Annotated in this window: 81 protein-coding genes, 1 tRNA gene and 1 pseudogene (1 of these 83 cut by a window edge); 41 read left to right on the forward strand and 42 right to left on the reverse strand. The window is 72.1% G+C overall.

Going from position 1 to position 92,075, the window contains the following annotated elements; translation table 11 throughout:
* The 4 genes from IF67_RS0127850 to IF67_RS0127865 form a co-directional block, all read left to right on the forward strand.
* Nucleotides 1-909 carry the 3' portion of a CitMHS family transporter gene (locus tag IF67_RS0127850; protein ID WP_030990225.1) on the forward strand. It extends 561 nt beyond the left edge of the window, so the window shows 909 of its 1,470 coding nt (coding positions 562-1,470); its start codon lies beyond the left edge, outside the window; the stop codon is at nt 907-909.
* Nucleotides 910-913: 4 nt separating this feature from the next.
* A complete protein-coding gene (locus IF67_RS0127855) occupies nt 914-2,191 on the forward strand; it encodes an MFS transporter (RefSeq protein WP_037839943.1) in 1,278 nt (425 codons plus the stop codon).
* 161 nt (nt 2,192-2,352) lie between these two features.
* The gene (locus IF67_RS0127860) at nt 2,353-3,747 is read left to right on the forward strand and encodes an aldehyde dehydrogenase family protein (RefSeq protein WP_030990228.1); all 1,395 of its coding nucleotides are present in this window, start codon (nt 2,353-2,355) and stop codon (nt 3,745-3,747) included.
* Nucleotides 3,748-3,855: 108 nt separating this feature from the next.
* Complete coding sequence (locus IF67_RS0127865; protein WP_030990230.1) at nt 3,856-4,938, forward strand: Zn-dependent alcohol dehydrogenase; 1,083 nt, start codon at nt 3,856-3,858, stop codon at nt 4,936-4,938.
* Nucleotides 4,939-5,004: 66 nt separating this feature from the next.
* On the opposite strand, the gene IF67_RS0127870 is transcribed toward IF67_RS0127865, so the two are convergent.
* Nucleotides 5,005-5,385 carry a hypothetical protein gene (locus IF67_RS0127870; RefSeq protein ID WP_051818667.1) on the reverse strand — a complete coding sequence of 127 codons (381 nt, stop codon included), beginning with the start codon at nt 5,383-5,385 and terminating at the stop codon, nt 5,005-5,007.
* A 79-nt stretch (nt 5,386-5,464) separates the two neighbouring features.
* The gene (locus tag IF67_RS0127875) at nt 5,465-6,202 is read right to left on the reverse strand and encodes a hypothetical protein (protein ID WP_051818668.1); all 738 of its coding nucleotides are present in this window, start codon (nt 6,200-6,202) and stop codon (nt 5,465-5,467) included.
* A 261-nt stretch (nt 6,203-6,463) separates the two neighbouring features.
* On the opposite strand from IF67_RS0127875, the gene IF67_RS0127880 reads away from it, so the two are divergent.
* Nucleotides 6,464-7,825, forward strand: a complete 1,362-nt coding sequence (locus tag IF67_RS0127880; RefSeq protein WP_030990236.1) for an MFS transporter — start codon at nt 6,464-6,466, stop codon at nt 7,823-7,825.
* Between the two features lie 98 nt (nt 7,826-7,923).
* Here IF67_RS0127880 and IF67_RS0127885 read toward each other — a convergent pair whose 3' ends face one another.
* On the reverse strand, nt 7,924-8,571 hold the full coding sequence (locus IF67_RS0127885) for a TetR/AcrR family transcriptional regulator (protein WP_030990238.1): 648 nt from the start codon (nt 8,569-8,571) through the stop codon (nt 7,924-7,926).
* Nucleotides 8,572-8,645: 74 nt separating this feature from the next.
* Here IF67_RS0127885 and IF67_RS0127890 point away from each other — a divergent pair, with 74 nt between their 5' ends.
* Entirely contained in the window at nt 8,646-9,797 is a 1,152-nt protein-coding gene (locus tag IF67_RS0127890) for an acyl-CoA dehydrogenase family protein (RefSeq protein WP_030990240.1), read from the forward strand.
* Between the two features lie 122 nt (nt 9,798-9,919).
* Nucleotides 9,920-10,579: a TetR/AcrR family transcriptional regulator gene (locus IF67_RS0127895; protein ID WP_030990241.1), complete on the forward strand. Its 660-nt coding sequence runs from the start codon at nt 9,920-9,922 to the stop codon at nt 10,577-10,579.
* A gap of 22 nt (nt 10,580-10,601) precedes the next feature.
* On the opposite strand, the gene IF67_RS0127900 is transcribed toward IF67_RS0127895, so the two are convergent.
* A complete protein-coding gene (locus IF67_RS0127900) occupies nt 10,602-11,063 on the reverse strand; it encodes a MaoC family dehydratase (protein ID WP_030086844.1) in 462 nt (153 codons plus the stop codon).
* 170 nt (nt 11,064-11,233) lie between these two features.
* Here IF67_RS0127900 and soxR point away from each other — a divergent pair, with 170 nt between their 5' ends.
* Complete coding sequence (gene soxR / locus IF67_RS0127905) at nt 11,234-11,797, forward strand: redox-sensitive transcriptional activator SoxR (protein ID WP_030990244.1); 564 nt, start codon at nt 11,234-11,236, stop codon at nt 11,795-11,797.
* A gap of 52 nt (nt 11,798-11,849) precedes the next feature.
* Here the strand turns inward: soxR and IF67_RS0127910 are convergent, their stop codons facing one another.
* The 5 genes from IF67_RS0127910 to IF67_RS0127930 all read right to left on the reverse strand — a co-directional run bounded on the left by IF67_RS0127910 (nt 11,850) and on the right by IF67_RS0127930 (nt 16,324).
* Nucleotides 11,850-13,292, reverse strand: a complete 1,443-nt coding sequence (locus tag IF67_RS0127910; protein WP_030990246.1) for an amidase — start codon at nt 13,290-13,292, stop codon at nt 11,850-11,852.
* Nucleotides 13,293-13,384: 92 nt separating this feature from the next.
* A complete protein-coding gene (locus tag IF67_RS46380) occupies nt 13,385-13,498 on the reverse strand; it encodes an MFS transporter small subunit (protein WP_420708723.1) in 114 nt (37 codons plus the stop codon).
* Nucleotides 13,495-14,874 (reverse strand): OFA family MFS transporter, encoded by a 1,380-nt coding sequence (locus IF67_RS0127920; protein WP_030990249.1) that lies wholly within the window; start codon nt 14,872-14,874, stop codon nt 13,495-13,497. Before IF67_RS0127920 ends, IF67_RS46380 begins: the two co-directional genes overlap by 4 nt.
* 22 nt (nt 14,875-14,896) lie before the next feature.
* Entirely contained in the window at nt 14,897-15,625 is a 729-nt protein-coding gene (locus tag IF67_RS0127925) for a 3-keto-5-aminohexanoate cleavage protein (RefSeq protein WP_030990250.1), read from the reverse strand.
* 84 nt (nt 15,626-15,709) lie between these two features.
* On the reverse strand, nt 15,710-16,324 hold the full coding sequence (locus IF67_RS0127930) for a hypothetical protein (protein WP_030990252.1): 615 nt from the start codon (nt 16,322-16,324) through the stop codon (nt 15,710-15,712).
* A 254-nt stretch (nt 16,325-16,578) separates the two neighbouring features.
* Between IF67_RS0127930 and IF67_RS0127935 the strand changes: the two genes are divergently transcribed.
* Nucleotides 16,579-19,398, forward strand: a complete 2,820-nt coding sequence (locus IF67_RS0127935) for a penicillin acylase family protein (RefSeq protein WP_030990254.1) — start codon at nt 16,579-16,581, stop codon at nt 19,396-19,398.
* A gap of 173 nt (nt 19,399-19,571) precedes the next feature.
* Entirely contained in the window at nt 19,572-20,594 is a 1,023-nt protein-coding gene (locus IF67_RS0127940) for a LysR family transcriptional regulator (RefSeq protein ID WP_037839944.1), read from the forward strand.
* Nucleotides 20,595-20,615: 21 nt separating this feature from the next.
* On the opposite strand, the gene IF67_RS0127945 is transcribed toward IF67_RS0127940, so the two are convergent.
* Together IF67_RS0127945 and IF67_RS0127950 are read right to left on the reverse strand one after the other, a co-directional pair.
* A complete protein-coding gene (locus IF67_RS0127945) occupies nt 20,616-21,908 on the reverse strand; it encodes an MFS transporter (RefSeq protein ID WP_037839958.1) in 1,293 nt (430 codons plus the stop codon).
* 157 nt (nt 21,909-22,065) lie between these two features.
* Complete coding sequence (locus IF67_RS0127950; protein ID WP_030990258.1) at nt 22,066-23,343, reverse strand: exo-beta-N-acetylmuramidase NamZ domain-containing protein; 1,278 nt, start codon at nt 23,341-23,343, stop codon at nt 22,066-22,068.
* Nucleotides 23,344-23,515: 172 nt separating this feature from the next.
* Between IF67_RS0127950 and IF67_RS0127955 the strand changes: the two genes are divergently transcribed.
* The 4 genes from IF67_RS0127955 to IF67_RS0127970 all read left to right on the forward strand — a co-directional run bounded on the left by IF67_RS0127955 (nt 23,516) and on the right by IF67_RS0127970 (nt 27,732).
* A complete protein-coding gene (locus IF67_RS0127955; protein WP_030990259.1) occupies nt 23,516-24,289 on the forward strand; it encodes an SDR family oxidoreductase in 774 nt (257 codons plus the stop codon).
* Nucleotides 24,290-24,412: 123 nt separating this feature from the next.
* Nucleotides 24,413-26,074, forward strand: coding sequence for a class I adenylate-forming enzyme family protein (locus IF67_RS0127960; protein ID WP_030990261.1), 1,662 nt, complete (start codon nt 24,413-24,415; stop codon nt 26,072-26,074).
* A 26-nt stretch (nt 26,075-26,100) separates the two neighbouring features.
* Entirely contained in the window at nt 26,101-26,706 is a 606-nt protein-coding gene (locus IF67_RS0127965; protein ID WP_030990262.1) for a TetR/AcrR family transcriptional regulator, read from the forward strand.
* A 405-nt stretch (nt 26,707-27,111) separates the two neighbouring features.
* Nucleotides 27,112-27,732 carry a class I SAM-dependent methyltransferase gene (locus IF67_RS0127970; RefSeq protein ID WP_030990264.1) on the forward strand — a complete coding sequence of 207 codons (621 nt, stop codon included), beginning with the start codon at nt 27,112-27,114 and terminating at the stop codon, nt 27,730-27,732.
* On the opposite strand, the gene IF67_RS0127975 is transcribed toward IF67_RS0127970, so the two are convergent.
* The 8 genes from IF67_RS0127975 to IF67_RS0128010 all read right to left on the reverse strand — a co-directional run bounded on the left by IF67_RS0127975 (nt 27,720) and on the right by IF67_RS0128010 (nt 34,550).
* Complete coding sequence (locus IF67_RS0127975) at nt 27,720-28,361, reverse strand: MerR family transcriptional regulator (protein ID WP_030990266.1); 642 nt, start codon at nt 28,359-28,361, stop codon at nt 27,720-27,722. The genes IF67_RS0127970 and IF67_RS0127975 overlap by 13 nt on opposite strands.
* Nucleotides 28,362-28,490: 129 nt before the next feature.
* Nucleotides 28,491-29,705, reverse strand: a complete 1,215-nt coding sequence (locus IF67_RS0127980; RefSeq protein ID WP_030990268.1) for an acyl-CoA dehydrogenase family protein — start codon at nt 29,703-29,705, stop codon at nt 28,491-28,493.
* Nucleotides 29,706-29,712: 7 nt separating this feature from the next.
* Complete coding sequence (locus IF67_RS0127985) at nt 29,713-30,771, reverse strand: phosphotransferase family protein (RefSeq protein ID WP_051818670.1); 1,059 nt, start codon at nt 30,769-30,771, stop codon at nt 29,713-29,715.
* Nucleotides 30,772-31,007: 236 nt separating this feature from the next.
* Complete coding sequence (locus IF67_RS0127990; protein ID WP_030990272.1) at nt 31,008-32,084, reverse strand: MBL fold metallo-hydrolase; 1,077 nt, start codon at nt 32,082-32,084, stop codon at nt 31,008-31,010.
* A 131-nt stretch (nt 32,085-32,215) separates the two neighbouring features.
* Nucleotides 32,216-32,578: a DUF202 domain-containing protein gene (locus tag IF67_RS0127995; RefSeq protein WP_030990274.1), complete on the reverse strand. Its 363-nt coding sequence runs from the start codon at nt 32,576-32,578 to the stop codon at nt 32,216-32,218.
* Nucleotides 32,579-32,581: 3 nt separating this feature from the next.
* Nucleotides 32,582-32,992, reverse strand: coding sequence for a YidH family protein (locus tag IF67_RS0128000; RefSeq protein WP_051818671.1), 411 nt, complete (start codon nt 32,990-32,992; stop codon nt 32,582-32,584).
* 43 nt (nt 32,993-33,035) lie between these two features.
* Nucleotides 33,036-33,569: an NUDIX hydrolase gene (locus IF67_RS0128005; RefSeq protein WP_030990278.1), complete on the reverse strand. Its 534-nt coding sequence runs from the start codon at nt 33,567-33,569 to the stop codon at nt 33,036-33,038.
* Nucleotides 33,570-33,656: 87 nt separating this feature from the next.
* Nucleotides 33,657-34,550: a DMT family transporter gene (locus IF67_RS0128010; protein ID WP_030990280.1), complete on the reverse strand. Its 894-nt coding sequence runs from the start codon at nt 34,548-34,550 to the stop codon at nt 33,657-33,659.
* Between the two features lie 212 nt (nt 34,551-34,762).
* On the opposite strand from IF67_RS0128010, the gene IF67_RS0128015 reads away from it, so the two are divergent.
* The 6 genes and pseudogenes from IF67_RS0128015 to IF67_RS39570 all read left to right on the forward strand — a co-directional run bounded on the left by IF67_RS0128015 (nt 34,763) and on the right by IF67_RS39570 (nt 40,620).
* The gene (locus IF67_RS0128015) at nt 34,763-36,418 is read left to right on the forward strand and encodes an FAD-binding dehydrogenase (RefSeq protein ID WP_030990282.1); all 1,656 of its coding nucleotides are present in this window, start codon (nt 34,763-34,765) and stop codon (nt 36,416-36,418) included.
* 185 nt (nt 36,419-36,603) lie between these two features.
* Nucleotides 36,604-37,626 (forward strand): hypothetical protein, encoded by a 1,023-nt coding sequence (locus tag IF67_RS0128020; protein ID WP_234341374.1) that lies wholly within the window; start codon nt 36,604-36,606, stop codon nt 37,624-37,626.
* 53 nt (nt 37,627-37,679) lie between these two features.
* Nucleotides 37,680-38,432, forward strand: a complete 753-nt coding sequence (locus tag IF67_RS0128025; protein ID WP_051818677.1) for a molybdopterin-dependent oxidoreductase — start codon at nt 37,680-37,682, stop codon at nt 38,430-38,432.
* Nucleotides 38,416-39,132, forward strand: coding sequence for a cytochrome b/b6 domain-containing protein (locus tag IF67_RS0128030; protein WP_037839945.1), 717 nt, complete (start codon nt 38,416-38,418; stop codon nt 39,130-39,132). The genes IF67_RS0128025 and IF67_RS0128030 overlap by 17 nt, the downstream gene beginning before the upstream one ends.
* 93 nt (nt 39,133-39,225) lie before the next feature.
* Nucleotides 39,226-39,519: a hypothetical protein gene (locus IF67_RS0128035; protein ID WP_051818679.1), complete on the forward strand. Its 294-nt coding sequence runs from the start codon at nt 39,226-39,228 to the stop codon at nt 39,517-39,519.
* Nucleotides 39,516-40,620, forward strand: a pseudogene (locus IF67_RS39570) (MFS transporter). Before IF67_RS0128035 ends, IF67_RS39570 begins: the two are co-directional and overlap by 4 nt.
* Before the next feature lie 56 nt (nt 40,621-40,676).
* Here IF67_RS39570 and IF67_RS0128045 read toward each other — a convergent pair.
* The 3 genes from IF67_RS0128045 to IF67_RS0128055 form a co-directional block, all read right to left on the reverse strand.
* Entirely contained in the window at nt 40,677-41,894 is a 1,218-nt protein-coding gene (locus IF67_RS0128045) for a sensor histidine kinase (RefSeq protein WP_234341375.1), read from the reverse strand.
* Nucleotides 41,891-42,694 carry a response regulator transcription factor gene (locus IF67_RS0128050; RefSeq protein ID WP_030990292.1) on the reverse strand — a complete coding sequence of 268 codons (804 nt, stop codon included), beginning with the start codon at nt 42,692-42,694 and terminating at the stop codon, nt 41,891-41,893. The genes IF67_RS0128045 and IF67_RS0128050 overlap by 4 nt, the downstream gene beginning before the upstream one ends.
* A gap of 188 nt (nt 42,695-42,882) precedes the next feature.
* Nucleotides 42,883-43,284 carry a hypothetical protein gene (locus IF67_RS0128055; RefSeq protein ID WP_107050315.1) on the reverse strand — a complete coding sequence of 134 codons (402 nt, stop codon included), beginning with the start codon at nt 43,282-43,284 and terminating at the stop codon, nt 42,883-42,885.
* Between the two features lie 221 nt (nt 43,285-43,505).
* On the opposite strand from IF67_RS0128055, the gene IF67_RS0128060 reads away from it, so the two are divergent.
* Nucleotides 43,506-44,936 (forward strand): cytochrome P450, encoded by a 1,431-nt coding sequence (locus tag IF67_RS0128060; RefSeq protein WP_037839946.1) that lies wholly within the window; start codon nt 43,506-43,508, stop codon nt 44,934-44,936.
* A gap of 328 nt (nt 44,937-45,264) precedes the next feature.
* Nucleotides 45,265-46,890: an ABC-F family ATP-binding cassette domain-containing protein gene (locus tag IF67_RS0128065; protein ID WP_030990298.1), complete on the forward strand. Its 1,626-nt coding sequence runs from the start codon at nt 45,265-45,267 to the stop codon at nt 46,888-46,890.
* Nucleotides 46,891-46,934: 44 nt separating this feature from the next.
* Here the strand turns inward: IF67_RS0128065 and IF67_RS0128070 are convergent, their stop codons facing one another.
* The 9 genes from IF67_RS0128070 to IF67_RS0128110 form a co-directional block, all read right to left on the reverse strand.
* Nucleotides 46,935-47,384, reverse strand: coding sequence for an NUDIX hydrolase (locus IF67_RS0128070; protein ID WP_037839948.1), 450 nt, complete (start codon nt 47,382-47,384; stop codon nt 46,935-46,937).
* A 14-nt stretch (nt 47,385-47,398) separates the two neighbouring features.
* Complete coding sequence (locus IF67_RS0128075; RefSeq protein ID WP_030990301.1) at nt 47,399-48,073, reverse strand: HAD family hydrolase; 675 nt, start codon at nt 48,071-48,073, stop codon at nt 47,399-47,401.
* A gap of 127 nt (nt 48,074-48,200) precedes the next feature.
* Entirely contained in the window at nt 48,201-48,962 is a 762-nt protein-coding gene (locus tag IF67_RS0128080; RefSeq protein ID WP_030990304.1) for a Bax inhibitor-1/YccA family membrane protein, read from the reverse strand.
* Between the two features lie 151 nt (nt 48,963-49,113).
* Nucleotides 49,114-50,478, reverse strand: coding sequence for a hypothetical protein (locus IF67_RS0128085; RefSeq protein WP_030990306.1), 1,365 nt, complete (start codon nt 50,476-50,478; stop codon nt 49,114-49,116).
* 3 nt (nt 50,479-50,481) lie between these two features.
* Complete coding sequence (locus IF67_RS0128090) at nt 50,482-53,013, reverse strand: hypothetical protein (RefSeq protein ID WP_030990309.1); 2,532 nt, start codon at nt 53,011-53,013, stop codon at nt 50,482-50,484.
* Between the two features lie 16 nt (nt 53,014-53,029).
* Complete coding sequence (locus IF67_RS40470; protein ID WP_051818681.1) at nt 53,030-54,541, reverse strand: caspase, EACC1-associated type; 1,512 nt, start codon at nt 54,539-54,541, stop codon at nt 53,030-53,032.
* Between the two features lie 4 nt (nt 54,542-54,545).
* Nucleotides 54,546-55,031, reverse strand: coding sequence for an effector-associated constant component EACC1 (locus IF67_RS0128100; RefSeq protein ID WP_158713175.1), 486 nt, complete (start codon nt 55,029-55,031; stop codon nt 54,546-54,548).
* Between the two features lie 87 nt (nt 55,032-55,118).
* Nucleotides 55,119-56,060 carry a pseudouridine synthase gene (locus tag IF67_RS0128105; protein WP_030990315.1) on the reverse strand — a complete coding sequence of 314 codons (942 nt, stop codon included), beginning with the start codon at nt 56,058-56,060 and terminating at the stop codon, nt 55,119-55,121.
* Nucleotides 56,061-56,255: 195 nt separating this feature from the next.
* Nucleotides 56,256-56,343: transfer RNA gene (locus tag IF67_RS0128110), tRNA-Leu, on the reverse strand.
* 384 nt (nt 56,344-56,727) lie between these two features.
* Between IF67_RS0128110 and IF67_RS0128115 the strand changes: the two genes are divergently transcribed.
* The 3 genes from IF67_RS0128115 to IF67_RS46035 all read left to right on the forward strand — a co-directional run bounded on the left by IF67_RS0128115 (nt 56,728) and on the right by IF67_RS46035 (nt 59,366).
* Nucleotides 56,728-58,053: a M20/M25/M40 family metallo-hydrolase gene (locus IF67_RS0128115; RefSeq protein WP_030990317.1), complete on the forward strand. Its 1,326-nt coding sequence runs from the start codon at nt 56,728-56,730 to the stop codon at nt 58,051-58,053.
* Between the two features lie 142 nt (nt 58,054-58,195).
* Nucleotides 58,196-58,429 carry a chaplin gene (locus tag IF67_RS0128120; protein ID WP_030990319.1) on the forward strand — a complete coding sequence of 78 codons (234 nt, stop codon included), beginning with the start codon at nt 58,196-58,198 and terminating at the stop codon, nt 58,427-58,429.
* A 166-nt stretch (nt 58,430-58,595) separates the two neighbouring features.
* Entirely contained in the window at nt 58,596-59,366 is a 771-nt protein-coding gene (locus IF67_RS46035; RefSeq protein WP_030990320.1) for a chaplin, read from the forward strand.
* An 87-nt stretch (nt 59,367-59,453) separates the two neighbouring features.
* Here the strand turns inward: IF67_RS46035 and IF67_RS0128130 are convergent, their stop codons facing one another.
* On the reverse strand, nt 59,454-59,642 hold the full coding sequence (locus tag IF67_RS0128130; protein WP_006607658.1) for a DUF5703 family protein: 189 nt from the start codon (nt 59,640-59,642) through the stop codon (nt 59,454-59,456).
* Between the two features lie 47 nt (nt 59,643-59,689).
* Between IF67_RS0128130 and IF67_RS0128135 the strand changes: the two genes are divergently transcribed.
* Nucleotides 59,690-60,364, forward strand: a complete 675-nt coding sequence (locus IF67_RS0128135; RefSeq protein ID WP_030990322.1) for a hypothetical protein — start codon at nt 59,690-59,692, stop codon at nt 60,362-60,364.
* Between the two features lie 142 nt (nt 60,365-60,506).
* Here the strand turns inward: IF67_RS0128135 and IF67_RS0128140 are convergent, their stop codons facing one another.
* Both IF67_RS0128140 and IF67_RS0128145 read right to left on the reverse strand, forming a co-directional pair.
* Nucleotides 60,507-63,104, reverse strand: a complete 2,598-nt coding sequence (locus IF67_RS0128140; RefSeq protein ID WP_030990324.1) for a helix-hairpin-helix domain-containing protein — start codon at nt 63,102-63,104, stop codon at nt 60,507-60,509.
* Nucleotides 63,101-64,084, reverse strand: coding sequence for an aldo/keto reductase (locus IF67_RS0128145; RefSeq protein ID WP_030990326.1), 984 nt, complete (start codon nt 64,082-64,084; stop codon nt 63,101-63,103). Before IF67_RS0128145 ends, IF67_RS0128140 begins: the two co-directional genes overlap by 4 nt.
* A 127-nt stretch (nt 64,085-64,211) precedes the next feature.
* On the opposite strand from IF67_RS0128145, the gene IF67_RS0128150 reads away from it, so the two are divergent.
* Together IF67_RS0128150 and IF67_RS0128155 are read left to right on the forward strand one after the other, a co-directional pair.
* Nucleotides 64,212-65,267, forward strand: coding sequence for an LLM class F420-dependent oxidoreductase (locus tag IF67_RS0128150; protein WP_030990328.1), 1,056 nt, complete (start codon nt 64,212-64,214; stop codon nt 65,265-65,267).
* Nucleotides 65,268-65,612: 345 nt separating this feature from the next.
* Entirely contained in the window at nt 65,613-66,401 is a 789-nt protein-coding gene (locus tag IF67_RS0128155; protein WP_030990329.1) for a hypothetical protein, read from the forward strand.
* A gap of 61 nt (nt 66,402-66,462) precedes the next feature.
* Here the strand turns inward: IF67_RS0128155 and corA are convergent, their stop codons facing one another.
* The gene (gene corA / locus IF67_RS0128160) at nt 66,463-67,458 is read right to left on the reverse strand and encodes a magnesium/cobalt transporter CorA (protein WP_030990330.1); all 996 of its coding nucleotides are present in this window, start codon (nt 67,456-67,458) and stop codon (nt 66,463-66,465) included.
* Nucleotides 67,459-67,517: 59 nt separating this feature from the next.
* Here corA and IF67_RS0128165 point away from each other — a divergent pair, with 59 nt between their 5' ends.
* The 5 genes from IF67_RS0128165 to IF67_RS0128185 all read left to right on the forward strand — a co-directional run bounded on the left by IF67_RS0128165 (nt 67,518) and on the right by IF67_RS0128185 (nt 74,408).
* Nucleotides 67,518-68,216, forward strand: a complete 699-nt coding sequence (locus IF67_RS0128165; RefSeq protein ID WP_030990332.1) for a histidine phosphatase family protein — start codon at nt 67,518-67,520, stop codon at nt 68,214-68,216.
* A 120-nt stretch (nt 68,217-68,336) separates the two neighbouring features.
* On the forward strand, nt 68,337-68,927 hold the full coding sequence (locus tag IF67_RS0128170; protein ID WP_078889672.1) for a DUF3090 domain-containing protein: 591 nt from the start codon (nt 68,337-68,339) through the stop codon (nt 68,925-68,927).
* 5 nt (nt 68,928-68,932) lie between these two features.
* Nucleotides 68,933-69,817: an SCO1664 family protein gene (locus IF67_RS0128175; RefSeq protein WP_030990335.1), complete on the forward strand. Its 885-nt coding sequence runs from the start codon at nt 68,933-68,935 to the stop codon at nt 69,815-69,817.
* Nucleotides 69,818-69,949: 132 nt separating this feature from the next.
* Nucleotides 69,950-71,179 (forward strand): cysteine--1-D-myo-inosityl 2-amino-2-deoxy-alpha-D-glucopyranoside ligase, encoded by a 1,230-nt coding sequence (mshC, locus tag IF67_RS0128180; RefSeq protein ID WP_030990337.1) that lies wholly within the window; start codon nt 69,950-69,952, stop codon nt 71,177-71,179.
* A gap of 172 nt (nt 71,180-71,351) precedes the next feature.
* On the forward strand, nt 71,352-74,408 hold the full coding sequence (locus tag IF67_RS0128185; protein WP_030990339.1) for an NPCBM/NEW2 domain-containing protein: 3,057 nt from the start codon (nt 71,352-71,354) through the stop codon (nt 74,406-74,408).
* 99 nt (nt 74,409-74,507) lie between these two features.
* On the opposite strand, the gene IF67_RS0128190 is transcribed toward IF67_RS0128185, so the two are convergent.
* Nucleotides 74,508-75,629 (reverse strand): PAC2 family protein, encoded by a 1,122-nt coding sequence (locus IF67_RS0128190; protein WP_078889674.1) that lies wholly within the window; start codon nt 75,627-75,629, stop codon nt 74,508-74,510.
* A gap of 261 nt (nt 75,630-75,890) precedes the next feature.
* Here IF67_RS0128190 and IF67_RS0128195 point away from each other — a divergent pair, with 261 nt between their 5' ends.
* The 8 genes from IF67_RS0128195 (at nt 75,891) to IF67_RS0128230 (ending at nt 84,631) form a co-directional block, all read left to right on the forward strand.
* Nucleotides 75,891-77,234, forward strand: a complete 1,344-nt coding sequence (locus IF67_RS0128195) for an enolase C-terminal domain-like protein (RefSeq protein ID WP_420708724.1) — start codon at nt 75,891-75,893, stop codon at nt 77,232-77,234.
* Nucleotides 77,231-78,031 carry an SDR family NAD(P)-dependent oxidoreductase gene (locus IF67_RS0128200; RefSeq protein ID WP_051818685.1) on the forward strand — a complete coding sequence of 267 codons (801 nt, stop codon included), beginning with the start codon at nt 77,231-77,233 and terminating at the stop codon, nt 78,029-78,031. Before IF67_RS0128195 ends, IF67_RS0128200 begins: the two co-directional genes overlap by 4 nt.
* A 61-nt stretch (nt 78,032-78,092) precedes the next feature.
* Nucleotides 78,093-79,124: a sugar ABC transporter substrate-binding protein gene (locus IF67_RS0128205; protein ID WP_030990347.1), complete on the forward strand. Its 1,032-nt coding sequence runs from the start codon at nt 78,093-78,095 to the stop codon at nt 79,122-79,124.
* A gap of 2 nt (nt 79,125-79,126) precedes the next feature.
* Complete coding sequence (locus tag IF67_RS0128210) at nt 79,127-80,761, forward strand: sugar ABC transporter ATP-binding protein (RefSeq protein WP_030990350.1); 1,635 nt, start codon at nt 79,127-79,129, stop codon at nt 80,759-80,761.
* Nucleotides 80,758-81,789, forward strand: a complete 1,032-nt coding sequence (locus IF67_RS0128215) for an ABC transporter permease (protein ID WP_030990353.1) — start codon at nt 80,758-80,760, stop codon at nt 81,787-81,789. The genes IF67_RS0128210 and IF67_RS0128215 overlap by 4 nt, the downstream gene beginning before the upstream one ends.
* Before the next feature lie 8 nt (nt 81,790-81,797).
* Nucleotides 81,798-82,799 carry an aldo/keto reductase gene (locus tag IF67_RS0128220; RefSeq protein ID WP_030990355.1) on the forward strand — a complete coding sequence of 334 codons (1,002 nt, stop codon included), beginning with the start codon at nt 81,798-81,800 and terminating at the stop codon, nt 82,797-82,799.
* 23 nt (nt 82,800-82,822) lie between these two features.
* On the forward strand, nt 82,823-83,656 hold the full coding sequence (locus IF67_RS0128225) for an amidohydrolase family protein (protein WP_030990357.1): 834 nt from the start codon (nt 82,823-82,825) through the stop codon (nt 83,654-83,656).
* A 189-nt stretch (nt 83,657-83,845) separates the two neighbouring features.
* The gene (locus tag IF67_RS0128230) at nt 83,846-84,631 is read left to right on the forward strand and encodes an SDR family NAD(P)-dependent oxidoreductase (RefSeq protein WP_051818687.1); all 786 of its coding nucleotides are present in this window, start codon (nt 83,846-83,848) and stop codon (nt 84,629-84,631) included.
* A 27-nt stretch (nt 84,632-84,658) separates the two neighbouring features.
* Here IF67_RS0128230 and IF67_RS0128235 read toward each other — a convergent pair whose 3' ends face one another.
* From IF67_RS0128235 to IF67_RS0128260, 6 genes are all read right to left on the reverse strand, one after another.
* On the reverse strand, nt 84,659-85,330 hold the full coding sequence (locus IF67_RS0128235; RefSeq protein WP_030990361.1) for a FadR/GntR family transcriptional regulator: 672 nt from the start codon (nt 85,328-85,330) through the stop codon (nt 84,659-84,661).
* 74 nt (nt 85,331-85,404) lie between these two features.
* Nucleotides 85,405-86,460, reverse strand: coding sequence for a membrane protein (locus IF67_RS0128240; protein WP_037839951.1), 1,056 nt, complete (start codon nt 86,458-86,460; stop codon nt 85,405-85,407).
* Between the two features lie 209 nt (nt 86,461-86,669).
* Complete coding sequence (locus IF67_RS0128245) at nt 86,670-88,274, reverse strand: glycerol-3-phosphate dehydrogenase/oxidase (RefSeq protein WP_030990364.1); 1,605 nt, start codon at nt 88,272-88,274, stop codon at nt 86,670-86,672.
* A 2-nt stretch (nt 88,275-88,276) separates the two neighbouring features.
* Nucleotides 88,277-89,827: a glycerol kinase GlpK gene (gene glpK, locus IF67_RS0128250; protein ID WP_030990366.1), complete on the reverse strand. Its 1,551-nt coding sequence runs from the start codon at nt 89,825-89,827 to the stop codon at nt 88,277-88,279.
* A gap of 49 nt (nt 89,828-89,876) precedes the next feature.
* Nucleotides 89,877-90,665 (reverse strand): MIP/aquaporin family protein, encoded by a 789-nt coding sequence (locus IF67_RS0128255; protein WP_030083941.1) that lies wholly within the window; start codon nt 90,663-90,665, stop codon nt 89,877-89,879.
* Between the two features lie 229 nt (nt 90,666-90,894).
* Nucleotides 90,895-91,659 (reverse strand): IclR family transcriptional regulator, encoded by a 765-nt coding sequence (locus IF67_RS0128260; RefSeq protein WP_030990368.1) that lies wholly within the window; start codon nt 91,657-91,659, stop codon nt 90,895-90,897.
* Nucleotides 91,660-92,075: the final 416 nt, after the last annotated feature.

Consider the following 92,075-nt stretch of genomic DNA (forward strand, 5'->3'; position numbering starts at 1 on the left):
GTCTTCGCCCTCGCGTACGTCCTCGGCCGGCGGGAGCGCAAGCGGCTCGGCGTCCTGACCCTCGGCGACACCCGGGTGGTCACGGAGGCCTCGGACGAGGAGGAGACCGAGCTGGTCCTGGTCGGCGCCGGCGGCAAGGGGGGCGTCCCGGCCGGTACGCAGCGCGGCACCGGCACCGGCGGCGCGGGCACCGGCTCCGGCACGGACCCCGACGCGGCCCCGGACTCCGACCCGGCCACCGACTCCGGCGACCACGCCGACGACGGCCTCCAGACCCTGGACCCGCAGCGCGCCACCCTGCGACCCAAGCTCTACTGGTTCAACGCCGCGCTCACCCTCGCGCTGCTCACCCTGCTGATCCTTCAGGTCATGCCGATCCCGGTCCTCTTCCTCATCGGCGCGGCCCTCGCCCTCACCGTCAACTTCCCGCAGATGAAGGACCAGAAGGCCCGCGTCGCCGCACATGCCGAGAACGTGCTCAACGTCTCCGGAATGGTCTTCGCCGCCGCCGTCTTCACCGGCGTGCTCACCGGCACCGGCATGGTCGAGCACATGGCGCGCTGGCTGGTCAGCGGCATCCCCGACGCGCTCGGCCCGCACATGGGCATCGTCACCGGCGTCCTCAGCATCCCGCTGACCTACTTCATGTCCAACGACGGCTTCTACTTCGGCATCGTGCCGATCCTCGCCGAGGCCGGCGCCGCCCACGGCGTGGCCCCCATCGAGATCGCCCGTGCCTCCCTCGTCGGCCAGGCCCTGCACATGTCCAGCCCGCTGGTCCCCGCCGTCTACGTCCTCGTCGGCATGGCCAAGGTCGAGTTCGGCGACCACACCAAATTCACCGTCAAGTGGGCCGCCCTGACCTCCCTGGTGGTCCTCTGCGCGGGACTGCTCTTCGGCATCATCTAGCTAGATGAGCGCCACCCGCCCCGAAGGGCCCGGCAGGAGTTGGCTGCTGCGCCTGGTCCTCACCTTCTCCTTCGCCCAAGGAGCGGTGAGCATGGCCAGGCCGGCCGTCTCCTACCGGGCCCTCGCCCTCGGCGCCGACGAACGCGCCATCGGCGTGATCACCGCCGTCTACGCCCTGCTGCCGCTGCTCGTCGCCGTCCCGCTCGGCCGCCGTACCGACCACGGCCGCTGCGCGCCGCTGCTGGTCGTCGGGGTGGCGCTGATCAGCGGTGGCTGTGCGCTCAGCGGGCTGGCCGCGTCGCTGCCCGTGATGGCCGCCTGGAGCGGGGTGATGGGACTGGGGCACCTGTGCTTCGTCATCGGTGCCCAGTCGATCGTCGCCCGCCGCAGCGCTCCCGAGGACCGCGACCGCAATTTCGGCCACTTCACCATCGGCGCCTCCCTGGGCCAGCTGATCGGCCCGGTCGCCGCCGGGCTCGTCATCTCCGAACACGACGGCCGGATGGCCCCCACGAGCGCCACCGCCCTGCTCGTCTCCGGCGCCGTCGCCGCCGTCTCCTACGCCTCGCTCTGGCGCCTCGAACAGCGCACCCGCGCCGTGCCGCCGGACGCCGCGGGCCGTACGGCCGGGCCACCGGTCCCGGTACGCGCCATCCTGCGCACCCGCGGCGTCCCGGCCGGCATCTTCATGAGCCTGGCCGTGCTCTCCGCGACCGACATCCTCACCGCCTACCTCCCCGTCATCGGCGAGGACCGCGCCATCGCCCCCACCACCATCGGCCTGCTGCTCAGCCTGCGGGCCGCGGCCACCATCGCCTGCCGGCTGGTGATGACACCGATGATCCGGTGGCTGGGACGCACCGCGCTGATGGCCGGCAGCTGCGCGCTGGCCGGGGTGCTGTGCGGCGGTCTGGTGCTGCCGGTGCCGGTGTGGGCGCTGGCCGCGATGCTGCTCGCCCTCGGCTTCTGTCTCGGTGTCGGCCAGCCGCTGTCGATGACGACGGTCGTCCAGGCCGCCCCCGACCGGGCCCGCAGCACGGCACTGGCGCTCCGCCTCACCGGCAACCGGCTCGGCCAGGTCGCCGCCCCCGCCGGCGCCGGACTGCTGGCCGGCGTCGCGGGCACCGCCGCGCCCTTCGCCCTGCTCGGCGTGCTGCTGCTGGCCTCGGGCGCGATGGCGGCCCGTACGGGGCAGGCGCGGGGCGGCCCGGATGTGCCGTCACGGGGCGCGCGGAGCGGACGGTCGTCGCGGTCCCTGGCAAGGCGGGATATCTCAGCGTGAGCGACGAAAAGTGCATGCCGTCCGCCAAGGCGGGACTGTGGAGACAGGCCCTAGGCTCGTGGCGACCGTCACCCCGGCGTGTGGCGGGATCCCTGGCGGCGCAAAACTACCGGCGCTAGTTTAGGTGGGATGACCAGCAGCCGGCCCGGGAGGACCACGACGTGAAGCAGCACGACGCGATGTACATCGACGGAAGCTGGCGGCCCGCCGAGGGCAGCGGCACGATCGAGGTCGTCAACCCGGCCGACGGGCAGGTCTTCGCCACCGTCCCGGCCGGCTCGGCGCAGGACGTGGACGCCGCGGTCCGCGCCGCCCGCGCGGCGCTGCCGGGCTGGGCCGCCACCCCGCCCCAGGAGCGCGCCGCCCGGCTGACCGCGCTGCGCGACCAACTCGTCGCGCGCGGCGAGGAGATCGCCGAGACCGTCACCGCCGAGCTCGGCTCGCCGCTCGCGTTCAGCAAGATGGTGCACGCCGGGGTGCCGGTCGCGGTCTGCGGCTCGTACGCCGAACTGGCCGGCACGTACTCCTTCGAGGAGAAGATCGGCAACTCCACCGTGCTGCACGAACCGGTCGGGGTGATCGGTGCGATCACGCCCTGGAACTACCCCCTGCACCAGATCGTCGCCAAGGTCGCCCCGGCGCTCGCGGCCGGCTGCACGGTGGTGCTCAAACCCGCCGAGGACACCCCGCTGGTCGCCCAGCTGTTCGCCGAGTGCGTCGGCGCGGCCGGCATACCCGCCGGTGTCTTCAACCTCGTCACCGGACTCGGCCCGGTCGCCGGGCAGGCGCTCGCCGAGCACGAGGGGGTCGATCTGGTCTCCTTCACCGGCTCGACGGCCGTGGGCAAGCGGATCGGTGCCCTCGCGGGCGCCGCGGTCAAGCCGGTGGCGCTGGAGCTGGGCGGCAAGTCCGCCAATGTCATCCTGCCCGGCGCCGATCTGCCCAAGGCCGTCGCGGTCGGCGTCGCCAATGTGATGGCCAACTCCGGTCAGACGTGCAGCGCCTGGACCCGGATGCTGGTCCACAAGGACCACTACGCCGAGGCCGTCGAGCTGGCGACGGCGGCGGCCGCGAAGTACGTACCCGGCGAGAAGGTCGGCCCGCTGGTCAACGCCAAGCAGCGGGACCGGGTGCGCGGCTATATCGAGCAGGGCATCGCAGAGGGAGCGAAGGTCGTGGCGGGCGGCCCGGAGGCGCCCGCGGGGACGGGCTACTACGTCACACCGACCGTCTTCGCGGACGTCACCCCGGAGATGACCATCGCCCAGGAGGAGATCTTCGGCCCGGTCCTGTCGATCCTGAAGTACGAGGACGAGGACGATGCCGTCCGGATCGCCAACGCCACCGTCTACGGCCTGGCCGGCGCGGTCTGGGCGGGCGACGAGGCCGAGGCGGTGGCCTTCGCCCGCCGTCTGCACACCGGGCAGGTCGACATCAACGGCGGCCGCTTCAACCCCCTTGCCCCGTTCGGCGGTTACAAGCAGTCCGGCGTCGGCCGCGAGCTGGGCCCGCACGGCCTGACCGAATATCTCCAGACCAAGTCGCTCCAGTTCTGACCCGGCCGCGCGGCGGGGGCGGCCGGTGCCGCCCCCGCCGCGACGCCGTCCGGTCACCTCAGCCCCTCAGTCCTCTCAGCCCCCTGTCCTCCGCACCGAGGAGATCTTGTGGTTCGCGCCGCAGTACTGCCCGCCGTCAACGCCCCGTTGCAGGTCACCGAGATCGACCTGCCCGAGCCCGGCCCCGGCCAGGTCCGCATCCGGCTCGCCGCCGCCGGTGTCTGCCACTCCGACCTGTCGCTGTCCAACGGCACCCTGCGCCAGCCCGCTCCGGCCGTCCTCGGGCACGAGGGCGCGGGCACTGTCACCGCGGTCGGCCCCGACGTCACCTCGGTGGCCCCCGGTGACCAGGTCGTCCTCAACTGGGCGCCGTCCTGTGGCGACTGCCACTTCTGCGGGCTGGCCGAGCCGTGGCTGTGTGCCCATTCCGGCCTCGCCGCGAACGCGCCGTACGCGAAGCGGGCCGACGACGCCACTGAGCTCTACCCCGGCCTGGGCACCGCCGCGTTCGCCGAGGAGACCGTGGTGCCCGCGCGGGCCGCGCTGCCGCTGCCGGACGGGGTGCCGCTCACCGATGCGGCGCTGCTCGGCTGCGCGGTGCTCACCGGCTGGGGCGCCGTGCACCACAGCGCCCGGGTGCGTGCGGGGGAGTCGGTCGCGGTCTTCGGCGTCGGCGGGGTGGGCCTGGCCACGCTTCAGGCGGCGCGGATCGCGGGCGCCGGACCGATCGTGGCCGTGGACGTCTCCCCGGAGAAGGAGGAGCTGGCCCGCGCGGCCGGCGCCACCGAGTTCGTGGTGGCGGGCGACGACACCGCCAAGCGGATCCGCAAGCTCACCGGGGGCGTGGGCGCCGATGTCGCCGTGGAGTGCGTGGGCCGCGCCGACACCATCCGTACGGCCTGGTCGGCCACCCGGCGCGGCGGCCGTACGACGGTCGTCGGCATCGGCGGCCAGGACCAGCAGGTGACCTTCTCCGCCCTGGAGCTCTTCTACTTCGGCCGGACCCTCTCCGGCTGCGTCTACGGCAACAGCGACCCCGCCCGCGACCTCCCGGTCATCGCCGGGCATGTCCGCTCCGGCGCGCTCGACCTCTCCACCCTGGTCACCGACCGGATCGGCCTCGACGGCATCCCGGCCGCCTTCGACGCGATGCTGGCGGGCAAGGGCGGGCGGGCGCTGGTGGTGTTTTAGGACCGGCCCCGGGGCAGCCCGACCTGCACGATTCAGCTGGCCGGACAGGGTGTTGACTTTCGGTCGTCATCTGCCGAGCAGGTCCTGGTTCGCCTGCAGCACGGCGTCGGGGCGGCGCCAGTGGATGGTGGCGTGCCCGGCGCCATCGATGAGGCGGTTCTCGCCGCGTGGGACCGATTTGGCCAGCGCGGTGTAGAGCCGACGCTTGCCGTCGATCTCCTCGCGGAGGAGCGACTCGGATTCGCCTGCGGACACCGCCTTCTTGAAGGCATCGATGTCAGTGGCGGTGAGGACGATCAACGGCACGTCGGGCATCGGTCCCGCGTGACGTATCTCGTCGTAGAGCTGATCAATGTTCTTCACTTCCTGGATGCCGGCCCGCAGCCATTCCGGGCTGACGCGGCGTTCGATGAGCGGCTCGCGGACCTCCTCCGGCCAGTCGGTCAACTCGCTTCGCGGCGGCCGCCGATCCGCCGGCACAGGGGACGCCCCGGTATCTGTACAACGGGTCTACGGCGCCGTAGAACTACGGCTGCGTTCGAGCCAGTTCTTCCAGTCCTTGGTGGCCCACGTCCGGGGCGCTCATGGCCAGCCAGCCGTGGCCACGTGTCTCGGCGTCGGCGTCCACCGGGCCCGGGTGCACGGACAAGTACTCGCACGCTTCCATGGCGCCGGCTGTGCCCTCGTGGGGCTCGGCCTCGTCGAACTCCGGGTCGAAGTCCTCGTCGTCGACGGCCCGCGTTTCCCACGGCAGGGGCTCGCCCACCCATTCGGGATTGCTCTCCCGTGCGTACCGGCGCCGGATGCGACCGGCTTCGGCGACCACCCAGATATCCGCTCCGCCCGCGAAGTCTTCATAGAACATCTGCGCCTCGCCGCAGCGGGCGCTGAGCCGCTCCGCGGCCCCCATCATGCCGTTCCAGCTCCGGCCGATGACACTGTCGAGGTTGCCGAATATCAGGCGCCAGCCGTCGATTTCAGGGGTGACGAAGACGGGGTCGGCGTTCGGTCGGGCGGGCAGGTCGGCCACGTCGAGTCCCTCGCGGAAGGTGACCGGGACCCGGTCATGGAGGTCCAGTGCCGCGAACAAGCCCTCGTGGTTCTCACCGGGCACCACGTACCACCAACAGGTCGGGAGGTGGAACGGCGGCTTCTCGCCGCCGGCCTTGAGCAGGGCGCGGCGCGCCAGCAGCTTCCTGTCCCGCTCTCCCAGCCGGTCGGTGAATCCGGCCCTCAGCAGGGCACCCAGTCGACTCTCGCTCATGATCGAGGAGCTTACGGCGCACCGCTGCCAACCTCCGCAGCAGTTGGCAGTCAGCAGAGGGCCGGAGCCGCGGGCCGGGGTGAGGGGAGGCGCGCTCCGGCCCCGCGCGGCCCGGCCGGGCGCCCAGGCCCTGCGACCCGGCGCCCGAGTGGAAAACTCGTGCCGCGCGGTCCGTTGACGGCGTACCGGCCGGTCGGTACGGTCACCCGACATCACGGCGCCGCCCCCCTTCCTTCCCGCACCCCCTCGGAGCGTGCACGCATGGACACGGCCCCCTCCGCGCCACACGACCACCCCGTTACCCCGCCCTCCTCCCGCAACCGCCGCAAGGTCGCCACCGCCGCCGCCCTCGCCTCCGCCGTCGAGTGGTACGACTACTTCGTCTTCGGCATCGCCGCCGCGCTCGTCCTCGGCCCCGCCTTCTTCCCCTCGGGCAGCGAGGCGGCCGGTGTGCTCGCTTCCTTCGCGACCTTCGCGGTGGGTTTTCTGGCCCGGCCCGTCGGCGGTGTGATCGCCGGTCAGCTCGGGGACCGGCGCGGCCGCAAACCCATGCTGGTGCTCGCCCTGACCGTGATGGGGCTGGCCACCACCGCCATCGGGCTGCTGCCCTCCTACGACACCATCGGGCTGGCCGCCCCGGTCCTGCTGGTCCTCCTGCGGCTGCTCCAGGGCCTCGCGGTCGGCGCACAGTGGGGCGGCGCGATGCTGATGGCCACCGAATACGCCCCCGAGGGCAAGCGCGGGCTTTACGGCTCGCTGGTGCAACTCGGCGTCCCGATCGGCGTGATGACCGCCAACTCCGTCTTCCTGCTGGCGGGTGCGCTCACCGACGAGCGGTCCTTCGGCGCCTGGGGCTGGCGGATCCCGTTCCTCGTCGGCGTGCTCGTGCTGCTGCTCGCCCGCTATATCCACACCCATGTCGAGGAGACCCCCGAATTCCGGGCCGCGGAGGAGAAGCTGGCGGCGGCGGAGCAGGCCGTCGAGGCGCGCCGTTCACCCCTGCGCACGATCCTGCGGCACCACCTCGGCACGGTCCTGCTGGCCGGCGGCTCGTTCGCGGTGAACACCGCCACCTTCTACATCCTGATCACCGGTGTCCTGGATTACGCCACCCGCGAGCTGGAGATGCGGCGCACCTCCGTGCTGGCCGTCTCGCTCCTGGTCAGCCTCACCCAACTCGTCCTGATCCCGGCCGCCGCCGCGCTGTCCGACCGGATCGGCCGACTGCGGGTCTATGCCGCGGGCGCCGTCGGGCTGCTGCTCTGGGCGGTGCCGATGTTCCTGCTCATCGATACCGCGTCGCTGGTGTGGCTGGGCGTCGGCACCTTCGTCGGCAGCTGCTTCCTCAGCATCATGTACGGCCCGCAGGCGGCGCTGTTCGCCGAGCTGTTCACCGCCGAGATGCGCTACACGGGCGCCTCGCTCGGCTATCAGATCAGCGCGATCCTGGGCGGCGGACTCGCGCCGTTCCTGATGGTGCTGCTGCTGGAGGCGAGCGGCACGTCGATGGCCGTGTCCGGATACATCATGGCGCTGTCCGTCATCGCGCTGGTGTCCATCTGGCTGCTCACCCGCCGGTCCGCCGCGGCCGCCGAGCCGGCGGCGCCCACGCCACAGGGATGACGGCCGGGCGGCTCCCCGGCGCACGGAATCCGCGTGCCGGGGAGCCGCGCCGCGTGGTCAGCCGTCGTATGGGCCGCCGTACGGCCGGCGCCGCGCGGTCAGCCGCCCTGCGGCGGTACGAGTTCCGGGTGCTGGAGTGCCAGGCCGTCCACCAGCGCCCGCAGCCCGGTCTCGAACGCACCCTCGTCCACCTGGCGCTGATGCTCCGCCAGCAGGTGGGCCTGGCCCAGATGCGGATAGTCGGCGGGGTCGTAGGCGCTCGGGTCGTCGACGAAGCCGCGGGCGAACGAGCCCAGCGCGGAGCCGGCCACGAAGTAACGGACCATCGCACAGACCCTGGTGGCCTGGGCGGGCGGCCAGCCCGCCTCGACCATGCCGCCGAACGCCGCGTCGGCCATCTTCAGCCCGGCGGGACGGCGGCCGGGGCCCTGGGCGAGGAACGGCACGATATGCGGATGTGCGGTGAGCGCCGCGCGGTAGGAGCGGGCCCAGTCGAGCAGCCCGGCGCGCCAGTCCGCGCCCGCCTCGAAGGCCGACACATCGACCTTGGCGATGACCGTGTCGGCCACCGCGTCGAGGATCTCGTCCTTGGTCGTGAAGTGGTTGTAGAGGGACGGCCCGCTCACGCCCAGCTCCGCCGCCAGACGGCGGGTGGAGAGCGCCGGCAGCCCTTCGGCGTCGATGAGCGCCAGCGCCGTGGTGACGATGCGCTCGCGGCTCAGAAGGGGCTTGCGGGGTCGGGCCATGACGCACATAGTAGAGGCTTCCCGCCAAAAACTAGCAGTGCTAATTAACTCTGCTCGTCCACAAGGGGCCCGAGATGAACCTGGAGCTCAGCGCGGAGCAGACCGCGGTGCGGCAGCTCGCCAAGGACTTCGCCGACCGTGAGATCACCCCGCACGCCACCGCCTGGGACCGTGCGGAACAGGTCGACCGCAGCATCGTGAAGAAGCTCGGCGAGCTCGGCTTCCTCGGGCTCACCGTCCCCGAGGAGTACGGCGGCTCCGGCGGTGACCACTTCTCCTACGTCTTGGTCACCGAGGAGCTGGGCCGCGCCGACTCCTCGGTGCGCGGCATCGTCTCGGTCTCCCTGGGACTGGTGGCCAAGACCCTCGCCTCGTGGGGCGACGAGGACCAGAAGCGGGCGTGGCTGCCGCGGCTCACCTCCGGCGAGGCGGTCGGCTGCTTCGGCCTGACCGAGCCGGGCACCGGGTCCGACGCGGCCGGCCTCGCCACCCGGGCGGTACGCGACGGGGACGAGTACGTCATCGACGGCGCCAAGATGTTCATCACCAACGGCACCTGGGCCGATGTCGTGCTGCTCTTCGCCCGCACCGGCGGCGCCCCCGGGCACCAGGGCATCAGCGCCTTCCTGGTACCCGCCGACAGTCCCGGTCTGGAGCGCCGCGAGATCCACGGCAAGCTGGGCCTGCGCGGCCAGGCCACCGCGGAGCTGGTCCTTCAGGGCGTACGGGTCCCGGCCACCGCCATGCTCGGCCCCGAGGGCAAGGGGTTCTCGGTCGCGATGTCCGCGCTGGCCAAGGGCCGGATGTCGGTGGCCGCCGGCTGTGTGGGCATCGCCCAGGCCGCCCTGGATGCCGCGCTCGGCTACGCGGGCGAGCGCGAGCAGTTCGGCAAGCCCCTCGCCCGGCACCAGCTGGTGCAGGAGCTGATCAGCGATATCGCCGTGGACGTGGCTGCCGCACGGCTGCTGACCTGGCGGGTCGCCGATCTGATCGACCGCGGCGAGCCGTTCGTCACCGCCGCGTCCAAGGCCAAGCTGTTCGCCTCCGAGGCCGCGGTGCGCGCCGCCAACAACGCCCTCCAGGTCTTCGGCGGCTACGGCTATATCGACGAGTACCCGGTCGGCAAGCTGCTGCGGGACGCACGGGTGATGACGCTGTACGAGGGCACCAGCCAGATACAGAAGCTGATCATCGGCCGTGCACTGACGGGGGTCTCCGCCTTCTGACCGGTCCGTCCACGGATGTCCCGGCCGCCCGCCGCCGACCCCTAAGCGCTTGCTCAGCAGCGCGATATGGTGTTCGATCCGTCAGAGGAGGGTCCCTGGCGGATCGAGGAGCGGGGTAGGCGATGGGTGCGGCGGCGGAGCGGGCCGAAGAGGAGAACCAGGAGTGGGCCGGGGTGACCCCGGATGCCGCGCGACGTCTGGTCAGCGCCGCCGTCGAGGCGTTCGCCGAGCGTGGCTATCACGCCACCACCACCCGTGACATCGCCGGCCGGGCCGGTATGAGCCCGGCCGCCCTCTACATCCACTACAAGACCAAGGAAGAGCTGCTCTACCGCATCAGCGGCATCGGCCACGAAAAGGCGCTGCGCATCATGGGTGCCGCGGCCGAGGCCGAGGGCAGCGCCACCGAGCGCCTCCGCGACGCCGTACGGACCTTCGCCCGCTGGCACGCGGAGCACCACACCACCGCCCGGGTCATCCAGTACGAACTCCAGGCGCTGGGCCCGGAGCACTACACCGAGATCACCGGCCTGCGCCGCCGGACCGACCGTTTGCTGCGGCAGATCATCCAGGACGGCGCGGACAGCGGGGAGTTCCGGGCCGACGACGTGCCGGGCACCACCCTCGCGGTGCTGTCGCTGTGCGTGGACGTCGCCCGCTGGTTCACCGCGGACGGCCCGCGCACCCCTGACGAGGTCGGCACGCTCTATGCCGACCTCGTGCTGCGCATGGTGGGTGCGCCGGCGGACCGGGCCCGTTCCCCCGAGGGGCAGGCCGGCTAGGGCCTGTCCTCTGGATCACGCCCTAGAGGTAGAAGCGGCTGACCGTCTCCGCGACACAGACCGGCTTGTCGCCGCCCTCGCGCTCGATCGTCACGACCGTGGCGAGCTGGACGCCACCGGTCACCTCGGTCACCTCGGCGATCCTGGCCGTGGCGCGCAGCCGTGAGCCGACCGGGACGGTGGCGGGGAAGCGCACCTTGTTGGCGCCGTAGTTGATGCCCATCTTCACGTTGTCGACCCGCATCAGCTGCGGTACCAGGGCGGGCAGCAGCGACAGCGTCAGATAGCCGTGCGCAATGGTGGTGCCGAAGGGGCCGGCCGCGGCCTTCTCCTGGTCCACATGGATCCACTGGTGGTCGCCGGTGGCCTCCGCGAACAGGTCGATCCGCTTCTGGTCGATCTCCAGCCAGTCGCTGGTGCCCAGCTCCTCACCGACTGCGTCCCGCAGTTCGTCGAGCGATCCGAACACTCGGGGCTGTGCCATCTTGTCCGCCTCCTCGGGATCCATCCGCCGCCGCTGTGCACCGGCCGATGCTTACTAAGCGCTTGCTCAGCATGCTGAGTGCGGGTAGCCGCTGTCAACGCCTGGGCAACGGCAGGTGGGGCCGTCTCCCGGCCCGGGGCCGGGGCCGGGACAGCCCTTAGGGTTGAACCGTGCCCCAGCTTCCGTACAAGGTTCATGAACTCACCGTCGGCCAGCTCTCCGCGCGCAGCGGTGCCGCGGTCTCCGCGCTGCACTTCTACGAGTCCAAGGGACTGATCAGCAGCACCCGGACGGCGGGCAACCAGCGTCGCTACACCCGTGACGCGCTGCGCCGGGTGGCGTTCGTGCGGGCGGCACAGCGGGTCGGGATCCCGCTCGCGGTGATCCGTGATGCGCTGGCGGAGCTGCCCGACGAGCGCACTCCCAACCGCGCCGACTGGGCCCGGCTCTCCGAGGTCTGGCGCACCGAGCTGGACGAGCGGATCAGCCAACTCGTCGAACTGCGCGACCGGTTGACCGACTGCATCGGCTGCGGCTGCCTCTCGCTGGAGAAGTGCGCGCTGTCCAACCCGTACGACAACCTCGGCGAGCAGGGTCCTGGCGCGCGACGGCTGCGGGTCGACCGGAGGGTCACGGACCCGGAGGGGGCCCAGGAGCGCGCCGGCGGCGACCGGCGGCCGGCGGACCGGCACGGCGAGCAGGACGCGCAGGGGTGCTGCCCGGACGGGTCGTGAGCGCGGGTGCGCCCGCCCCCTGGCGGGGCGGGCGCACGTACTCCGGCGTCCGTCACCACATGGGCGGAGTGCGGCCCGCCCACGGGCGGGCCTGCTCCAGCTGCGCCGACAGCGCGATCAAGGTGGCCTCGTCGCCGTACCGTCCGGCCAGCATCACCCCGATCGGCAGCCCCTCGGCGTTCCACTGGAGCGGGACGCTCACCGCGGGCTGGCCCGTGGCGTTGTAGAGCGCGGTGAACGGCGTGAAGGCGCCGATGGCGGAGAACTCGGCCTGGGGGTCGGCGTCGTTGCGCAGCCCGCCGACCGGGGCCGGAGGCGCGGCCAGCGTCGGCGAGAGGATCACGTCATAGCCGGTGCCCGCCGGCATCAGGCCGTCCGCGATGGACTGGGCGAGAATCCGGAACGCGTACATCGAGCGCGCGAAGTCCGTACCGGAGACCTCGGCGCCGCGGGCGCGCAGATGGCGGGTGAGCGGCATCAGCAGCTCCTCGCCCTCCGGCGGCACGGGGCGGCTCGCGGCCAGCACCGACCAGACGCGGGTGAAGGCGAGCAGGATGCCGTCGTCGGCCGGCAGGGACAACTCCTCGACCTGGTGGCCGAGTCCGGTCAGCAGCGCGGCGGTGTCGGTGGTGGCGGTGCGGCAGTCGGGGTGGACCTCGACACCGGGGACGGGCGCGTCGGTGAGGCAGGCGATCCGCAGCCGTCCGGGGTCGCGGCGGGCATGCGCGGCGAAGGTCTCGCCGGACGGCAGCGACGGCGCCGCGAACGGGTCGCCGGGCATCGCGCCCGCCAGGACGTCCAGCAGGGTGGCCGCGTCCGCGACCGTACGGGCCAGTGGTCCCGAGGTGGCCAGGCCGGAGACGTCGTGCAGCAGCGGGCCGCCGCTGACCCGGCCGCGGCTGGGCTTGATGCCGAACAGCCCGCAGACGGAGGCCGGGATACGGACCGAGCCGCCGCCGTCGCTGGCGTGCGCGACCGGCGCCAGACCGCCGGCCACGGCCGCCGCCGCCCCGCCGCTGGAGCCGCCCGCCGAGCGCTCCAGGTCCCACGGGGTGCGGGCGGGCGGTGCGAGGCCGTTCTCGGTGTAGCAGGGCAGCCCGAATTCGGGGGTGTTGGTCTTGCCGAGCAGGATCGTGCCGCCCGCCCGCAGCTTCTGGACGACATGGTCGTCGACGGTCGGCACATGCTCGGCCAGAGCCTGCGAACCCATCGTGCAGCGCACCCCGGCGACCTGGTTGAGGTCCTTCACCGGGACGGGTATCCCGTGCAGCGGCGGGAGTCCGCGGCCCTCGCGGCGGGCCGCGGTGGCCTCGCTCTCGGCGTCCGAGGCCTGCTTGCGGGCGATCTCGGGGGTACGGGTGAGGAAGGCGCCGAGTGAGTCGTCGAGCCGCTCGATCCGCGTCAGGTAGTGCTCGGTGAGTTCCACGGGGGAGAGCTCACCCGACCGGATTCCCTCGGCCTGTTCGATCGCGGTCAGATCGTGCAGTTCGGCCATGGACGTCCACCCTCTCCTACGGGTGCCCGTACGGCCCTGTGCCGTACGGGCAGGAGGGCCGACGCCGGCCGGGCGCGATGCCCGGGCGGGGGTCAGCCCGTGAACAGTTGTTTCAGTTTGAGGGTCAGCTCGTAAAGGCCGTATATGAACGGGATGCCCACCCAGAGCCAGACGAGGGCGAACAGGAGGGCTCGGCGGGTGGTCACTGCCCGGCTCCCTTCGGGGCGGCGGGCTCGGCCGCCAACTGGTCCGCCTTCTCCGGTGGTTGATGGTGCCGTGGGTGCACGGGGCGGACCAGTTCGTTGGCGACGAAGCCCACGACGAGCAGGCCGATCATGATGAAGAACGAGGTGGTGTAGAGGTCCGGGCCGCTGCGGCCGGCGGACTTCTGCCCGTCGGCGACGGCATTGACGATCAGCGGGCCGAGCACGCCGGCCGTGGACCAGGCCGTCAGCAGCCGCCCGTGGATCGCGCCGACCTGGTAACTGCCGAACAGATCCTTCAAATACGCCGGGATGGTGGCGAATCCGCCGCCGTAGAAGGACAGGATCACCACCGCGCAGGCGATGAACAGCGGCTTGGAGGAGTCGCCGGCCAGCGCGATCAGCAGATACATCAGGGCGCCGGCGCCGAGGTAGAGACGGTAGATGTTCTTGCGGCCCACCAGGTCGGAGGTGGAGGACCAGACGATCCGGCCGAGCATATTGGCCAGGGAGAGCATGCCGACGAATCCGGCCGCCGCCGGGGCGCTCACCGGCGCCGCGGTGTGCGCGAAGAAGTCGGAGATCATCGGGGCGGCCTTCTCCAGGATGCCGATGCCCGCCGTGACATTCATGCAGAGGATGACCCACAGACACCAGAACTGCGGGGTACGCAGCGCGCTGCGGGCCGAGACCTGTGCGGTGGTCACGAGCGGGCGGGCCGTGGAGGTGCCCGCGGGCGGTCCGGCGGGCGGCCGCCAGTCGTCGGCGGGGACCCGCACCAGTACGACCCCGAGGGTCATGAAGACGGCATAGACCAGGCCCATGATCAGGAACGTCCGTGCGATCCCGGAGGCGTCCGCGCCGAGGGAGCCCAGGAGTTGGGTGGACCAGGGGGAGGCGATCAGCGCGCCGCCGCCGAAGCCCATGATGGCGATGCCGGTGGCCATCCCGGGGCGGTCGGGGAACCACTTGATGAGGGTGGAGACCGGGGAGATGTAGCCGATGCCCAGGCCGATGCCGCCGATGACGCCGTAACCGAGCACGACCAGCCAATACTGGCCGGTGGCCGCGCCGAGGGCCGCGACCAGGAAGCCGGCGGAGAAGCAGACCGCGGAGACGCACATCGCCCAGCGCGGGCCGTTGCGTTCGACGAGCGTGCCGCCGAACGCGGCGGACAGGCCCAGCATCACGATGGCGAGCTGGAAGGGGAGCGCGGAGGCCGTCCCGGACAGCTGGAGGGAGGACTCCAGGGGCGGTTTGAACACACTCCAGGCGTAGGCCTGTCCGATGGCGAGATGGATGGACAGGGCGGCGGGCGGGACGAGCCAGCGGCTCCACCCCGGAGGGGCGACGATGCGGGAGCGGGCGAGCGCGATCATGCGGCGGAACGTACCTCCCCGGTCACCCGCCGGGAAGGCCGCTCACCAAAGTCGTTGCAGCGGCCACCAGTTGGGCGTTGCCGGTGGCCGGCCGGCCGTCGGGCAGCAGGAGCGTGTCCTCGATGCCGATCCGGGTGGCCAGGCCCAGTACGCCGGCCAGCCGCAGCACGGGCCAGGCCCCGCCGTCCTCCCCGTGCAGCAGCACCGGGCGGCCGGGCGCGGCGCCGGCCACGGCGGTCAGCAGCTCGCGCGCGGTGGCCGGCGCGGAATCGGCGTCGGTGTCGGTCACTTCGGCCAGCACCCGCAGCACCCGCGGCGCGAGCGGTGAGCGGGCGAACGGCTCCGCGCCGTCCGTGCCCGACCAGATACCGGCCTCGACGCCGATGCCACGCTCCAGCAGGGCGGCGGCGACGGCTTCGGCGCCCGGCTCGTGCCAGTTCACCGAGGCATGGTCGGGCAGCACCGTCCAGGAGCGGATCCGCTCCGCCCGGCGGGCGGGATCCGGCTCGCTCCAGGCGCCGGTCGTCACCCCCACCGGGACCTCCACCACCGCCCGGACGGCCGCCAGGACGGCGGCCACCACGCGCGGCGCAAGGGAGTCCTGGCCGCACGGGGTCTTGGGATGGACATGGACCTCGTCGGCACCGGCCGCCACCGCCTGCCGCGCGGCCTCGGCGAGGGCGGCCGGTGACATCGGCACCGCCGCGGAATCGGCCGCCGTCCGGGCGCCGTTGAGACAGACCTGAAGCATGTCCCGATGATGACAGCAGGGTCTGACAGCTCCCCTGACGCCGGCCGTTCCGGGCGTACCGCGGCGCGCGGCCGCCGTCCGGGGTCAGGCCGCCGCGAACGCCCCCGCCCCGTGCACCCGGCCCGCGGCGGTCAGCACCTCGGGCGTCAGCACGGAGACCGGGGCCAGTACCCCGCACTGCAAGCAGGCCGGTCCGGGTGCCGGGGCGTCGACCGGCTCCGGGAGCCAGGTGAAGCGGGTGCCGCCGCACACGGGGCAGTCATGGCGCGGCCGCCCCGTCTCCATCGCCACGATCATGCGGCGCAGCACCACCGCGAGGCGGGCCGCGGGGTGTCGTTGCGGTGACTCGCACGGCACGATGTCACAGCCGCCCCAGGTCCGCCGGTGCCATTCGTCGATGGCGCCGGGCTGCCGGATGCCGTCGTGCTTCTCCTTCCGGCGCCGGGCGGCGAACTCCTCCTCGTACGCGAGCCAGAGCGCACGGGCCTCTTCCAGCTCGGCCAGCGCGGCTACCAGCCGCTCCGGTTCGGGATCGCGGTCCTGGGTCGCGATACCGGCCCGGGTGCACAGGTGGTGCCAGGTCGCCCGGTGCCCGTACGGGGCGAAGCGTTCAAGGCACTTGCGCAGGGCGGTGCGTCGCTGAGCCGCGACGAGTCGTGGATTGCGGACCTGTTCTGCGAGGGCTCTGAAACCGGCCATTTCATCCCACCTCCGTGGGGAGGATCCGACTGAACGGGGATGGGACGTAGTCGATCACCAACTGGATCCATCGAACTTTCTTGCGGTTTTTTCGGGGGTGATGTTCCGAGTGTCCCGGCGTCGTCGAAAGATTCTCCCCGGAAGAAGGAAAGTTGACTGTTGTTCATCTTCCGGCCGGGGATAACCGCCGGTAACGTCCCGCCCACCCTCCCCCGGGCTCGTAACAAGCAGGGGACCCCCATCGAGGAGCAGGAATGCGACGACGTACCGGAAGGCTCAGGACCGCCGCCGCGGCAGCCCTGTTCGCCCTGGGTGCCACGCTCTTGGCACCGCCCCCCACCGCGGCCGCCGTGCCGAAGGACGCCAACGACTACTGCCAGGGCCAGTGCGCCGACATCCTCCCGCCCGGCGCCACCGGCAATGCCACCCTGATGGAGATCCTCGGCAACAAGCTGTTCGGCACCCACCCCGAGCACTCCACCGACCAACTCGGCCCGTACGGCGCGCTGGCGAGCGGCTACCAGTCGCTGACCGACGACACCCTCAACCGGTTCTTCAACGACGCCTCCTTCGGCGTCCCCCAGGACCAGGTCGGCAAGGTCAGCACGCCCCGCAACGACGTGACCATCACCCGGGACAAGAAGACCGGAGTGCCGCACATCAAGGGCACGACCCGTTACGGCACCGAGTACGGCGCCGGCTACGCCGCGGGCCAGGACCGGCTGTGGCTGATGGACCTCTTCCGCCACATCGGCCGCGGCGAACTGACCTCCTTCGCCGGCGGTGCGCTCGCCAACCAGGGCCTGGAGCAGCAGTTCTGGCCGCAGGCGCCGTACACCGAAGCCGATCTCCAGGCCCAGGTCGACAGCATCCGCGACTCCAACGGCGAGCGCGGCAAACTGGCCATGGAAGACGCCCAGGCCTATGTCGACGGCATCAACGCCTACCGCGAACAGTCCAAGAACGGCCGCTACTTCCCCGGTGAGTACGTCCTCACCGGCCATGTCGACGCGATCACCAACGCCGGTGAGATCCAGCCCTTCAAGCTCACCGACCTGATAGCCCTGGCCTCCGTCGTCGGCGGTCTCTTCGGCAACGGCGGGGGCGGCGAGGTCCCCTCGGCCCTCGCGCTGCTCTCCGCCCAGCAGAAGTACGGCGTCGAGAAGGGCACCGAGGTCTGGGAGTCCTTCCGGGAGCGCAACGACCCCGAGGCCGCCAAGACGCTGCACGACGGCAGCAGCTTCCCGTACGCGGTCAAGCCGGCCAGGGCGAAGGGCACGGCGCTGCCCGACCGCGGCTCGGTCACGTCCGAGCCGCTGGTCTTCGACCGCACCGGCGCGGCCACCGTCAAGAGCGGGACGCCGCCGAGGGACCCGGTCAAGGCGCCCAAGAAGTACAAGAAGCTGGAAGGCCTCTTCAAGGACGGGGTGCTGCCCAAGGGCAGCCTCGACCCCACCCAGCACCGCGGGATGTCCAACGCCCTGCTGGTCTCCGGCAAGCACACCGCGAGCGGCCACCCCGTCGCCGTCTTCGGCCCGCAGACCGGCTACTTCGCGCCCCAGCTGCTGATGCTCCAGGAGATCCAGGGACCCGGCATCAGTGCCCGCGGCGCCTCCTTCGCGGGCGTCGGGATGTACGTCCAGCTCGGCCGCGGCCAGGACTACGCCTGGAGCGCCACCTCCGCCGGCCAGGACATCACCGACACCTACGCCGTCGAGCTGTGCAACGCGGACGGCTCCGCGCCCACCAAGGACTCCACCTCCTACCGTTACCGCGGCACCTGCGTCCCCATGGAGAAGCTGGAGCGCACCAACTCCTGGAAGCCCACCGTCGCCGACCCGACGGCGGCCGGCTCCTACCGGATGCAGGTCTTCCGGACGAAGTACGGGACCGTCACCCATCGCGCCACCGTGGACGGCAAGCCCGTCGCCTACACCGCGCAGCGCTCCACCTACCGCCACGAGGCCGACTCGATCATCGGCTTCCAGATGTTCAACGACCCGTCCTACGTACGTGACGCCAAGACGTTCCAGCAGGCCGCCGAGCACATCGGCTACGCCTTCAACTGGTTCTACGCCGACTCCCGTGACATCGCGTACTACAACAGCGGCCTCAACCCGGTCCGCAACCCCGATGTCGATCCGTCCCTGCCCGTCAAGGCGGAGGACGCCTACGAGTGGAAGGGCTACGACCCGGCCACCAACACCACCGACTACACCCCGCCCGCCCAGCATCCACAGTCCGTCGGCCAGGACTACTACATCTCGTGGAACAACAAGCAGGCCGAGGACTACGACTCGGCAGGCTTCGGCAACGGTTCGGTGCACCGCGGCAATCTCCTGGACGACCGGGTGCGGGCCCTGACCAAGGACGGCGGGGTGACCCGGGCGTCGCTGACCCGCGCCATGTCCGAGGCCGCCGTTACCGACCTGCGCGGCGAGGACGTCCTGCCCGAACTCCTGCGGGTCCTCACCAGCAAGCCCGTCACCGACCCCAAGCTGAAGACCGCGGTCCAGCAGCTGGAGGCCTGGCGCAAGGACGGCGCCCAGCGCAAGGAGACCGCGGCGGGCTCGCACACCTACACCCATCCCGATGCGGTACGTCTCATGGACGCCTGGTGGCCGCTGATGGCCGAGGCCGTCTTCAAGCCGGGCCTCGGCGGCGACCTCTACGACGCACTGCGTGCCAACCTCGCCATCGACGAATCACCGTCGGCCGGCCACGGGCCGACCGGGGGGCACGCCGGATCGGCGTTCCAGTACGGCTGGTGGAGCTACGCGGACAAGGATCTGCGTGCTGTGCTCGGCGACAAGGTGGCGGGCCCGCTCGCGCAGCCGTACTGCGGCAACGGTGACCTGTCCGCCTGCCGTGAGACCCTGCTGGCCACGCTCCAGCAGGCGAGCGGGAAGACCGCCGAGCAGGTCTACCCCGGCGACGACAGCTGCAAGGCCGGCGACCAGTGGTGCGCGGACGCGATCATCCACCGCGCGGTGGGCGGCCTGACCCACGACACCATCAGCTGGCAGAACCGGCCGACCTATCAGCAGGTCGTGGAGTTCCCCGCACACCGGTAGACGGCAGGCGGCATACGAAGGCCCCGGGGCGGTGACCCCGGGGCCTTCGTGCGTGCACGCCGGGTGCCCCGTCGCTTCAACTCCCGTGCCGGGTGCCCCGGCTGCCCTCGGGGCGGGATTCCTCTGCGGGTATGCTGAAGGGTTCTGAACTCCAGGGGATGGGAAAGCGAGGCATGGCCTTGTTCGGTCCGCAGCAGTATCCGACGGAGCTGCTGGATACCACCATGGACCAGTTGCGCACGCTGATCGTCGTTCACGAGGCGGGTACCGCGCTGGGCGCCGCGCGCCGGCTGGGCCGCGAACAGTCCAGTGTGCAAAAGCAGCTGGACACCATGAACCGCACCTTCTTCGCGCTGTGCGGCGAGGAACTGGTCCTCAAGCAGGGGCGGGGGAGGGACGCCCTGTTCACCGCGACCGGCGAGGCACTGGTCGATCTGGCCCGGCGCACGCTGGGGGAGTGGTCGGACGGTGTGCACGACGCCCGCCGCCGGCTCGGCCGGACCCTGTCCGTCGGCACCACCCGCTATACGCTCGGCTTCCTGCTGGACGCGGTGGAACGCGTCACCGAGGACTATGAGCGCGACGATGTCGATCTGAAGGTCACCCACGTCCGTACCGGCGACCTCTTCGCCAAACTGCGCTCCAAGGAACTCGATCTGGTCTGCGGCAGCGTCGTCGTCACCGAGGCCGACGAAGCGGAACTGCTGGCTCCGTACGAGGTCATGGAGTGGCGGCGCAGCGGGCTCTCGCTGCTGACGAACCTGCCGCCGGAACGGCTCCCCGGTACCTCCTTCGGCGCCCGTGACCTGCCCCGGCTGCCACTGGTCGTCTCCGCGCGCGGTCTGATCGGCCGCTTCCTGACCTCGTGGTACGGCCCCGAATACCGGCAGAAGCTGTCCATCGCGGCCGAGATCGAGGCCGCGCACTACGGCTTCGAACTGCTGCGGTCGGGAGTGGTCAGCGGGGCGATGCTGGTCACCCGGGGCATCGGGGAGGCGGCCGCGGACGGCCGCCTCCCCGAAGCTGGCGGTTTGCGCACCCTGGAGATCGTCGGGGAGGTGGGCCCCAGGACCGAGGTGCTGGTCGGCGTCTTCACCCGCCGCGGCGAGCGGGACTCCTACGCCCCCGGCCACCCGCTCAACCTCCTGTGGGACGCACTGTCCGGGGAGAGCGGGAGATGGTGGCTGAGCTCATGACTGCGGGGCGGCGCCGGCACCTCAGACCAGTTCCCGCTCCCGGGTCTCCGGCAGCGCCAGTACGCACAGCAGCGAGACGACCGCCATCGCGCTGACGTACCAGCCCACCGACGCCGAGCCGTACGCCGACTGGAGCCGGGTGGCGACCAGCGGAGCGACCGCGCCGCCCAGGACACCGCCCAGGTTGTAGGCGAGCGAGGCGCCCGAGTAGCGCACCGTCGCGCTGAACAGCTCCGGCAGATAGGCGCCCATCGGGCCGTACACCACGCCCATGCAGAACAGCGCGCCACCGATGCCGACGGCGATCAGCACCGGCTGTCCGGTGTCCAGCAGCGGGAAGAGCACCAGCCCCCACACCACGGCAAGGGCGCTCCCGGCAAGGATCAGCTTGCGGCGGCCGGCGCCGTCGGAGCGGGTGGCGGCGAGCCAGGTACCGGCCGCCAGGAAGAGGCAGGCGACGAGGGAGAGCCCCAGCATGGTGTTGCGGGAGATACCGAGGGTCCCGGTGGCGTAGGAGAGGCAGTAGGTCGTCGCGGTGTAGAAGAGGCCATAAGCGACGATCATCCCGCCCGCGCCCAGCAGCAGTTCACGCGGATGCCGGCGCAGCACATCGGCGGTGGGGACCTTGCCGGCCTCCTGGGCGTCCAGCACCTTCGCGAAGACCGGCGTCTCACTGATCTTCAGCCGTACGAACAGCCCGACGCCGACCAGCAGGAACGACAGCAGAAACGGCACCCGCCAGCCCCACGAGCGGAACGCCGCCTCGTCGAGCGCGGACGACAGCAGCCAGAACACCCCGGTCGCCGCGAAGAACCCGACGGACGGACCGAGTTGCGGGAAGGCCGCGTACAGCCCACGGCGCTTGCGCGGCGCATGCTCGACGGCGAGCAGCGCGGCCCCGCCCCACTCCCCGCCCAGGCCGATGCCCTGGAGAAAGCGCAGTGCGATCAGCAGCAGCGGCGCCCAGACACCCCATGTGCCGTAGCCCGGCAGCAGCCCGACACACGCCGTCGAGAGCCCCATCAGCAGCAGCGAGGCGACCAGGACGGACTTACGGCCCACCCGGTCGCCGAAGTGGCCGAAAATCACCGAGCCGAGCGGCCGCGCGGCGAACGCCACCGCATAGGTGGAGAAGGACGCGAGGGTGGCGTTGACCGGGTTGAGTGTCGGGAAGAACGCCTGGTTGAGGACGAGCGCGGCGGCCGTTCCGTAGATGTAGAAGTCGTAGAACTCGATGGCCGTCCCGATGAACGAGGCCACCGCCACCCGGCGCAAACTCTCCCCGCCGGCGGCCTCCTGATCCCCCTTCGACAGAGAGCTTCCTGTGGTCTGTGCTGTTGTCTGCGCTGATGTCGCGTCGCTGCTCACGAGCGCACTTTCCGACTCGGTGCAGCGGGCAGTCAATAGGTGAAATGGCCTGTCTCGGCTCTTGAGACCGGGACAGGCCACGACCGCAACCCGCCCCGCGCTCTCACCGATAACGCAGATACCGCCGCCGTACCGCACGGAAGAGGGTCAGTTTCTCCTGCCAGGCGGCGGTGATCTCGTCCGGGCCTGCGCCCGCGTCGATCATCTTTCGTACGGTGGCGGAGCCGGTCAGCCGGTCGATGCCGTTGTCCGGCCGCCAGGCGAAGCCGCTCCAGACCCGCTTCGCGGTCACCAGGAGGGCGATGCCGGTGCGTACCGGGTCGAACGTCTCGGGGTCGTGGACGTGCAGTTGGACGCCGCCGATCGTCTTGCCCTGGAACTTGGAGAAGGTGGGGGCGAAGTAGGCCTCCCTGAAGTGGACGCCGGGCAGGTCCAGTTCGGTGGCGGCCGCGGCCCAGCGCCGGTCGATGCCGTCCGCGCCCAGCAGTTCGAAGGGGCGGGTGGTGCCGCGCCCCTCGGAGAGGTTGGTGCCCTCGAAGAGGCAGGTGCCGGAGTAGACGAGGGCGGTGTCGGGTGTGGGCATGTTGGGGCTCGGCGGTACCCACGGCAGGCCGGTCGCCCCGAAGAAGTCGCCGCGCCGCCAGCCCGTCATCCGGACGGTCTCCAGCTCCACCGGGCGCCCGGCGGCCTGCGGCACGAACTCGCCGTTGAACAGCAGGGCCAGCTCCGACACCGTCATACCGTGCGCCTGCGCGATCGGCTCCCGGCCGACGAAGGAGGCATACGCCTTGTCGAGCACCGGGCCGGTGGCCGAGCGGCCGGTGACCGGATTGGGCCGGTCCAGGACCAGGAAGCGCTTGCCGGCGAGCACCGCGGCCACCATGCAGTCGTACAGCGTCCAGATGTAGGTGTAGAAGCGCGCGCCCACGTCCTGGATGTCGAAGACGACGGTGTCCACACCGGAGGCGGTGAAGATGCCGGCGAGATCCTTGCCGCTCTTGTTGTACGTGTCGTAGACCGGCAGTCCGGTGGCCGGATCGTCGTAGCGGCCCTCGGAGCCACCGGCCTGTGCGGTGCCGCGGAAGCCGTGCTCGGGGCCGAAGACGGCGGTCAGCCGCACTCTCGCGTCGGCGTGCATCACATCCACGATGTGCCGCAGATCGTGGGTGACGCCGGTGGGATTGGTGACGATGCCGACCTTGTGGCCGTCCAGGAGGCGGTAGCCGTCGGCGGACAGCCGGTCGAAGCCGGTGTGCACCCGCCGCCCGCCGCCGTACGCCGGGTCCGCCGCCCGGGCGGGGCCCGCGCCCGTGGCCAGCGCCGCACCGGCCGCTCCGGTCGCCGCCAGCCGCCCGAGCAGAACGCGTCTCGACAGAGCCATCCGCACACCTCCGTGATCAGGGAATCGAGCGGGTACGTGTCGTGTGCACGCTAACGCGCTCCGGGGCGTGGGGGAACGGACCCGGCCGTACGGCCACGGACTCTTCCGCCGGGACATACCGACCGGTTAGTCTGCCTGTCAGCCGCATCGATGCGACCGAGGGAGACCCAGCGTGGAAGCCGTACGGGACAAGACCGTTGTCGTGACCGGGGCGGGCGGGGGGATCGGCGCCGCGCTGGCCCGCCGGTTCGCCGCCGAGGGCGCCCGGGTCGTGGTCAACGATCTGGACGGGGCCAAGGCGGCGAAGACCGCCGAGGAGATCGGGGCGGTCGCGGTTGCCGGGGACGCCTCCGCCATCGTCCCGGCGGCACGCGAGGCGCTCGGCGGCGGCATCGACATCTTCTGCGCCAACGCCGGAGTCGGTACCGGCGGCGGACCCGAGGCGTCCGAGGAGGACTGGACGCTGGCCTGGGACGTCAACGTCATGGCGCACGTCAGGGCCGCGCGTGAGCTGGTGCCGGAGTGGCTGGAGCGCGGCAGCGGGCGCTTCATCTCCACGGTCTCCGCCGCCGGCCTGCTCACCATGGTCGCCGCCGCCCCCTACAGCGTCACCAAGCACGGCGCCTACGCCTTCGCCGAGTGGCTCTCACTGACCTACCGGCACCGCGGCATCGACGTCCACGCCATCTGCCCCCAGGGCGTCCGCACCGGCATGCTGGCCGCCACCGGGGCCGCCGGGGACCTCGTCCTCACCCCCACGGCCGTCGAGCCCGAGGATGTCGCCGAGGCGCTCTTCGCGGCGATGGCCGAGGGCCGCTTCCTGGTCCTGCCGCACCCGGAGGTCGCGGACTACTACACCGCGCGGGCCGCGGACCCCGACCGCTGGCTCAGCGGGATGAACCACCTCCAGCGGAAGTTGGAGCAGGCCGAGGGCGGCCGCTCCTAGGATGGACCGCGCCCGAGCAGGGCCGGGTGGCGGGCCGGCCGGACCCGGCCCGCCACCCCGCGTCACCCAGGTGTTTCCCCCGCAGGGATGATCAGGCGATCAGGAAGAAAGGGCCGCACCCCGATGACCTCCTACCAGGACATGCCGTGGCTGGCACAGCTCACCGACGCCCAGCGCGCCCCTGTCCAGCCGCCCCCCTCGATGCTGCACGCGTTCCGGGCCGTGGTGGGCCGCGTCCCGGACCGCACGGCGCTCGCGTACTTCGACGGCCGGCTGTCCTACGCCGAGACCGATGCCCTCTCCGACGGCATCGCCGCCCACCTCGTCGAGCGCGGCTTCCGGCGCGGCGACCGGGCCGCGGTCATGCTCCAGAACACCCCGCACTTCGTGCTCGCCCTGCTCGGCGTGTGGAAGGCCGGCGGTGTGGTGGTGCCGGTCAACCCCATGTACAAGTCCGCCGAGATGCGGCACATCCTGGACGACGCCGAGGTCACCGCCGTCATCTGCGCCGACCGCACCTGGGACGGCTTTCTGCGCGCCACGGCCGCCGAGGCGCCGTCCGTGCGGATGGCGCTCACCGCCTGGGAGCGGGATCTCCAGACCCGCGACGACCGGCGGGTGCTGCGCGGTGAGCGGCTCGGTCCGCAGGAGGGCGCCGACGACCTGCTGACCGTCGCCCGTTCCGGCGGCCGGATACGCGTGGCGCCCGACGACCCGGAGCTCACCGCCGACGACCTCGCGCTGATCAGCTACACCTCCGGCACCAGCGGCACCCCCAAGGGCGCCACCAATACCCACGGCAACATCACCTACAACGCCGAACGCCAGCGCACCGGCCTGGGACTGCCCGAGGGCGCCACCTACTTCGCGCTCGCGCCGCTCTTCCACATCACCGGCATGGTCTGCGAACTGGCGGCCTGTGTCGCCAACTCCGGCACCCTCGCGCTCGCCTACCGCTTCGACGCGGGCGTCGTCCTGGACGCCTTCCTGGAGCACCGCCCCGCCTATACGGTCGGCCCCTCCACCGCCTATATGGCGCTGATGGCGCACCCCGAGGTCACGCGTGATCACTTCGCGTCCTTCCGGACCATGTCCTCGGGCGGCGCGCCGCTGCCGCCCGCCCTGGTCGAGAAGTTCCGTACGGACTTCGGCCCGTACCTCCACAACGGCTACGGCCTGACCGAGTGCACCGCCCCCTGCGCCAGCGTCCCGCCCGGAAGGGAAGCACCGGTCGACAAGGTCTCCGGCACGCTCGCCGTGGGTGTCCCCGGCCCCGACACCGTCGTCCGGATCATCGACGAGACGGGCCAGGACCTGCCGTTCGGCGAACAGGGCGAGATAACGGTCCGCGGCCCCCAGGTCGTCCCCGGCTACTGGCGCCGCCCCGACGCCACCGCCGAGGCCATCCCGGACGGCGAGCTGCACACCGGCGACATCGGCTTCATGGACGCGGGCGGCTGGCTGTACGTCGTCGACCGCAAGAAGGACATGATCAACGCCTCCGGCTTCAAGGTCTGGCCGCGCGAGGTCGAGGACGTCCTCTACAGCCACCCGGCGGTGCGCGAGGCGGCGGTCGTCGGGGTGCCCGACGCCTACCGCGGGGAGTCGGTCAAGGCCTATGTCAGCCTGCGCCCCGGCACCGCTCCAGACCCCGCCGAGCTGGCCGCTTACTGCAAGGAACGGCTCGCGGCGTACAAATATCCCCGTGCGGTGGAGATCCTGGCCGAGCTTCCGAAGACCACGAGTGGCAAGATCCTCCGACGGGAGCTGCGCCACCGCGCATGACTAGGCACGAAGGACAGGTGAGGGCGATGGCCGGCACGAAGGACGGCAACGGCAACGGTGGTGCGAAGCCGGTGGCCCAGCGGCTGCTGGCCACCGCCACCAGGCTCTTCGCGGAGCAGGGCTACGACCGCACCTCCGTCCAGGAGATCGTCGATGCGGCGGGCGTCACCAAGGGCGCCCTCTACCACTACTTCGGCTCCAAGGAGGATCTGCTCCACGAGGTCTACGGCCGGGTGCTGCGCCTCCAGCAGGAGCGGCTCGACCACTTCGCCGGCGCCGACGCGCCGGTGCAGGAGCGACTGCGCGACGCCGCCGCCGATGTGGTCGTCACCACCATCGAGAACCTCGACGACACCAAGATCTTCTTCCGCTCGATGCACCACCTCAGTCCGGAGAAGGACAAGCAGGTACGCGCCGAGCGGCGCCGCTACCACGAAAGGTTCCGCGCCCTGGTCCAGGAGGGCCAGCGCACCGGTGTGTTCGCCGCCGACATCCCCGCCGACCTGGTCGTGGACTACCACTTCGGCTCCGTGCACCACCTGGGGACGTGGTACCGCGAGGACGGGCCGCTCAGCCCGCAGCAGGTCGCGGACCATCTCGCGGATCTGCTGCTGCGCGCCCTGCGGCCGTAGGCCCACAGCGGACGCCGGACGCCGGAAACCGGACGCCGGAAACCGGATGCCGGATGCCGGATGCCGGATGCCGGACGCTGCGGGCGGAAGACCTTCCGCCCGCAGCGTCCGGCATCGGTGTCTTCTTGGCCACACATCCCGCGGGGGATGCGGCCGCGCATGCTCACCGTGCGTATCGGGAAGGCCACGTCGAGGTGAGTCCGGGCGCCTCGCGCGGCGCCTCGGGCGGCTCTCGCCACATCTCTCGGAATTTGTTGGATTGCGCGCAAGAGCAGTGGGCATGCGCCCCGGGGTGATGACACTCAAGGGGCGGCTGTGGCTCGGGGGTGTCCTCATCCGCCATCCGTAACTTACGGTATCGATAGTTCTGCTATCACAACCGATGTGGGTGGCCTAGTGGCTGAAGTGACGCTGTTTCTCCGGGAGTACGCACGGACGCGCGGAGAGGTGGGCGCGATCGTTCCGAGCAGTCCCCGGCTCGGCAGGGCCCTGACCCGCTATCTGGTCCCCAGCCCCGGCCGCTCCCGCGCGGTCCTGGAGGTGGGGCCGGGCACCGGAGCGGTGACCCGCCACATCGCCGACGCGCTCGGCCAGGAGGACACCCTCGACCTGGTCGAGGCCAACCCGCGCTTCGTCGACATCCTGCACGGCACCTACGGCGGCGACCCGCGGCTCCAGTTCCTCACCGGCATGGTGCAGGAGCACGAACTCGGCACCTACGACACCATCGTCTGCGGCCTGCCGTTCGCGAACTTCGACGCCCCGACGACGACGGACATCTTCGACCGGCTGCTCGGCGCCCTGCGCCCCGGCGGCACCCTCTCCTTCTTCGGCTATGTAGGAGGCGCGACGGTACGCCGCACCTTCACCGGGGGAACGGCGCGCGTCCACGCCGTCAACGGGCAGCTCGCGCTGCGCCGCATATTGGACCGGCACACCTTCCGTACGGAACTGGTGCTGGGCAACCTGCCGCCGGCCCGGGTGCATCACCTCGTACCGGCCGGCGACCCCGTTCACCCCGCGTGAGGCTGCGCCTCCGGCCGCCGGGAGACGTCCTCCTGGGCGATACGCCGTAGCCCGGCCATCGCCGCGTCGCCGAGCACGGTCCCGAGCACCGCGCCCTCGATCTTGGCGTCGATGCTCGGGACCCCGTCGAATGCGGCCAGCTCGGCGGCGGCGAGGGTCCCCGCCGCGTCCGCGTACCCGTCGAGCAGACCGAGCAACTCGCTCCGGCCGAGCTCGTGATAGGCCACCACGACCTGCACCAGCGTCTGCCACCCCGGATTCTCGGGCCGCACCGACCAGCCGTGCCGCCGCACCAGCTCCCCGACCTCCCGGTCGGCGCGCTCCCACGTCTCGTCGGTGCCCCGCTCGGCCGCCACCCGGCTGACCGCCGACTGCGCGGTGCCGAGCATGCCGTGCACGGTGCTGCCCGGAGCGTCGATCCCCGCCAGCACCTCACCGGCAGCCGCGATGGACAGCCCGCCCACTTCGGTCAGCGCACGGATCAGCTTCAGTCGCCGGATGTGCGACTCCGCATAATGGACCTGGTTCGGACCGGTGCGCTCACCCGCGGGCAACATGCCTTCGCGCGTGTAGTACTTGATCGTCGGAACCGGCACACCGGTCCGCCGCGCCAGTTCTCCGATACGCATCCCCCGAGGATAGCGGCGCGCCCACCCCGGCAGGAGGCCGCTCCGACCGCTGGACGGCCGCCCGGCGACCGCGGCGGGCGGCCGTCCGCGGACCGTCGTTCCGGGCCCGGCCGCCGCACCGGGAAGGCCCTACAGGTAGCGCTTCAACTCCCGGCGCGCCAGGGACCGTTGGTGCACCTCGTCGGGGCCGTCCGCCAGCTGGAGCGTGCGGGCCCCGGCCCACAGCTCCGCCAGGGGGAAGTCCTGGCTGACGCCGCCCGCGCCGTGCAGCTGGACCGCCTTGTCGAGGATGCCCACGACCGTGCGCGGGGTGGCGATCTTGATGGACTGGATCTCGGTGTGGGCGCCCTTGTTGCCGACGGTGTCCATCAGCCAGGCGGTCTTGAGCACCAGCAGCCGCAGTTGTTCCACCGCCACCCGGGCGTCCGCGATCCACTCCTGCACCACGCCCTGCTGGGCCAGCGGCTTGCCGAAGGCCGTACGGGTCACCGCGCGGCGGCACATCAGCTCGATGGCGCGTTCGGCCATGCCGATCAGCCGCATGCAGTGGTGGATCCGGCCGGGGCCGAGCCGGGCCTGCGCGATACCGAAGCCGCCGCCCTCCTCGCCGATCAGGTTGGCCGCCGGCACCCGGACGTCATGGAAGAGCACCTCGGCGTGGCCGCCGTGCCAGTGGTCCTCGTAGCCGTAGACCTGCATGGCGCGCTTGACCTCCAGGCCGGGGGTGTCGCGCGGTACCAGGATCATCGACTGCTGGCGGCGGAGGTCCGTGCCGTCCGGGTCGGTCTTGCCCATCACGATGAAGATCTGGCACCGGGGGTTCATCGCCCCGGAGATGTACCACTTGCGCCCGTTGATGACGTAATCGTCGCCATCCCGCGCGATGTGTGTCTCGATGTTGGTGGCGTCCGACGAGGCCACCTCCGGCTCGGTCATCGCGAACGCCGACCGGATCTCACCGGCCAGCAGCGGCTCCAGCCACTGCTTCTTCTGTGCCTCGTTGCCGAACTGCGTCAGCACCTCCATGTTGCCGGTGTCCGGCGCCGCACAGTTCAGCGCGGTGGGCGCCAACTGGGGGCTGCGGCCGGTGATTTCGGCCAGCGGCGCGTACTGGAGGTTCGTCAGCCCGGCGCCGAACTCTTCGTCGGGGAGGAAGAGGTTCCACAGGCCCTGCCGGCGGGCCTCGGCCTTGAGCTCCTCGACGACGGCCGGGGTGTCCCACGGCGAGGCGAGCGAGGCCCGCTGCTCATGGGCGGTCTGCTCGGCCGGATAGACGTGCTCGTCCATGAACGTCAGGAGCTTCTCGCGGAGCTCCTCCGTGCGGGCGTCGAATGCGAAGTCCATGGGTGTCTCAGCCTTCCTTGAGGGTGGTGAGTCCGTGGTCGATGAACACGGGGACGAGCTCGCCGATCCGGTCGAACCCGGCGCCGACGGTCTGGCCGAGCGTGAAGCGGTAGTGGATGCCTTCGAGGATCACGGCGAGCTTGAACCAGGCGAACGCCGTGTACCAGGCGATGGCGGAGGTGTCCCGGCCGGAGCGGGCGGCATAGCGCTCGATCAGTTCGGCCGGCGAGGGGTGGCCGGGGGCGCCGCTGGTGGTGCTGACCGGTGACTCGGGCAGGCCGAGGTCGGAGCTGTACATCACCAGCAGGCCGAGGTCGGTCAGCGGATCGCCGAGCGTGGACATCTCCCAGTCCAGTACGGCCTTGATCGTGTCGTCGGCGCCGACCAGGACGTTGTCGAGGCGGTAGTCGCCGTGGACGACGGTCGGTGCGGGCGAAGCGGGCAGCGCCCGGCCCAGCGCCTCGTGCAGCTCGTCGATCCCCGCCAGATCGCGGTTCTTGGAGGAGCTCAACTGCTTTCCCCAGCGCCGCAGTTGACGTTCGAGGAAGCCCTCGGGGTGGCCGAAGTCGCCGAGTCCGACCGCTTCCGGTTCCACCGCGTGCAGGTCCACGAGCGTATCGACCAGGGAGAGCACCACGGCGCGGGTGCGCTCGGGCCCGAGCGGGGCCAGCTGGCCGGCCGTGCGGTACGGCACGCCCTCGACCAGCTCCATCACATAGAAAGGCGCGCCGATGACCGACTCGTCCTCGCACAGCAGCAGCGTCTCGGGCACCGGCACCGGTGTCTCGTGCAGGGCGCTGATGACGCGGTGCTCGCGCCGCATGTCGTGCGCGGTGGCCAGCACATGGCCGAGCGGCGGCCGGCGGACGACCCAGGACGCGGCGCCGTCACCGACGCGGTAGGTGAGGTTGGACCGCCCGCCCTCGATCAGCTGGGCCCGCAGCGGGCCGCCGGCCAGCCCCGGCCGCTCCCGGTCCAGATGCTCGCGCAATCGCTCCAGGTCGAGGCCGGGAGGTTCCGCGTCCTCCCGGCCGGGGGCCTGCGGGGGAGGGGTGCCCTTGCTCATCGTGCTCCTCCGTACGGAGTGGACGGTCCATCGGTCGCAGCACGATCATGCCGACTAGTCGGTATGGAGTCCAGTGCCGGGACGTGGGGCGTCGGTCACGCGGGGTTTTCCGCCATGCCGACGGCCCCGGCGGGCCAGGTGGCTCCGGCGGCCCCTGCGTCCCCGGCCGCCCCCGCTCCCGGGTCAGCCCCTGCCTCCCCGGCCGCGCCGGGCGGCTCCGGCACGAGGTGCCGGACTCAGGCGTGACAAGCCATCGGCACCCCGCCGTTCATCACCGTCATATCGCCGAATCCGGCCACGAGGTCGAGCGGGGCACCGGGGGCCACGCCCGCCAGCTCCGCGTACGCCCGATGCAGATTCGCCACCAGCCGCTCGCTCTCGGCCAGCTCGGCGAACTGCCCCAGGTCCGCCTCCCGGGCCACCTCCAGCGGCGTACGGCCGGCCGCCCGCCCCTCCTGCGCCAGCCGGCCGACGAACCGCAGATAGCGCTCGATGCCTTCGTACACCTCGGGGCCGGTCACCGGGCCGTGGCCGGGAACGACGGTGACCGCGTCCAGGGTGCGCAGCAGCTCCAGCGCCCGCAGCGATCCGGCCAGCGACCCCATGAAGACGAACGGTGTGCCGCCGTGGAAGACCAGATCGCCGGCGAAGACGATGCGCTGCCGGGGCAGCCAGACGAGGGTGTCGCCGGTGGTGTGCGCCACGCCCGGATGGATCAGCTGCACCTCGATGTCGCCGACGTGCAGCGCCAGCTCGTCGGTGTAGGTGATCTCCGGCGCCGTCAGACGGATGTCGCCGTAGTCCACCTGTGGCCACACCGCATGCAGCTGCTGCCCGGCGGCCAGCAGCTCACGGCGGCAGGAGGCGTGCCCGATGACCGTCGCCTCGGGTGCGAAGACGCCGTTGCCGTAGGTGTGGTCGCCGTGGTGGTGGGTGTTCACGACCATCCGGGGTGCCGGCGCGCCGCTCTCGGCGATCCGGCGGCGCAGCAGACGTGCCCGGCGCTCGGTGGCGGCGGTGTCCACGACCAGGGTGGTGTCCCCGTCGGTGACGAAGCCCGCGTTGTTCAGGCACCAGCCGCCGTCCGGCTGGATGAAGGCATGGACGCCGGCGGCGAGTTCGGTGAGGTAGGGCTCGGGGAGGGTGGGGCGCTCGGCGGCGGGCGAGGTGTCCGTGGGGGAGGCCTCTGCGGGCGTCGCGGCGCCGGGTGGTGGCGCGGTGTCCGGTCCGGTGGCGCCGGGCCCGGAGGTCCGTGCCGCCGTCTGCGCCGCCGAGGCCTGGGCCGGCGTGTTCCGTGCTGCCGAGTCGCGCATGCGGGTCGTGTCCCCTCGTCCGATGGTCCCTCATTCCGCCGCGGCCGAGGCGGGGACGGGGCCCGCTCCGGGAACGCGAGGGTCACGCCACGGTATCTCCGCCGCCGGTCACCGCGACGCCGCGCCCCGGCTCAGGGTCCCGGCTGCACCAGAAGCACCGCGCCGCACAGCGCCAGGGCGAGGGTGCAGCCGACCAGCAGCAGTGCGGTCCGCGGCGGCAGACCCGGTGGACGGCCGGTGGCCAACACCTGCATCCGGTGGTGCGAGAGCGCCACGAACGCGATCCACAGCAGCCCCATCAGCACCGCCAGAACCACCTCCACCGGTCCCGGGGCCGCGCCCTGAAGCAGCTGACGCACGGCCAGCACCGCCATCGCCGTGGCGGACAGGGTCGTACGCCGCCACGCCAGCCGGGTCCGCTCCGGCTGTAGCCCGGGGTCCCGGTCGGGAGCCGGCCGCGGCGGCCCCGCGTCCGGCCGCGCTCCGTCCGCCATCGGCTAGTTCGTCCAGCCCAGCAGGACCAGCACGACCACCGCCACCGCCAGTACGCCGACGCCCAGCGCCAGCGCCGTGGGGAAGCGGGTGACCGGCAGATCCCCGCCGCGCCGCATCGCGCGCTCGCAGCGCACCCAGTGATTGACCGCCCGCAGCGCACACAGCGCGCCGCCCACCAGCAGGACGACGGTGAAGGTCACCCGCAGCCCCTGATGCAGCCGGGGCAGAAACTGGTCCACCGCGAACCCGCCGCCGATCAGCGCCAGCCCGGTGCGCAGCCAGGCGAGAAAAGTGCGCTCATTGGCGAGCGAGAAGCGGTAGTCGGGGGTCGTGCCCTCCTCGCGGATCCGCGCGGGCGAGAACCACAGCCGTAGGGCCGCGCCGGCCGACCGCAGCGCCTCAGTGAGGATCATGGCCGAAACCCTATCGGCCGGCGCGACCCGTGACCGGGACCCATCAGAGCTCCCCCGGCTCCCGGCGGGCGAGCAGCTGCCGGTACGCGGCGAGCCCGTCCGGCGTCCACGGCCACTCGTCGATCCGCCGGGCCAGCTCCTCCTCCGTCAGGAACGCGGACCAGTCGATCTCCGACTCCTGCGGCGCGACCGGCGGGGTGCAGCGCACCTGGTAGACCGCGGACCACCAGGTGTGCTCGGCGGTCTCGTAGAGGAACTTGAACAGCGGTTCCGGCGGTGCCAGCCCCTGCACGCCCAGCTCCTCCTCCGCCTCGCGCAGCGCCGCCTGGTCGTAGGTCTCGCCGGTGCCCACCACCCCACCGACGAACATGTCGTAGTGCGAGGGGAAGACGAGCTTCTGCGGGGTGCGGCGGTGGACGAAGATCCGGTCCCGGTCGTCCCGGGCGAGGACGAAGGCGCAGCGGGTGCGCATCCTGCGGGCATATGCCTCGCCGCGCGGAGCCTGCCCCACGACCTGATCGTTCTCATCGACGACATCGAGGATTTCGTCCGCATTGAGCGGTTGCTGATCCGTCATGGGCCCATGCAACCACCCGGGCCCTGGCGGGCACCCACCGGGAAGGGGCATCCACCGGGAAGGGAGCGGCCGGGCCGGGCGGCCCGCTCAGTGCGGCTGGAGTTCCCGTGCGTTCTGCGTCCGGCCGGACCCCGGCGGCATCGCCGGATGGCTGCCGATCAGCACGATGCCCGCGACGACGGCGATGATCCCGATCACCTCCCACGCCAGCGCCCCGGCCGTCACCTGGAGCTGGTCGCCGAGGAAACCCACCCCGCAGGCGATACCGGCCAGCGGCTGGGCGGCGGTCAGCGCGGGCAGCGAGAGCCGCAGCGGCGCCGACTCGAAGGCGCTCTGGACGAACACCAGCGCCAGCACGCCGAGGACGACAATGGCGTACGGCTGCCAGCTGGTGAGCAGGGCCGACCAGCCGCCCTGGCTGAAATGCTCCCCGCTGATCCGGGTCAGCGCGTCCTGGAGCCCGTAGATCAGCCCCGCCGCGATGCCCAGCAGCGCGGCCTCCAGGCTCACATGCACCCGCTCCCGCTTGGCGACCGCCGCCAGCAGCAAAGCGGTGCCCAGCACCATGCCCATGATCAGCCACTGCCACAGATGATCGGGGCTGCGCTCCCCGCCCTGGGGACGCCCGGCCACGATGAAGGCCGTCACCCCGCCCGCCAGCAGCCACAGTCCGGCCCAGCCGCTGCGGCCGAGCCGCTGCCGGGTCAGCCGCCGCGACAGGGCCATCGCGAACAGCAGATTGGTCGCCAGCAGTGGCTCCACGAGAGTGATGTCGCCCATGCCCAGCGCCACCGCGCCGAGCGCCATCCCGACCACCATCAGACCGATACCGGCCAGCCACAGCGGCATCCGCACCAGGTCCAGCAGCAGCCGCACGGACAGGAAGTCCTTCATCGGGGCGCGCTGCGCCGCGGCCTGCTGGAACACGAAACCGAGTCCGAGACAGCACGCCGCTCCCAGGGCGAGCAGTATCACCGTCACGTCACACCTCGTATCGCGCGGGGTGGGGGGATTGCGCCTGAGGATAGTCATCCGGCGGCGGGCGTGGGGTGGCCCTCGTCACCCACCATTCTCCCGCGCGCCCCGGTGTACCGCCCGGTAACCACATGGTTGACGCGGCAGTCGGGTGCGCTGAGGATCGTTCCACCACGGCGGCCGGGGCGCCCGGCGCGCCCCGTTGAGGAGAAGCTGACATGGCGTACGACGCTGATGTGATCGTGATCGGAGCGGGGCTCGCGGGCCTGGCGGCCACCGCGGAGCTGGTGGACGCCGGACGGAAGGTGATCCTCCTCGATCAGGAGCCGGAACAGTCCCTCGGCGGGCAGGCCCACTGGTCCTTCGGCGGTCTCTTCCTGGTGAATTCCCCCGAGCAGCGCCGGCTGCGGATCCGCGACAGCCACGAGCTGGCCTGGCAGGACTGGCTGGGCACGGCCGGATTTGACCGGCCGGAGGACCACTGGCCGCGCAAATGGGCGGAGGCCTACGTCGACTTCGCGGCCGGCGAGAAACGCTCCTGGCTGCACCGGCAGGGCGTCCGGATCTTCCCCGTCGTCGGCTGGGCCGAGCGCGGCGGCTATGACGCGACCGGGCACGGCAACTCCGTGCCCCGCTTCCACATCACCTGGGGCACCGGGCCCGGTCTGGTCGCCCCGTTCGAGCGCCGGGTGCGGGCCGGGGCCGCCCGGGGCCTGGTCGAGCTGCGCTTCCGCCACCGGGTGACCGGGCTCTCGCGCACCGCGGGCAGCGTGGACACCGTCAGCGGCGAGATTCTGGAGCCCTCGGACGCCGAGCGCGGCAGGCCCAGCAGCCGTGAGGTGGCCGGCGCCTTCGAGCTCAAGGCCCAGGCGGTGATCGTCACCTCGGGCGGGATCGGCGGCAATCACGCACTGGTGCGTGCCAACTGGCCCGAGCGGCTCGGCAAGCCCCCGCGGCGGATGCTGTCCGGGGTGCCCGCGCATGTGGACGGCAAGATGCTGGGCATCGCCGAGGCGGCCGGCGGCCGGATCATCAACCGGGACCGGATGTGGCACTACACGGAGGGCATCGACAACTGGAACCCCATCTGGCCGCTGCACGGCATCCGGATCCTGTCCGGACCGTCCCCGCTGTGGCTGGACGCCCGCGGCAAGCGGCTGCCGGTCCCGCTGTTCCCCGGCTTCGACACCCTCGGCACGCTGGAACACATCATGCGGACCGGGCATGACCACACCTGGTTCGTGCTCACCCAGAAGATCATCGAGAAGGAGTTCACCCTCTCCGGTTCGGAGCAGAACCCCGATCTGACCGGCAAGAGCATCCGTGGGGTGCTGGGCCGGGCCAGGGCCGGCGCACCGGGCCCGGTGCAGGCGTTCATGGACCACGGCGCGGACTTCATCGTCGAGCGTTCGCTGACCGATCTGGTGCGGCGGATGAACGAGGTGACCCAGGAGACGCTGATATCGGAGGACGCGCTGCGCGGCGAGATCGTGGCGCGGGACCGGGAGATCGCGCACTCCTTCACCAAGGACCTCCAGGTGACCGCGATGCGCGGGGCCCGTAAATACCTCGGCGACCGTCTGATCCGCACCGCCGTCCCGCACCGGCTGCTCGACCCCAAGGCCGGCCCGCTGGTCGCCGTACGGCTGAACATCCTCACCCGCAAGACGCTCGGCGGTCTGGAGACCGACCTCTCCTCGCGGGTGCTGACCGAGGGCGGCGAGCCGCTGCCCGGTGTGTACGCGGCGGGCGAGGCGGCCGGCTTCGGCGGTGGCGGGGTGCACGGCTATCGCTCGCTGGAGGGCACCTTCCTCGGCGGCTGCCTGTTCTCCGGGCGGATGGCGGGGCGGGCGGCGGCGCGGTCGGTGTCCTGACGCCGGCCGGGGCGGGCGGATCCGGCCATTCCCTTTCTCGTCTTGACGCGGAGCTCTGCGTACCGCTTTGCTGTGCGTGATGACTGGTGCGGACCAAGCCATCACCCTCTGTAGAGGCGTGCGCGGATCCGACCCCCTCCCACCGAGAACGACTCGGTGCGGTGAGACGGCCGGTGCGGCGCGCCATGGAGCCCCTGACCGTGATTTCGATTTCTCCTTCGCCACCGCCGCCGTCCCTCGGACGTACCCGCTGCCCGGGTGCCCCGGTGCTCGCTCCGGCCCTGGACGACACCCAACTGGCCATCGCCGCCGAGGCGTTGGCGCTCGGCCAATGGGTCCGGGTGCGCACCCTGCTCGCCGCGACCGGCGAGGACTGGGATCTGCGCGGCCACCGATTAACCGTCCTGGCCACCGGTCCCGGCAGCGCCGCCTGGGCCGGCGACTGGCAGCTCGCCGAACCGGACAGCGGCGACGCCGCCACCCTCCTCGCCCTCGCCACCGTCCATCTCGCCCTGCGCGGCGAGAGCAGCGCCGAGGCCGCCGCCAAGGCCTGTGCCACCGCCGCGCGGATGCTGCCCGCCGACCCCACCCCCTGGCTCGGCGCGCTGATCCTCGCCCGCCGCACCGGCACCCCGGACGCACGGGCACACGCCTTCCACCAGGTACGCGCCCGCCACCGCGACCACCACCACGCACACCACCTCATGACGGCCTCCCTGGCCGAACAGTGGCCCGGTGTCACCGACGACCCGCGGCACCCGGCCCACGCCTTCGCCGCCCGCGCCGCGGCACGCGCCCCCGCCGACTCCCCGCTCGCGCTCCTCCCCGTCGTGGCGCACGCCGAGCGCTACCGCGTACTGGCCGCCGCGGGACTGGCACCCCCCGACCCCGCGGACTGGGGCCCCTGGTCCACCCGGCGCGCCCGGCAGGTCCTCCAGAGCGCCGTCGACTGGTGGCTGGAATGGGAGGGCGAGGAGCATCCGCGCCGGAAGATCGATCTCAACTTCCTGGCCCATGCCACGTTCCACCAGGGGAGAATGGCCGAGGCCGCCGCGCTCTTCGGGCGCATCGGCCCGTACCCCACGCGCGCACCGTGGTCGTACCCGGGCCGCGACGCCGAAGGCGCCTTCCGGGCCGCACGGGCCACGGCCCTGCGCCGGGCCGGGAACGCGCCCCGTGACCCCGCGGCGCTGATGACGAAAGTCTGACGCCGGGGCCCGGACGCTGGCCCCGTGGGCCGCAGGGTGCTCGAATCGAAGTTGTGACCAAGGACGTGAATCCGGCCCGCACGGCGGGCGGCGGCGAGGACGGGCGGGGCACCCCCGTGGGCCGTCGTGTGGTGCTCGGCATGCTCGCCGCCGGGGCCGCCGGCGTTGCCGCGGCCCCCTTCCTCCAGAGCGCCTACGACAACACCCTCGGTGCCGCCGCGCAGCAGGACCCCACCGGCCTGTCCGGTCTGCTCCCGGGCGGCGGCGGCTTCCGCTACTACTCGGTGACCGGCTCGGTACCGGAGAAGAACGCACGCACCTACCGCCTCACGGTCGACGGCCTGGTCCGTCACCGCACCAGCTACCGCCTCGCGGACCTGCGGCATCTGCCGCAGACCCGGCTCGTCCGCGATGTCCAGTGCGTCACCGGCTGGCGGGTGCCCGGCACCCCCTTCGAGGGCGTACGCCTCGCCGCCCTCCTCGACGCCGCGGGCGTCCGCCCCGAGGCCAAGGCCGTCCGCTTCACCTGCTTCGACGGCGCCTACAGCGAGTCCCTCACCCTGGAACAGGCCAGCCGCGACGACGTTCTCGTCGCCCTGCGGATGCAGGACAAACCGCTCACCCATGCACACGGCGGTCCGGTGCGCCTCTATGCCGCGCCCATGTACTTCTACAAGTCGGCGAAGTGGCTCTCCGGGATCACCGTCACCGACCATGTGCAGCCCGGATACTGGGAGAACCGCGGATATGACATCGACGCCTGGGTCGGCCGGTCGAACGGACGCGACGATGCCCCGACCACCTGAGAGCCCGTCCGGGCCCGCCACCGCGCGCCCCCGCATCCGGCGCTTCAGCCGCGCCGAACACCGGGTGCACCGCGCCACCGCCACCTTGATGGCCGTCTGCGTCCTCACCGCGGGCTGCCTCTATCTGCCCTTCCTCGCCGAACTCGTCGGCCGCCGCGCCCTGGTGGCCACCGTCCACGAGTGGTCCGGCATCCTGCTGCCCGTCCCCCTGCTGCTGGGCCTCGGCTCCCGCGCCCTGCGCGCCGACCTCACCCGCCTTAACCGCTACGGCCCGCACGACCGCCAGTGGCTGCGCGCCGCCCTGCGCCGTCGAGGAGGCCGCCGGGCCGGAAAGTTCAACGCCGGACAGAAGCTCTACGCGGCCTGGATCGCCGGCGCCGTCCTCGTGATGCTCGGCACCGGCCTGCTGATGTGGTCCACCCTCCCCCAGACGCTCGGCCTCACCCGGGCAGGGGGGACCCTGGTGCCCGTGGTCTGGCGCACCGGCGCCACCTTCGTGCACGACTGGCTCGCGCTCGCCGTGGTCATCGTGATCGCCGGCCATGTCTGGAAGGCGTTCGGCGATCCCGAGTCCCGCCGCGGCCTGCGCACCGGCTCCGTCGACGCGCAATGGGCCCGGCGCGAGCATCCGTTGTGGGCGGACGCCGTGGACGACGGGGACGAGGACGGACGTGGGGGCGAGGGCAAGGAGGAGGCCTGAAGGCGGTCCGGGGCACGGCAGTTGCCGCGCCCGGGAGCCGTTGCACGGGACACTCGGCCGCGGATCTGCCGCCACGCCGCATACTCTCGGGGAATGGACCGCTACGAGGGCACCGCACACCTGGAGTGGTGGGCCAACCGCTCCACTTGTCCGGCACGCATCCCCGTCAGGATCGTCCCGGCGGCCGGCAACGGCACCTGGAAAGCCCCCGCGTCGCCCCCTCTTGACCGTGACGCGGGGGAAGACCTCCCACTGCTCATCGACGCCGGGCCGCACTTCACCCTCCGCTTCGACGACGACGCGGCCACGGAGGTGGAGGTGGCGCACCCCGGAGACACCAACCGTCTCCTTCTGCGTACCGGCGCCACATCGGACCCCGGCGCATGACCGAGCGGAGCCCCGGGCTGCTGCGCCGCCATCGTGACTTCCGGCTGTTGTGGTGCGGCGAGACGGCGGGGAAGTTCGGGACGGCGGTCACCAATGTGGCGATGCCACTGGTGGCGGTGTCCACCCTCCATGCCCCCACCTTCGCGGTCGGGCTGCTCAGTGCCTGTACCTGGCTGCCCTGGCTGCTCATCGGCCTCCCGGTGGGCGTCTGGGTGGACCGGCTGCGCCCAACTGGCGGGCGCGGTCAACGGGTTGTTCGCCCACGCGGCCACCTTCCTCATCGCTCTGCGGTGCCTGCTCGGCATCCGGCACCGCGAACCGCGCCCGGCTCCCCGGGACGCACCGCGGGCACTGACCGCGGAGGTCGCCGAGGGACTGCGCCTGGTGGCCGGCGACAAGTGGTTCCGTACGCTGACGCTCTTCGGTGCGGCCTCCAACCTCGCGCTCATGGGCTACCAGTCGATGGCGACGGTCTTCCTGGTCCGCGAGGTCGGTCTGTCTCCCGGCACGGTCGGCGGGGTGCTGGCGCCGGCCGGTACGGGCGGAATCGCGGGCGCTTTCCTGGCACGACGGGCCGCCGACCGGTTCGGCACGGCCCGTGCCATGCTGCTGTGCGAACTGGGCCTGCCCGGAGCAGCGTTGCTCATCCCGCTCGCGTCCCACGGCGCCGGGGCGCTGCTCTATGTCGCGGGCAGCTTCGGCGTCTCCGCCGGGGTGGTGGCCGGAAACATCCTCAAGGCGAGCTTCCAGCAGCGCTACTGCCCGCAGGCCCTGCTCGGCCGGCTGATCGCCAGCAGCTCCTTCGTCAACTACGGCACGCTGCCCCTGGGCGCGCTGCTCGGCGGTGCCCTCGGCTCCGCCCTCGGCCTCCGCCCGGCAATGTGGATCATGACCGCCGGTGTGCCGCTGGCCGCCCTGATCCTGCTCTTCTCGCCGGTGGGGACCGTCCGCGACCTGCCGACGAGCCCTGCGGGGGAGGAGCAGCGGGAGCCCGGCGAGGGCGGCCCGCACCCCGAGCGGCGTGCCGGCTCGGACCCCGAGCAGGGCGACGGGCCGGGCCCCGGTACGGAGGGACGCGACGGCGCGCCGGCACGGCGCTGAGGCGCCCCGGGCGCCCGTACGCTCACATCGGTGGCTCCGCCTGCGGGTCCGTACGTTCAGGCCGGTGGCGGCTCCGCCTGCGAGCCGGTCCGCCGCTCCGTCTGCCGTTCCGCCTGCGGGCCCGTCCGCTGCTCGGTCTGCGGCTCCACCTGCTGTTCCGCCGACGGCAGTTCGACCTCGAAGCGGCAGCCGGAGGCGGTATTGCGTACCGTCGCGCGGCCCTCATGGGCCTCCACGATGCCGCGGACGATCGCCAGGCCCAGCCCGGCGCCGCCCTTGCCGTCCGCGCGCGGGGTGCGTGCCGCACCGCCGCGCCAGCCGGTGTCGAAGACCCGCGCCAGATCCTCCGGCGGGATGCCGCCGCAGCCGTCCTCGACCGCGAGCACCACCCGGCCCGCCTCGTGCCGGGCGCTGACCGCGACCGTGCCGTCGGACGGTGTCGCACGGATCGCGTTGACCAGCAGATTGCCCAGTACGCGGGTGATCTGCTGGGCATCCACCCGCACCGGCAGCGGTACCACCCCGCCGTCCACCAGCCGCACTCCGCTCACCCGCGCCAGCGGCCTGGCCCCCGCGAGCGCATCGTCCACCAGGTCGTACACCGACACCCGCGACAGCGTCAGGGCCAGCGCCCCGGCCTGGATACGGGACAGTTCGAAGAGGTCGTCGACCATCGCGGCCAGCCGGTCCACCTCGATCCGCATCCGGGCGTGGTAGCGCGCGGTGTCCTCGGCGACGCCGTCCTCCAGCGCCTCGGCCATCGCCCGCAGCCCGGCGAGCGGGGTGCGCAGATCGTGCGAGATCCCGGCGATCAGATCGCGCCGGGAGGCATCCAGCGCCCGCTCCCGCTCCCGTGCCGCGGCGAGCCGCCCGCTGGTCTCCTCCAACGCCCGGGACAGTGCGGCCAGTTCGGCGGTCGGCGGCTCGGCGGGCGCCACGAAGCCGCCCTCGCTGCCGACCGTACGGGCCGAGCGCGCCAACTCCCGGCTGCCCGCCGCGATCCGCCGCCCGAAGAGCAGCGCGGCCGCCAGCGACACCACCCCGGAGACGGCCACCACGGCCATCACCACGCCCAGGTCGTGCCCGGACAGGAACATCGCCTGGGCGACCGCCACCGTCCCCGCCGCCATCGCGGCCACCGCCAGCGCCGCCACCGCGAACAGCGACAGCGCGACCGAGCGCCGCCGCAGGGCCCGTACCGCGGGCGCGGCGAGCAGTCCCGCCAGCGCCGCGCCGAGCGCCGCCAGCGCCACGATGACCAGGAAGTCCGTCATGGCCGAAGCTCACCTCCCGGCAGGGGCCCGGCGTCCGGGGGCTCCTCGTCGCCCAGGGGGTCGAAGCGGTAGCCCGCGCCCCAGACCGTCGTCACCAGCCGTGGCGCGGCCGGGTCCTCCTCGATCTTCTCGCGCAGCCGCCGCACGTGCACGGTCACCGTGGACAGATCGCCGAACTCCCAGCCCCAGACCCGGTGCAGCAGCTCCTCCCGGGAGAAGACCTGTCCGGGGTGACGCATCAGAAAGACCAGCAGGTCGAACTCGCGGGCGGTGAGGGAGAGTTCCCGGCCGCCCCGGTCGGCGCGCCGGCCGCCGGGGTCGGCGCTGAGCTCCCCGGCCCGCAGTACGGAGGAGGGCGCGGCGGCCGGTGGCGCGGCCTCCGCCCGGCGCAGCACCGAGCCGATCCGCAGCACCAGCTCCCGCGGGCTGAACGGCTTGGTCACATAGTCGTCCGCGCCCAGCTCCAGTCCGAGGATGCGGTCCGCCTCCTCGCCGCGGGCCGTCAGCATCACCACCGGGACCGCGGGGCCGTTGCCGGCGCGGCGCAGCCGGCGGCACACCTCCAGGCCGTCGATGCCCGGCAGCATCAGATCGAGCACGACGAGATGCGGACGGAACTCCGCGGCCCGGTCGAGGGCGGCAAAACCGTCGGCGGCGTGCTGGGTGGTGTAGCCGGCGCGGGAGAGATAGCCGGTGACGACCTCGGCGACGGTCGGATCGTCCTCGACGACCAGGACGCGGCGCGGCGGCCCGTTCAGCGGGGCGGGCGGGGGCACGGAAGGCGGTGTGGCGTGGTGCACGGGATCAGCGTGCCATTCCGGGGAGGGAGGTCATGGTCCCAGCCAACACCAGGACGCGCGGTGGCGGGCGGCCCGGTCCGCTGTCGTAAGACTCCGGTAACCGGGGGCGGTGTCTTTCGGAGGTGACGACGGGCGGCCGGGCCGGGGCGTGGTAGGGGCGGGCGGGGGCGCGGCCGGGGCGTGGCGCCTCAGCTCTCCAGCCCCTCCCGTACCCGCCGCGACACCGTGATCGCGTACAGGTCGAGCACGCCCGGCGGATCGGCGAGGCCGGGGCCGCCGGCGCGGATCCAGGCGGCGATGTCCGCCAGCGCCTCGTCGTCGTTGACCAGCCCCAGCCAGACGGGGCGCCCGCCGGCCGCCCGGCCCGCGGGTGACGGCTGGACCACCACCACATTCGCCTGGTCACAGACGTCCAGACACTCCGAGGCCCGCACCGGGGCCGCGCCGTCGAGCGCCGCGCGCAGCTTCGGTATCTGCCCGGCGTGGTCGACGCCCGGGATCTTGGCCGCATCGCCGCAGCAGCAGCCGCGGCACACGGTGACCCGGCACGGGGTCGCGGTGGCTGCCCGTTTGGCAGGCTTGTCGATCATCCGGTTCATGCTACGGGGGCCGATGCCGGGCGCGACGCCGGGAGGGGAGGCGGGCGCGAGGCCGGTGAGGGCAGCCGCGCACGCCGCGGGAGGGCGAGCCCGGGGCACGACGCCGGGCGGGTGATCCGGATCTGCGGGAGATCCCCGTGCGATGTGCGGGAGAGCAACCCGGCATACGGGGGTAGGAACCGCGGCCCGCGGGATAGACATCCGGCATGCCCATGACCGATCCCCATCCCCACCCCCGCTCCTCCCACTCCGGTTCCGCACCAAAGCGCGCGATACCCGGCCCGGCCGGTCTGCCCGTGCTCGGCTCGATGCTCGACCTCCGGCGTGACTCCCTCGGCGCATTCCTGAACGCCGGGCGTGCGCACGGCGATGTGGTCCGTCTGGAGGCCGGCCCGCCCGGTCTGCGCAGCATGTTCCACGCCGTCTTCGCGCCTGAGGGCGTGCAGCAGATCCTCGCCTCCCAGGCCACCAACTTCCGTAAGGACCACCCGCTCTACGAGGAGGTCCGGCAGGCCTTCGGCAACGGCCTGCTCACCAGCCAGGACACCGACTACCTCAGGCAGCGGCGGCTGGTGCAGCCGCTGTTCACCAAGCGCCGCGTCGACAGCTATGCGGCGGCCGTGACGACCGAGGCCGACACCCTCGTCGACCGCTGGCGGACCACGGACGCGCACACCGTCGACCTGATCCCCGAAATGAACCGGCTGGCGCTGCGCACCGTCGCCCGGATCCTGTTCGGCCTCGACGCGGGAGCGGCGGAGGACGCCTTCCACCGGTGTGCCCCGGTCATCAACGCCTATGTCGTGCGGCGTGCCTATGTGCCCGTGAAGGTCCCGCGGGAATGGCCCACCCCCGCGAACCGGCGCGCCCGCGCAGCCACCGACGAGCTGAACGCGCTGTGCGACCGCATCATCGCGGACCGGCGGGCGGCAGGCGCAACGGCGGGAGAGGCGGCGGAAGAGGGCGACGACCTGCTCTCCCTGCTGGCCGCGGCCGGCAACGACGAGGACGGTTCGCTCGATGCGACCGAGGTCCGCGAACAGGTCCTGATCTTCCTGCTGGCGGGGCACGAGACCACCGCGACCTCCCTGGCCTTCACCCTCCACCTCCTCGCCCGGCACCCCGAGGAGCAGGCGAGGGTCCGCGAGGAGATCGACCGGGTGCTGGGGGAGCGCATCCCCACGGCCGCGGATCTGGACCGTCTGCCGTATCTGACACAGGCGCTCAAGGAGTCGATGCGGCTGTATCCGGCGGCACCGGTCGTCAGCCGGCGGGCCGTGGAGGCCACGGAGATCGGCGGATTCCGCATCCCGGCCGGCGCCGATGTGGTCGTCGCGCCCTGGGTCACCCACCGCAACCCGGATCTGTGGGAGGACCCGGAACGCTTCGATCCGCAGCGCTTCGCACCCGAGCGGGAGGCCGAGCGGCACCGCTACGCGTGGTTCCCCTTCGGCGGCGGTCCGCGGGCCTGCATCGGGCAGCACTTCTCGATGCTGGAGTCCGTGCTGGCGCTGGCCATGGTGCTCCGTGCGTACGAACTCGACGCCGTGGACCAGGAGGTGCCGGTCGCCGCCGGCATCACCCTCCAGGCGACCGGCCCGGCCCGCGTACGCCTGCGCCCGCGCGACGGGGCGGGGGAGTAGGGCCCGGGGGCGCCGCATCCACCGCGCTGCGGAAAGCGCAAACGCAACGAAAATAGCGTTTGCGTTTCGGCGGCGTCCCCCGTATCGTCGTTCTCGGTCCCATTGCCGCCGATCGGAGAAGGCCGTTGCTCGTCTGAGGTCCTGAGACACCGCGCCCGCGACGGTGATTCGCCCTGCGCTTCCGGTATCCGGAGCGGCGAATCATGCCTCGCGCGGCCCGTCCGCGACCTCGGCGTACGTACGGCGTACCCGACGCACCCCGGCGTTCCGGCGACGCGGTGTCTCCCAGCGCATTCCCCGCACTCCCACCCGCGCCCAGGAGACCCTTGTGTCAAAGTCACCCACCTCCGCATCCTCCGCGGCCATCGTCTGCACCGGCCTCGGCTTCACCTGGCCCGACGGCAGCCCCGTCCTGGAGGACTTCCCGCTGACCGTCGGCCCCGGCCGTACGGGCCTCATCGGTCTCAACGGGGCCGGAAAGTCCACCCTGTTGAAGCTCATCGCGGGCGAACTGACCCCGACCGCGGGAAGCGTCAAGGTCGCCGGCGAGGTCGGCTACCTCCCCCAGCACGCCCCGCTCGACACCGAGCTGCGGGTGGACGAGGCGCTCGGCATCGCCGCGACGCGCGCCGCCCTGCACGCCATCGAGGGCGGCGACGCGCGCGAGGAGCACTTCACCGTCATCGGCGACGACTGGGACGTCGAGGAGCGCGCCCGCGCCACCCTCGACCAGCTCGGACTGCCCGGCCTCGCTCTCGACCGCACCATCGGCGAGGTGTCCGGCGGCGAGTCCGTTCTGCTGCGGCTGGCGGCCCTGCTGCTGCGCCGGCCGGACGTCCTGCTGCTCGACGAGCCCACCAACAACCTCGACCGGGCGGCCCGGCAGCGGCTGTACACGGCGGTCTCCGGCTGGAGCGGCGTTCTCGTCGTGGTCAGCCACGACCGTGAACTCCTCGAACTCGTCGACCGGATCGCCGACCTCCGCGACGGAGAGATCCACTGGTACGGCGGCAACTTCAGCGCCTACGAACACGCCCTGGCCGTCGAACAGGAAGCGGCCGAGCGGATGGTACGGGCCGCCGAGGCCGACGTACAGCGCCAGAAGCGCGAACTGGCGGACGCACACACCAAGTTGGCCCGCCGGGTCCGCTACGGCAACAAGATGAACGCCACCAAGCGCGAGCCGAAGATCGTCATGAACGAGCGCAAGAGGGAGGCCCAGGTATCGGCGGGCAAGCACCGCATCATGCACACCGAACGCCTCAAGGAGGCCAGGGAGCGCCTCGACGAGGCGGTCGAAGCGGTCCGGGACGACGACGAGATCCGCATCGACCTGCCGCACACCGCCGTGCCGCCGGGCCGGACCGTCCTCACCCTGCACGCCCTTCAGGCCCGCTACGGCGCCCGTGCCGACCTGGAGGTGCGCGGCCCCGAACGGATCGCGCTGACCGGCCGCAACGGCTCCGGCAAGACCACCCTGCTGCGGACCGTCGCCGGTGAGATCCCACCGCAGGACGGCGCGGCGCAGACCCATGTCCCCTACCGCTTCCTGCCGCAGCGGCTGGAGGTGCTCGACCCTGCGCTGACCGTGGTCGAGAACGTCGCCCGCTTCGCCCCGGACGCCACCAACAACCGCATCCGGGCCCGGCTCGCCCGCTTCCTGTTCAAGGGGGCCCGAGCCGAACAGCAGGCCGGCACGCTCTCCGGCGGTGAACGCTTCCGCGCCTCGCTCGCCGCGCTGATGCTGGCCGAGCCGGCCCCGCAGCTGCTGCTGCTCGACGAACCGACGAACAACCTCGACATCGCGTCGGTCCGCCGGCTCGTCACGGCCCTGGAGTCCTACGAGGGCGCGCTCCTCGTCGTCAGCCACGACCTGGCATTCCTCCGGGACATCGGCATCACCCGGTGGATGGCGCTGGAGGACGGTGAACTGACCGACATCGCACCGCTGTAGACCGGCGGGGCGGGGGACACCCCCCGCCCCACCACCAGCAGCGGTCAGCCCTGCGGACGGCCGGGCTGCCGCGCCCGGGCACCCGCGCCGTACAGCTCCAGCGTCTCCCCGCACTGCGAGTGCAGCGGCACCGGCAGCTCATGGGGAGCGAACCACGCGAGCGCATCGAACTTGTGCGGTTCGCCGATCTTCACCTCGTCCGGCTCCACCCGTACGGCGAAGACCACCGCGACCCAGTGCGAGTCGACCGGATCGCCGCGCAGCACATTGCGCACCCCGATCTGCTCGATACCGAGCGGGCGCACGCCGTACTCCTCGTGCACCTCCCGTGCCACGGCCGTCTCGAAGGACTCACCGAACTCCAGCGCCCCCGCACCGCAGTCCCAGGTCCCCGGCTCATCCCTGGCCCCCGCGCTCCGCCGTGCCAACAGCACCCGCCCCGCGCCGTCATGGCACACGAAGACACAGGACACCTTGGGTCCCCTGGCTGTCATATCCCTCATCCCTCTCAGAAGTGCCGTAGCAACTCACCGAACGCCGACAACCGCAGTACCTTCTTGTCGTCGGGGTCGAGCTCGCTGTGCTCCAGGATCCAGGTGTGGTCATGCGGGATGAACACCGCGTTCAGACCGGCCGAACGGGCCGGCAGGATGTCCGACTTGGGGGAGTTCCCAATCATCCATGCCGAGGCCGGCACCAGGTCGTAGGCGCGGGTGAGGTCCTCGTAGGTGGCGGTGTTCTTCTCCGCCACGATGTGGACGCCCCGGAAGTACCGGGCCAGCCCGGAGGCCGTCACCTTCCGCTGCTGCTCCTGGGTGTCGCCCTTGGTCAGCAGCAGCAGATCGTGCCGCCGGGCCAGCTCGGCCAGGGTCTCGGCCACCCCGGGCATCAGCTCCACGGTGCCCCCGTCGAAGGCCGCAGCCCACCCGGAGATCCGCGCCGACTCCTCGGCCGTCGCGGCCCGCCCCCGCAGCCGCGCCACGCACTCCCCGAGGCTGTGCAGAAACACCTTGCTGCCGTACCCGAGGGTCACCGCGTTCGCCGCTTCGATCCCGTCGAGCACGGCCCGTACTCCGGACCGGTCGTGTCCCGGCGGGGTCATCCACTCCAGGAACTCGTCGATGACCCGCTCGAAGACCACGTTGTTCTCCCACAACGTGTCATCCGCATCGAAGATCAGCATTCGCCGGCCAGCCCCTCTCGCACTCCGTCGACCCGCGCACCCTACGCAGGCCGGGCGGCCGTCCGCGACGGGAATTTCCGCGGGGGAGGGGAGCCGGGGAGCCGGGGAGCGGTGGTCGGACCGGCCCTCACCACCACCGCAGGTACGACAGCAGCCGCAGGATCTCCAAGTAGAGCCACACCAGGGTCATCGCCAGCCCGAAGGCCACGTACCAGGCCCAGCGGTGCGAGGCGCCGGACCGCAGAAAGCGGTCGGCGGCCTCGAACTCCAGCAGGAGGAAGTAGGACGCGGCGGCGATCGCCACCACACTCACGGCGATCGCCAGGCCGCCGCCGTCCCGCAGGCCGAGGTCCGCGCCGAACACCCACGACGCCACCAGATCCGCCAGGAACAGCACCAGCAGCCCGCACGCCGTACCGACCGCCCAGCGGGTCGCCTTCGCACTGACCCGCACCACCCGTGTGTGATACGCCGCCAGCATGCCGGCGAAGATACAGCCGGTACCGATGACGGCCCGGGTGCCGACGCCCGGGTACAGCGCGTCGAAGAACTGCGTCGCCTCGCCGAGCACCACCCCTTGAGCCGTCGCGTACAGCAGGGCCAGTGCGGCGCTGGGCCGGGGCCGGAGGGCCAGAAAGATCCCGAGGCCCAGTCCGGCCAGTAGCGCGGGCAGGACGAGGAACCCGAGTCCCAGGTAGACGGTGAGGAAGGCACTCGCCGTGAGGACGCCGAAGACGGCCAGGGTCTTGATGACGATGTCGTCGAGGGTGATCGGACGGTCCGTGGCCGCGGCCCTGACCGCACCGCCGCTCGGGCTCGGGCCGGCCGGCGCCACCGCACCGTCCAGCGTCAGCAGGTTACGGATCGCAGGGTTGCTCGTCGTGGGCACCGGCCCTCCCGGCGGATCGGATGTCACGGAGTGGGTGGCGAGGGGTGTGCACGACGGCGTGTGCGCGCCGCCGCAACGGGCGCCGCGCCGGTGCTCAACTCCTCGTGGTGACAGCCTAGTTGCGGAGGGTGTCAATCCGCCCCGGACCGGCTCACTCCACCTCCACGACCCGCCGTGTGCGGGGCACGCTCTCCCGCAGCGCACGGGTCACCTCCGGCGTCGCGGCGAACACGGTGTCCCCGCCGGGCGGCGCCGCGTACGGCAGCGACGTGCCCAGATGATCGCGCCATGGCGCGGGCACGGCGACCGGCTGGCGGATCCCGGTCAGCACCACGCACTGCACCGCCTCGGCGCCGTGGTGCTGCAACGCGGACCGCAGCCGGCCCGGCAGGCCCAGGCGTTGCGGCACCGCCGTGCGGAGCAGCCGCTCGCCCAGGCTCTCGCCCTGCGTCGAGAGGTCACTGCCGCGCAGCCGGCGGACGGTGTCGCGCAGGGCGGGGTAGTGCTCCGGCAGCACCCCACGGCAGCGCAGCACGACCAGAGGGTGCGACGCCCCCTCCACATCGCAGGCGATGTCGAACGACATCCGCCGCTTCAGGAAGCCGTAGCGGACCTCGTTGATCACCTCCAGATGCTCGTCCGGCTTCGGCCTGCCCGTCTCCGGGGGCGGCTGGCTGTGCAGGCCCTCGAACTGCTCGGCGACCGTCACGGAGCCGGTGAACAGCCGCCGCATGCCCACGGCCACCGCATGGTGCTCGTACAGCTCCAGCCAGGCGGGCAGCCGGCTGACGCTGGTGAGATCGGGCGCCAGCCGCGCGGCCTCCTCGGCGTGTTCCAGCGCGTCGCCGCGCAACTGCTCGCTGAGCAGGCCGATCCGCCGGCGGAGCTCGATCAGCGCCAGCGCGTCGAACTGCGCCGACCGGTCGGCGTCCGGCCGCCCGCCGACGCCTTCCAGCACGCCCGCGAGGACCTGGGTCGGGGCGGCGTCGGCGGACCATCCGCGCCGCCGGGCGAGCTCGGTGAGCCGGTCCAGTGCGTACGGGGTCAGCCAGGCCCGCCCCTCGACGAAACCGCCCCAGTCGCGGGACTCCAGACCGTGCCGGGCGGCGAGCCGCGGCAGCCGGGCCAGCAGCGCCAGCAGCAGCAACTCGGCGTCGTCGATGCCGTCTTGGTGCTGACCCGTCTCGCGCAGCGCCTGGGCGAGCTGATGCGCGTCGAAGAGGGTGGCGAACACATCGGACTCCGGGCACCGGAGGATCTTCGCGAGCAGCGGCTGGGCGGTGGGGCCGACCAGCAGATGCAGATGCCGCCCGGTGAACACGGCCGGCAGCTCCGGTGGTGTGAAGGCGGCCCGGATACGGGCGGCCAGCTCCGCCAGCCGGCTCTCGGCCTCGCTGAACCGGCCGATCCGGTGCAGCAGATCATGCGCGGCGAAGTTCCCCAGTGCCTCCTCGGCCGCCGCCATCGCGCGGTCCGAGGTCCGCACCATCCACACGACATACAGCTCGTTGTCCATGCCTCATCTCCCCGCCACACGGCCGTAGCGCGGGGGTTCCTGCCCGGAGAGCACCTCGAAGAGCTCCTCGGCCGCACCCCGCGATCCCCCGACGTACGGCCCCACAAGAATCTCCTCCAGCGCCCGGCCCAGCTTGGCCAGCGCCGTATCGACGGCCTCCTGCTCCTCGGCGAGCTCCTCACCGGCCTCGTCCAGCTGACGGGCCAGCCGGGCGTTCTCCACCGCACGACGGAAGAGCCACACCGCGTACTCCCGCTCGGCGCTCACCTTGTGCGACGGGTCCCCCTTGCAGCCGGCCAGGGCCTGCGGCAGGCCCTGGAACAGCCGCCGGATGCCCTTGTCCAGACCGGCCTCCGGCAGGGCCTCCAGCCAGGCCCGGGTGAACTCCTCGTCGGTGCTGCCCGCTTCGTCCAGGGCCCGCAGCGCCGCATCGGGAAGCCCGGGCATCTGGTGGCCGAGCAGACCGGGGATCTCGCGCGGCTCCAGCCGCGCGGCGCGGCACTCCACGATCGCCCGCAGCAGCCAGACCCGGGTCTGCCACTGCGGCTCGGTACGGATCCCGTCCAGGCACTCCAGAGCGGTCAGGAACGCCTCCGAACGCATCGCCATCAGCGCCCGGTCCATCCCTTCGCCGAGCGAGGTGTGGCGTTCCGCGGTCCGCAGCGCGGTCTCGATCTCGTCCGCCTCGGTGGCGGCGGGCCCGGTCGGCTGGAGGGCCTCGATCATCCGGCGGGCGATACCGTGCGGCTGCGCCCGCAGCGCGTCGAGGAACCGGCCGCTGAACTCCTCCTCGGCGCCGGGCTCTTCGGCCAGCCGGGCGAGGCCGTCCCAGAGCGCCTGCGCGGTGGGCCCGGCGGCGTCGGACGGGGCGGGCTCGGCGTGGTCGGTGGCGTCCCGCACCACCAGCACGCCGCGCTCGGCGTCGGCGAGCATCGCGGACCGGGCGGTGTCCACCAGGGTGTACGGGTGGCTGAACAGCAGCGCCGCGTCCTCCGCGGTCGGCGGCAGATAGCGGCTGATCAGCACCGTGTGCGGGGTGAAGACATCCGACTCCGCGATGCCGTACCGGCGCAGTGCGCACCGCCACTCGAACCACAGCATCGGCGCGGCCTCCCTGCACCAGGCGCGGAAGGCCCGTTCGGTGGCCGGGCTCTCGTCCGGTGCGACGCCCCGTAACGCGGCATCGAGGAACCGTCCGGCGGCCACCTGCCGCGCCGGTGCATGCGGCCGGTGCACCGCCGTCTCCAACTGCTCGACCAGCTCGGCCATGCGCCGGGCCCACTTCTCCCGCATGGAGATCAGCTGCGGGACATTGACCTCGTAGTACTGCTCGGTCTCCCGCTCCTCGGGCTCGGTCAGCCGGATCGTCCGGCCGGTCGGCTCGTCGAACCGCTCCACCAGCAGCACCGTCGCCGGCCACAGCGCCCGCCGCTCCGCCGCATTCGCCCGGCTGAAGGCCGCCAGATCGGCCGTCAGCTGCCTGATCTCCGCCTCCAGCTGGTCCAGGCGCAGCCGTGCGTCCATGGTCAGCCGCTGGGAGAGCACCCGCTGATGGGCCTGCTCGACGCCCAGATAGGCGTCCGTGGTGAACAGATCCGGGCTGAACTCCAGCCCCACGGTGGCCCCGTGCCCCTTGGCGGTACGGAGATACGGCTGGAGCGACACCAGCGCGTCGTCCGGTGACCGCGGGGCCCGCAGGAAGGCCCGGTCCGTCTCGCCCGCCGCCCGGTCCGCGAGCGCCCGCAACCCCTGGGCGTACGTCACCAGATCCGCATACGCGATATCCGTGACCTCCACCAGGCTGGTCTCGTGCGCCAGCGACCGCAGCAGCCCGACGAAGTCACGCAGCGCACCGCGGGCCGTCGACGACGCGCCGTCCGCCACCGTCACCGACCGCGCACCGAAGGCCGACGGAATGTCGAGCGAGGGCTGTTTGCCGGACAGCCCGGCCGTCACCCGGATCAGCCCGACGCCGATATGGTCCCCGACGAAGTCACCGCTGTCCGGGTCGCTCAGGCCGTTGACCCGCAGACAGGTCGTGAGCGCCGCCTGCACCACCTGCTGCCGGATCTCGGGAATGCCCTCGCCGACCACCAGCACTTCCACGGGGCCCTGTTCGTCCCCCGCCACCCACGCCCGCAGCAGCGACGAGGGCAGCGCGGCGCGCACCTGCGGCGCGAGCGCCGCCTTCGGCCCCCATACCGGCGGCGCGGGAAACAGCGGCCCGCACTCCGCGGACTCCCGGGCCCGCCGGGCACACCGTGCGACCGGGCTGTCGTCGGCCCCGAGGTCGCCGCCGGGGACCTGTAGCCCCAGCGCGCGGGCGTGCAGCACCAGTGCGAGATCGTCCTCGGTGTCGCCGAACAGCAGCTCGTCCGGGCACATCCGGAGCCAGTACTGCCACAGCCTTCTCACCAGGCGCTTCGGCACGGCCGGCCGGCTGTCCCGGAACTGCCGGCCGACCCGCTCGGCCTCCTTGGTGGTCCAGGTGTACGGCAACCGCTTCAGCAGCTCATCGACGTCGTCCCCCCGCATGGATCTCCTCTCGTCGTCACCTGTCGCCGGCACACCGGAATCCGACGTTCCCGCGGCACTCGACCGGTGACCGTGGCGACAGTTCCTCCCGCAGCCGCGCCGCGGGAGTGTCATACGCCCCGCCGCGCAGCACCGGTGCACCCGTGTCGTCCACGCAGATGTCCCAGACGTTACCGAGCAGATCGCCGATGTTGTACGGGTTCGGTGGGAATTCCCCGACCGTGGCCAACGCGGCATGACTGCCACGGAAGTTGACCCGGCCCGCGGCGATGTCCTCACGCCACCACTCCCCGGTCCGCCCGGCCCGTGCCGCCAGCGCCCACTCCGTCACGGTCGGCAGCCGCAGCGCGACCCCCAGCCGGCGGCCCGCCCAGGCCGCGTAGGCGCGGGCGGCGGGAAAGCTCACCGCCACCACGGGATGGCCGCCGCGCCCCACCGGAAAGTCCAGGCCGTGCCAGCCGCGCAGATAGTTGTCGTCCACGTGCGTTCCCGCCGCCCGCGCGGCCTCCGGGCGCCAGTGCGCGTTGTCCGGATCGCAGAGGAACGCACGGAACTGGGCGTGCGTCACCGGATACCGGCCCAGCCGCACCGTCGTGGTCTCCGTCAGCGCCACCGTTGCCAGTTCCGGCCACGAAGGCGCTTCCTCGTCCGGCAGCTCCACCGGGGGCAACGGTGCCGTACGGCATGCCGGCGCCCCGGCATGACGCTCAGCCGCCCGCGGCACCGCGCCCTCCGGCGGACCGCCCCCGCCGGCGGACGGAGCGTCCGTGCCTGCCCCCGCCTCCCCGGCACGATTACGGAAGAGACAGATCTGCCCGGCGGAGTTGCGGTTGCTCTGCTGGGGCAGCGGCCGGGACTTCGCGACGAGCGCCGCGGTCAGCTCCTCGAAGAGCGCCGACATGCTCAGCAGCGCAGGCCGCCCCGGCACCCCGGCGTCCAGCAGACGGATCAGCTCACCGGTGAAAGCGGTGTAGGTCTCTCCGGGCGGGGCCAGCGCCTGACGAGTCGCCGCGGTGGCGGTCAGCACGAAGGCGCCCTCGACGGCGACCCCGGGCACGAGGTCCCCGCCGTGCATGAGACCGCCCAGCGCCCGACCGCTCCAGCAGCAGTCCAGAACGACCACCTTGCGCCGGGCCGAGGGACGCCCGCCCGCCGGGGAGAGCAGGATCGAGCGCAGCTCCTCGTAACGCAGCGCCGTGTGCGGCCGGTCCGGGTGCGACCCGGGCAGCGCGAGGTGGAGCTCCCCTGACTGCGGGTGGACCAGGCCATGGCCCGCGTAGTACAGCACCATGGTGTCGGTCGCCTCGGCGGCGGCGTCGAACACCGTGTCCAGGACCGTCTGCCGGGACGGCTGCCGCAGTACGCTGCACCGCTCGTCCGCCAGCCCCCAGACCGCCGGATCACCCAGCAACTCCCGCAGCCGGCCGATGTTGTTCGCCACCGCGGGGATGTCGTCCAGCTCCGTATACGCATCCGTACCGATCAGGACGGCACGGGAACGGGACGGGTCGGACAGCGCTCCCGCCAACGCACTAGTCCTGTCGGCCGGGCCGGTCCGCCGGCGCCGCGTCGCCCTCACCGCGCCCGGCCTCCGGGGTGCCGCCCGCTCCGCTCCCCGCCTCCGGTGCGCCGCCCTCGCCGAGCGCCCGCAGCACCCGCGCGACGGCCTCGGGATCCCCGCCGCCGACCGTCACCCTGACCCCCGCGCGTTCGATGTGGACGCGGTCGGCGCGCGGCCGGGTGCTGCGCCAGCTCGCCACCGCCACCACCAGCGAGGCCAGCTGCACCCCACTGTCGAACACCGCCTCGACGGCCTCCAGGACCGGCCCCATGGGCCCGGGCGCCTCGGCCCGCCGCACCGGCGACAGCCCGGTTCCCGCGAGGACCTCGGGATCACCGCTCAGCCACGTGTACAGCGACTGCGCCGCCTCACCGCTCTCCGTGTCCTGCTCGACCCCGATCCGTACGCGCACCGCCGCCCCCGCCGCCGTCCGTGAACCCGTCCGAGCGGCCAGCATAAGTGGCACCCCGCACCCAGGGGGTGTCTTTCGGATCAGGCCCCACGAGCCCGCCCTGATCCGAAAGACACCTCCCAGGCCCCACGATCACGCCATCGGGTCCCGGGCCCACCCCGCCAGCCGCCGCCCGCTCTCGAACCGCCGCGTCCGTCCGTCCACCGGATCGGTGAACTCCAGTACCTTCGCCAGCAGTTGGAGCGGCGCGGTGAAGTCGTCGGGGGCCGGGTCCCCGACGACCGGATAGACCGGATCGTTGAGGATCGGCAGCCCGAGGCCGTTCATATGAACCCGCAGCTGGTGGGTGCGGCCGGTGGCGGGCAGCAGCCGGTACCGCCCGAGCCCGCCCCGCCGTTCGGCCAGCTCGATCCGGCTCTCCGCGTTCGGCGCCCCGGCCTCCTCGCGCGCGGCCATCACCCCGCGCTCCTTCACGATCCGGCTGCGCACGGTCACCGGCAACGCCGCCTTCCCGTCGTACGGCGCCACCGCCTCGTACTCCTTGCGCACCTGCCGGCCACCGAACAGACCCTGGTACGCGCCCCGGTCCTCGGGCCGTACGACGAACAGCGCCAGCCCCGCCGTCAGCCGGTCGAGCCGGTGCGCGGGCTGAAGCGCGGGCAGCGACAGGTCGCGGCGCAGCCGGGCCAGCGCGGTCTCGGTGATGTGCCGCCCGCGCGGAGTCGTGGCGAGGAAGTGCGGTTTGTCGGCGATCACGATCCGCTCGTCACGATGGACGATCTCCACCTCGAACGGCACCGGCACCTCCGGCACGAAGTCCCGGTGGAACCAGACATACCGCCCCGGCTCGTACGGCTCACCCCCGCTCAGCGCCCCGCCCGTCCCGACGAACCGCCCCGCACCCAGCATCGCGTCCACCCGCTGCGCCCCGATCGCCCCCTGGAACCGGTCCACCAGATGATCCCGGACCGTGCCCCACGCCCCGTCCGGATCGGCGGGCAGCCGCACCCGTACGGGATCGATCCCGTCACGCTGGGGCAGCGGTGCGGGAGGAAGGGGGGATCTGCGTCTCACCCGGCAAGAAAACCCCAGCTCGGCCGCGCCGCGCAATGCGCGGGCCGGGCCGCGGCGCCCGGCCCGCGCGCACGGGAGAGCGTGGAGTGATCACCGACACAGCTGAGGTCCGGCACCCCGGCTGCCGCACACCGCCCGCGACAGGAAACGCAAAAGGTGCCGGCTGAAGCTCAGCCGGCACCTTCTGCTTGGTGATGGTGTCCGAGGGGGGACTTGAACCCCCACGCCCGATAAAGGGCACTAGCACCTCAAGCTAGCGCGTCTGCCATTCCGCCACCCGGACAAGGTGTCTGCCGGTGCGGCCTGGGCCGTTCCGACGTGGAAAACAATAGCAAACCTTCGCGGGTGGTCGATCACCCGCACATTCGGCCGGATGCGGGGCTGTGACCAGGGCGTGTCGGGAGTATTGCGGCCTTGGGCACAGCGGGTGCCGGGTGGAGGATGGCGATGGACCCCGCCGCGGGCCGTGCTCCTCAGGGCGCGCGATGCGGCCGTGAACCCGGAGGAGGCACTGTGAGCGAGCCCCGCGAGCGAACCATGGAGAGGTGCGAGCCCTGCGAATGCGGGGCCGAGCGAAGCGAGGTGTCGGCATGAGCGAGCCCCGCGAGCGAACCATGGAGAGGTGCGAGCCCTGCGAATGCGGGGCCGAGCGAAGCGAGGTGTCGGCATGAGCGAGTCGCAGCAGCCGCGCACGGTCACCGGCGAGGACGAGGTCGTCGACCTGTGCCGGGATCTGATCAGGATGGACACCAGCAACTACGGAGATCACTCCGGCCCGGGAGAGCGGGCCGCCGCCGAGTACGTCGCGGAGAAGCTCGCCGAGGTCGGACTCGAGCCGCAGATCTTCGAGTCCCACAAGGGCCGCGCCTCGACCGTCGCCCGCATCGAGGGCGAGGACCGCTCGCGGCCCGGACTGCTGATCCACGGGCACACCGACGTCGTGCCGGCCAACGCCGACGACTGGACCCATCACCCCTTCTCCGGCGAGATCGCCGACGGCTGCCTCTGGGGCCGGGGCGCGGTCGACATGAAGGACATGGACGCGATGACGCTGGCCGTCGTCCGTGACCGGCTGCGCAGCGGCCGCAAGCCGCCGCGCGACATCGTGCTGGCGTTCCTCGCGGACGAGGAGGCGGGCGGCACCTACGGCGCGCGCTACCTCGTCGACCACCACCCGCACCTCTTCGAGGGCGTCACGGAGGCGATCAGCGAGGTCGGCGGCTTCTCCTTCACCGTCAACGAGCAGGTGCGGCTCTACCTCATCGAGACGGCCCAGAAGGGCATGCACTGGATGAAGCTGACCGTGGACGGCAACGCCGGACACGGTTCGATGATCCACAAGGACAACGCCATCACCGAACTGTCCGAGGCGGTCGGGCGGTTGGGCCGGCACGAGTTCCCGGTGCGGGTGACCAAGACGCTGCGGTCCTTCCTCGACCAGCTCGGGGACGCGCTGGGCACCGAGCTCGACCCGGAGAACATGGACGCCACGCTGGCCAAGCTCGGCGGTATCGCCAAGCTGATCGGCGCCTCGCTCAAGAACACCGCCAACCCCACCCAGCTGGGCGCCGGCTACAAAGTCAACGTCATCCCGGGGCAGGCCACCGCGCATGTCGACGGCCGCTTCCTGCCGGGACACGAGGAGGAGTTCCTGGCCGACCTGGACCGGATCCTGGGCCCCCGCGTCAAGCGCGAGGACGTCCACGCGGACAAGGCGCTGGAGACCACCTTCGACGGTGCGCTGGTCGACGCGATGCAGTCGGCGCTACAGGCCGAGGACCCGATCGCACGCGCCGTGCCGTACATGCTCTCGGCCGGCACGGATGCCAAGTCCTTCGACGACCTCGGGATCCGCGGATTCGGGTTCGCCCCGCTGAAGTTGCCGCCGGAGCTGGACTTCGCAGGGATGTTCCATGGTGTGGACGAGCGGGTGCCGGTGGACGGACTGAAGTTCGGGGTGCGGGTGCTCGATCGGTTCATCGACCAGAGCTGAATTCGGCGCGGATTTCCTGCCTTTCGCGCTGCCTTCGCTGAAAAGAGTGAACGGGCCGATGTGTTCGTAGCTTCAACAGCATTTTCCTCGTTGCAGTGAGTGCGGTCCGCGGCTGGGATCGTATTGCCTACAAGGAGGAATAATGATCAAGAAGATCGTCGCCGCTGCGGCAGTTGCCGGCGGTGTCGTGCTCGCCGGTGCGGGCCTGGCCGTTGCCGACTCGGGTGCCCAGGGCGCGTCCCTGAACTCCGCTGGTGTGGTTTCCGGTAACACCATCCAGGTGCCGGTCCACGTTCCGGTGAACGCCTGTGGCAACACGGTCTCCGTGATCGGGCTGCTGAACCCCGCGTTCGGTGCGGGCTGCGTCAACAAGTGACCTTCCGGCGTCCTTTGGCGTTGTATTTGCATCCGTAAGGGTCTGACTCAGCCCAGCTCCGGAAGGCGTGCCATGCATTCCGGAGCCGCTGGGTATTCGGCGGGCGGGTGGATCTTCCACGCCACTTGCCCGTATTCCTGTAAGGCACTAGGCAGGGGAACAACCTATGAGACAGGTCGCACGAAAGGGCCTGATCACCATGGCGGCCGCCAGTGGCGTACTCGCCCTGGCCGCCGGCTATGCACAGGCCGACGCGGGAGCCGCCGGAGGCGCGGCAAACTCGCCCGGCGTGGGATCCGGCAACAATGTTCAGGTACCGGTTCACGTTCCGGTGAACGCCTGCGGCAACACCGTCAATGTCGTCGGGCTGCTGAACCCCGCGTTCGGCAACCGCTGCGCCAACGTCGGTGGCGGCGGGCACCACGCCGGTCACCACAACCAGGGCGGGCACACGGGTGCCGGCGCCGCCGGCAGCACCTCGAACTCTCCAGGTGTTGTGTCGGGCAACAATGTCCAGGCTCCGGTCGACGTACCGGTGAATGCCTGCGGCAACAATGTCTCGGGGGGCGGGCTGCTGAACCCGGCCTTCGGCAACCACTGCGCCAACGGGTCGTCGCACACCCCGGGCAGGCCCCACCACCCGGGGAAGCCGCATCACCCGGGCAGGCCCCACCACCCGGGGAAGCCGCACCACCCGAGCAAGCCGCACCAGCCCGGCAAGCCCCACCAGCCGGGCAACCCGAGCCAGCAGACCCCGCACAAGCCGGGTACGAAGCCGCAGACCGGGGGGCACAGCCAGCAGGTGACGCCCGCCAAGCCCGTCGGGCACCTCGCGCAGACCGGTGCGGGGTCGATCGGCTATGCGGTCCCGGCCAGCGCCGGAATGCTGCTCGGGGGCGCCCTGCTCTACCGCAAGGCGCGCGCCGCACGCCGGTGATCAGCAGCAGTTAGCGCACTGGCGCTCCACGGAGCGGGCCCTGCCGAGAGCGGGGCCCGCTCTGCCGTGTTCAGGCGCTGGTGGCGCTCACCAGGTGGCGCGGAGCTGGCGGATGATCCGGCGGCGCAGCCGCACCTTGCGGCTGCCGTCCGGGTTCAGGCGCAGTCGGTCCAACTCCCAGTGTCCGTACTCGGCATGGTCGGTCAGCAGGCGTGTGGCGGCCTTCCGGGAGACTCCCCGGGGCACGTACACATCGCAGAATTCGTATTCCGGCATCGCATCTATTGTGCGGGACCGGCCCCGGTACGGATAGCGTCTGCACTATGTCTGATGCTGCGCAGCCTTCCGCTGCCGAGGTACGTGCCGCCGCCGAGGCGGTCAAAGCCGCGCTGGACCGTCACCTCGACGCGGTCGAACGCCGCTCGGGGCAGGATGACCCGGCCGTCTACGCCGCGTTCGACGAGCTCGCCGCGGCGGCTGAGGTCTATGACGAGTTGCTGTACGACACCTACGACGAGGTCACCCCCTTCGAGATCCCCGGGAACGACGCGCTGCCCGCCTACGCGGGTCCGGAGGAACCGAGCGCGCTGAGCGTGCTGATCCGGCGCGATTACACCGTTGCCGAACCGCAGCGGCTGCTGCACCAGGCCCAGCGCATCGCCGATCTTGATCCGGACGCCGCCGACGAGGCGGCGGGCAGCGGGGCCGATGCCGCCGCGGTCGTCGGCACCAGCGTGCATGCCGCGCTCGGTGTGCTCTTCGGGGAGTTCGAACCGGACGAGATCGCCTCCCGGCACAAGGAATTCGGCCTGGAGGAGGGCGACTCCACCCTGTGGGTGGCGGCCGCCGACGACCCGGCCGAGCCGGGGGAGTGGCTGTCCGCGCCGTTCGACCAGGCAGACCCGCAGCGGGTGGTGTGCCGCTTCGACGTCAGCGCGGTCTTCGACGAGGAGCTGGGCGACGACGACATGCTGGAGCCGCTCGACCACGAACGGTGAGCGCGCTCCGGGGTGCGCTCCTGCCCCGCCGTCGTCGCACCCTGACCGCATACGCCGCTGTCCCGGCCCGTCAGCAGAAACCTGCCGACGGGCCGGGACAGCGGCCTATTGCTGCGTGAGCGGGGGAGCGGGCGGGGCGGGCTCAGCCGGCCGCCGAGGGCTCCTCGGCGCTCTGCACGCTCTGCTGGAGCAGAGTGCGCAGCCGGGTGGTGCGCTCCTTGACGGGCACCTCGGCGACCGCGCGGGGCAGCGCCTGGTCGGCGCCCTGCACCACCGACAGATGCTGCTCGCCGCGGCTGAAGGCCGTGTAGACCCAGGCGCGGGTCAGACCGCCGGCGGCGTCCCCGGGAAGTACGACCACCGCGGCGGGCCAGCGCGTCCCGGCCGCCTGATGCGCGGTGAGCGCCCAGCCGTGGCGCACGGCTCCCGCGCCGACCTGCTCGCGCGGCACCACGGTCGCGGAGCCGTCGCAGTCGAGATGCAGTCCGGCCGCGTCCGCGCCGGTGACCGTGCCGGGGACCGTGCGGCCGGGTGCCGGGGCGTAGGCCACGCGGTCGCCGGGGTCGAAACCGCCGAACCGGCCGGGGCCGGGGTTGAGCCGCTCCTTGAGGGCGGCGTTGAGCGCGCGGGTGCCGGCCGCGCCGCCGTGGCCGACCGTGATGACCTGCGTCCGGTCCGTGGGGACACCGAGCGCCCGGGGCACGGAGTCGGCGACCAGCTGGACGGTGCGGTGCACCGCCTCGCCGGCATCCCGCACCGGGACGATCACCACTTCCTTGCCGGGTGCCTCGACCTGGCTCAGCTCACCGATGCCGATGCCCGACACCAGCTCGCCGATCGGGCCGAAGTCCGGGGTACGCGAGGCGACCTGAGGGCAGAAGCGGGCCGTGAGCAGATCGGCGAACAGCCGGCCCGGACCGGCGGACCACAGGACGCCCGGGTCGCCGCTGAGCACCAGGCGGGTCCCGTCGGTCAGTGACTCGACGAGCAGCGCGGCGGTCTCCAGATCCAGCTGCGGGGCGTCCAGTACGACCAGCAGATCGAGCGCGAGCGCACCGTCCGCGTCCCGGCCCGGCCCCTGCTGCCCGGACAGCAGGCCGGAGACGGTCACCGCGGCCGTGCCGGGATCCGTGGAGCCGGCGGCAGTGGATTCCGGTGCGCTCGCGGTGAGGTGCGCGGCCAGGCGTCGGCGGCCGTTCTCGGTGTGCGTGGCGCCGAACGCCCGCAGTCCCAGCGAGCGGGCCGCGGCGATCAGCGCGGCCGGTTCGGCGCGGGCCGCCTCGGCGCCGGTGTGTGCCACCAGACCGCTGTGTGCGGCGGCGCCAATGAGCTCCGCGGCCGACGGTGACAAGGCGGCGGCCGCCGCGGCCTCCCAGGCGGCGGCGGAGGGGCGGACGGGCCGGTGCGGGGTGTCGTCGGCGTCGGCGAGGGCGCCGGCGGTTCCGGCCTCGGAGGCGGCGGCGCTCTCGGCGGACGGGCCGCTCTCGGCGGCCGCCGACTGCGCACCGGCCGTTCCGTCGCCGGGCTCCTCGGCCTCCGCCGCCGTGTCCTGCTCCGGCTCCGCCACCGCTTCGAAGGTGTTCAGCAGCCGGGCCAGACCGTCGGCGACGCTCTCCTCGGCCATCGCGAACCGGTCCAGGCCGAGCAGGATCCGGACCGGCTGCTCCTCCTCGTCGTCACCCGCGGCGGGACGCGCGCGGCCCGGTTCCTCGATCGCGTCCTGGAAGACCAGCACGGCACCGTCCGCGATGGCGGTCTGGAGGGCCTCATCGGGGTCGGGCACCGAGCGCTGGGCGAGCGCCGCACGCAGCGCCGCTGCCTCCAGGGCGGAGTGCCCGGCCACGGCGGCCTGCTCCAGCAGCCAGCCGACCAGCGCCTGGGCGCGCCGCTCATCGCCCGGCCCGCAAGCGGCGCCGAGCAGCGCCCGGGCAAAGCCGTCGGCCTGCTCGGGGCGCACCCCGGGCACGCCGAGCAGCTGCCAGGGGTCCTCGCTCAATGCCTCGGCCGCCCGCTCCCCGAGCGCCTCAGCGGCCGGCTCGGCCAGCGTCTCCGGGGCGCCGCCCGCCGCGAGGACCTGCCGTACGCCCTCGATCCCGGGGGCCGTGGTCATGGCGGGGCGGGCGGCGGGGGCCGGACCGGCAGGGGCAGCTGCACCGGCCGGGTTCATGGCACCGCCGTCCGCGACGGGAGGACGGGCCGGACCGCCGGCCTCCTCTGCGGCACGCGGCCGGGCCACTTCCGGGGCCGGGCCCGTGGGTCCGCCCTGCGGGGTGCTGCCGCCGTCCCGGGCGTCCTTGGGGGAAGGGGCGGCGGGCGCGGCCGGTTTGGCGGGGCGCGGGGCGTCGTTGAAGAACGAAGCGGCCGCGCGCTCGCCGCTCTCCACGGCCCGCACGGCCGCCGCCAGCGCGTCCGCCGTCGCCTTGGCCGACGTGGACACCGAAGGCTGCTGCGCCGCACCGGAGTCCGGGGTCCCGGCCTCGTCTCCGGCAGCCGCGGGCGCCGGCTCGCTCACCGTCGCGTCCGCGCCCGGCGTCGCGGGGCCGTCCGGAGCCGCTGCGTCCTCACCCGGGCTCGCGGAGTCTTCCGGAGTCGTCACGTCCTCGCGCGGGTCCGCGGAGTCTTGCGGCGCCGACGCGTCCGCGCCCGGCGCCGCGGTGTCCTCGGGTGTCTGGGCATCCGCAGTCCCGGGCGCGGCCTCCTGCTCGGGCGGGGTTTCGCCGGCGAGGCGGTCGGTACTCACAGCGTGCTCCAGTCGTGATCGGGGTAGTGGTGCACCGGAGCCGATACATCGTCCAGCGCCCGGCGGATCTCGTCAGGAAGACTAAGGGTCTCCACTGACAATGCGGCTCTGAGCTGCTGCGCTGTGCGGGCGCCCAGGATCGGTGCGGTGACTCCGGGGCGGTCGCGTACCCAGGAGAGCGCGACCTGGAGCGGGGTGACGGCCAGTCCGTCGGCGGCGGTGCTGACCGCTTCGACGACCCGGCCCGCCGTCTCGTCGAGATAGGGCGCGACGAACGCCGCCAGATGCTCCGAGGCGCCCCGCGAGTCGGCCGGAGTGGCATGGCGGTACTTGGCGGTCAGCACGCCGCGGCCGAGCGGCGACGACGGCAGCAGACCGATACCGAGATCGACCGCCGCGGGCAGCACCTCCCGCTCGATGCCGCGCTGGAGCAGGGAGTACTCCATCTGTGTGCTCGCCAGCCGGTTGCGCACACCGGGCGCCGCGAGCTGCCAGGTGCCGGCCTTGGCGAGCTGCCAGCCGGAGAAGTTCGACAGCCCCACATAGCGCGCCCGGCCGCTGGTGACGGCGAGGTCGAGGGCGTGCAGGGTCTCCTCCAGCGGCGTGTGCGGATCAAAGGCGTGCAGCTGCCACAGGTCGATGTAGTCGGTGCCCAGCCGCGCCAGGGAGGCGTCCAGGGCGGCCAGGAGATGGCGCCGGGAGCCGTCGACGCGGCGGTCCGCCTCCAGGATGCTGCCGGCCTTGGTCGCGATCACCAGGTCCTCGCGCGGAACGAGCCCTTCCGTCAGCCGGCCCAGGAGGTACTCGGCACCGCCGTCGGCGTAGATGTCGGCGGTGTCCACGAGGCTGCCGCCGGCCTCCCAGAACGCCTTGAGCTGGTCGGCGGCTTCCTGCTCGTCCGTGTCGCGGGCCCAGTTCAGGGTGCCGAGCCCGAGACGGGACACGCGAAGACCCGTACGGCCGAGGTGCCTTTGCTCCATGGGCCTTGAGATTACTGGCCATGAGCCGGGAACAGGGGACCTGTGGACAACCCGCCGATGACGACCGGCGGGGGTGCGCGCTACAGTCCCCGGAACAGCGACGTTACTGATGGGTAAGGGGAGCGGCATGAGGCTTGGCATCAACCTCGGCTACTGGGGCGCCGGGATGGACTCCGACAATCTCGCGGTGGCACAGGAGGCCGACCGCCTCGGCTACTCCGTCTGCTGGGCAGCGGAGGCCTATGGCTCCGACGCCGCCACCGTGCTCTCCTGGGTCGCGGCTCAGACCGAGCGGATCGACATCGGTTCGGCGATCTTCCAGATCCCGGCGCGTGCGCCCGCGATGACCGCGATGACGGCCGCGACCCTGGACTCGCTCTCCGGCGGCCGCTTCCGGCTCGGCCTGGGCGTCTCGGGGCCGCAGGTCTCCGAGGGCTGGTACGGCGTCAAGTTCGACAAGCCGCTGGCGCGCACCCGCGAGTACGTGGACATCGTCCGCAAGGCCATGACGCGCGAGCGGCTGTCCTACCAGGGCGAGCACTGGACGCTGCCGCTGCCCGACGGCCCCGGCAAGCCGCTGAAGCTCACCGTCCACCCGCAGCGCGAGCACATCCCGCTCTACATCGCCGCGATCGGCCCGAAGAACCTCCAGCAGACCGGCGAGATCGCCGACGGCGCGCTGCTGATCTTCCCCTCGGCCGACCACCTGGAGGAGACCGCGATCTCGCACCTCCGGGCCGGCCGGGAGAAGGCGGGCAAGACGCTGGACGGCTTCGACGTCTGTCCGACGCTGCCGCTGGCCGTCGGCGCGGACAAGGACGTCAGCGCGCTGGCCGACATGTTCCGTCCGTACACCGCCCTGTACGTCGGCGGTATGGGCAGCCCGAAGCAGAACTTCTACAACCAGCTCGCACAACGCATGGGCTACGAGAAGGAAGCCGCCGAGATCCAGGGCAAGTACCTGTCCGGCGACAAGGAAGGTGCCGCCGCGGCGATCCCGGAGCGGCTCATCGACCAGACCACGCTGCTCGGTTCCGTGGAGCGGATCGCCGAGCGGATGCAGGCCTACGCGGCGGCCGGAGTGACGACCCTGACGCTGGCCCCGGCGGGCTTCACCCTGGAAGACCGCCTGGCGTCGCTGCGGGCCGGTACCGAGGCCCTGGAGCGCGCCGGTCTGGCGTAGGGCCTCTGGATACGGATCAGGCCGGGCTCGCGTGCCTGATCCAAACGAAAACGCCTGGGTCACGGAGGCAGCGGCGCCCTCCAGGGGAGCCTGCCCGGATGCCCCGCACCCGGCCCGGCGCCCGCGGCGCCGGGCCGGCGAGGCCCGCGGCCGTGGTGGGGGCTCGGGGGATCCTCCCCGCCACGGCCGTCACGCAGCACAACGCGGTGACGAGTGCCCGGGTTACGCCTTCCACCAGGACAGATATCGCCCGAACGGCCGTACGGGCCACCGCTGCGGTTGCCGCGGACGGAACACCCCATTTGACTTTTCCTTTACGGGTGTGTCCGTTCGGAGGTGGCGCAGATGTTCTCGGCCCGAAGCCTGTTCCAGGAGATCGTCGACAACGACGGCTCCTACCGCCTGTTCTGCTCCATCGCGGCCAGCGGTGAGGCGCAGGGCGGCTGGGAGAACGGCAGGATCGCCGCCCTCATGCCCGCCTCCATGCGCGAGCTGGCGCCCAAGGTCACCCGGCACGGCGCCGACGAGGACAAGCACGGCCGGATCTTCCACGCCCTGCTGCGCAAGCGCGGCCTGACGCCCACCGACGTCCCCCGGGAGACCGACTACACCGCGCTGCTGGAGCGGCAGGGCATCGGTCTGGCGCACGACAAGCTGCGCCGCGACGAGCCGCTCACCGAACTCGACATCATCACCTACCTCGCCCACAGCCGGGTCACCGAACAGCGCGCCGCCGACCAGATGGTGATGCTCAACAAGCACTTCGGCCACCACCCCGAGGTGGGCAAGGCGATCAAGGTGATCTCCCACGACGAGGACAACCACCTCGCGTACTGCCACGAGGAGCTGCTGCGGCTGGCCCGCCTCGGCCACGGCCGGGCCATCCAGCGGATCCTGCACGACTGCGCGCACGCCGAGCTCGTCGTCTACCGGGACGTCAGCCTGGCCGTGATGGACCACATGGGCCGCATCCTGAAGTGGCCGACGACGAAATCCGGCGCGCTCACCGCCGGGATCCGGGCGATGTACGGCTATGAGCGGCTGGGCGGCTGGCGGCGGATGGTCAGCCTCCGGATGCCCGAGCGGCGGGACCCGCTGGGCGGCCCGGCCACCTCGGCGCCGGAGTTCGCCTGAGTCCTCCGGCAGGCCCGGCCGGCCGGCGGCCCGGCGCCTCCGGCCGTCCGGCCCCGTGGCGTCACAGCCAGCCGCGGCGCTTGAACAGCCGGTACAGCGACACCTCGATGATGACCATGACCAGCAGCACCGTCGGATAGCCCAGATGCCACTTCAGCTCCGGCATGTAGTCGAAGTTCATGCCGTAGATGCCGGCGATCAGGGTCGGTACGGCCGCCAGCGCCGCCCAGGCCGAGATCTTGCGCATGTCGTCGTTCTGGCGTACGCCCATCTGCGCCAGATGGGCGGAGAGGATGTCCGAGAGCAGCCGGTCCAGGCCCTCCACCGACTCGTTGGCGCGGGTCAGATGGTCGTCGACGTCGCGGAAGAAGGGCCGGGCGTGGTCGTGCACGAACGGCACCCCGGGATTCTGAAGGCGGGCCATCGGCTCCGCCAACGGGCCGGTCGCCCGGCGGAATTCGAGCACCTCGCGCTTGAACGCATAGATCTCGGCGGCGGTGTTCTTGGTGTCCCTGCCGCGTACCGGAGCGAACACCTCCGCCTCCAACTCCTCCAGATCCAGCTGGAGTTCGGCTGACACCTCGATGTAGTGGTCCACCACCGCGTCACTGACTGCGTACAGCACCGCCCCCGGGCCGTGCCGCAGGATCTCCGGGTGCTCCTCCAGCCGGTGCCGCACCGCCGCCAGCGGGCTGGCCTCACCGTGCCGGACGGTGACGACGAACGCTTCGCCCACGAAGACCATCAGCTCCGACGCCGTCACCGTGTCGGCCCGGTCGTCGTAGGTGATCGGCTTCAGCACCATGAACAGCGAGTCGTCGTAGACCTCCAGCTTGGGCCGCTGATGCGCCTTGAGCGCGTCCTCGACGGCCAGCGGGTGCAGCCCGAATTCGCTCCTGACGAGAGCGAACTCCTCCTCCGTCGGCTCGTGCATCCCCAGCCACAGGAAAGCGTCCCCCTTGGCCCGGGCCTCCTCCAGCGCACGGGAGAAGTCGGTCGCACACTCGGCGCGGCGGCCGTCCCGGTAGATGGCGCTGTCCACGATCACACTTGGCATTCTCGCTCGTCACAGCGCCACCTGCCAGGAACACCGGCAAGGAACGTAGGGTGGCGCTCATGCCCACGCTGATCCTGCTGCGGCACGGCCGCTCCACCGCCAACACCGCCGGAGTGCTCGCCGGGCGGGCGCCCGGCGTCGCCCTCGACGAGCGTGGCGTCGCCCAGTCCGCCGCACTGCCCCAACGGCTCTCCCAGGTGCCGCTGACCGCCGTCGTCTCCAGTCCGCTCCAGCGCTGCCGGGAGACCGTGGCGCCGCTGCTGGACGCCCGGCCGTGGCTCTCGCTGCACATCGAGGACCGGATCAGCGAATGCGACTACGGCGACTGGTCGGGCCGCAAACTCGCCGAACTGGGCGACGAGCCGCTGATGGAGGTCGTCCAGCGGCACCCGTCCGCGGCCGCCTTCCCCGGCGGCGAGTCGATGCGCGCCATGCAGGCCCGCGCGGTGGACGCGGTGCGCGACTGGAACGCCCGTATCGAGGAGGCGCACGGCCCCGAGGCGGCCTACGTCATGTGCTCGCACGGCGACATCATCAAATCCCTGGTCGCCGACGCGCTGGGCATGCACCTCGACCTCTTCCAGCGGATCTCCGTCGAGCCCTGCTCGGTCACCGCGATCCGCTACACCCGGCTGCGTCCCTACCTCGTACGGCTCGGGGACACCGGGGACTTCGGATCGCTCGCGCCCCGGGAGGACGGCGGCAGCCCGGCGGCCGAGCGGGACGCGGCCGTCGGCGGTGGTGCGGGAGCAGCGTGATCAGTCGGCGCAGTAGGGTGGTGCGACGGCGCTGCCCGCCACGCACCTGCGATCCGCGCAGTGACCGCAGGACGTGCAGCGACCGCAGTGACCCCGCAGTCGAGCAATCGGAGCAGGACGTTGTCCCGTCAGGTGTTCTTCTACGACGCGCCGGACCGCTTCGTGGCCGGTACGGTCGGGCTGCCTGGCCGCCGTAGCTTCTACCTCCAGGCCACCGCCTCCGGCCGCACCACCAGCGTCGCCCTGGAGAAGACCCAGGTCGCAGCCCTCGCCGAGCGGATCGACGAGCTGCTGGACGAGGTCGTACGGCGCAGCGGCGGCAACGCCCCGGTGCCCGCCGTCTCGCCCACCGAGCTGTCCGACTCCGCTCCGCTGGAATCGCCCGTCGAGGAAGAGTTCCGGGTCGGCACGATGGCGCTCGCCTGGGACGGCGAGGACGAGCGGATGATCGTCGAGGCCCAGGCCCTGGTCGAGCTGGACGCGGACAACGACGAGGACCTCGCCGACGCCGAGGAGCGGCTGCTCCAGGACGACGAGAACGGCCCGCCGATGCTCCGGGTGCGTCTCACCGGAACCATGGCCAGGGCGTTCGCCAAGCGGGCGCTGGAAGTCGTCAACGCCGGCCGCCCGCCGTGCCCGCTGTGCAGCCTGCCGCTCGACCCGGAGGGACACGTATGCCCGCGCCAGAACGGATACCGACGGGACGCCTGAGCGCCATGGAACCCGCAGTCGGGCCGGCCGCGCCGCTGCCCGGTCCCGCCGAGGCGCAGGACCCGCCGCCGGCCGCACCGGAGCCCGCCACAGGCCTGCCGGACGCCGTGCTCGCCGACGGTGAGCTGACCGTACGCGGCCGCATCCAGGAGGCGTCCAACGCCGTGCTCTACTGCACGGTCGCCCACGACGGCCACACCGCCTCCTGCGTCTACAAGCCGGTCGCGGGCGAGCGCCCGCTGTGGGACTTCCCCGACGGCACGCTCGCCCAGCGCGAGGTCGCCGCGTACGAGATCTCCCGCGCCTGCGGCTGGGATCTGATCCCCCCGACGGTGCTGCGCGAGGGCCCGTACGGGACCGGCATGGTCCAGGAGTGGATCGATCCGCCGGAGAACAGCGACGAGGTGCCCGAGCTGCTGGCGCTGGTGGAGGACGAGGAGCCGGCGCCGGGCTGGAAGGCGGTCGGGCTCGCGCAGATCGGCGACGGCCGTACGGCGCTGCTGGTGCACGCCGACCACCCCCGGCTGCGGCGGCTCGCGGTGCTCGACGCCGTGATCAACAACGGTGACCGCAAGGGCGGCCATCTGCTGCCGGGCGCCGGCGGACAGTTCTTCGCGATCGACCACGGCGTGACGTTCAACGCCGAGGACAAGCTGCGCACGCTCCTGTGGGGGTGGGCGGGGGAGCCGCTGACCGACGAGGCGCTGGAGGCCCTGCGCGGCCTGGAGCGGGAGCTGGCGGGCGGCACGTCGCTCGCCGCCCGACTGGCCGAACTGATCACGGATGACGAGATCGACGCGCTGCGGGCGCGGGTGGCCGCGCTGCTGAGCAGCGGCCGGCACCCGGAGCCGAGCGGCGAATGGCCCGCCATTCCCTGGCCGCCCGTGTGACATCCGGGCGGGGCGCCGTCTGACATCGCCGGACTTCCCTTGCATGTTCGGCCGCCGTACACAAGACCGCCTTTCCGGCCAGACCTCTGATCCGGTTCGTATGCGGAACATCCGTCCGGTTAGGCTCAGGGCATGCATGCATGGCCCGCTTCTGAGGTCCCCGCCCTGCCTGGCCAGGGCCGCGACCTGAGGATCCACGACACCGCGACCGGCGGACGGGTAACCCTCGACCCCGGTCCCGTCGCCCGTATCTACGTCTGCGGCATCACGCCGTACGACGCCACCCACATGGGGCACGCGGCGACCTACAACGCGTTCGACCTCGTTCAGCGCGTGTGGCTCGACACGAAGCACCAGGTTCACTACGTGCAGAACGTCACCGATGTCGACGATCCGCTGCTGGAGCGGGCCGTGGCCACCGGCGACGACTGGACGGCGCTCGCCGAGCGGGAGACCGCCCTCTTCCGCGAGGACATGACGGCCCTGCGGATGCTGCCGCCCCGCCACTACATAGGCGCCGTCGAGTCGATACCCGGCATCGTCCCGCTGGTGGAGCGGCTGCGCGAAGCAGGCGCCGCCTACGAGCTGGACGGCGACACCTACTTCTCCGTCGAGTCCGACGCGCACTTCGGCGAGGTGTCCGGCCTGGACGCCGCGGCGATGCGGCTGCTGTCCGCCGAGCGCGGCGGCGACCCGGAGCGCGAGGGCAAGAAGAACCCGCTCGACCCGATGCTGTGGATGGCCGCCCGTGACGGCGAGCCGAGCTGGGACGGCGCCTCGCTGGGCCGCGGCCGGCCCGGCTGGCACATCGAGTGTGTCGCCATCGCCCTGGACCACCTCGGCATGGGCTTCGACGTCCAGGGAGGCGGCTCCGACCTCGCCTTCCCGCACCACGAGATGGGCGCCTCGCACGCCCAGGCGCTCACCGGCGAGTACCCGTTCGCCAAGGCGTATGTGCACGCCGGGATGGTGGCCCTGAACGGTCAGAAGATGTCCAAGTCCAAGGGCAATCTCGTCTTCGTCTCCACGGTGCGGCGCGACGGCACCGACCCGGCGGCGATCCGTCTGGCGCTGCTCGCGCACCACTACCGCGCCGACTGGGAGTGGACCGACTCGGTGCTGGCGGAGGCCGAGGAGCGGCTGGCGCGCTGGCGTGCCGCGGTCTCCCGTCCCGACGGCCCGTCCGCCGACGCTCTCCTGGAAGAGATCCGTACGGCGCTCGCCGACGACCTGGACTCCCCGGCCGCCCTTGAGGCCGTGGACCGCTGGGCCGCCGCGCAGGCGTCCGACGGCGGCACCGACGAGGGCGCTCCCGGCCTCGTCTCCCGCGCGGTCGACGCGCTCCTCGGCGTGGCCCTGTGACGGCCGCCCGCTGACCGTCGCCTTCCGTCCTACGGGGCGCTTCCGCCGAGTGGCGGGGGCGCCCCTTTTACTGCCCTCACCCCGAACGCCCCCGCCCCTCCGGCCAGAAGTCCAGCAACGGGAACCGAGAGTCCATGGTCGCCGCGCCCGGCGGCGCGCTAGAGCTGCGGGCATGAGGAAACCAACAGGACTGCGGGCGGCGGTCGTTGCCGCGCTGCTGGGGCTCGCGGCGGCCGTCGCGGGGCCGGTGGGCAGCGTACGGGCCGACGGCCCCGCACCGGCACAGACCGTCGGCGACATCACCGGCTTCGCGGCGGACGGGCCCGTCTACCGTCTGCACGCCGGCCGCGCCGAGGCCCGCGTCAGCTTCGTGACGGACCGTACCTTCCGCGTCGAACTCGCCCCGGACGGCACGTTCTCCGACCCCACCGGCAAGGACATCGTGCTGCCCCAGGGCGCGCCGCCCGCCACCCACTGGCGGGACGCCGGGGACGCCTACGAACTCAGCACCTCCCAGGTCACCCTGAAGGCCTTCAAGGCGCCCCTGCGCTTCGAGCTGCGACGGGCCGACGGCTCGCTGGTGTGGTCCGAGGCGAAAGGGCTGAGCTGGGACGACAAGACCACCACCCAGACCCTTGCGCGCGGCGCCGACGAGCAGTTCTACGGCGCCGGCATGCAGAACGGGCGCGGCAACACCTCACACCGCGGACACACCGTCGAGGTCGGCGTCGACTACCACTGGGACGACGGCGGACACCCCAACTCCGTCCCGTTCTACCTCTCCTCCGCGGGGTACGGCGTCTTCCGCAACACCTACGCGCCCAACACCTACGCCTTCGAGCAGCCGGTGACGACGCGTGCGAAGGAACGGCGCTTCGACGCCTACTACTTCGCCGGGCCGGGTGCCAAGGACGTCATCGGCCAGTACACCTCGCTGACCGGAAAGCCCTTCCTGCCGCCGGTGTACGGCCTGGAGATCGGCGATTCGGACTGCTATCTGCACAATGCGAACCGGGGGGAGCGGCACACCCTGGACGCCTTGAAGATCGCCGACGGGTATGTGCAGCACGACCTGCCCAACGGCTGGATGCTGGTCAACGACGGCTACGGCTGCGGCTACGAAAATCTCGCGGGGACCTCGAAGGGCCTCGGCGAGCGGAAGATGAAGCTCGGCCTGTGGACCGAGGACGGTATCGGCAAACTCGCCGACCAGGTCAAGGCCGGCCAGCGGATCGTCAAGCTGGATGTCGCCTGGGTCGGCGACGGCTACAAATTCGCGCTGGACGGCTGCAAGGACGCGTACCGGGGCATCGAGGACAACAGCGATGCGCGGGGCTTCACCTGGGCCCCGGAGAGCTGGTCGGGGGCGCAGCGCTGCGGTGTCCAGTGGTCCGGTGACCAGAGCGGCACCTGGGACTACATCCGCTGGCAGATACCGACCTACGCGGGCGCGACGCTGTCCGGCCTCGCCTACACGACCGGCGATGTGGACGGCATCTTCGGCGGCAGCGCCAAGACCTACGTCCGCGATCTGGAGTGGAAGTCCTTCCTCCCGGCGATGATGACGATGGACGGCTGGGCCGCCAGCGACAAACAGCCTTATCGCCGCGGTGAGCCCTACACCTCCATCAGCCGGAAGTATCTGAAGCTGAAGGAGTCGCTGCTGCCGTACATGTACTCCTACGCGGCGGAGGCCACCCGGACCGGCGTGGGGCCGGTGCGCCCGTTGTCGCTCGAATACCCCGACGACCCGAAGGCCGCCACCGACGCCGCCAAGTACGAGTTCCTGACCGGCCAGGACTTCCTCGTCGCGCCCGTCTACAAGGACAGCGACACCCGCGACGGCATCTATCTGCCGAAGGGCACCTGGGTCGACTACTGGTCAGGGCGCACCTACCGGGGCCCGGCCACGGTCGACGGCTACAGCGCCCCGTTGGACACCCTGCCGCTGTTCGTCAAGGCCGGTGCCGCCGTGCCCATGTGGCCGGGCATCAGGTCGTACCAGGACCGGACGGCACACTCGCCGCTCGCCTGGGACATCTATCCGCAGGGCCGTTCCTCGTTCACGCTCTACGAGGACGACGGTGTGACCCGTGCGCACCGGGACGGCCACAGCGCCACCCAGCGGGTGCGGGTGACGGCGCCGCGCTCCGGTGGCGGCGACGTACGGATCGACGTCGGCGCCTCCCGGGGCTCGTTCCGGGGCAAGCAGACGGCCCGGCCGTACCGTTTCACCGTGCACACCGGGGACGCGCCGCGCGGCGTCGCGCTGGACGGCCGGGCGTTGAAGCGGCTGCCTTCCGCGGGCGCGTTCGAGGCGGCGCGCGAGGGCTGGTTCCACGACCCGGCCGACCGCGCGGGTGTCGTCCGGATCAAGACCGCCTCCCGCCCCACCGACCGCGCCTTCGGGCTGAAGCTGACGGGCGCCAGCGCGGTCGGCGGCAGGACTCCGGGCGCGGCGGTCACGGTCACCTCACCGGGCGGCCAGGAGGTGACCAAGGGCGCGGCGACGACCGTACGGACGGCCGTCACCGCGGGATCCCGTACGGCACACGGGGTGTCGGTGTCGCTGTCCGCGCCGGACGGCTGGACCGTCTCGGCGCCGGTGCGCCACCCACGGATCGCCGCAGGAACCACCCGGCGCGACGCGCTGACGCTCACCGCGCCCCAGGACGCGCGGAGCGCGGACCCGGTCACGGTCACCGCGACCGTCCGCTACCGCTCGGCCGGTGCGCCGCGGACGGCGGTGCACCGCTTCGAGGTGCGGCCCGTACCGCCGGCGCCCAGCGGCGACACCTGGGCGAGCGATCTGGAGTGGCTGAGCGAAGCCAATGGCTACGGGCCGGCCGAACGCAACCGCAGCAACGGCGAGTCGGGGGCGTCGGACGGCCATCGGCTCACCCTCGCCGGGAAGACGTACGACAAGGGCATCGGGACACACGCCGACTCGGACCTCGAGTTCTTCGCCGGCGGGCGTTGTACGTCCTTCACCGCGGATGCCGGGATCGACGACGAGATCGCCGACTACGGGGAGGCCGCCTTCTCCGTGGAGGCGGACGGCAAGGTGCTGTGGACCTCACCGAAGCTGACCGGGAAGTCCGCGCCCGTGGCGGTGGACGTGCCGCTCGGCGGGGCCCGGCACGTCCGGCTCAAGGTGACCGATACGGACGGCAAGAAGTCCGGCGATCACGGCGACTGGGCGGGGGCGCGGTTCCACTGCTCGGGATGAACGCGGTCCGCACCGGGTGGGCGGAGTGACGCACGGGGCGCCGGACCGGCTCGATGGCCGGTCCGGCGCCCCTGGTGTGCTGTGGTGCGGTCCGCGCTCTCAGCTGCCGGTGTCCTCCGGGCCGTCCTCCGGCTTCGGGGAACCGGCGGAGCCGGCGGAGTCCGGGCCCCCTGAGGGGTCGGGCGCGTCCGCGGAGCCCTTGCCCGTGTCCTTCGGTCCCGTACCCGTCTCGTCGCCGGGCTTCGGCTCGCGCGGTTCCTTGGGCACCGGGCGGGGCGGGCGGGTGCGGCCGCTGGTGGAGTCGCGGAGGTAGGAGCTGTCGCGTCCTTCGGTGAGCCCGCCTTCGGTCGCCACGCCGGGACCGGCCTGCGGGTCACGGCGGCGCAGATAGCGCTCGAACTCGCGGGCGATGGCCTCGCCGGACGCCTCCGGGAGTTCCGCGGTGTCCCGCGCCTCCTCCAGCGACTGGACGTACTCGGCGACCTCGCTGTCCTCGGCCGCCAGCTGGTCCACGCCCAGCTGCCAGGCGCGTGCGTCCTCGCTCAGCTCACCGAGCGGGATACGGACGTCGAGGAGGTCCTCCAGGCGGTTGAGCAGGGCGAGGCTGGCCTTCGGGTTGGGCGGCTGGGAGACGTAGTGCGGCACCGCCGCCCACAGGCTCACCGCGGGGACGCCCGCGTGGGTGCAGGCTTCCTGGAGGATGCCGACGATGCCCGTCGGGCCTTCGTAGCGCGACTCCTCCAGATCCAGCCGGCCGGCGAGATCCGCGTCGGAGGTCACCCCGCTGACCGGCACCGGGCGGGTGTGCGGGGTGTCGCCGAGCAGCGAGCCCAGCACCACCAGCATCTCCACGCCCAACTCGTGGGCGAAGCCCAGGATTTCGTTGCAGAACGAGCGCCAGCGCATGCTGGGCTCGATACCGCGGACCAGGACGAGATCGCGGGTCCGCCCCTTGCCGTTCGTGTCGCCGACGCGGACGACGGAGAGCCGGGTCGTCGGCCAGGTGATCTTGCGTACGCCGCCGTCCAGGAAGACGGTGGGACGGTTCACCTGGAAGTCGTAGTAGTCCTCCGCGTCCAGCGCGGCGAAGACCTCGCCCTTCCATTCCCGGTCCAGATGTGCGACCGCGGCGGAGGCGGCGTCGCCGGCGTCGTTCCAGCCTTCGAACGCGGCCACCATGACCGGGTCGATCAGCTCGGGCACCCCCTCGAGCTCGATCACCCAGCGCCTCCTTCCGACCGGTCCGGCCGCCTGGGGCGGCTGCCGGCAGCAGTTCCATTACGTGCGTTCCCAAGACTACGGCGTCCGTGGTGCCGGTCCGCAGCCCCTTTGCGTGAAGGGGTCGCGATTCATCCGATCTGTTGCGGGGGCTGTTCGGTCAACTTCCGTACGGGGTCTGGACGCTGCCTTGGCGGCGGGTCTATACATCGGATGACCCGGAAAGGTCCGATGTTCTTCCGCAACATCCCAGGGGGCATGCGCATGGCTGTGACCGACACCGTCACCGGGCTCGAGGTCCATGACGTCCGCTTCCCCACCTCGGAGCAGCTCGACGGCTCGGACGCCATGAACCCGGACCCCGACTACTCCGCCGCCTACGTCGTGCTGCACACCGCCGGCGGACCTCCGGGACACGGCCTCTGCTTCACGATAGGACGCGGCAACGATGTCATGGCCGCCGCGATCCGGTCCCTCGCGCCGTACGTCGTCGGCCGCCCCGTGCCCGTCACCGCCGCCGCGCTCGCCGCACTGCACCACGACCTCACCCACGATTCCCAGCTGCGCTGGCTCGGCCCCGAAAAGGGCGTGATGCAGATGGCGGCCGGCGCGGTGGTCAACGCCGCCTGGGACCTGGCCGCCGCCCGGGCCGGCCTGCCGGTATGGGAGTTCCTCGCCGCGCTGACGCCCGAGGAACTGGTCTCCCTGGTCGACTTCCGCTACCTCTCCGACGCCCTGACCCCGGGCGAGGCGCTGGCCATCCTGCGCGCCGCCGCACCCGGCCGGGCCGAGCGCGCCGCCCGCCTCAAGGCCGAGGGCTACCCCGCCTACACCACCTCGCCCGGCTGGCTCGGCTACGACGACAGCAAGCTGGTGCGGCTGGCGAAGGAGGCGGTGGCCGACGGCTTCGGGCAGATCAAGCTGAAGGTGGGGGCCGACCTCGACGACGACCGACGGCGGATGCGGCTGGCGAGGGACGCGGTCGGCCCCGGCGTACGGATCGCCGTCGACGCCAACCAGCGCTGGGACGTGGCCGAGGCGGTCCGCTGGATGACCGAACTCGCGCCGTACGCCCCGCACTGGATCGAGGAACCGACCAGCCCGGACGACGTCCTGGGGCATGCCGCGGTGCGCTCGGGCCAGCCCGTGAAGGTCGCCACCGGCGAGCATGTCGCCAACCGGGTGGTCTTCAAACAGCTGCTCCAGGCCGGCGCCGTGGACTTCGTCCAGATCGACGCGGCGCGGGTGGCCGGGGTCAACGAGAACCTCGCGATCCTCCTGCTGGCCGCGAAGTACGGCGTACCGGTGTGCCCGCACGCGGGCGGGGTCGGGCTGTGCGAGCTGGTGCAGCATCTGGCGATGTTCGACTACGTGGCGGTGTCCGGCAGTTGGGAGGACCGGGTGATCGAGTACGTCGACCATCTGCACGACCACTTCAGCGATCCCGTCGTCGTCGAGCGCGGCCGCTACCGTGCCCCGACCGCGCCCGGCTTCTCGGCCCGGATGAAGCCCGCGTCGGTCGCCGCCCACCGCTTCCCCGACGGGCCCGTGTGGCGCGCCCGTCGGCCCCCGCAGAGCCGGCACGGCGAACAGGAGGTCCCCGCATGAGTTCCGGACCGCACCACGGCCGGGCGCCGGCCGACTTCGAGGGGATGACCGCACTCGTCACCGGCGGCGGCTCCGGCATCGGTGCGGCCACCGCCGCCCTGCTGCTGGCGCGCGGCGCCAAGGTCGCCGTCCTCGACCGGGACGCCTCCGGCGCGCCCGCCGGGACGATCCAGGTCAAGGGCGATGTCACCTCCGACGCCGCGGTACGCGCCGCCGTCGCCGAAGCGGTGGGGGAGCTGGGCGGCACCCTGCACACCCTCGTCGGCAACGCCGGTATCGGCGCCGTCGGCACCGTCGAGGACAACGACGACGCGGAGTGGAGCCGGGTCCTGGACGTGAACGTGCTGGGCCTGGTGCGCACCGCCCGCGCCGCGCTCCCGGCGCTGCGCCGTGCCGTCGCCGAGGCCCCGGGCCGGGTCTCCGTCACCCACACCTGCTCCATCGCCGCCACCGCCGGCCTGCCGCAGCGCGCGCTCTACAGCGCCAGCAAGGGCGCGGTCCTCTCGCTGACCCTCGCGATGGCCGCCGACCACCTCCGCGAGGGCATCCGCGTCAACTGCGTCAATCCGGGCACCGCCGACACCCCGTGGGTCGGCCGGCTGCTGGACCGGGCCGACGACCCGGCCGCCGAACGCGCCGCCCTCCACGCCCGTCAGCCGATGGGCCGGATGGTCACTGCCGAGGAAGTGGCCGCCGCCATCGCCTCGCTGGCGTCCCCGGCCGCCTCCGGCATCACGGGGACGGCGCTCGCCGTGGACGGGGGGATGCACGGGCTGCGGCTGCGGCCCGCCACCTGACCGGCCACGACCCGTACAGCGCCCCGCATCCCAGCCGCACACCACGACCGAGGGACCACCCATGAGACTGCGTACGACCGGCGCGGCGGCCTGTGCCGTGGTGCTCGCCACCGCCGCGCTCGCCGGCTGCAACCGCGGCAGCAGCGCCGCGGGCGGCAAGATCGGCATCGACATGCCCCGTACGGACACCGACTTCTGGAACTCCTACCAGCAGTACCTCGAAAAGGACCTGGACCAAGGCGGACCGGCCGCGCTGCCGCTGTCCAACTCGCAGAACGACATCGCCAAGGTCGTCTCCAATGTGCAGGCGCTGACCGACCAGGGTGCCAAGGCGATCGTGATGGCACCGCAGGACACCGGCGCCATCGCCGCCGCACTCCAGCGCCTGGAGGAGAAGAAGATCCCGGTCGTGAGCGTCGACACCCGCCCCGACGAGGGCAAGGTCTACATGGTCGTACGCGCCGACAACCGCGCCTACGGCGAGAAGTCCTGCGACTACCTCGGCAGAAAACTGGGCGGCAGGGGCCGGGTCGCCGAACTCCAGGGCGACCTCAGCTCGATCAACGGGCGGGACCGCTCCGAGGCGTTCGCGGCGTGCATGAAGAAGAAGTTCCCGAAGATCACCGTGCATGAGCTGGCCACCGACTGGAAGGGCGAGGTCGCCTCCGGCAAGCTCCAGAGCCTGCTCGCCCAGCACCCGGACCTCGACGGCATCTATATGCAGGCCGGCGGCGCCTTCCTCCAGCCGACGCTCGCCCTCCTGGAGCAGAAGAAGCGCCTCGTGCCGGCCGGCTCCGACGGGCACATCACCATCATCTCCAACGACGGCATCCCGGACGAACTGGACGCGATCCGCGCCGGAAAGATCGACGCCACCCTCTCCCAGCCCGCCGACCTCTACGCCAAGTACGCGCTGTACTACGCCAGGGCAGGCCTGGAGGGGAAGACCTTCAAGCCGGGGCCCACCGACCACGGCTCGGCCATCGTGAAGATCAAGCACGGTCTGGAGGACCAGCTGCCGGCGCCCCTGGTCACCAAGGACACCGTCGACGACAACAAGCTGTGGGCCAACCAGCTCGAGAAGAAGAAGTAGCGGTGGATACGGACGACCGCACGGCGGCGGTGCACGCCGAGGGAATCGTCAAACGCTACGGTCCCACCGTCGCCCTCGACGGCGCCCGGCTGACCGTACGTCCCGGGGAGGCGCACGCCCTGGTGGGCCGCAACGGGGCCGGCAAGTCCACCCTGGTGTCCGTGCTGACCGGCATGGAACGCCCGGACGCCGGCCGGGTCACCTTCGGCGGCGAGCCCGCGCCCGGCTGGGGTGACACCGCGGCCTGGCAGCGCAAGGTCGCCTGCGTGTACCAGAAGTCGATGACCGTGCCGGAGCTGACCGTCGCGGAGAACCTCTGTCTCAACCGGTTCCAGGGGGAGCGCACCATCCGCTGGCGGGCGCTGCGCGAACGGGCCCGCGAACTGCTCGCCGGGTACGGCGTCGAGGTCGACCCGGCCGCCCGGATCAAGGAACTGGGCGTCGAGCAGCGGCAGTTCGTGGAGATCGCCCGCGCGCTGTCCTTCGGCGCCCGGCTGATCATCCTCGACGAGCCCACCGCCCGGCTGGACGCCGGCGGTATCGACCGGCTCTTCGGCAAGCTGCGTGCACTGCGCGCCCAGGGCGTGGCCTTCCTGTTCATCTCGCACCACCTCCAGGAGGTCCACGAACTGTGCGACACCGTCACCGTCTTCCGTGACGCCCGGCATGTACTGACCGCGTCCGTCCCGGGGCTGGCCAAGGACGCGCTGGTGGCGGCGATGACGGGCGAGCAAACGGCGCCCGCGCGGCAGCCGCGGCCGGGGGCGCGGCCGGCGGGGGAGCCGGTGCTGCGGACCCAAGGGCTGTCCGCCGAAGGGCACTTCGCGCCGCTCGACCTGACCGTACGGGCCGGTGAGGTGGTGGGGCTCGCGGGCGCCACGGCCAGCGGGAACACCGCGATCGGCGAGACGCTGGCGGGGCTGCGGGCCCCGGACGGCGGCCGGATCGCGGTACGCGGGCGGCCGGTCCGTACGGGCAGCGTGCCGCACGCCCTCGCCGCGGGCATCGGCTACGTCCCCGAGGACCGGCACCGCGAGGGGCTCGTCCCGGGCCGCAGCGTCGCCGAGAACGCCACCCTCACCGTCGCCGACCAGCTCGGGCCGCTGGGCACCGTACTGCCGTCCCGGACCCGCGCCTTCGCCCGGCGCATGATCGCGTCACTGGACATCAGGACGACCGGGCCGGGGCAGCCGGTGTCCGGGCTCTCCGGCGGCAACCAGCAGAAGGTCGTGATCGCCCGCGCGCTGGCCCGCGAGCCCGCCGTGCTGGTCGCCGTCCGGCCCACCAACGGCGTCGATGTGAAGTCGAAGGACGCGCTGCTGGGCGTCGTACGGGAGGTCGCGGACGGCGGCAGCGGCGCCGTGATCGTCTCCGACGAGCTGGACGACCTGCGGATCTGCGACCGGGTGCTGGCGGTCTTCCACGGCCGGGTGACCGCCGAATTCGCCGCCGGCTGGCGCGACCACGAACTGGTCGCCGCGATGGAGGGCATGGCGGCGGCCGCCGAGGACGCCCCGCCCGGCAGTACAGGCGCCGGCGAGGACGCCCCGCCCGGCGCGACCGGTCCCGGCCGGGCACCCGCACCGGACCTCCGCAGGACGCAAGGAACGGAAGGAACGGAAGGAACCGCACCATGACCGAGACCGCAACGCCGCCGGCCACCGACGCGGTGGACGGCCCGCCGCGCAGGCGGCCCCGGATCGATCCGGCCCGCTGGCGGGACTTCTCCCTGGTGCCGGTGATCTTCGTGCTGGGCGTCATCGGCTTCATCGTGTCGCCCGCGTTCCTCACCCAGGACAACCTCATCGGCGTCATCCAGCAGTCCACGGAACTGGGCCTGCTGGTGCTCGGCGAGGCGCTGATCCTCATCAGCGGGCGGATGGACCTGTCGCTGGAGTCCACCATCGGGCTGGCCCCGGTGGTCGCCCTGTGGCTGGTGATGCCCGCCCACGGCGCCCGCTTCGCCGGGCTGGAACTCCTCCCCGCCTGGACGGCGGTCCCGCTCTGCCTGGCCGTGGGCGCGGCGATCGGCGCCGCCAACGGCTTCCTCATCCTCACCCTGCGGGTCAACGGCTTCATCGCCACCCTCGGCATGCTCACCATGCTCCGCGGCCTGCAAGTGGGCATCTCCGAGGGCCAGTCCCTCGGCAATGTCCCGGAGTCCTTCGCCTACTTGGGCAAGGCCGACTGGCTCGGTATCCCGGCCGCCGTCTGGATCTGCCTCGCCCTCTTCGCGCTCGGCGGCGCGGCTCTCGGCTACCTCCGGCACGGGCGGGCGCTGTACGCCATCGGCGGCAACCCGGAGGCGGCCCGCGCGGCCGGCGTACGGGTGGACCGCATCACCTGGATCGTGCTCGCCGTCGGCGGGGTGCTCGCCGCCTTCGCGGGCATCCTCTACACCGGCCACTACGGCGCGGTCTCCGCGAGCCAGGGCAACGGCTGGATCTTCCAGGTCTTCGCCGCGGCGGTGATCGGCGGCATCAGCCTCAAGGGCGGCCGGGGCACCCTCTTCGGCGCGCTCACCGGCGTCCTCACCCTCCAGCTCGTCATCAATGTGATGACCCTGGGCGGCGTGCCACCGCTGTGGACCCAGTTCCTCAACGGCATGATCATCATCATCGCGCTGGTCATCTCCCGCTTCACCAGCGGCGAGAAGCAGGACTGAGGTTCGCCATGAGTCATCCCCCGTACGGCCCGCGGGAGCTGGGGCGGACCGGCGTCACCGTCCCGCCCCTGGGCCTGGGCTGCGCACCGCTCGGCAACCTCTACCGCGCGGTCCCCGAGGAGCAGGCCCGGCACGTCGTCCACACGGCCCTCGCCACCGGCGCCGGCTACTTCGACACCGCGCCGCACTACGGCGTGGGACTGTCCGAGGAACGCCTCGGCCGGGCGCTGCGCGGCCGCGACCGGGCCGGCTACACCCTTTCCACGAAGGTCGGCCGCCGGCTGCGCCCGCTCGCGCCGGGGGAGCGGGCGGCCGGTGAGGGCTTTGTCGACACCCCCGCACGGGCCCGGGTGCGGGACCTCTCCCGCGACGGCATCCGCGCCACGCTGGACGCGTCCCTGGAGCGGCTCGGTGTGGACGCCCTCGACATCGTCTATCTGCACGATGTCGAGGACCACCTGCGCGAGGTGTACGAGACCGGCTTCCCGGCCCTCGCCGAGCTGCGCGCCCAGCACGTGGTGCGCGCCATCGGCTTCGGTATGAATCACAGCGATGTGCTGGCCCGCCTGGTCGCCGGCCTGGACGTGGATGTGGTGCTCTGCGCCGGCCGCTGGACCCTGCTGGAGCGCACCGCCTTCGACGATCTGCTGCCGGAGTGCGAGCGCCGCGGCACCTCGGTGGTCGTCGGCGGCGTCTACAACTCCGGTCTGCTGGCCGACCCGTCACCCGGAGCGCCCTACAACTACGCACCCGCGCCCGCCGCCCTCGTCGAGCGGGCGCGTCAACTTGCCGCCGTCTGCGCGGAGTTCGATGTTCCCCTCAAGGCCGCCGCGCTCCGCTTCCCCTTCGGGCACCGCAGCGTCGCCTCCGCCGTCGTCGGCGCCGCCACCCCCGAGGAGATGGCCGAGAACGCCGCACTGTTCACCCATGACATCCCGGACGCGCTGTGGCATACGCTCGTCGCCCGCGGCCTGCTCGATCCGGATCTGCCGCTGCCCCTGCACCACTGAGCCCGACCCGGAGCGCGCCCCTGATGCGTATCGACGCCCATCACCACCTCTGGGACCTGAGCCGGCGCGAACAGCCGTGGATGAACGGGCCGTGGGCCGATCCGATCCGCCGCAGCTATGCGCTGACCGACCTCACCCCGCATCTGACCGCGCACGGCATCGACGCCACGGTCCTCGTCCAGTCGTCGTCCTCGTACGAGGAGACCGCCGAACTGCTCACCCTGGCAGCGGGGGAGGGGCCGGTCGCCGGCGTCGTCGGCTGGGCCGATCTGCCCGATCCCGCGCTCACGGAGGTCCTCGCGGCGCTGCCCCCCGGGCTGGTCGGCGTCCGGCATCAGGTGCAGGACGAACCGGACCCCGACTGGCTCATCCGGCCGGACGTGCTCCGGGGGCTGGGCATGCTGGCCGACGCCGGGCTGGTCTACGACCTGCTGGTCACCCCGCGCGAACTGCCTGCCGCACAGACCGCGGTACGCGCCGTGCCGCGGCTGTCCTTCGTGCTGGACCACGCGGCCAAACCGGCGGTCGCGGCGGGGGACTGGCAGCCCTGGGCGGACGCCGTCACCGCGCTCGCCGGCCTGCCGAACGTCAGCTGCAAGCTGTCCGGGCTGGTCACCGAGGCCGACTGGGACGCCTGGCGGCCGCAGCAGATCCTCCCCTACGCCCGGCACGTGCTGGAGGCCTTCGGGCCCGGCCGGGTGATGTTCGGCTCCGACTGGCCGGTGTGCACGCTGGCCGCCGGCTACGAGGACGTCGTGGCGCTCGCGGAGTCGGCCACCGGCCACCTCGGGGAGGCGGAACGGTCGGATGTCTTCGGGGGAACGGCCGGGCGGGTGTACGGAGTCGGGGCCTCGTAGCCGCAGGTTCTCCGGCCCGCCGATGTGGTGTCCGGATCCCGCCGGCTTCGGATCGCGCCGCGCCGGAGGATCGAGTCATACCGCGGAGAACACCGGCACAGCGGTGCACCTCCGGCGGAAGCCGGCCGGCTCCGTACGACTGCGGTCGGCTGCGGATGACCACGGATGACTCGACGCAAAGGTGATGACATGACGGCGACCGTGATGACGGCGACGACTGCGGCGGCGAACGGCACCCGGCCGCTCACCGGCAAGGTGGCCCTGGTGACCGGCGGCAGCCGGGGCATCGGCGAGGCGACAGCGCTGCGGCTGGCCGCCGAGGGCGCGGCGGTGGCCCTGACCTACCTGAGCCGGCAGGACAAGGCCGAGCAGGTGGTCAAGGAGATCGAGCGGGGCGGCGGACAGGCCTGGGCGGTACGGGCCGACAGCGGTGACGCGGAGGCGGTGCGGTTCTCGGTGGCCGCCACCGTCGAACGGTTCGGGCGGCTGGACATCCTGGTGAACAACGCGGGCACCGGCGTGATGGGCCCCGTCGAGGGGATCTCCCTCGACGATGTCGACCGGGTGCTGCGGGCCAATGTCCGCGGGCCGTTCCTGGCGGCGCAGGCCGCGGCCGCGCATCTGACCGAGGGCGGCCGGATCATCTCCATCGGCAGCTGCATGGCCGAGCGGGTCGCCTTTCCCGGCGGCACTCTCTACGCCACCAGCAAGGCCGCCCTCACTGGTCTGACCAGGACCCTGGCCAAGGAGCTGGGGCCGCGCGGCATCACCGCCAACCTCATCACCCCGGGCCCGATCGACACCGAGATGAACCCGGCCGACGGCGAGGGCGCGGAGATGCAGGCCGGGCTCACCGCCCTGGGGGCGTACGGCCGGGCCTGGGATGTTGCGGCGACCGTGGCCCATCTGGCGGGTGAGGGCGGCCGCTACATCACCGGCGCCTCGATCGCGGTGGACGGAGGCTTCGCGGTCTGACCGGCGGCGCGGCGGCGGGCGCGGACCTCACAGCGACGAGCGCAACCACTGCTCCACGCTGGCGATATGGACCGTCGCCCACGCCCGCGCCGCCTCGGCGTCCCGGTCGCGGAGCGCGCCGAGGATCGCGCGGTGTTCGGTGAGGGTGCGGGCCACCGCGTCCTTCTGGGTCAGCCCTCGCCAGATCCTGGCCCGGGTGGTCGGCCCGGACAGCCCGTCCAGCAGCGAGCAGAGCACGGAGTTGCCGGACGCCGCGACGATCCCGCGGTGGAACTCCAGATCGCCGGCGACCAGGTCCTCGACCGAAGGGCTGGGCCCCAGCGCGTTCAACTGGGCCTCCAGGGAATCCAGTTCCGCCAGGCCTATCCGGCCGGCCGCCATCGCCGTGGCGGCCGGCTCCAGGATGCGGCGGACGGCGAGGAACTCCAGCACCGTGTCATCGCGGTGGAAGTCCACCACGAAGCTCATGGCCTCCAGCAGGAGTTGCGGATCGAGGCTGGTGACGTACGTACCGTCGCCCTGGCGCACATCCAGGATGCGGATGAGGGACAGCGCCCGCACCGCCTCGCGCAGCGAGTTGCGGGACAGGCCGAGCTCGGCCGCCAGCTCGCTCTCCTTCGGCAGCCGGTCGCCCGGCCGCAGCGCGCCGGAGACGATCATGCCCTTGATCTTCTCGATGGCCTCGTCGGTGACCGCCATGCCGACCTCCCCGCTCGGACCCGCCCGGATACCGCCACCCGGATGTCGTCACAGACATCCGATGTCTGAGCTCATTATGACCTGTCACGCGCCCCCCATCCGCTCCCGTACGCAGCCCAGTCCTCGTCCGTGGCGGCGAAGTCGACATACAGCGCCGTTCCGAACCGCCGGCGCCCCGGGTCCTCGCGGGTCAGCCCGAGACGTATGCCCCGCACCGCGGCCCGTACCGTCTCCGCCGAGGCGTGATGGCCGATGCCGTCGGTGTGGAAGAACGGCAGACCCATCAGCAGATCGGTGTCAGGCCCCGTCGCCTCCAGTGCCAGCCTGGTCTGCTGCGCCACATAGCCGCCGTACAGGCTCTCGGCCGGCATACCGGTGTCGTACGACATCAGCGCGATCTGGTCGACCCGGCGTGCCACCTGCCCGAAGAAGCGCTGGGATATCCACTTGCGGTGGCCCGTGACCGCCCCGCTGACCGTGTGCAGTCCGGGCAGCGGATCGATCTGGTGCACGGCGACGGACAACAGCCCGCCCCCCTCCCGGACCGCGGGCCCGAGCCGGTCCAGCAGCCGCAGATAGTCGGTGTTGTCGGAGTGCAGCGGCTCCAGATCCAGATGGACGCCGGCGAACCCGTCCGCCCGCACCTGACGGGCGCTTGCCACGATCGCCCGGCGGGCCGCGGCATCCGAGAGGCGCAGCCCGCCCCGCTCACCCGACTTGTACACCAGCCGGTCGCCCAGCCAGGCGTGCACCCGCACCGACGGCAGGGCACGGTGCAGCGCGCCGATCAGCCACCGCGCCCGCGGATAGGCGCGACGGGCCGGCGGGAGGGTGCCGTCATGCTCCAACGGCCCGGCGTGTACGTACAGATCGCGGATTCCGGAGCCTTCGATCCGCCGCCGCAGCGCCGCCACATCGGAGGAGTCCCGCCGCCCGTCCACCCAGGCATGCCCCAGCCAGAGCGCATCCCGCCCCCGGGTCGTCGTCTGCGGAGCGGCCGCCCCCGCGTACTGGGCGCGCAGCGCCGTACCCGCCAGCGCCACCGGCAGCACGATCAGCACGGCGACCGCCCAGGCCGCCCACTTCCCCGCACGCCGCCATCGGCGCAATCGTTGCCGAGCCATCGTCATCCCCCCGTTGATGCGTCTCGGTGCACATCATCGCAGCCGCCACTGACAGTGACCACCGGCCCGCCCCGCTCCGGCCCCGCATACGGTGCCACCGGCGGATACGGCGATGGGGCGGCCCCCGTGGACCGCCCCATCGTCACGCGCTGTACGTCACCGTGAGGTGCCGTCAGGCCCCGTCGGCCGCTGTCCGCCGCGGCCGTGCGCTGCCGTCAGCCGGCCAGCATGTCCTTGACCTTGGCCCGCACGTCCTCCGTGGCCAGGCCGCGGATCATCAGGGTCGTGCGGCGGCGCAGCACATCGTCGACCGTCTCGGCCCACTCGTTGTCACGGGCGTAGGCGACCTGCGCCCAGATCTCCGGCGCGTCCGGGTGGATGCGCTCGGCCAGCGCCGGATTCTCGTTCGCCAGCCGGGCGATGTCGAAGGACAGCGAGCCGTAGTGGGTGGCGAGGTGCCGCGCGGTCTCCGGGGCCATCCGCGGACCGGGCGTACCGCCGTCGATGAGCAGCCGGTGCGCGACCGCGTTCGGGTTGGCGATACCGGGCAGCGGAAGCTTCTTCGGCAGGTGCGCGATCGGCTCCATGTCGTCGGCCAGCGGGTGGCCGGGCAGCGCGGCGAGCTTGTTCATGACCGTACGGCCGATGTGCCGGAAGGTCGTCCACTTGCCGCCGGCCACCGACAGCATGCCGCCGCTGCCCTCGCTCACGACCGTCTCGCGCTTGGCCTTGGAGGTGTCGCCGGGGCCGCCGGGCAGCACCCGCAGACCCGCGAAGGAGTACGTGATCAGATCGCGCGACAGCTGCTGGTCGCGGACGGAGAAGGCCGCCTCGTCCAGGATCTGGGCGGTGTCCTTCTCGGTGACCGCGACATCCGCCGGGTCGCCCTCGAACTCCTCGTCGGTGGTGCCCAGCAGCAGCATGTCCTCCCAGGGGAGGGCGAAGGTGATGCGGTACTTGTCGATCGGGGTGGCCAGCGCGGCCTTCCAGGGCGCGGTCCGCTTGAGGACCAGGTGCGCACCCTTCGACAGCCGGATGGAGGGGGCCGCGTTCGGGTCCTCCATCTTGCGCAGGTGGTCCACCCACGGGCCGGTGGCGTTGAGGACCAGGCGGGCGTTGACGCCGAACTCCTGGCTGTCCGTGCGGTCCTTGAGCTCCGCACCGGTGACCCGGCCCTGGGTGAAGCGCAGTCCGGTGACCTCGGCGTGGTTGAGGACCGTGGCGCCGGCCTCGACCGCCGCACGGACGGTCATCAGCGCCATCCGGGAGTCGTTCATCTGGTCGTCGCCATACACGGCCACGGCCTTGAGATTGTCCGTCCGCAGCTCCGGCACGTCGCGCTGGGCCTTGGCCGGGGATATGACATGGCCGACGCCGTCGCCGAACGCGGACAGCGCGGAGTAGGCGAAGACGCCCGCGCCGAGCTTGGCCGCGCCGTGCGGTCCGCCCTTGTAGACGGGCAGGTAGAAGGTCAGGGGGTTGGCGAGGTGCGGTGCGACCTGACGGGACACCGCACGCCGCTCGAAGTGGTTCTCCGCCACCAGCTTGACCGCACCGGTCTGGAGGTAGCGCAGACCGCCGTGCAGCAGCTTGGAGGAGGCGGAGGAGGTGGCGCCGGCGAAGTCACCGGCGTCCACCAGGGCCACCCGCAGTCCGGCCTGTGCGGCGTGCCAGGCGGTGGAGATGCCCAGGATGCCGCCGCCGATCACCAGGAGGTCGTACGTCGCCTTGGAAAGCTGCTCCCGAGTCTCGGCACGGCTCGCGTGCGAACCACTGGCCGGGTGCGTCCCGAGTGCCGGGACGCTCTGCAGGGTGCTCATGTTTACTCCTCGACAGTGCTGTCATCGAGCCAGCCCATGGACCGTTCCACGGCCTTGAGCCAGCTCTTGTACTCGCGGTCACGGGTGGCCGCATCCATCCGGGGGGTCCACTCGGCGGCCCGGCGCCAGTTGGCGCGCAGCTCGTCGGTGCTGGACCAGAAGCCGACGGCCAGTCCGGCCGCGTAGGCAGCGCCGAGGCAGGTCGTCTCGGCGACCATCGGGCGCACCACAGGGGCGTCCAGGAAGTCCGAGATGGTCTGCATCAGCAGGTTGTTGGAGGTCATACCGCCGTCGACCTTGAGCGCGGTCAGCTCGACGCCGGAGTCCTTGGTCATGGCGTCGGTGATCTCGCGGGTCTGCCAGGCGGTGGCCTCGAGCACGGCGCGCGCGATGTGCGCCTTGGTGACATAGCGCGTCAGGCCCGCGATGACACCGCGCGCGTCCGAGCGCCAGTAGGGGGCGAACAGGCCGGAGAAGGCCGGCACGAAGTACGCACCGCCGTTGTCCTCGACCGTGCTGGCCAGGGTCTCGATCTCGGCCGCGCTGTTGATCAGCCCCATCTGGTCGCGCATCCACTGGACGAGCGAGCCGGTGACGGCGATGGAGCCTTCCAGGGCGTAGACCGGCTGCTGGTCGCCGATGCGGTAGCCGACCGTGGTCAGCAGCCCGTTGTAGGAGTTGACCGGCTCGTGGCCGGTGTTCATCAGCATGAAGGTGCCGGTGCCGTACGTGGACTTGGCCTCGCCCTGCTCGAAGCAGGTCTGGCCGAACAGCGCGGCCTGCTGGTCACCGAGCGCCGAGGCGACCGGGACACCGGCCAGCACACCGCTGGTGGCGCGGCCGTAGACCTCGGCGGACGACTTGATCTCCGGCAGGACGGCTGCCGGGATCTCCATCGACGTGAGGATCTTCGGGTCCCACTCCAGGCGGTGGAGGTTCATCAGCATGGTGCGCGAGGCGTTGGTGACGTCGGTGACGTGCACTCCGCCGTCGACGCCGCCGGTCAGGTTCCAGATGACCCAGGAGTCCATCGTGCCGAAGAGGATGTCGCCGCGCTCGGCGCGCTCGCGCAGGCCCTCGACGTTGTCGAGCAGCCAGCGGATCTTCGGGCCGGCGAAGTACGAGGCCAGCGGCAGGCCGGTCTCGCGGCGGAAGCGGTCCTGGCCGACGTTGCGGCCGAGCTCCTTGCAGAGCGCGTCGGTGCGGGTGTCCTGCCAGACGATGGCGTTGTGGACCGGCTCACCGGTGGTGCGGTCCCACAGGACGGTGGTCTCGCGCTGGTTGGTGATCCCGATCGCCTTGACGTCGGCGGCGGTGAGCCCGGCCTTGTGGACGGCGCTGTCGACGACCTGCTGGACGTTGGTCCAGATCTCGGTGGCGTCGTGCTCGACCCAGCCCGGCTTCGGGAAGATCTGCTCGTGCTCCTTCTGGTCGACCGAGACGATCCGGCCGTCCTTGTCGAAGACGATGCAGCGGCTGGACGTGGTGCCCTGGTCGATGGCCGCGATGAACGGACCGTGGCCGTGCGAGGAGGTGCTGGGGGTGTCGCTCATGGTGTGCTCCAAGAAGTCTGTGGGGGCGGAGTCGGGGCGGTCAGGCGGCTCAGGCGAACGCCACCTGGTAGATGCCCCCGGCGATGGCCCCGCCGATGAGCGGGCCGACGACCGGGATCCAGGCGTAGCCCCAGTCTGAACCGCCCTTGTTCTTCAGCGGCAGAAGCGCATGCACGATGCGCGGACCGAGGTCGCGGACCGGGTTGATCGCGTACCCGGTCGGACCGCCCAGCGACAGACCGATGCCGGTGACGACCAGAGCGACCAGCAGGGTGCCGATGACGCCGACGCCCTTTCCGTTGTCGCTCAGACCGAGAGTCAGGATCGACAGCACGAGCACGATGGTGGCGATGATCTCGGTGGCCAGGTTCTGCACCACGTTCCGGATCTCCGGGCCGGTGGAGAAGATGCCGAGGACCGGTCCGGCCGACGGCGCGGCGGACTGGTCGACCATTCCCTCTTCGCCGGTGTGGTCGGCCAGGACCTCGGGGTCACTCAGATGGGCCTGGAACTGTCCGTAGTACGTGATCCACACCAGCACCGCGCCGATCATGGCGCCGAGCATCTCGCCGCCGAGGTAGACGGGCACCTGGTTCCACTCGATGCCGCCCTTGATGGCGACACCGATGGTGACCGCAGGGTTGAGGTGTGCGCCGGACTTCGCGGCGATGTAGGCACCCGTGAGGACGGCGAAGCCCCACCCGAAGGCGATGGCGACCCATCCGGCGTTGAACGCCTTGGAGCGCTTGAAGGTGACGGCGGCGCAGACGCCACCGCCGAGCAAGATCAGAACAGCGGTACCGATGGTCTCGCTGATGAAGATGTCGGAGCTGGACACCCGCGACTCCTTTGTCCTTCGTCCAGGGGAAGGCGAACCCCGGGTCCCGTCCGGTGGTCCGCGCCCTCCTAGAGGGCGGTGGTCGGCCCGCGGCAATGCCCCACCATAGCGAATATTGCCGTTAGGTGTTCGACAATGCCGACCGACGAACGGCAGTTTTGTTCACCGTGAGAACCCCGTCAAGGGTTCCGTGGCCAAAAACTTAGGTGAACTTATGGGGTGAATCCGGTCAGAATCGCCCGGCACCAAGATCCCGGGATACAGCGCGTGCGCAATCCCTCACGGCAGCGATGATTTCCGGCCGCACTTCACCCTCCTGACAGACCCGCTCGACCGCTCCGGTGACTCCCACTGCACCCACCGGCATCCGCCGCCGGTCATGGATCGGCGCGGCCACCGACGCCACGCCCTCCCAGGTCTCCTCCACGTCCGCGGCCCAGCCCCGCGCCCGCGTCATGTCCAGCAGTCCCTCGAAGTCCGCCAGGCCGGTCACGGTGTGCGGGGTGAACGCCGTCCGGTCCGCCTCGACGATCTCGCTGTGCGCCACCGGGTCGTACGCCGACAGCACCTTGCCCAGCGCCGTACTGTGCAGCGGCTGCATCGCGCCCACCTCCAGCACCTGCCGGCTGTCGTCCGGCCGGAAGACGTGGTGGACGATCAGCACGCCCTGCTGGTGCAGTACGCCCAGGTAGACGGCCTCACCGCTGGAGCGGGCCAGATCGTCGGTCCACACCAGGGCGCGGGCCCGCAGCTCGTGCACGTCCAGGTAACTGTTGCCCAGGCGCAGCAGCTCCGCGCCCAGCTGGTAGCGGCCGGAAGCGGCGTCCTGCTCGACAAAGCCCTCCTGCTGCAACGTGCGGAGGATGCCGTGGGCGGTGCCCTTCGCCAGTCCCAGCGAGGAGGAGATGTCGGAGAGTCCCAGTCGCCGTTCCCCTCCTGCGAGCAGCCGCAGCATCGCTGCGGCGCGCTCCAGCGACTGGATGGTGCGTGCCATCGGGCAACCTCCGAAGTGAGCGGTTCGACAATGCTGAACGATATCGGTCCATGCCGACTGGAGTCAGCGATCCGGCAACTTCTTGCTGAGCGAACCGGAGTCTGTCAACGATCACGGTTGGTGCAGGCAGCGGGGTGGAAGGGTGCTGTCCACGGCGTGGAACGGGGAACACGTGTACCGAACCGGCAGCTACGCTGGCCGGGTGCGCCCTCTCCCGGAGGGTGCAAAGCCGACAGCCGTCGCAACCACGGGAGCATCTCCATGGCCTCGAACACGCCATCGTCCTTCAATACGTCCCGCGTCGCATCGCTGCGTGAGGCTCTGGCCTCGCGGGTGGTGGTCGCCGACGGTGCGATGGGCACCATGCTCCAAGCCCAGGACCCGTCGATGGAGGACTTCCAGCAGCTGGAGGGCTG

It is taken from the genome of Streptomyces sp. NRRL S-1813 (genome assembly GCF_000719605.1).
Lineage (GTDB): Bacteria > Actinomycetota > Actinomycetes > Streptomycetales > Streptomycetaceae > Streptomyces > Streptomyces decoyicus.

What these genes read in the sequence shown, in the direction of transcription:
- IF67_RS0127920 (WP_030990249.1), bottom strand. Translation starts at nt 14,874, where the DNA reads ATGATCGCGCTCGCCCGCTCCCGCATCGTCGCCCCTCCGGGGTGGAGC.
- IF67_RS0128195 (WP_420708724.1), top strand. Translation starts at nt 75,891, where the DNA reads ATGGCTGTGACCGACACCGTCACCGGGCTCGAGGTCCATGACGTCCGC.
- IF67_RS0127890 (WP_030990240.1), top strand. Translation starts at nt 8,646, where the DNA reads ATGAACCTGGAGCTCAGCGCGGAGCAGACCGCGGTGCGGCAGCTCGCC.
- IF67_RS0127985 (WP_051818670.1), bottom strand. Translation starts at nt 30,771, where the DNA reads ATGAGCAAGGGCACCCCTCCCCCGCAGGCCCCCGGCCGGGAGGACGCG.
- IF67_RS0128020 (WP_234341374.1), top strand. Translation starts at nt 36,604, where the DNA reads ATGGAGCCCCTGACCGTGATTTCGATTTCTCCTTCGCCACCGCCGCCG.
- IF67_RS0128055 (WP_107050315.1), bottom strand. Translation starts at nt 43,284, where the DNA reads ATGATCGACAAGCCTGCCAAACGGGCAGCCACCGCGACCCCGTGCCGG.
- IF67_RS0128000 (WP_051818671.1), bottom strand. Translation starts at nt 32,992, where the DNA reads ATGATCCTCACTGAGGCGCTGCGGTCGGCCGGCGCGGCCCTACGGCTG.
- IF67_RS0127975 (WP_030990266.1), bottom strand. Translation starts at nt 28,361, where the DNA reads ATGCGTATCGGAGAACTGGCGCGGCGGACCGGTGTGCCGGTTCCGACG.
- IF67_RS0128240 (WP_037839951.1), bottom strand. Translation starts at nt 86,460, where the DNA reads ATGACGATGGCTCGGCAACGATTGCGCCGATGGCGGCGTGCGGGGAAG.
- IF67_RS46035 (WP_030990320.1), top strand. Translation starts at nt 58,596, where the DNA reads ATGAGACAGGTCGCACGAAAGGGCCTGATCACCATGGCGGCCGCCAGT.
- IF67_RS0127875 (WP_051818668.1), bottom strand. Translation starts at nt 6,202, where the DNA reads ATGAGCGAGAGTCGACTGGGTGCCCTGCTGAGGGCCGGATTCACCGAC.
- IF67_RS0128130 (WP_006607658.1), bottom strand. Translation starts at nt 59,642, where the DNA reads ATGCCGGAATACGAATTCTGCGATGTGTACGTGCCCCGGGGAGTCTCC.
- IF67_RS0128100 (WP_158713175.1), bottom strand. Translation starts at nt 55,031, where the DNA reads ATGCTGGCCGCTCGGACGGGTTCACGGACGGCGGCGGGGGCGGCGGTG.
- IF67_RS0128085 (WP_030990306.1), bottom strand. Translation starts at nt 50,478, where the DNA reads ATGGACAACGAGCTGTATGTCGTGTGGATGGTGCGGACCTCGGACCGC.
- IF67_RS0128075 (WP_030990301.1), bottom strand. Translation starts at nt 48,073, where the DNA reads ATGCTGATCTTCGATGCGGATGACACGTTGTGGGAGAACAACGTGGTC.
- IF67_RS0128035 (WP_051818679.1), top strand. Translation starts at nt 39,226, where the DNA reads ATGGACCGCTACGAGGGCACCGCACACCTGGAGTGGTGGGCCAACCGC.
- IF67_RS0128015 (WP_030990282.1), top strand. Translation starts at nt 34,763, where the DNA reads ATGGCGTACGACGCTGATGTGATCGTGATCGGAGCGGGGCTCGCGGGC.
- IF67_RS0127960 (WP_030990261.1), top strand. Translation starts at nt 24,413, where the DNA reads ATGACCTCCTACCAGGACATGCCGTGGCTGGCACAGCTCACCGACGCC.
- IF67_RS0127950 (WP_030990258.1), bottom strand. Translation starts at nt 23,343, where the DNA reads ATGGCTCTGTCGAGACGCGTTCTGCTCGGGCGGCTGGCGGCGACCGGA.
- IF67_RS0128135 (WP_030990322.1), top strand. Translation starts at nt 59,690, where the DNA reads ATGTCTGATGCTGCGCAGCCTTCCGCTGCCGAGGTACGTGCCGCCGCC.
- IF67_RS0128205 (WP_030990347.1), top strand. Translation starts at nt 78,093, where the DNA reads ATGAGACTGCGTACGACCGGCGCGGCGGCCTGTGCCGTGGTGCTCGCC.
- IF67_RS0128120 (WP_030990319.1), top strand. Translation starts at nt 58,196, where the DNA reads ATGATCAAGAAGATCGTCGCCGCTGCGGCAGTTGCCGGCGGTGTCGTG.
- IF67_RS0128225 (WP_030990357.1), top strand. Translation starts at nt 82,823, where the DNA reads ATGCGTATCGACGCCCATCACCACCTCTGGGACCTGAGCCGGCGCGAA.
- IF67_RS0127880 (WP_030990236.1), top strand. Translation starts at nt 6,464, where the DNA reads ATGGACACGGCCCCCTCCGCGCCACACGACCACCCCGTTACCCCGCCC.
- IF67_RS0128200 (WP_051818685.1), top strand. Translation starts at nt 77,231, where the DNA reads ATGAGTTCCGGACCGCACCACGGCCGGGCGCCGGCCGACTTCGAGGGG.
- mshC (WP_030990337.1), top strand. Translation starts at nt 69,950, where the DNA reads ATGCATGCATGGCCCGCTTCTGAGGTCCCCGCCCTGCCTGGCCAGGGC.
- IF67_RS0128215 (WP_030990353.1), top strand. Translation starts at nt 80,758, where the DNA reads ATGACCGAGACCGCAACGCCGCCGGCCACCGACGCGGTGGACGGCCCG.
- IF67_RS0128165 (WP_030990332.1), top strand. Translation starts at nt 67,518, where the DNA reads ATGCCCACGCTGATCCTGCTGCGGCACGGCCGCTCCACCGCCAACACC.
- IF67_RS0127980 (WP_030990268.1), bottom strand. Translation starts at nt 29,705, where the DNA reads ATGGACTTCGCATTCGACGCCCGCACGGAGGAGCTCCGCGAGAAGCTC.
- IF67_RS0127885 (WP_030990238.1), bottom strand. Translation starts at nt 8,571, where the DNA reads ATGGCCCGACCCCGCAAGCCCCTTCTGAGCCGCGAGCGCATCGTCACC.
- corA (WP_030990330.1), bottom strand. Translation starts at nt 67,458, where the DNA reads ATGCCAAGTGTGATCGTGGACAGCGCCATCTACCGGGACGGCCGCCGC.
- IF67_RS0127940 (WP_037839944.1), top strand. Translation starts at nt 19,572, where the DNA reads ATGGCCTTGTTCGGTCCGCAGCAGTATCCGACGGAGCTGCTGGATACC.
- glpK (WP_030990366.1), bottom strand. Translation starts at nt 89,827, where the DNA reads ATGAGCGACACCCCCAGCACCTCCTCGCACGGCCACGGTCCGTTCATC.
- IF67_RS0127995 (WP_030990274.1), bottom strand. Translation starts at nt 32,578, where the DNA reads ATGGCGGACGGAGCGCGGCCGGACGCGGGGCCGCCGCGGCCGGCTCCC.
- IF67_RS0128005 (WP_030990278.1), bottom strand. Translation starts at nt 33,569, where the DNA reads ATGACGGATCAGCAACCGCTCAATGCGGACGAAATCCTCGATGTCGTC.
- IF67_RS0128155 (WP_030990329.1), top strand. Translation starts at nt 65,613, where the DNA reads ATGTTCTCGGCCCGAAGCCTGTTCCAGGAGATCGTCGACAACGACGGC.
- IF67_RS0128175 (WP_030990335.1), top strand. Translation starts at nt 68,933, where the DNA reads ATGGAACCCGCAGTCGGGCCGGCCGCGCCGCTGCCCGGTCCCGCCGAG.
- IF67_RS0128030 (WP_037839945.1), top strand. Translation starts at nt 38,416, where the DNA reads ATGCCCCGACCACCTGAGAGCCCGTCCGGGCCCGCCACCGCGCGCCCC.
- IF67_RS0127965 (WP_030990262.1), top strand. Translation starts at nt 26,101, where the DNA reads ATGGCCGGCACGAAGGACGGCAACGGCAACGGTGGTGCGAAGCCGGTG.
- IF67_RS0127990 (WP_030990272.1), bottom strand. Translation starts at nt 32,084, where the DNA reads ATGCGCGACTCGGCAGCACGGAACACGCCGGCCCAGGCCTCGGCGGCG.
- IF67_RS0127855 (WP_037839943.1), top strand. Translation starts at nt 914, where the DNA reads ATGAGCGCCACCCGCCCCGAAGGGCCCGGCAGGAGTTGGCTGCTGCGC.
- IF67_RS0128090 (WP_030990309.1), bottom strand. Translation starts at nt 53,013, where the DNA reads ATGCGGGGGGACGACGTCGATGAGCTGCTGAAGCGGTTGCCGTACACC.
- IF67_RS0128115 (WP_030990317.1), top strand. Translation starts at nt 56,728, where the DNA reads ATGAGCGAGTCGCAGCAGCCGCGCACGGTCACCGGCGAGGACGAGGTC.
- IF67_RS0128220 (WP_030990355.1), top strand. Translation starts at nt 81,798, where the DNA reads ATGAGTCATCCCCCGTACGGCCCGCGGGAGCTGGGGCGGACCGGCGTC.
- IF67_RS0127925 (WP_030990250.1), bottom strand. Translation starts at nt 15,625, where the DNA reads ATGCTTCAGGTCTGTCTCAACGGCGCCCGGACGGCGGCCGATTCCGCG.
- IF67_RS0128235 (WP_030990361.1), bottom strand. Translation starts at nt 85,330, where the DNA reads ATGGCGGTCACCGACGAGGCCATCGAGAAGATCAAGGGCATGATCGTC.
- IF67_RS0128185 (WP_030990339.1), top strand. Translation starts at nt 71,352, where the DNA reads ATGAGGAAACCAACAGGACTGCGGGCGGCGGTCGTTGCCGCGCTGCTG.
- IF67_RS0127895 (WP_030990241.1), top strand. Translation starts at nt 9,920, where the DNA reads ATGGGTGCGGCGGCGGAGCGGGCCGAAGAGGAGAACCAGGAGTGGGCC.
- IF67_RS0128070 (WP_037839948.1), bottom strand. Translation starts at nt 47,384, where the DNA reads ATGACAGCCAGGGGACCCAAGGTGTCCTGTGTCTTCGTGTGCCATGAC.
- IF67_RS0127910 (WP_030990246.1), bottom strand. Translation starts at nt 13,292, where the DNA reads ATGGCCGAACTGCACGATCTGACCGCGATCGAACAGGCCGAGGGAATC.
- IF67_RS0127935 (WP_030990254.1), top strand. Translation starts at nt 16,579, where the DNA reads ATGCGACGACGTACCGGAAGGCTCAGGACCGCCGCCGCGGCAGCCCTG.
- IF67_RS0128060 (WP_037839946.1), top strand. Translation starts at nt 43,506, where the DNA reads ATGACCGATCCCCATCCCCACCCCCGCTCCTCCCACTCCGGTTCCGCA.
- IF67_RS0127900 (WP_030086844.1), bottom strand. Translation starts at nt 11,063, where the DNA reads ATGGCACAGCCCCGAGTGTTCGGATCGCTCGACGAACTGCGGGACGCA.
- IF67_RS0128045 (WP_234341375.1), bottom strand. Translation starts at nt 41,894, where the DNA reads ATGACGGACTTCCTGGTCATCGTGGCGCTGGCGGCGCTCGGCGCGGCG.
- IF67_RS0128260 (WP_030990368.1), bottom strand. Translation starts at nt 91,659, where the DNA reads ATGGCACGCACCATCCAGTCGCTGGAGCGCGCCGCAGCGATGCTGCGG.
- IF67_RS0128245 (WP_030990364.1), bottom strand. Translation starts at nt 88,274, where the DNA reads ATGAGCACCCTGCAGAGCGTCCCGGCACTCGGGACGCACCCGGCCAGT.
- IF67_RS0128150 (WP_030990328.1), top strand. Translation starts at nt 64,212, where the DNA reads ATGAGGCTTGGCATCAACCTCGGCTACTGGGGCGCCGGGATGGACTCC.
- IF67_RS0128230 (WP_051818687.1), top strand. Translation starts at nt 83,846, where the DNA reads ATGACGGCGACCGTGATGACGGCGACGACTGCGGCGGCGAACGGCACC.
- IF67_RS0127930 (WP_030990252.1), bottom strand. Translation starts at nt 16,324, where the DNA reads ATGGCCGGTTTCAGAGCCCTCGCAGAACAGGTCCGCAATCCACGACTC.
- IF67_RS0128145 (WP_030990326.1), bottom strand. Translation starts at nt 64,084, where the DNA reads ATGGAGCAAAGGCACCTCGGCCGTACGGGTCTTCGCGTGTCCCGTCTC.